This is a genomic window from Brevibacillus sp. SYP-B805 (assembly GCF_011059135.1).
Lineage (GTDB): Bacteria > Bacillota > Bacilli > Brevibacillales > Brevibacillaceae > Brevibacillus_F.
This window is the reverse complement of record NZ_JAALGD010000007.1, coordinates 87725-193680: the sequence shown is the minus strand read 5'-3', so window position 1 is coordinate 193680 and position 105956 is coordinate 87725. Positions and strand designations below refer to the sequence as shown.

At 53.6% G+C, this 105956-nt stretch carries 104 protein-coding genes, 1 rRNA gene and 2 riboswitches; of the genes, 8 read left to right on the top strand and 97 right to left on the bottom strand.

Features of this window, described 5'->3' with window-relative positions:
* The 16 genes from G3578_RS11130 to hprK all read right to left on the bottom strand — a co-directional run.
* Nucleotides 1-93, bottom strand: a 16S ribosomal RNA gene (locus tag G3578_RS11130); the annotation flags it as partial.
* A gap of 388 nt (nucleotides 94-481) precedes the next feature.
* Entirely contained in the window at nucleotides 482-2449 is a 1968-nt protein-coding gene (locus G3578_RS11125; protein ID WP_206529623.1) for a TRAP transporter permease, read from the bottom strand.
* Nucleotides 2439-2951, bottom strand: coding sequence for a DUF1850 domain-containing protein (locus G3578_RS11120; RefSeq protein ID WP_165212615.1), 513 nt, complete (start codon nucleotides 2949-2951; stop codon nucleotides 2439-2441). The genes G3578_RS11125 and G3578_RS11120 overlap by 11 nt, the downstream gene beginning before the upstream one ends.
* A gap of 29 nt (nucleotides 2952-2980) precedes the next feature.
* Nucleotides 2981-3979 (bottom strand): TAXI family TRAP transporter solute-binding subunit, encoded by a 999-nt coding sequence (locus G3578_RS11115; protein ID WP_206529634.1) that lies wholly within the window; start codon nucleotides 3977-3979, stop codon nucleotides 2981-2983.
* A 182-nt stretch (nucleotides 3980-4161) separates the two neighbouring features.
* Nucleotides 4162-5529: a sigma-54-dependent transcriptional regulator gene (locus tag G3578_RS11110; RefSeq protein ID WP_165212613.1), complete on the bottom strand. Its 1368-nt coding sequence runs from the start codon at nucleotides 5527-5529 to the stop codon at nucleotides 4162-4164.
* A complete protein-coding gene (locus G3578_RS11105) occupies nucleotides 5501-7471 on the bottom strand; it encodes a transporter substrate-binding domain-containing protein (protein ID WP_165212611.1) in 1971 nt (656 codons plus the stop codon). Before G3578_RS11105 ends, G3578_RS11110 begins: the two co-directional genes overlap by 29 nt.
* A 213-nt stretch (nucleotides 7472-7684) precedes the next feature.
* Nucleotides 7685-8335, bottom strand: coding sequence for a bifunctional phosphoribosyl-AMP cyclohydrolase/phosphoribosyl-ATP diphosphatase HisIE (gene hisIE / locus G3578_RS11100; protein WP_165212609.1), 651 nt, complete (start codon nucleotides 8333-8335; stop codon nucleotides 7685-7687).
* On the bottom strand, nucleotides 8332-9090 hold the full coding sequence (gene hisF, locus G3578_RS11095) for an imidazole glycerol phosphate synthase subunit HisF (RefSeq protein WP_165212607.1): 759 nt from the start codon (nucleotides 9088-9090) through the stop codon (nucleotides 8332-8334). The genes hisIE and hisF overlap by 4 nt, the downstream gene beginning before the upstream one ends.
* Nucleotides 9080-9829 (bottom strand): 1-(5-phosphoribosyl)-5-[(5-phosphoribosylamino)methylideneamino]imidazole-4-carboxamide isomerase, encoded by a 750-nt coding sequence (gene hisA / locus G3578_RS11090; protein ID WP_165212605.1) that lies wholly within the window; start codon nucleotides 9827-9829, stop codon nucleotides 9080-9082. Before hisA ends, hisF begins: the two co-directional genes overlap by 11 nt.
* Nucleotides 9826-10446 (bottom strand): imidazole glycerol phosphate synthase subunit HisH, encoded by a 621-nt coding sequence (hisH, locus tag G3578_RS11085; RefSeq protein WP_165212603.1) that lies wholly within the window; start codon nucleotides 10444-10446, stop codon nucleotides 9826-9828. The genes hisA and hisH overlap by 4 nt, the downstream gene beginning before the upstream one ends.
* 1 nt (nucleotide 10447) lies before the next feature.
* Entirely contained in the window at nucleotides 10448-11050 is a 603-nt protein-coding gene (gene hisB, locus G3578_RS11080; protein ID WP_165212601.1) for an imidazoleglycerol-phosphate dehydratase HisB, read from the bottom strand.
* 1 nt (nucleotide 11051) lies between these two features.
* Nucleotides 11052-12338: a histidinol dehydrogenase gene (gene hisD / locus G3578_RS11075; protein ID WP_206529622.1), complete on the bottom strand. Its 1287-nt coding sequence runs from the start codon at nucleotides 12336-12338 to the stop codon at nucleotides 11052-11054.
* A complete protein-coding gene (hisG, locus tag G3578_RS11070) occupies nucleotides 12335-12991 on the bottom strand; it encodes an ATP phosphoribosyltransferase (RefSeq protein ID WP_165212599.1) in 657 nt (218 codons plus the stop codon). The genes hisD and hisG overlap by 4 nt, the downstream gene beginning before the upstream one ends.
* Complete coding sequence (locus tag G3578_RS11065; RefSeq protein WP_165212597.1) at nucleotides 12988-14169, bottom strand: ATP phosphoribosyltransferase regulatory subunit; 1182 nt, start codon at nucleotides 14167-14169, stop codon at nucleotides 12988-12990. The genes hisG and G3578_RS11065 overlap by 4 nt, the downstream gene beginning before the upstream one ends.
* 190 nt (nucleotides 14170-14359) lie before the next feature.
* A riboswitch (cyclic di-GMP riboswitch) is annotated at nucleotides 14360-14453 on the top strand.
* A gap of 155 nt (nucleotides 14454-14608) precedes the next feature.
* On the bottom strand, nucleotides 14609-15097 hold the full coding sequence (locus tag G3578_RS11060; protein WP_165212595.1) for an acyltransferase: 489 nt from the start codon (nucleotides 15095-15097) through the stop codon (nucleotides 14609-14611).
* A gap of 18 nt (nucleotides 15098-15115) precedes the next feature.
* Nucleotides 15116-16048 carry an HPr(Ser) kinase/phosphatase gene (gene hprK, locus G3578_RS11055; protein ID WP_165212593.1) on the bottom strand — a complete coding sequence of 311 codons (933 nt, stop codon included), beginning with the start codon at nucleotides 16046-16048 and terminating at the stop codon, nucleotides 15116-15118.
* Between the two features lie 280 nt (nucleotides 16049-16328).
* On the opposite strand from hprK, the gene G3578_RS11050 reads away from it, so the two are divergent.
* From G3578_RS11050 to G3578_RS21165, 3 genes are read left to right on the top strand one after another with little or no spacing between them, the layout of a single operon-like run.
* The gene (locus G3578_RS11050) at nucleotides 16329-17669 is read left to right on the top strand and encodes an ATP-binding protein (protein WP_165212591.1); all 1341 of its coding nucleotides are present in this window, start codon (nucleotides 16329-16331) and stop codon (nucleotides 17667-17669) included.
* 18 nt (nucleotides 17670-17687) lie between these two features.
* Nucleotides 17688-18305 (top strand): accessory gene regulator B family protein, encoded by a 618-nt coding sequence (locus G3578_RS11045; protein WP_165212589.1) that lies wholly within the window; start codon nucleotides 17688-17690, stop codon nucleotides 18303-18305.
* Nucleotides 18302-18427, top strand: a complete 126-nt coding sequence (locus tag G3578_RS21165) for a hypothetical protein (protein ID WP_277603138.1) — start codon at nucleotides 18302-18304, stop codon at nucleotides 18425-18427. The genes G3578_RS11045 and G3578_RS21165 overlap by 4 nt, the downstream gene beginning before the upstream one ends.
* A 62-nt stretch (nucleotides 18428-18489) precedes the next feature.
* On the opposite strand, the gene G3578_RS11040 is transcribed toward G3578_RS21165, so the two are convergent.
* Genes G3578_RS11040 through uvrB form a run of 4 tightly spaced genes read right to left on the bottom strand, consistent with a single transcriptional unit; the run spans nucleotide 18490 to nucleotide 24371 of the window.
* Nucleotides 18490-18852 (bottom strand): phage holin family protein, encoded by a 363-nt coding sequence (locus tag G3578_RS11040; protein ID WP_165212587.1) that lies wholly within the window; start codon nucleotides 18850-18852, stop codon nucleotides 18490-18492.
* A 9-nt stretch (nucleotides 18853-18861) separates the two neighbouring features.
* On the bottom strand, nucleotides 18862-19491 hold the full coding sequence (locus G3578_RS11035) for an HD domain-containing protein (RefSeq protein WP_165212585.1): 630 nt from the start codon (nucleotides 19489-19491) through the stop codon (nucleotides 18862-18864).
* Nucleotides 19492-19510: 19 nt separating this feature from the next.
* Entirely contained in the window at nucleotides 19511-22378 is a 2868-nt protein-coding gene (gene uvrA / locus G3578_RS11030) for an excinuclease ABC subunit UvrA (protein WP_165212583.1), read from the bottom strand.
* Between the two features lie 16 nt (nucleotides 22379-22394).
* A complete protein-coding gene (gene uvrB, locus G3578_RS11025; RefSeq protein WP_165212640.1) occupies nucleotides 22395-24371 on the bottom strand; it encodes an excinuclease ABC subunit UvrB in 1977 nt (658 codons plus the stop codon).
* Between the two features lie 167 nt (nucleotides 24372-24538).
* Between uvrB and G3578_RS11020 the strand changes: the two genes are divergently transcribed.
* Nucleotides 24539-25444, top strand: a complete 906-nt coding sequence (locus G3578_RS11020) for a flagellar hook assembly protein FlgD (protein ID WP_165212581.1) — start codon at nucleotides 24539-24541, stop codon at nucleotides 25442-25444.
* Between the two features lie 92 nt (nucleotides 25445-25536).
* On the opposite strand, the gene G3578_RS11015 is transcribed toward G3578_RS11020, so the two are convergent.
* The 5 genes from G3578_RS11015 to ftsE form a co-directional block, all read right to left on the bottom strand.
* Complete coding sequence (locus G3578_RS11015; RefSeq protein WP_165212638.1) at nucleotides 25537-26805, bottom strand: PDZ domain-containing protein; 1269 nt, start codon at nucleotides 26803-26805, stop codon at nucleotides 25537-25539.
* Between the two features lie 398 nt (nucleotides 26806-27203).
* Nucleotides 27204-28661 (bottom strand): S41 family peptidase, encoded by a 1458-nt coding sequence (locus G3578_RS11010; RefSeq protein WP_165212636.1) that lies wholly within the window; start codon nucleotides 28659-28661, stop codon nucleotides 27204-27206.
* 87 nt (nucleotides 28662-28748) lie between these two features.
* The gene (locus G3578_RS11005; RefSeq protein ID WP_165212579.1) at nucleotides 28749-29945 is read right to left on the bottom strand and encodes a murein hydrolase activator EnvC family protein; all 1197 of its coding nucleotides are present in this window, start codon (nucleotides 29943-29945) and stop codon (nucleotides 28749-28751) included.
* 20 nt (nucleotides 29946-29965) lie between these two features.
* The gene (gene ftsX, locus G3578_RS11000; RefSeq protein ID WP_165212577.1) at nucleotides 29966-30859 is read right to left on the bottom strand and encodes a permease-like cell division protein FtsX; all 894 of its coding nucleotides are present in this window, start codon (nucleotides 30857-30859) and stop codon (nucleotides 29966-29968) included.
* Nucleotides 30849-31535, bottom strand: coding sequence for a cell division ATP-binding protein FtsE (gene ftsE, locus G3578_RS10995; protein ID WP_165212575.1), 687 nt, complete (start codon nucleotides 31533-31535; stop codon nucleotides 30849-30851). Before ftsE ends, ftsX begins: the two co-directional genes overlap by 11 nt.
* Before the next feature lie 298 nt (nucleotides 31536-31833).
* Between ftsE and G3578_RS10990 the strand changes: the two genes are divergently transcribed.
* Nucleotides 31834-32991 (top strand): iron-containing alcohol dehydrogenase, encoded by a 1158-nt coding sequence (locus G3578_RS10990; RefSeq protein WP_165212573.1) that lies wholly within the window; start codon nucleotides 31834-31836, stop codon nucleotides 32989-32991.
* A gap of 118 nt (nucleotides 32992-33109) precedes the next feature.
* Here the strand turns inward: G3578_RS10990 and argH are convergent, their stop codons facing one another.
* Nucleotides 33110-34555 carry an argininosuccinate lyase gene (gene argH, locus G3578_RS10985; RefSeq protein ID WP_165212571.1) on the bottom strand — a complete coding sequence of 482 codons (1446 nt, stop codon included), beginning with the start codon at nucleotides 34553-34555 and terminating at the stop codon, nucleotides 33110-33112.
* A complete protein-coding gene (locus G3578_RS10980; RefSeq protein WP_165212569.1) occupies nucleotides 34552-35808 on the bottom strand; it encodes an argininosuccinate synthase in 1257 nt (418 codons plus the stop codon). The genes argH and G3578_RS10980 overlap by 4 nt, the downstream gene beginning before the upstream one ends.
* 181 nt (nucleotides 35809-35989) lie before the next feature.
* Between G3578_RS10980 and G3578_RS10975 the strand changes: the two genes are divergently transcribed.
* A complete protein-coding gene (locus tag G3578_RS10975) occupies nucleotides 35990-36541 on the top strand; it encodes a histidine phosphatase family protein (protein WP_165212567.1) in 552 nt (183 codons plus the stop codon).
* A gap of 76 nt (nucleotides 36542-36617) precedes the next feature.
* Here the strand turns inward: G3578_RS10975 and G3578_RS20915 are convergent, their stop codons facing one another.
* The 14 genes from G3578_RS20915 to hpf all read right to left on the bottom strand — a co-directional run bounded on the left by G3578_RS20915 (nucleotide 36618) and on the right by hpf (nucleotide 52885).
* Complete coding sequence (locus G3578_RS20915; protein ID WP_346773997.1) at nucleotides 36618-37268, bottom strand: HD-GYP domain-containing protein; 651 nt, start codon at nucleotides 37266-37268, stop codon at nucleotides 36618-36620.
* 241 nt (nucleotides 37269-37509) lie between these two features.
* Nucleotides 37510-37959: a hypothetical protein gene (locus G3578_RS20910; RefSeq protein WP_241254571.1), complete on the bottom strand. Its 450-nt coding sequence runs from the start codon at nucleotides 37957-37959 to the stop codon at nucleotides 37510-37512.
* Nucleotides 37943-38494: a DUF5317 domain-containing protein gene (locus G3578_RS10965; protein ID WP_165212565.1), complete on the bottom strand. Its 552-nt coding sequence runs from the start codon at nucleotides 38492-38494 to the stop codon at nucleotides 37943-37945. Before G3578_RS10965 ends, G3578_RS20910 begins: the two co-directional genes overlap by 17 nt.
* Nucleotides 38495-38909: 415 nt before the next feature.
* The gene (gene argF, locus G3578_RS10960) at nucleotides 38910-39884 is read right to left on the bottom strand and encodes an ornithine carbamoyltransferase (RefSeq protein ID WP_165212563.1); all 975 of its coding nucleotides are present in this window, start codon (nucleotides 39882-39884) and stop codon (nucleotides 38910-38912) included.
* Entirely contained in the window at nucleotides 39835-43068 is a 3234-nt protein-coding gene (locus G3578_RS10955) for a carbamoyl phosphate synthase large subunit (RefSeq protein WP_165212561.1), read from the bottom strand. The genes argF and G3578_RS10955 overlap by 50 nt, the downstream gene beginning before the upstream one ends.
* A complete protein-coding gene (locus G3578_RS10950) occupies nucleotides 43061-44182 on the bottom strand; it encodes a carbamoyl phosphate synthase small subunit (protein ID WP_481752738.1) in 1122 nt (373 codons plus the stop codon). The genes G3578_RS10955 and G3578_RS10950 overlap by 8 nt, the downstream gene beginning before the upstream one ends.
* 133 nt (nucleotides 44183-44315) lie before the next feature.
* Complete coding sequence (locus tag G3578_RS10945; RefSeq protein WP_165212559.1) at nucleotides 44316-45497, bottom strand: aspartate aminotransferase family protein; 1182 nt, start codon at nucleotides 45495-45497, stop codon at nucleotides 44316-44318.
* Entirely contained in the window at nucleotides 45494-46291 is a 798-nt protein-coding gene (gene argB / locus G3578_RS10940) for an acetylglutamate kinase (RefSeq protein ID WP_165212557.1), read from the bottom strand. The genes G3578_RS10945 and argB overlap by 4 nt, the downstream gene beginning before the upstream one ends.
* Nucleotides 46292-46309: 18 nt before the next feature.
* Complete coding sequence (argC, locus tag G3578_RS10935; protein WP_165212555.1) at nucleotides 46310-47350, bottom strand: N-acetyl-gamma-glutamyl-phosphate reductase; 1041 nt, start codon at nucleotides 47348-47350, stop codon at nucleotides 46310-46312.
* A 104-nt stretch (nucleotides 47351-47454) separates the two neighbouring features.
* Nucleotides 47455-47817, bottom strand: a complete 363-nt coding sequence (gene cccB, locus G3578_RS10930; RefSeq protein WP_165212553.1) for a cytochrome c551 — start codon at nucleotides 47815-47817, stop codon at nucleotides 47455-47457.
* A gap of 93 nt (nucleotides 47818-47910) precedes the next feature.
* Nucleotides 47911-48180 (bottom strand): YciI family protein, encoded by a 270-nt coding sequence (locus G3578_RS10925; protein ID WP_165212551.1) that lies wholly within the window; start codon nucleotides 48178-48180, stop codon nucleotides 47911-47913.
* A gap of 241 nt (nucleotides 48181-48421) precedes the next feature.
* Nucleotides 48422-49538 (bottom strand): peptide chain release factor 2 gene (gene prfB / locus G3578_RS10920; RefSeq protein ID WP_165212549.1). Its coding sequence is split into 2 segments (ribosomal slippage): nucleotides 48422-49456 and nucleotides 49458-49538, totalling 1116 coding nucleotides; the frame shifts between segments, so codons are not numbered across the junction.
* 134 nt (nucleotides 49539-49672) lie between these two features.
* Nucleotides 49673-52195 carry an accessory Sec system translocase SecA2 gene (gene secA2 / locus G3578_RS10915; RefSeq protein WP_165212547.1) on the bottom strand — a complete coding sequence of 841 codons (2523 nt, stop codon included), beginning with the start codon at nucleotides 52193-52195 and terminating at the stop codon, nucleotides 49673-49675.
* Nucleotides 52196-52336: 141 nt separating this feature from the next.
* Nucleotides 52337-52885 carry a ribosome hibernation-promoting factor, HPF/YfiA family gene (gene hpf, locus G3578_RS10910; protein ID WP_165212545.1) on the bottom strand — a complete coding sequence of 183 codons (549 nt, stop codon included), beginning with the start codon at nucleotides 52883-52885 and terminating at the stop codon, nucleotides 52337-52339.
* Nucleotides 52886-53101: 216 nt separating this feature from the next.
* On the opposite strand from hpf, the gene G3578_RS10905 reads away from it, so the two are divergent.
* Nucleotides 53102-54181, top strand: a complete 1080-nt coding sequence (locus G3578_RS10905; protein WP_165212543.1) for an HD-GYP domain-containing protein — start codon at nucleotides 53102-53104, stop codon at nucleotides 54179-54181.
* A 93-nt stretch (nucleotides 54182-54274) separates the two neighbouring features.
* Here G3578_RS10905 and G3578_RS10900 read toward each other — a convergent pair whose 3' ends face one another.
* From G3578_RS10900 to G3578_RS10880, 5 genes are all read right to left on the bottom strand, one after another.
* The gene (locus G3578_RS10900; protein ID WP_165212541.1) at nucleotides 54275-54472 is read right to left on the bottom strand and encodes a cold shock domain-containing protein; all 198 of its coding nucleotides are present in this window, start codon (nucleotides 54470-54472) and stop codon (nucleotides 54275-54277) included.
* 91 nt (nucleotides 54473-54563) lie between these two features.
* Nucleotides 54564-55238 carry an amino acid ABC transporter permease gene (locus G3578_RS10895; RefSeq protein ID WP_165212539.1) on the bottom strand — a complete coding sequence of 225 codons (675 nt, stop codon included), beginning with the start codon at nucleotides 55236-55238 and terminating at the stop codon, nucleotides 54564-54566.
* A gap of 129 nt (nucleotides 55239-55367) precedes the next feature.
* Nucleotides 55368-56186 carry a basic amino acid ABC transporter substrate-binding protein gene (locus tag G3578_RS10890; protein WP_165212537.1) on the bottom strand — a complete coding sequence of 273 codons (819 nt, stop codon included), beginning with the start codon at nucleotides 56184-56186 and terminating at the stop codon, nucleotides 55368-55370.
* Nucleotides 56187-56430: 244 nt separating this feature from the next.
* Complete coding sequence (locus G3578_RS10885; protein ID WP_165212535.1) at nucleotides 56431-57198, bottom strand: OmpA family protein; 768 nt, start codon at nucleotides 57196-57198, stop codon at nucleotides 56431-56433.
* Nucleotides 57188-58003, bottom strand: coding sequence for a motility protein A (locus G3578_RS10880; protein WP_165212533.1), 816 nt, complete (start codon nucleotides 58001-58003; stop codon nucleotides 57188-57190). Before G3578_RS10880 ends, G3578_RS10885 begins: the two co-directional genes overlap by 11 nt.
* A gap of 165 nt (nucleotides 58004-58168) precedes the next feature.
* Between G3578_RS10880 and G3578_RS10875 the strand changes: the two genes are divergently transcribed.
* Nucleotides 58169-58360: a polyribonucleotide nucleotidyltransferase gene (locus G3578_RS10875; RefSeq protein WP_206529620.1), complete on the top strand. Its 192-nt coding sequence runs from the start codon at nucleotides 58169-58171 to the stop codon at nucleotides 58358-58360.
* A 202-nt stretch (nucleotides 58361-58562) separates the two neighbouring features.
* Here the strand turns inward: G3578_RS10875 and G3578_RS10870 are convergent, their stop codons facing one another.
* From G3578_RS10870 to G3578_RS10615, 51 genes are all read right to left on the bottom strand, one after another.
* Nucleotides 58563-59795 (bottom strand): acyl-CoA reductase, encoded by a 1233-nt coding sequence (locus tag G3578_RS10870; RefSeq protein WP_165212529.1) that lies wholly within the window; start codon nucleotides 59793-59795, stop codon nucleotides 58563-58565.
* 10 nt (nucleotides 59796-59805) lie between these two features.
* A complete protein-coding gene (locus tag G3578_RS10865; RefSeq protein WP_165212527.1) occupies nucleotides 59806-60873 on the bottom strand; it encodes a LuxE/PaaK family acyltransferase in 1068 nt (355 codons plus the stop codon).
* Between the two features lie 5 nt (nucleotides 60874-60878).
* Nucleotides 60879-62279: an AMP-binding protein gene (locus tag G3578_RS10860; RefSeq protein ID WP_165212525.1), complete on the bottom strand. Its 1401-nt coding sequence runs from the start codon at nucleotides 62277-62279 to the stop codon at nucleotides 60879-60881.
* Entirely contained in the window at nucleotides 62276-63019 is a 744-nt protein-coding gene (locus tag G3578_RS10855; RefSeq protein WP_165212523.1) for an SDR family NAD(P)-dependent oxidoreductase, read from the bottom strand. Before G3578_RS10855 ends, G3578_RS10860 begins: the two co-directional genes overlap by 4 nt.
* Nucleotides 63019-63252 carry an acyl carrier protein gene (locus G3578_RS10850; RefSeq protein ID WP_165212521.1) on the bottom strand — a complete coding sequence of 78 codons (234 nt, stop codon included), beginning with the start codon at nucleotides 63250-63252 and terminating at the stop codon, nucleotides 63019-63021. The genes G3578_RS10855 and G3578_RS10850 overlap by 1 nt, the downstream gene beginning before the upstream one ends.
* Nucleotides 63253-63287: 35 nt before the next feature.
* The gene (locus G3578_RS10845; protein ID WP_206529619.1) at nucleotides 63288-64583 is read right to left on the bottom strand and encodes a DUF4910 domain-containing protein; all 1296 of its coding nucleotides are present in this window, start codon (nucleotides 64581-64583) and stop codon (nucleotides 63288-63290) included.
* 27 nt (nucleotides 64584-64610) lie between these two features.
* Nucleotides 64611-65414, bottom strand: a complete 804-nt coding sequence (locus tag G3578_RS10840) for an AAC(3) family N-acetyltransferase (RefSeq protein WP_165212519.1) — start codon at nucleotides 65412-65414, stop codon at nucleotides 64611-64613.
* Between the two features lie 51 nt (nucleotides 65415-65465).
* Nucleotides 65466-66002: a UDP-4-amino-4,6-dideoxy-N-acetyl-beta-L-altrosamine N-acetyltransferase gene (gene pseH / locus G3578_RS10835; protein WP_165212517.1), complete on the bottom strand. Its 537-nt coding sequence runs from the start codon at nucleotides 66000-66002 to the stop codon at nucleotides 65466-65468.
* A gap of 21 nt (nucleotides 66003-66023) precedes the next feature.
* Complete coding sequence (pseC, locus tag G3578_RS10830) at nucleotides 66024-67232, bottom strand: UDP-4-amino-4,6-dideoxy-N-acetyl-beta-L-altrosamine transaminase (protein WP_165212515.1); 1209 nt, start codon at nucleotides 67230-67232, stop codon at nucleotides 66024-66026.
* Nucleotides 67233-67242: 10 nt separating this feature from the next.
* Nucleotides 67243-68184, bottom strand: a complete 942-nt coding sequence (locus tag G3578_RS10825; RefSeq protein WP_165212513.1) for an SDR family NAD(P)-dependent oxidoreductase — start codon at nucleotides 68182-68184, stop codon at nucleotides 67243-67245.
* 16 nt (nucleotides 68185-68200) lie between these two features.
* Nucleotides 68201-69259: a pseudaminic acid synthase gene (gene pseI, locus G3578_RS10820; protein ID WP_165212511.1), complete on the bottom strand. Its 1059-nt coding sequence runs from the start codon at nucleotides 69257-69259 to the stop codon at nucleotides 68201-68203.
* A 16-nt stretch (nucleotides 69260-69275) separates the two neighbouring features.
* Entirely contained in the window at nucleotides 69276-70367 is a 1092-nt protein-coding gene (gene pseG, locus G3578_RS10815) for a UDP-2,4-diacetamido-2,4,6-trideoxy-beta-L-altropyranose hydrolase (RefSeq protein WP_346774000.1), read from the bottom strand.
* A gap of 78 nt (nucleotides 70368-70445) precedes the next feature.
* Nucleotides 70446-70796, bottom strand: coding sequence for a flagellar protein FlaG (flaG, locus tag G3578_RS10810; RefSeq protein WP_165212507.1), 351 nt, complete (start codon nucleotides 70794-70796; stop codon nucleotides 70446-70448).
* 33 nt (nucleotides 70797-70829) lie between these two features.
* On the bottom strand, nucleotides 70830-71186 hold the full coding sequence (locus G3578_RS10805) for a hypothetical protein (RefSeq protein ID WP_165212505.1): 357 nt from the start codon (nucleotides 71184-71186) through the stop codon (nucleotides 70830-70832).
* A gap of 22 nt (nucleotides 71187-71208) precedes the next feature.
* Nucleotides 71209-71592 (bottom strand): flagellar export chaperone FliS, encoded by a 384-nt coding sequence (gene fliS, locus G3578_RS10800; protein ID WP_165212503.1) that lies wholly within the window; start codon nucleotides 71590-71592, stop codon nucleotides 71209-71211.
* Nucleotides 71593-71604: 12 nt separating this feature from the next.
* Complete coding sequence (fliD, locus tag G3578_RS10795) at nucleotides 71605-73143, bottom strand: flagellar filament capping protein FliD (RefSeq protein WP_165212501.1); 1539 nt, start codon at nucleotides 73141-73143, stop codon at nucleotides 71605-71607.
* Between the two features lie 53 nt (nucleotides 73144-73196).
* Complete coding sequence (locus G3578_RS10790; RefSeq protein WP_165212499.1) at nucleotides 73197-73922, bottom strand: cytidylyltransferase domain-containing protein; 726 nt, start codon at nucleotides 73920-73922, stop codon at nucleotides 73197-73199.
* Between the two features lie 16 nt (nucleotides 73923-73938).
* Complete coding sequence (locus tag G3578_RS10785) at nucleotides 73939-74952, bottom strand: SDR family NAD(P)-dependent oxidoreductase (protein ID WP_165212497.1); 1014 nt, start codon at nucleotides 74950-74952, stop codon at nucleotides 73939-73941.
* A 12-nt stretch (nucleotides 74953-74964) separates the two neighbouring features.
* Nucleotides 74965-76344, bottom strand: a complete 1380-nt coding sequence (locus G3578_RS10780; protein ID WP_165212495.1) for a motility associated factor glycosyltransferase family protein — start codon at nucleotides 76342-76344, stop codon at nucleotides 74965-74967.
* Nucleotides 76341-76697: a hypothetical protein gene (locus G3578_RS10775; protein ID WP_165212493.1), complete on the bottom strand. Its 357-nt coding sequence runs from the start codon at nucleotides 76695-76697 to the stop codon at nucleotides 76341-76343. The genes G3578_RS10780 and G3578_RS10775 overlap by 4 nt, the downstream gene beginning before the upstream one ends.
* Nucleotides 76694-78691 (bottom strand): motility associated factor glycosyltransferase family protein, encoded by a 1998-nt coding sequence (locus tag G3578_RS10770; RefSeq protein ID WP_165212491.1) that lies wholly within the window; start codon nucleotides 78689-78691, stop codon nucleotides 76694-76696. Before G3578_RS10770 ends, G3578_RS10775 begins: the two co-directional genes overlap by 4 nt.
* A gap of 15 nt (nucleotides 78692-78706) precedes the next feature.
* Nucleotides 78707-78994 carry a hypothetical protein gene (locus G3578_RS10765; protein WP_206529618.1) on the bottom strand — a complete coding sequence of 96 codons (288 nt, stop codon included), beginning with the start codon at nucleotides 78992-78994 and terminating at the stop codon, nucleotides 78707-78709.
* 89 nt (nucleotides 78995-79083) lie between these two features.
* Nucleotides 79084-79905: a flagellin Hag gene (gene hag, locus G3578_RS10760; RefSeq protein WP_165212487.1), complete on the bottom strand. Its 822-nt coding sequence runs from the start codon at nucleotides 79903-79905 to the stop codon at nucleotides 79084-79086.
* A gap of 167 nt (nucleotides 79906-80072) precedes the next feature.
* Nucleotides 80073-80321 (bottom strand): carbon storage regulator CsrA, encoded by a 249-nt coding sequence (gene csrA / locus G3578_RS10755; RefSeq protein WP_165212476.1) that lies wholly within the window; start codon nucleotides 80319-80321, stop codon nucleotides 80073-80075.
* 8 nt (nucleotides 80322-80329) lie between these two features.
* Nucleotides 80330-80755 carry a flagellar assembly protein FliW gene (fliW, locus tag G3578_RS10750; protein WP_165212474.1) on the bottom strand — a complete coding sequence of 142 codons (426 nt, stop codon included), beginning with the start codon at nucleotides 80753-80755 and terminating at the stop codon, nucleotides 80330-80332.
* A 13-nt stretch (nucleotides 80756-80768) separates the two neighbouring features.
* Nucleotides 80769-81347, bottom strand: a complete 579-nt coding sequence (locus G3578_RS10745; protein WP_165212472.1) for a DUF6470 family protein — start codon at nucleotides 81345-81347, stop codon at nucleotides 80769-80771.
* A 27-nt stretch (nucleotides 81348-81374) separates the two neighbouring features.
* Nucleotides 81375-82274 carry a flagellar hook-associated protein FlgL gene (gene flgL / locus G3578_RS10740; protein ID WP_165212470.1) on the bottom strand — a complete coding sequence of 300 codons (900 nt, stop codon included), beginning with the start codon at nucleotides 82272-82274 and terminating at the stop codon, nucleotides 81375-81377.
* 37 nt (nucleotides 82275-82311) lie between these two features.
* Entirely contained in the window at nucleotides 82312-83850 is a 1539-nt protein-coding gene (gene flgK / locus G3578_RS10735; RefSeq protein ID WP_165212468.1) for a flagellar hook-associated protein FlgK, read from the bottom strand.
* 12 nt (nucleotides 83851-83862) lie between these two features.
* Entirely contained in the window at nucleotides 83863-84366 is a 504-nt protein-coding gene (locus G3578_RS10730; protein WP_241254569.1) for a flagellar protein FlgN, read from the bottom strand.
* A 20-nt stretch (nucleotides 84367-84386) separates the two neighbouring features.
* Nucleotides 84387-84662, bottom strand: a complete 276-nt coding sequence (gene flgM, locus G3578_RS10725) for a flagellar biosynthesis anti-sigma factor FlgM (protein WP_165212466.1) — start codon at nucleotides 84660-84662, stop codon at nucleotides 84387-84389.
* A gap of 84 nt (nucleotides 84663-84746) precedes the next feature.
* Nucleotides 84747-85175 (bottom strand): TIGR03826 family flagellar region protein, encoded by a 429-nt coding sequence (locus G3578_RS10720; protein WP_165212464.1) that lies wholly within the window; start codon nucleotides 85173-85175, stop codon nucleotides 84747-84749.
* 64 nt (nucleotides 85176-85239) lie between these two features.
* On the bottom strand, nucleotides 85240-86013 hold the full coding sequence (locus tag G3578_RS10715; protein WP_165212462.1) for a ComF family protein: 774 nt from the start codon (nucleotides 86011-86013) through the stop codon (nucleotides 85240-85242).
* Nucleotides 86003-87847 carry an ATP-dependent helicase ComFA gene (locus G3578_RS10710; protein ID WP_165212460.1) on the bottom strand — a complete coding sequence of 615 codons (1845 nt, stop codon included), beginning with the start codon at nucleotides 87845-87847 and terminating at the stop codon, nucleotides 86003-86005. The genes G3578_RS10715 and G3578_RS10710 overlap by 11 nt, the downstream gene beginning before the upstream one ends.
* 117 nt (nucleotides 87848-87964) lie before the next feature.
* The gene (locus G3578_RS10705) at nucleotides 87965-88333 is read right to left on the bottom strand and encodes a glycosyltransferase family protein (RefSeq protein WP_165212458.1); all 369 of its coding nucleotides are present in this window, start codon (nucleotides 88331-88333) and stop codon (nucleotides 87965-87967) included.
* A 54-nt stretch (nucleotides 88334-88387) separates the two neighbouring features.
* Nucleotides 88388-89095, bottom strand: coding sequence for a response regulator (locus G3578_RS10700; protein ID WP_165212456.1), 708 nt, complete (start codon nucleotides 89093-89095; stop codon nucleotides 88388-88390).
* A gap of 34 nt (nucleotides 89096-89129) precedes the next feature.
* Entirely contained in the window at nucleotides 89130-90278 is a 1149-nt protein-coding gene (locus G3578_RS10695) for a sensor histidine kinase (RefSeq protein WP_165212454.1), read from the bottom strand.
* 11 nt (nucleotides 90279-90289) lie between these two features.
* A complete protein-coding gene (locus G3578_RS10690; protein WP_241254568.1) occupies nucleotides 90290-91129 on the bottom strand; it encodes a polysaccharide deacetylase family protein in 840 nt (279 codons plus the stop codon).
* A 343-nt stretch (nucleotides 91130-91472) separates the two neighbouring features.
* Entirely contained in the window at nucleotides 91473-91949 is a 477-nt protein-coding gene (locus G3578_RS10685; protein WP_165212450.1) for a helix-turn-helix domain-containing protein, read from the bottom strand.
* A gap of 266 nt (nucleotides 91950-92215) precedes the next feature.
* Entirely contained in the window at nucleotides 92216-93427 is a 1212-nt protein-coding gene (gene metK, locus G3578_RS10680; RefSeq protein WP_165212448.1) for a methionine adenosyltransferase, read from the bottom strand.
* Between the two features lie 124 nt (nucleotides 93428-93551).
* Nucleotides 93552-93649: riboswitch (SAM riboswitch) on the bottom strand.
* A 55-nt stretch (nucleotides 93650-93704) separates the two neighbouring features.
* Nucleotides 93705-94157, bottom strand: a complete 453-nt coding sequence (locus G3578_RS10675) for a hypothetical protein (protein ID WP_165212446.1) — start codon at nucleotides 94155-94157, stop codon at nucleotides 93705-93707.
* 24 nt (nucleotides 94158-94181) lie between these two features.
* Nucleotides 94182-96743 (bottom strand): S8 family peptidase, encoded by a 2562-nt coding sequence (locus G3578_RS10670; RefSeq protein WP_165212444.1) that lies wholly within the window; start codon nucleotides 96741-96743, stop codon nucleotides 94182-94184.
* 69 nt (nucleotides 96744-96812) lie between these two features.
* Nucleotides 96813-97208: a hypothetical protein gene (locus G3578_RS10665; RefSeq protein ID WP_165212442.1), complete on the bottom strand. Its 396-nt coding sequence runs from the start codon at nucleotides 97206-97208 to the stop codon at nucleotides 96813-96815.
* 386 nt (nucleotides 97209-97594) lie between these two features.
* Entirely contained in the window at nucleotides 97595-98572 is a 978-nt protein-coding gene (locus G3578_RS10660; protein WP_165212440.1) for an SLAP domain-containing protein, read from the bottom strand.
* Between the two features lie 54 nt (nucleotides 98573-98626).
* A complete protein-coding gene (locus tag G3578_RS10655) occupies nucleotides 98627-99556 on the bottom strand; it encodes an SLAP domain-containing protein (RefSeq protein WP_165212438.1) in 930 nt (309 codons plus the stop codon).
* Between the two features lie 84 nt (nucleotides 99557-99640).
* The gene (locus G3578_RS10650; RefSeq protein WP_165212436.1) at nucleotides 99641-100585 is read right to left on the bottom strand and encodes an accessory Sec system S-layer assembly protein; all 945 of its coding nucleotides are present in this window, start codon (nucleotides 100583-100585) and stop codon (nucleotides 99641-99643) included.
* 280 nt (nucleotides 100586-100865) lie between these two features.
* Complete coding sequence (locus G3578_RS10645; protein WP_165212434.1) at nucleotides 100866-101684, bottom strand: dienelactone hydrolase family protein; 819 nt, start codon at nucleotides 101682-101684, stop codon at nucleotides 100866-100868.
* Nucleotides 101653-101853 (bottom strand): hypothetical protein, encoded by a 201-nt coding sequence (locus G3578_RS10640; RefSeq protein ID WP_165212432.1) that lies wholly within the window; start codon nucleotides 101851-101853, stop codon nucleotides 101653-101655. The genes G3578_RS10645 and G3578_RS10640 overlap by 32 nt, the downstream gene beginning before the upstream one ends.
* A 163-nt stretch (nucleotides 101854-102016) precedes the next feature.
* Nucleotides 102017-102691 (bottom strand): SOS response-associated peptidase, encoded by a 675-nt coding sequence (locus G3578_RS10630; RefSeq protein WP_165212428.1) that lies wholly within the window; start codon nucleotides 102689-102691, stop codon nucleotides 102017-102019.
* A 414-nt stretch (nucleotides 102692-103105) separates the two neighbouring features.
* Nucleotides 103106-104320, bottom strand: coding sequence for a glycosyltransferase (locus tag G3578_RS10625; protein WP_165212426.1), 1215 nt, complete (start codon nucleotides 104318-104320; stop codon nucleotides 103106-103108).
* 3 nt (nucleotides 104321-104323) lie between these two features.
* Nucleotides 104324-105160, bottom strand: a complete 837-nt coding sequence (locus G3578_RS10620) for a hypothetical protein (RefSeq protein WP_165212424.1) — start codon at nucleotides 105158-105160, stop codon at nucleotides 104324-104326.
* A 317-nt stretch (nucleotides 105161-105477) separates the two neighbouring features.
* Nucleotides 105478-105956, bottom strand: a 479-nt coding sequence (locus G3578_RS10615) for a DUF4073 domain-containing protein (RefSeq protein ID WP_165212422.1), incomplete at its 5' end; no start/stop codon positions are given.

Genomic DNA, 105956 nt, shown 5'->3' with positions numbered 1-105956 from the left:
TCCGCCGCTGGGGCCCGAAGGCCCCCGCTCGACTTGCATGTATTAGGCACGCCGCCAGCGTTCGTCCTGAGCCAGGATCAAACTCTCCAATAAATCGAAAGATATTGATCAAAGCTTCATTCTCAAAGAATGACTTGGCTCGCTTCACGCGTTCGCTGTTCAGTTTTCAAAGAGCATCGAGTCGAACATTTGCTACTATATCACGTTCATACTTTAAGAGTCAAGCATGAATTTCTCGCAATGTGACTCATTTGTTTCCCGTATCGCTCAGCGGCGACAGTGAATACTCTATCACATTACCCCGAGTAAAATCAATAGTAAAAAAAGGTAATCTACCGGAAGAAAAACAGTTCTTTTTATCATGGAGGTTCCGCAAGGAATGGAGCTTCGCACCGTTGCCGCAGGCCGGAGGACGGGAAATGTGGATCAACCGAAGTTGTAGAAAAAAGAACCGGAGCATCTCTCCGATTCTTTTTTCACCCTATGCTTGTATGATCACCGTATGCCTTTTCTTTCTGTATTGATAAACGGAAACGGCCAGCAGAAGCGCAATGCCTGCGGCGGTATACATCCAATCCGCAAAAACGAATGCAAGCGCGGAAGCAATGAGCAGCAGCCGTCCAAGCCAATTCAGCCGTGCAAACAGAAACCCTTCCGTCGCGGCTGCCAGTGCAATCACCGCCAACAGCGTGGTAATGGTGGCCGTCACAATATCGGCAACACTCGCGTTCAGTATCAGCATGCCCGGTTTATACACGAAAATAAAGGGGACGATAAACCCGGCCAAAGCCAGTTTGCAGGAGATCCATCCCGTCCGCTGCGGTTCGGAACCGGCGATTCCCGCCCCGGCAAACGCAGCAAGCGCGACAGGAGGGGTCAGGTTGGCAATAACGCCGAAATAAAAGACAAACAAATGGGAGATCAGCGGATCGATCCCATAATTGGAAAGGGCAGGAGCCGCCATGGTCGCCGTGATGATATAGCAGGGAATGGAGGGAAGCCCTAACCCGAGTACGATAGAAGCGATCATGGTGAAAACGAGGGTCATGAACAAGCTTCCCTGTCCCATCATCAGGATGATGTTTGCCAGCTTCAACCCCAACCCGGTCAAACTGAACACACCGACCGTAATGCCGACAGCCGCACAGGCCGCTGCGACGCCGAGCGTTTCCCGCACACCGTTTTCCAGCGCCTGCAGGATATCCCGCAGACCCATCCTGCTGGACTTGCGGAAGGCCGCGATCACAACGGTCGCCACAATCGTAAAGAAAGCCACAAACGTCGGCGAATACCCAAGCATCAACAGTACGACAAGCATGACCAACGGGAGCAGCAGATGCCCGCGCTCTTTCATCACATCCCGGAGTTTGGGCAGTTCCTCCTTGCGCAAGCCGCGAAGATCGTCTCTGTCCGCCCGCAGGTGAACCTGTACAAGAAGCCCGAAGTAGTACATCAGCGCGGGAATCAACGCGGCGATGGCAATCGTAATATAAGAGACGCCCAATGTTTCCGCCATAATAAACGCAGCGGCCCCCATCACCGGCGGCAGGATCTGTCCCCCCACCGCCGCCGTCGCTTCCACCGCTCCGGCGAATTCGGGCTTATACCCCACCCTCTTCATCATCGGAATGGTAAACGAACCGGTCGTCACCACGCTGGCGACGGCAGAACCGTTAATCGAGCCATGGATGGCGCTCGCGATCACTCCCACTTTGGCAGGTCCGCCCTTGCTCCCCCCGGCCAGCGCGAGCGACAGATCATTAAAGAGCGTGCCCATGCCGGACTTGGACAGAAATGCCCCAAAGATGATAAACAGGATGATGTACGAAGCGGAAACGGCGATGGCGTCGCCGTAGATCCCCTCCGTCGTCACATACATGTAATTGAAAATATCGCTCAGCGTATACCCCCGATGGCCAAACTCCCCCGGCAGATACGGTCCCAAATAGGCATAAGCGACAAAAATCACCGCCATGCCCGCCAACTCCCAGCCGGCAACCCGCCGGGAAGCCTCCAGGACAAGCAAGCAGGTGATGGTCGCAAAAACAACATCAGCCGTGGAAGGGATCCCTCCCCGATTGACGATCTCCAGATAGTAGATAAATATATATCCCGCCGTTCCCAGGGAGAGCAGGGCCAAAAACGCGTCGAACAGGGAGAGCCTCTTTTTGGATGCCCCCTTCCACCCGGGGTAGAGCAAGTAAATCAGGCACAAAATAACGGCAACGTGCAGGGAACGGTGTTTCAGCGTCACAAGCGGACCGGCGAAAGCCGTATAAAGATGATACAGGGCGAATGCGATGGCGATGAAGGAAACAAGAAGCCTCAGCCATTTGTTCTCAAAGACGCGGTATCCGGCCTCCCTGTCATACGCTTCCAGCACCGCCTGGGCTTTCGCCTCGTTCTCCCGCACCTCTTCCGCATGGGGCCGCTTCACATCATGATTCAACTGCCTTCACATCCTTTCCATCCGGTCTGAACAGCACCCGATACCACCACGGCCGCCATGCCACGCTCATTTCAAGAGACGTATCAAGCGGCACAAGATCGGGCAATCTCCATGTTTGCGCGCCGACCGTAAGCTTGTAATCATCGCGTGAAATCAAATAGACAACCTCATCCCGCCGATCATCCAGCCCGGTGACCACGACCCAGCCCCCCTGCACGCGCACCTTCGCATGCTCAAACACGGTCGGCACCCCCGCCCCAAACGAACGGAACGCCGTTTCGATCAGTCTGATCCCGTCCGGCCAGGCCACTTCATAGGTTTCCCGCCAGGGCGTCAACTCGACGGAGTGGGTCCACTCCACGGAAAACCTGTCGCCCGGCCAGACCGGAACAGCCGCTACCGTTCGGTGGGTGTGGAAATCACGAAGAAGAAAAAAGGGATGGGGCCCCGTCAAGATGAGCCCCACAAACAGGAGGAAAAGGGGTAAGCGGTACTTGATCATCTTGTTTTCCTCCCCTGCAGAAAGGTTGGTCAGTTCGCGCCAACCTCTTTCAAGTACTTTTCCGCACCCGGATGGAGCGGAACCACGAGGTTTTTGCCCGCTTCTTTGATATCAATCTCCTTGGCTGCACTGTGCGCCTGTCCCAGGGCGTCCATATTTTCAAAAAAGATTTTGGTCAGCTTGTATACCTGATCCTCGGACAGATCGGCACGCACCAGCATGATGTTGCGGATGGCGGCCGTCGGAATGGGCTGATCGTTTTTGTACACGCCTGCCGGAATCTCCGCCTTCACAAAGAAAGGATACTGCTGCGCCAGTTTGTCCACGTCCGCCGGTTGAATCGGGACGATTTCCACATCCTTGGTGGTCATCAGATCGATCACGGTGGAGTTGGGCAGACCGGACGTAACGAACGCGGCATCGATGGCATTGTTCTTCAACTGTTCAATCGCTTCCGCATAGGACAGATAGTCCGGCTTGATATCGTCATACGTAATCCCGTGGCCGGCCAGCACCATGCGGGCGTTCACTTCCACGCCGCTGTTCGGCGCGCCGACGCCCACGCGCTTGCCTTTCAGATCGGCAACCGACTTGATGTTGCGATCCTTCAGCGTGACGATTTGGACATAGTTCAAATAAAGCCCCGCCATGGCCCGCAGATCCTTAATGGGGCCGCTCTCTTTAAAGTTTTCGGTTCCGTTGTAGGCGAAAGAAACCGCGTCAGACATCGCGAACGCCAGGTCCACTTTTTTTGCCTTCAGCAGATTTACATTTTCCACGGTAGCGCCGGTCGATTGCACCGAGGCATTGTAGCCAAGCTTCTCTTTGTAGAGCTTCGCCATGGCGCCGCCGATGGTGTAATAGGGCCCCGAGCTTCCTCCTGTGGCAATCGTCAGGAATTTCTGCTCCGAGCCGCCTGCCGCAGGAGATGCTTCCGAACCGCCGGTATTGGCGGCAGGCGCCTGTCCACAGGCGGTTACGGTCAGCACCAGCAGCGCGGACGCGAACATGGAGACCATTTTTTTCAACACGTGTAGATTCCCCCTCTCTGATAGATGAAAGCGCTTTCGATCAGAGGGAGTAGCAAGGACCGTGCCAACCGGGCATCTCCTTCCATTCGCAGGTTCCACGGGGCCGCGATGCGGGAGAGATGGACTCAACCCGGCAAAAAATGCCGCTTCCCCCAGGCAATTTTTGCCGCAGCGGTACATTATTCCTCCCCCAGATACTGTTTCAGTTTTTGCCGCAGCCCTCGTTCGCTGATCCCCAACCGTTCCGCCGTCTTTCGGCGATGGCCGCCATAATGGCTGAGCGTCGTCAGGATCACCTCGCGCTCCACTTCCTCCAGCGTCATCCCGATCGGAATGAAAAGACCCGGTTCGCCGGACTCTCCCGTCTTCGCTTCCTGCCTCTGCTGCCAGACAACGGGAGGCAGATCCGCAGGCGTGATCTGTTCCTCGCGGGATAGCGCTACGGCATACTCGATCAGATTGGCCAATTCACGGACGTTGCCGGGATAACCGTAATCGTAAAGCAGTTTGAGCGCCTCCGGTGTACAGGTTTTCCGCGGCTTCCCCATATTGGAAGCGCTGACAGTCAGAAAATGCTCGATCAGCAGCGGGATGTCTTCCCGCCTTTCCCGCAGGGCCGGCGTTCGGATCGGGATGACGTTGATGCGATAATACAAATCCTCGCGAAAAGTGCCTTTGGCTACTTCCTCCTGCAAATTGCGGTTGGTGGCGGCGATGATGCGGATATCCACTTCCTTCGCGTCCGTCCCGCCCAGCGGAGTGACGACGCGTTCCTGCAGGACGCGCAGAATTTTTGCCTGCAGGGCAAGCGGCATCTCGCCGATCTCGTCCAGAAATACGGTTCCCCCGTGCGACCGTTCCAGTAATCCCGGCTTCCGCTGAAACGCGCCGGTAAACGCCCCTTTTTCATAGCCAAACAATTCGCTTTCCAGCAGATTCTCCGGAATGGCCGCGCAGTTGATCACATGGAAGGGGCCGCTGCTGCGAGCGCCCAGGTGATGGATCGCCCGCGCCACCAGCTCTTTCCCCGTGCCGCTCTCCCCGGTGATCAGCACATTGGACGGAATATCCTTCACCCGCTCGATCAGTTCGAACAGCTTGACCATCGGCTGACTTTTCCCCACCAGCCCCGCGCAGCTCTGCGTCTGCTTGACCGCTTCACTCAACTCTTTCACCTGCTGGTGAAGCTGGCGGTATTCCATCGCCTTGCCGAGCAGCAGCTTTACCTCATCCAGATGAAGCGGCTTTGTCAAATAGTGAAACGCCCCTGCCTGCATCGCGGCAACAGAGGATTCAATCGTGCCGTAGGCGGTCATCATGATAACCGTGACATCGGGCTTGGCTGCCTTGAGCTTGTGGATCAAGTCGAGGCCGTTCTCCGCTCCCAGGTTGAGATCCAGCAAGACGCAGTCGATCCCTTCCTGTTCCAGGAGCATCATGCCCGTCTCACCATCCTGGGCGGTCCACACCCGATACTCGTCTTCCAACGCAAAGGTGAGCGACGAACAGATGGCCGGTTCATCGTCGATAATTAGCAGCTTCCGCATACGCTTCCTCCTCCCTCTCGGTGTCCGGCTGCCGGTCCGGCCTAAAACAAAGGATAAACGTGCTTCCCCTTCCCTTTTGGCTGGTCACCTCGATCCGGCCGCCGTGTTCGCGCATGATTCGATCGCTGAGGTACAAGCCCAGGCCGATGCCTTGGCTCTTCGTCGTATAGAAAGGCTGGAACAGATGAGGAAGGTCGCTTTCCGCGATCCCTTCGCCCGTGTCGGTGATCGAGAGACGCAGTTCGTTCCCTGCCTCCCGCAGCGCCAGGCGCAGCCGTTTTTCTTCCTTGCACGCCATTGCCTCCATCGCATTGAGCACGAAGTTGATCAGGATCTGCTTAAGCCGCGCCCGATCCCCCCACACCCATGCTTCAGCAGGAATCTGCAGCTCCACATCAATCCCCTCCGCCGCAAAGCGTTTGGCGAACAACCCGCTGACGGAACCGACCAGCTCTTTGATGTAGACCTTCTCCATCTGGATGGGCTTGCTGCGCGAATAGTCCAGCAAATCCTCTAGGATTCTGTTCATCCGTTCCACCTCTTCCGGCACATAGCGGAGCAGTTCGTCCCGAAACCGCCGATCGTCCAATTTGCGCGGCAGCAGCTCAACAAATGCCTTGATGGCCGTGAGCGGATTGCGCAGCTCATGGGCAATCCCGGCTACGAGCTGGCCGAGCGCCCGCATTTTTTCCTGCGCGATGAGGCGCGCCTGAAGATGCTTCTGCTCCGTCCGGTCCTGCAGGCTGACGATCCACCCTGCCGCTTCCCCGATCCGGTTGGCAAACGGCGCCACATAGTAGTGAAGAATCCGCAGCGTGCCATCGCTGTAATGGATTTCCCCCTCGTACTGCCGCCGTTCTCCCGCTTTCCACACCGGTGGAATCAGCAGCTGCGGCAAGCGTTTTTCCAGCGTGTCCCCCATCGCGCCTTCATCGAGATGCAAGAGCTGTCGGGCCGTCTGATTGATCAGCGTGATTCTGCCGTCCGGATCAAGGGAAATGATAGCGCTTTCAGTATTGTCCAGCACCGTGCGCTGAAAGGCGAGGAAGTCGGCCAGGGCCATCGTTTGCTTCCGCACCTCCGCTTTCAACCGCTTGTTCCAGAAAAAGCTGAGCAAAAGCCCCATGGCGATCACGGCGATCAACCCGACCAGGCCGATCACCATTTTGCGCCAGAAATCCGTCAGATGGGCGGCATAAGGTTCAAAGTAATGGCTGTAGATGCGGCTGTAGGTGCCGTCCCGGTATACCGCCGCCAATCCGTCGTTCAGTTCATGCAGCAGGGCATAATTGCCTTCCCGTACCGCCAAGGCATAGTCTGTCGGATTGATCATGCCGGAACGCGCCTCGTACTCGTCCCATTTGTGCAGCTTGCGCAGGGTATATTCCGCTGTCCAGCGATTGCCGATATAAGCGTCGGACCGGCCGAGCACCAGATATTGAATGGCGTCCGGTTCCGAAAAAGCAACCAGCATTTTCACTCTTCTGACACTTTCCAGCAGGTCGATGGACGTGCTCTCCCGCTGGACGGAAACCACCTTGTCCTTCAGATGGTTCAGCGTGTAGATGCTTTGGTTGGATTTGGGCACCAGCAGGACCTCTGACATGGTAAAATACGATTCGCTGAAATCGAACAGCTTGTCCCGGGTGCTCGTATATTTCATGCCGGCGATCACATCCACCCTGCCGTTTTTCAACAGGGCCAGCGCATCCTCCCATTCAGCCGGAACCCATTCCACCCGATAACCCTGCAGCTGGGCGATCGCCCGAATCAGGTCGATCGACAGACCGGCGGCATCCCCGTTTTCATCGACGGACGAAAAAGGCGGAAGGTTCCGGTCAAAGGCAACGCGGATTACTTCCTGATCATTCACCGCGGACGCAGGCACCGCCGCCAGCCAGCAGGACAGTAGGCATGCCAGACAAGCAAGAAACCGCCCCAATCCCTCTCCCTCCCCTCTGCATTGAGCACACCGTTTGCCCTTCTATTATACACAACATTTTCCAGCAACATGAAAACCCCGCCGACTTAAGCTAACGCTGGTGTCGGCGGGGGCCCCTCAACCTTTCTACCTTCGCTTTAGCTCTTTAAAGTACTTAAACTTTCCAATATATCATGAAAGGCCGCCTTCCAGTCAAGGAAAGCGGCCTGATGGCTAACGGCGTGTTTTCAATTCGTGCAGCACCTCGTCCAGCGGGAGCTTTTGTTCCCGCAGCAGGACCAGCAGGTGATACAGCAGGTCGGCCGCTTCATAGCGCAGTTCGTCGTGGCTGCGGTTTTTGGCGGCGATGATCACTTCCGCTGCCTCTTCCCCCACCTTCTTGAGAATCTTGTCCACGCCTTTTTCGAACAGATAGGTGGTGTAGGAGCCTTCCGGGCGTTCGACCTCGCGTGCGGCCACCAGCGCTTCCAGCTCATTTAGAATCGCGAAACGATCCGAGGTTTCCGCGCGCTTTGGTTCGTCGGCCGCCGCTGCAAGGGCAACCGATTCGGCAAAGCAGGTGTAGGTGCCGTTATGGCAGGCGGGCCCGTTCGGCACCACCTGGACGATCAAGGCGTCGCCATCGCAGTCAACCCGCAGCGAGACGACCCGCTGGGTATGGCCGGAGGTGGCTCCTTTGTGCCACAGTTCCTGGCGGGAACGGCTCCAGAACCAGGTCTCGCCCGTCTCCAGCGTTTTCGTTAACGATTCCTTGTTCATATAGGCAAGCGTCAGGATTTCCTTGCTGACCGCATCCTGCACGATGGCGGGTATCAAGCCTTCCTCATCAAAACGCAGGCGCTCCCAGGGAAATGTCTCGATCATGGGCGAACCACGACTCCCTTCTGCTGCAAGTAACGTTTCACCATGGCAATCGATGTCTCTTCATAGTGGAAAATGGAGGCGGCCAAAGCGGCGTCCGCTTTCCCTTCCGTAAAGACTTCCACGAAATGGGCGGCGGCCCCCGCTCCCCCCGACGCGATCACGGGAATCCCGACCGCTTCGGAAACAGCCCGCGTCAACGCGAGATCATACCCCGTTTTCCCGCCGTCGGCATCCATGCTGGTCAGGAGGATCTCCCCGGCGCCCAGCGCTTCCACTTCCTGCGCCCATTCGACCGCGTCCCGGCCGGTTCCGTTGCGTCCGCCATGGGTAAAGACTTCCCATTTGTTCTCCCCTGTCCGGCGGGCGTCGATCGCGACGACGATGCATTGGGAACCGAAGACGGTCGCCCCCTCGCGAATCAGTTCGGGCCGCAGGACAGCCGCGGTGTTTAGCGAGATTTTGTCGGCCCCCGCCCGCAGGATGCGTTTCATATCCTCCACCTGATTGATGCCGCCCCCCACCGTGAACGGGATCGTGATATGGGCGGCGGTGCGTTCGATGACGTCGATCATGGTTTTGCGTCCTTCATGGGAGGCGGAGATATCGAGGAAAACCAGCTCGTCCGCCCCTTCCCGGCTGTATTTGGCCGCCAGTTCGACGGGATCGCCGGCGTCCCGCAGCCCCAGGAACTGCACGCCTTTGACGACCCGCCCCTCTTTCACGTCCAGACAGGGAATGATCCGCTTAGCCAGCATGGGTACCACGTCCCCCTACCTGGCTGAGCGCGTCGCTCAGCTTGATAGCACCGGTATAGAGCGCCTTGCCGACGATGGCCCCGCCTACCCCTTCCGCCGCATACGCCGCCAGCGCCTGCAGGTCTTCCACCGCGCTTACCCCGCCGGAGGCAATCACCTGTTTCTTCGTGGCGCGCGCGAGCTCCACAATCTCCGTGACGTTCGGACCGGTCAAGGTACCGTCGCGAGCGATGTCCGTATAAATGAACGTTTCGGCTCCATAGCCGACCAGCTCGGCCGCCAGATCAACGGCCTTCACATCCGTGGTGGTCAGCCATCCGCGGGTCGCCACACAGCCGCCCCGGCAGTCCAATCCGACGGCGATGCGCGGCCCGTAGGCACGCAGCACCTTTTCGGTGAACGGCCGGTCTTCCATGGCGGCCGTCCCCAGAATCACCCGCGCGACGCCCGCTTCCAGATACGCTGCGATATCGCCTTCCGTACGGATGCCCCCTCCAACCTGTACGGGCACCTTTACTTCCCGCGCGATCGAGGCGATCAGCTCGAAGTTGACCGGTCTGCCTTCCTTCGCTCCATCCAGGTCGACAAGATGCAGCCATGCCGCTCCTTGGGACTCCCATTCCCGCGCAACAGCCAGCGGCGAATCGCCATAAACCGTCTCTTGGGCGTAGTCGCCCTGAAACAGCCGGACACATTTGCCGCCGCGAATATCAATGGCCGGATAGATGGTGAAGCTCATCGCAAAACCCCCTCGCACAGCCCGGCGAAATTGGCCAACAGGCGCATGCCTGTCTCGCCGCTTTTCTCCGGGTGAAACTGCATCCCGTATACATTGCCCCGCGCCACGATCGCCGTGACATCCTGGTGATAGTCGGTGATGGCCAGCAAGTCCGCATCATCCTGCACCCGCACATGATACGAGTGGACAAAATAGACATAATCGCCGTCCCGCACCTCCGCGAGCAGCGGGTGGTTCGCTTTCTTCAGCCGCAGCTGGTTCCAGCCCATGTGAGGTACCTTAAAGTCCCCGCGAAAGCGAACCGCTTCCCCGGCAAGCAGATGAAGCCCTTCATGCTGCCCATGCTCTTCGCTCGCGGTAAAGAGCAGCTGCATGCCGAGACAGATGCCCAGAATCGGGCGGCCGCTTTCCGCATAACGGCGTATCGGCGTCTCCAGCCCCAGCGTGCGGATATTGCGCATGGCATCGCCAAACGCGCCGACCCCCGGCAGAATCAGCCCGTCATAGCGATCCAGCTTCTCCGCTTCCGACGCCAATTCGTAAGCGCAGCTGAGACGCTCCAACGCCTTGCCCAAGCTGTACAGATTTCCCATGCCATAATCGATCACGCCGATCATGTTACAAAACCCCTTTTGTCGACGGCACGCCCTTGACGCGCGGATCAATCGTCGTTGCTTCATCCAGCGCCCGTCCCAGCGCTTTGAAAATCGCTTCAATCATGTGGTGGGTATTGAGACCATAATGAAGGATGACGTGCAGGTTCATCCGCGCTTCCAGCGCCAGCTTCCAGAGAAACTCGTGAACCAGCTCGGTCGGGAATTGGCCCACCTGCGCGGAAGGGTAAGCCGCCCGGTACTCCAGATGAGGCCGGTTGCTCAGGTCAATCACCACGTGGGCAAGCGCCTCATCCATCGGCACGAAGGCGCTGCCGTAGCGCTTGATGCCATTCTTGTCTCCCAAGGCTTCCCGCAAGGCCTGCCCCAGACAGATGGCGATATCCTCCACCGTATGATGGTAATCGATCTCGATATCGCCCTTGGCCTTCACGGTCAGATCAAAGTGGCCGTGGCGGGCGAACAGATCCAGCATGTGGCTGAGAAAAGGAACGCCGGTGTCCAGTTCACTGCGCCCTTCCCCGTCAATGGCAAAGGCAAGCGAGATCTCCGTCTCATTGGTTTTTCGGTCTATGCGTGCGCTGCGCTGCTGCTGGCTGCTCTCCATCTTACTCCCCCCGTTTGGCAAAATCGTCGAGACGCACCTGAATGGCGCGCGCGTGGGCGGTCAAGCCTTCCTGTTCCGCCAGCGCGATGATTTTGGCGCCATTCGCCTGCAAATCCTGCTTGCTGTAGGAGACGACGCTCGATTTCTTCACAAAATCATCCACCGACAGCGGCGATGAGAACCGGGCCGTGCCGTTGGTGGGGATCACGTGGTTGGTCCCCGCGAAATAGTCGCCCACCGGCTCCGAGCTGTACGGGCCCAAAAAGATGGCCCCGGCGTTTGCCACTTTTCCCAGATGTTCAATCGGCTCCCGGATCAGCAGCTCCAGATGCTCCGGAGCCAGCCTGTTGACGACTTCAAACCCTTCCTCCAGATCCTTGACCAGGCAGATTGCCCCATGGTTGCGGATGGACGCTTCGGCAATCTCCCGGCGCGGCAGCTCGGCCAACTGCTTCTCCAGCTCGGCAGCCACCGCTTCCCCAAGCGACCGGGATGGCGTTACCAGGACGGCGGAGGAAAGGGGATCGTGCTCCGCCTGCGACAGCAGATCGGCCGCCACGTAACGCGGGTCGGCCGTCTCATCGGCCAGGACCACGACCTCGCTCGGGCCTGCCACCATGTCGATATCAACCAGCCCGAATACTTCTCGCTTGGCCAGGGCGACATAGATGTTGCCCGGACCGACGATTTTATCCACGGGCGCAATCTGTTCCGTCCCGTAGGTCAGCGCCGCAATCGCCTGGGCGCCGCCCACCTTGTAAATCTCATGCACACCCGCGATGCGCGCCGCCACCAGGATCGCCGGATTGATCCTGCCATCCTTGCCGGGCGGCGTCGTGATCACGATCTCCTTGACCCCGGCGATTTGCGCCGGGATGGCATTCATCAGGACGGATGAGGGATACGCCGCCGTTCCCCCCGGGACGTACAACCCGACGCGCTTCAAGGGGCGGATGATCTGGCCGAGCAGCGTGCCGCTCTCTTTGGTCGTGAACCAGGACTGCCGCAGCTGGCGGCGGTGATAATCACGGATATTCTCCGCCGCTTCGCGCAGCGCCGCCGCCACTTCGGACGGCACCAGCCGCTCCGCCTCCGCATACTCTTCCTCGCAGACCCGGAAATCTTGCAGCGTAACGCGGTCAAACGCTTCTGTATACGCCCGCACCGCAGCGTCGCCTTCCGCTTTCACCCGCGCCAGGATCGTCCGTACGGCATCCTGCTGGGCCTGCGTGCCGCTCTCCAGGCTCCGTCTCGTCTCAAAACGGGCCGCCTCCACCAAACGAATCATCCGTTGCTCTCCCTCCTCGGAATCGCCCGCCAGAACAGCTGGGCGATCGTATCCACCTCTTCGCTTTTCATGCGGTAGCTGGCGCGGTTGGCAATCAGCCGGGTCGTGATGTCGCAGATATGCTCCAGCTCCACCAGGCCGTTCTCTCTCAGCGTCTGGCCCGTCGAAACGATATCGACGATCCGATCAGCCAGCCCGATCAACGGCGCCAATTCCACCGAACCGTTCAGCTTGATCACTTCCACCTGCTGGCCCTGCTCGCGAAAGAACCGGGAAGCAATCCGCGGATATTTGGTCGCCACACGGGGCGCTTCCGTCGGCTTCCAACCGGGCAGTCCGGCCACCATCATGCGGCAGAAGCCGATCCGCAGGTCCAGCAGTTCATACACATCGCGCTCTTCTTCGAGCAGCACATCCTTGCCCACCACGCCCACGTCCGCCACGCCATATTCCACGTAGGTCGGAACATCCATCGGCTTGGCAAGGAGAAACTGCAGGTTGGTTCCTTCCACCGGGATAATCAGCTTGCGGGACTCTTTCAGCTCACCGGTCGCCTGCAGGCCCGCCTGCTGCAGGAACCCGACCGCTTCCTCGAAGATGCGCCCTTTCGGCATGGCAATCGTCAGCTTTTGCCCCTGTGCGCCCCTGCTCATCGGCCATCCTCCTTCCCGGTAAGAAACATCACCCTGCCCGCCGTCTCATGTCGGTTGGCGAAAAAGTCGGCTTCATTCTCCACCATCCGCGTCACCACGATGCTGCCTGCCTCCCGCAATCGCTGCGCTTCCTTGAGGGCTTCCGCGCGCCGGTCAGGCGTATATCCGATCAGAATCCGCTCTTGTTGATCCGGCACCGCCACGGCGGTCACCTGCATCAGCCGGTCCATCTTCAACGCGAATCCGGTCGCCGGGGCGGGCCGTCCAAACTGACCAAGCAAATGATCGTAACGCCCGCCGCCCAGCAAGGGGGAACCGAGATCGGCGGCATATCCTTCAAACACAATGCCGGTGTAGTAATTCAGGTTGCTGATCAGATTGAAGTCGAGCAGCAGATCATCGGTCACCCCGTATGCGTCCAGCGCTTCCCACAGGGAGGCGATGGTCTGCACCGCCCTGCGCGCCTTCCCGTTTACCGTCAGCGCATGCGCTTCCGCGATCTTGTTCCCGCCTCCGCGCAGATGGAGCAAGGCCCGCAGTCTGTGCCGGTGCTCTTCGGGGATGGGGAGCCCATCAACCAGATGCCGGTACCCGACGTAATCCCGATCGTGCAAATACTGCCGCAGCTGCGCCTGCACCGCTTCATCCGGAACCGTCTCTTCCAGCAAGCCGTCCACAAAGTCAACATGCCCGACCGCAATCTTAAAGGCCGGCACCTCCGCCGCTCTCAGGCAAAAGACCGCCAGCGCAATGGCTTCCGCATCGGCGTCCACCGTGCCGTCCCCGATCAATTCCACGCCGGTCTGGAAAAACTCGGCGTTGCGCCCGGCTTCCTTCTCCTGCGCCCGGAAAACATTGGTCTGGTAAAAGAGCCGGATCGGCAGCGGAACATTTTTATAAAGAGAAGAGACCACACGCGCAATCGGGGTTGTCATATCCGGACGCAGTACCACGGTGTGTCCCTGTTTATCCAACAGCTTGAACATCCGGTCTGCCAGCGTCACGCTGGCTACTCCCACGGTATCGTAATACTCCAGGGAAGGGGTGATGATCTCCTCATACCCCCATTGGGTGATGCATGCCCGCAAAAGCTTTTCCAAATGCCGTTGCTTCGCCAGCGACTCCGGCAGTATATCCCGCATCCCTAGCGGTTTTTCAAACACCAACGGCTTGCTCATGGCAGTTCCTCCCGAACACACTTTACTCTGCTAATAAACTAAAGTGTAAGAAGATAACTGAAGATTAACACGGAAATGAAGGGAGGTCAACGGGAATATGAATTGTCGCACAATTAGAAGGATTACAATTTCCTCTACACCCTTTTCCGAATATTTGTTATGATGAAATTGGAAAAGATAACCGCATAACGAGCGACAAAGGCAAACCTGGCGAAAGTCAGCGGCGCAAAACTAAAGGGGCTACCGTACCTTCATCAAGGTACCACTGCCAGCCAGTTACCGTATCTCATACGGAAGTGATTCCCTTTGCCGCAAGGGGATTGCTTTTTTATTTGTAAGAATACCCCGCCGACTTAAGCGAACGCTCCACCCACTCGGCGATAGCCAATGAATACAAAAAAGACAGGGGGGGAGCAACAAGCCCCCCACCCTGTCGAACTTACCGCTCCGCTTCCCGGATGATCTGCATCGGATTGCCTCCGACAAAAGCACCCGGCGGCACATCCTTGTGAACCAGTGTCCCGGCAGCCACCACTGCACCCTCTCCAATGACAACCCCCGGCAAAATGGTGGAATTGGCGCCGATCAACACCCTGTCGCCGATCACAACCTCACCGAGCCGATACTCATCAACCAGATATTCATGGGCAAGAATCGTCGTATTGTAGCCGATCACGCAATTGGAACCGATCGAGATCTTTTCGGGAAACATGATATCCATCATCACCATCAGCGCAATCGCACTGTGATCCCCGACCTTCATGCCCAGAAACGTCCGGTACAGCCAGTTCTTCCAGGAAAGGAACGGGCAGTAGCGGGCGATCTGAATCACGATAAAATTTTTCACGACCTTCCAAAAGCTTACGGTCCGATACATCTGCCAAAGCGGATTGGCACCGTTGACCGGATATCTTGTGGTCCGCCTCATGCGCTGTTCCCTCTTCTCCTACAGATCCGCATCGCTGTCTTCAATCGCTTCCGTGAGCTTTTTGGTAAAGTGGACGGCTGCGTTGTACCCCATCCGCTTCAGACGGAAGTTCATCGCCGCCACCTCGATAATCACCGCCAGGTTGCGGCCCGGCCGCACCGGAATGGTAATCAGCGGGATCTCCGTATCCATGATTTTGATCTTTTCTTCATCCAGGCCGAGCCGTTCATACTGCTTGTGCTGCTCCCACAATTCCAGTTGGACCACCATGGCGATGTTTTTCACATTGCGGACGGCACCGGCACCGAACATGGTCATGATGTTGATGATGCCGACGCCGCGGATTTCCAGCAGATGCTGGATCAATTCGGGTGCGCTGCCGACCAGCTGTCCGGCCTGCGTCTGCCGTATCTCTACAGCATCGTCGGCCACCAGCCGATGGCCGCGCTTGACCAGTTCCAGGGCCGCCTCGCTCTTCCCGATCCCGCTCGATCCGGTGATCAAGACCCCGACCCCGTAGATATCGGTTAGCACCCCATGGATGGTGGTGGTCGGTGCCAGCCGATTCTCCAGGAAGTTAGTCAGCTTGCTCACCAGCGACGTGGTCGCCAGGGGGGATTGCAGAATCGGCAGCTGACGCTGGTTGGATATCTCCAGAACCTCCGGACTGACCGACAAATTCCTCGCCACAACAAAGCATGGGGTCCGCTCGTCCATCAACACGTTCATGCGTTCGATCCGCTCTTCGCGGGAGAGCGTTGCCAGGAATTCGATTTCGGTTAATCCGAAGAGTTGAATGCGCTCGGCGGGATAATGCGAATAATAACCGGCCAGCTGCAGTCCGGGACGGCTTAAGTCCGTAACCGTAATCTCCCGTCCCAGCCCTTCTTCGCCGCTTAGCACTTTCATTTTAAAATGCTCCATCACGTGGCTTACTTTCGTCTTGCGCATGCTCTCTCTCCCTTTCGCATGGGATCTCTGTCCTGCATCCGTATTTCCATTGTAGCGAACCGCGGTACCGCAGGACAACCTGTCCTGCTTCCCGGCAGGAATTATACCTAAGATTTACTTGCTTCAAGCATTTACAGTAAGATAGGGATGGAGAAATGGTTGCATTTCCCTCTTTCTCCTGCCCTTTCGCCCATGACTCCAATAACAGCCTCGGCTTTGAATGGTGCAAATCTTTCACACCAAAGACCCATAGATTCCGAATTTGAAAGGGGGAACACGGGTGGAATTCATCGTCCGGTTCTTGTTCATCGATATTCCCGAAGCCTTTTTAATGACGATGATCGGTTTTGCTTTTTTCAATCTATCAATCCGCCCGCAGTGGAAAAAAGTGCTGACATTCAGCTGTATCATGGCAGCTGCCGGTGAAGTGATCGCATTTTTTGGCATTCCCTATCAACTGCGCATTCTTTCTTTGTTTGTCATCATGACGCTTTTCCTGATTCTCTTCTTTAAAGAAAACATGGTGTTATCGGTCTTCATCAGCACGAGTGCCTTTGCTGTAATCAGCCTTGCAGAACTCCTCGTAACGATGATGTTTAACGCATTTCAAATGACGTTAAACGATGTCTTTCACTCACCGTTTTACCAATATTTGGGCAGCTTCAGCTATCTGGGCACGTTGTTTCTGACCGCTTTTCTTTTGCGGAAAACCAGATTTGATATTCGGCACCTTGTGCCCCAAAAAAGAAACAACAACTATCTGTTTTGGCTCATCCTTGTGGGAAGCATTGAATTTCTGCTGATTCTGTTTCTGAATACTTCCTTCTTCATGGTGCTGTACAACTCTGATTTTTTGCTGATTCTTTCCACGAAACAGCAAGCATTCCTGCAATTGGCCATCTTCGTGTTGTTTGTGATTATGATCTTGTTGTTCCGCTCTTACCTGTCGCAGACGATCACCCGTGTCGAGGAAGAAGCCGGAACGCCCTATTTGCAAAACATCCATGACCTGTTGACAGCCATACGTTCCATCAAACATGATGCGATCAACCATTACACGGCTATTCACGGATTTTTGCAGCAGGGCATGTATGAGCTTGGCAAAGATTATGTCAAGCAGCAGCTGCAGGAAGCCGCTACAGTGGAGCGCCTGGTGGAGACCAGCGGACAAGTCGTGGAAGGGATCAAAAGCCCTGCCGTAACCGCGCTGTTTCATTCCAAAATGGCCATCTGTCTGGCCGACCGCATCGCTTTTTCCATCCAGGTCACAAACCCTACCCAGTTTTCTTTTATCAGGACGAACGACTTGATCAAGGTGCTGGGGAATCTGCTCGACAATGCGATCCGTGCGGCGCAGCAGGAAGTGGAAGAGAACCGCTTCATTCGGCTCGTTTGGAGCCAGAACGACACCGAACAGTTTCTCTATATTGAAAACAGCGGCCCCACGATCCCGCAGGAGAAACTGGCGCGCATCTTCGAGCTGGGATTCACGACAAAGCGGAACGGGGAAGGAGGTGTCGGTCTGGCGGTCGTAAAGCATGTAATTGACAGATACGGAGGCGACATCAGCGTTCGCTCCGATAACGGAATCACCAGTTTTCGCATAGCCTTTCCACGATAAAGAGAAGGGGTGCTGCCTATGAGTTGGACTGAAAAAGTATCGATCCGGCTGGCCAAACGAATCATTCCGGAAGACAGCCCGTATTCCGTCGACCAAATCTCGCACGGCATTGAGATCACCATTATAAATCTGCTCAATGCCGCTGCGCTCGTTCTCCTCTCCTCCCTGGCAGGCGTTTTGTTCTATACCATCGCTCTCACAGCTCTGTACTTTTTGCACCGGAGCTTTACCGGCGGCATTCACTTCAAAAACGTATGGACCTGCCTGATTTTGGGGGTCTCGACCATGACATTGGCTGCCAGTGCGATCAGCCATCTCTCCGTCCCCAGGATGCTTTCGTACGGGATTGTTCTTTCCTTTTTCGCTGTCTCCTTTTTTATTAATTATCGCTACGCCCCGGCGGAACATACCTATGTGAGCACAAAAGAATCTATCAAAAAAGCATGTCGAATCATTATCCTGAATCTGCTAATATTTGGTTGCGTGATCGCTGAATTTTTGATATATTTCGGTTACAGTCATCTTGCATTCCTATACGCATTCGCTGCTCTGCTCCAATCTCTCCATCTGCTCCCGACAACGTTTCGTCTGGTGGCTCAAATCGAAAAAAATATGGAAAGGGTTGGTTCGCGATGATGAAGAAAGTGCTTCGTATGTCGTGCGGCGTGTTTGCAGCGTTGTCTGCCCTGAATCTGATGGGCATCCTGAAAATGGGAGTCTGGCACGAACCCAAACCACCGCATCTGCGCGGTGAATAAAACTGGTCATCATGTAAAAGCAACGCCACCGGCTGGACAAGCCGGTGGCCTTTTCATGCGCATCAATCGTCACTCTTCCGAAAGACAAGATCGATGATCCAGCCGAGAAAGCTCATGGTCGCTGCCGCCAAGATGGTGGTTACCAGCGACATCGGCCATTCTCCGATCTCAAAGCCGTCAATCAGGTAGGCCGTCAGCGCGAATGTGACCGCATTGACGACGAACCAAAACAGGCCGAGCGTCATCATGCGCAGCGGAATGGTCAAAAACATCAGCACCGGCCGGATCACCGTATTGACCAGCCCCAAAATAAACGCCGCGAGCACCGCAACCGCATAGCTTTCTACCTTTACTTCCGGAAACCAGTAGCTCACGAGAAGCAGCGCCCCTCCGTTTAACAGCAGTCGAATCAGCCATCTGATCATGCTCTCATCCTACCCTTCCCCCCGACATTCACTCTCCCACCGCTGAAAAAAGGCGACCATGAAGGCATGGCGCTGTTCGGCGATTGCCCGCGCAGTCGGGGTCATGAGCCGCTCCTTCAGGTGAATCAGCTTTTGGGCAAACTCCCGGGCCGGGGTATGTTGAGCGGGATCATCCGCCTGCAGGGGCTGTCCGAGCACTCCCGAGTAAGCGAATGCCCGGGCAACGCCGATCGCCCCGATCGAATCCAGCTTATCCGCGTCGAACAGGATGCGTTCCTCCAGGGTCACCGGGGGATTGTTCCTGCGAAAGCGATGGGTGAGAATGGCCTTCTGAACCGTGGCGATCAGGCTATCGTCATAGCCTTCCGCCCGTAACAGCGGAACGCATTCGCGCGCGCTGATCTCCGCATGGCACTCCTGTGTCCGCCTCTCTTCGGCCCGACCGATATCGTGCAGGAGCGCGGCGAGGCGGAGCACCTCCATCTCCGCCCCTTCTTCACGGCCGATCCGTTCGCACAGCGCCATGACGCGCAGATTGTGATACCAGTCGTGAGCCGGGTCCTGTCCGTCGAAATAGGCTTTGGCCTTTTCCACCAGCCGGTCCGGCAGTGCTGCCAGCATCATTGCGGCGTAGTCCATTCTCTCTCCCCCGTTTTCCCTATTTGGAGACCAGCTCTTTCAAACGCTGCTGTGTCCGCGCCTTGTCTCTCTCCAGAATCGGCGCCAGGAATTGCCCCGTATACGATTCTTTCACCTTGGCCACCTCTTCGGGGGTGCCGGTGGCGATGATCTGCCCGCCGCCCGTACCGCCCTCCGGCCCAAGGTCAATGATATAGTCGGCGGTTTTGATCACATCCAGATTATGTTCGATCACCAGGACGGTGTCGCCGTTCTCCACCAGCCGCTGCAGAACCTTGAGCAGGCGGTCGATATCATCCGTGTGCAGGCCGGTCGTCGGCTCATCCAGAATGTAGAGCGTCCGTCCGGAACTGCGGCGGTATAATTCGGAGGCCAGCTTGACCCGCTGCGCTTCCCCGCCGGAGAGCGTCGTGGCCGGCTGCCCCAGCTTCATGTAGCCCAAGCCGACATCGATCAGGGTCTGGATTTTCCGTTCGATGCGCGGGAGGTTGCGGAAGTATTCCAACGCATCTTCGATGGTCATTTCCAGCACGTCGGCAATATTCTTGCCCTTGTATTTGACTTCCAGGGTCTCCCGGTTATACCGCTTGCCGTGGCACACTTCGCACGGCACATAAACGTCAGGGAGGAAGTGCATCTCGATCTTGATGATCCCGTCCCCGCTGCACGCTTCACAACGCCCTCCCTTGACGTTGAAGCTGAAACGTCCTTTCTTGTAGCCCCGGACCTTCGCTTCATTGGTAGAAGCGAACAGATCGCGGATATCGTCGAATACCCCCGTGTAGGTGGCCGGATTGGAGCGCGGTGTACGGCCAATCGGGGACTGGTCGATATCGATCACCTTGTCCAGATGCTCTAGGCCGCTGATGCTGCGGTACGCCCCCGGTTTCACTTTCGCCCCGTTCAGCTCGCGGGCGAGCGCTTTGTGCAGGATTTCATTGATCAGCGTGCTTTTGCCGGAGCCGGACACACCGGTCACCGCCACGAACAGCCCGAGCGGAATCTTGACGGTCACGTTTTTCAGGTTGTTCTCCCGGGCGCCTTCCACGACAATCCACTTGCCGTTTGGCTTGCGCCGCTCCAGCGGGACCGGAATGAATTTGCGGCCGCTCAGATAGGCGCCGGTCAGCGACGCTTCGTTCTTCATCACTTCTTCCGGCGTGCCGGCAGCCACCACCTGCCCGCCATGAATACCGGCTCCCGGGCCGATATCAATGATGTAGTCGCACGCCAGCATCGTGTCTTCGTCGTGTTCCACGACAATCAGGGTGTTGCCCAGACGGGTCATGTGCTCCAGCGTCTTGATCAGCCGGGCGTTGTCCCGCTGGTGCAGCCCGATGCTCGGCTCATCCAGGATATACAGAACCCCCATCAGGCTGGAGCCGATCTGGGTAGCCAGGCGAATCCGCTGCGCTTCCCCGCCGGACAGCGTCCCCGCCGCGCGGCTCAGCGTCAGGTAATCGAGCCCCACATCAATGAGAAAATGCAGGCGCGATTTGATTTCCTTCAAAATCAGGTGGGCGATTTTCGCTTCCTTTTCATTCAGCTCCAGGCTGTCCACGAAACGGAACGCCTCTGTAATCGACAGATCGGTCAGCTCGGAGATGGCTTTGCCTCCCACCTTGACGGCCAGGCTCTCGGGACGCAGCCGCTGGCCCTTGCAGACATGGCAGGGTTTCTGGCTCATATAGCTTTCGATCTGTTCGCGGATATAGTCGGAGCTGGTCTCCACATAGCGTCTTTGCAGGTTGGGAATGACACCTTCAAACGGGACAACCGCTTCCCTCACCTGCCCGAACTCGTTTTCATAGCGGAAGTGAATCTTCTCCCCGTTGCTGCCGTACAGCAGGATGCGCACATGCTCCTCGGGCAGCTCCGCAAACGGGATATCCATCCTGATCGCGAAGTGGCGGCAGGCGGATTCCAGCAGCTGCGGGTAGTAGGTGGACGACTTCGGCTCCCAGGCCTCAATGGCTCCCTCCTGGAGGGTTTTGCGCCAATCCGGCACGACCAGATCGGGGTCTACCTCCATCTTGACGCCCAGGCCGTCGCACTCCGGACACGCTCCATACGGGCTGTTGAAGGAAAAGATTCGCGGCTCCAGCTCCCCGATGGAAAAGCCGCAAATCGGGCAGGCGTGCTTTTCGCTGAACAGCAGCTCTTCCTGGTCGATCACATCGACAATCACCTTGCCGTCCGCAAGCCGCAGCGCCGTTTCCAGCGAATCGGCCAACCGGGAGCGCACGTCCGGTTTGACCACGATCCGGTCGATCACCACTTCGATGCTGTGCTTTTTGTTTTTTTCCAGCTTGATGTCTTCCGACAGGTCGCGCACCTCGCCGTTCACGCGCACGCGGACAAACCCCTGCTTGCGGATATCTTCCAACAGCTTGACGTGCTCACCCTTGCGCCCCTGCACGAGCGGCGCCAGGATCTGCAGCCGGGTCCGTTCCGGATACTCCATCACCCGGTCCACCATCTGCTCGATGGTTTGCGACTGGATTTCAATCCCGTGCTCGGGGCAGATTGCCCTGCCGATCCGGGCGTACAAGAGGCGCAGATAGTCGTAGATTTCGGTCACGGTGCCCACCGTGGAACGGGGATTGCGGCTGGTGGTCTTCTGGTCGATCGAGATGGCCGGGGAGAGCCCTTCGATGGAGTCCACATCCGGCTTGTCCATTTGGCCTAGGAACTGCCGCGCGTAGGCGGACAGGGATTCCACGTAGCGGCGCTGCCCTTCGGCATAGATGGTATCAAAAGCGAGAGACGATTTGCCCGAACCCGACAGGCCGGTCAGCACCACAAACTTGTCGCGCGGGATCGTCACATCAATGTTTTTCAGATTGTGGGCGCGTGCGCCCTTGACGATGATATGTTCCAATGGCATGGATGGTTATCTCTCCTTATAGATCCGCCTTCAGCTCCAGGATCAGGTCACGCAGCTCTGCGGCTCGTTCGAACAGCAGGTTGCGGGCCGCTTCCTTCATTTCCTCTTCCATCCGCTCGATAACCTGCAGGCGGTCTTTTTTCGACAGTTTCTTGAAATCGGCGTGCGGCAGGTAATCCGCCTTCTCTTCGGCCACGCGGGTCGCTTCGATCACGTCCCGCACGGCTTTTTTCACCGTCTGCGGCGTGATGCCGTGCTTTTCGTTGTAGGCGATCTGGATGTTGCGGCGCCGTTCCGTCTCCTGAATGGCGGCCCGCATCGAATCCGTGATTTTGTCGGCATACATGATGACGCGTCCCTCCGCGTTGCGCGCCGCCCGCCCGATCGTTTGGATCAGCGAGCGCTCGTTGCGCAGGAACCCCTCTTTGTCGGCGTCGAGGATGGCAACCAGCGATACCTCCGGCAGGTCCAGCCCTTCCCGCAGCAGGTTGATCCCGACCAGTACATCGAATTCGCCCAGACGGAGCGACCGCAGGATCTGCATCCGCTCGATCGTCTTGATGTCGGAGTGGAGATAGCGCACCTTGATGCCGATCTCTTTCAGGTAATCGGTCAAATCCTCCGCCATCTTCTTGGTCAGCGTCGTGACCAGCACCCGTTCGTCTTTCGCGATGGTGGCGCGGATCTCGCCGATCAGATCGTCAATCTGCCCCTTGATCGGGCGCACCGAGATCGTCGGATCCACCAGACCGGTCGGGCGGATCACCTGCTGGACCAGCACCGGACAATGCTCCAGCTCGTACGGCCCCGGGGTGGCGGAGATATAGATGGCCTGCGGAATCTTGGCTTCGAATTCCTCGAACTTGAGCGGCCGGTTGTCCCGAGCGGACGGCAGGCGGAAACCGTGCTCCACCAGCACGTCTTTGCGGGCCTTGTCCCCGTTGTACATGCCGCGCACCTGCGGCAGCGTCATATGAGACTCGTCGACGATCAGGAGAAAATCGTCCGGGAAGTAGTCCAGCAGCGTGTAAGGCGGATGCCCCGGCGGCAGTCCCGTCAGATGGCGGGAGTAGTTCTCGATCCCGGAGCAGAAGCCCATTTCCGCCATCATCTCGATGTCATAGCGGGTGCGCTGCTCCAGCCGCTGAGCCTCCAGCAGCTTGCCCGCGGCCCGCAGCTCGGCGAGGCGTTCTTCCAGCTCCGCCTCGATGCTGGCGATGGCCCGCTTCATTTTTTCTCCCCGGGTCACATAGTGGGAAGCCGGGAAAATAGCCACGTGCTCCCGGGTGCCCAGGATTTCCCCGGTCAGCACGTCGATTTCGGTAATCCGCTCAATCTCATCCCCAAAAAACTCGACCCGAATCGCCTGCTCGCTGTGGGAGGCGGGGAAAATCTCCAGCACGTCCCCGCGCACGCGGAAGGTTCCGCGCGTGAAGTTGATGTCATTGCGGGTGTATTGAATGTCGACGAGGCGGTGAAGCACTTCGTCGCGGCTCTTTTCCATCCCGACCCGCAGGGAAAGGAGCAGTTCCCGGTACTCTTCCGGCGAACCCAATCCATAAATGCAGGATACGGAGGCCACGATGATCACGTCCCGCCGTTCAAACAGGGCGCTGGTGGCGGAGTGGCGCAGCTTGTCGATCTCATCGTTGATGCTCGAGTCTTTTTCGATATAGGTGTCAGACTGGGGGATATATGCTTCCGGTTGGTAGTAATCGTAGTAGCTGACGAAGTATTCGACGGCGTTGTGCGGGAAAAACTCTTTAAACTCGGCGGCCAGTTGGGCAGCCAGCGTCTTGTTGTGGGCCATGACCAGCGTCGGCTTGTTCACCTGCGCGATCACATGCGCCGCGGTAAACGTTTTGCCGGTTCCGGTCGCTCCCAGCAAGGTTTGGTGGCGTTTGCCCTGCAGGACTCCTTCGACCAGTTCTGCAATCGCGGTCGGCTGGTCGCCCGACGGCGCAAACTCGGACACCAATTGAAAACGATCCATCAACCCGTTCATCTCCTTTGCCATATCACTACCCATTATAGCACAAAAAATCCAAAAATAAGCCCCGGATTCGAACAAATGTTTGTCTGTAGCCTTCCCACTTTTTGGCCGATAATCAAATAGCGAATCTCTGCGGACAGATCTCCCGTGCGACAGGAGGAACCCACATGGCTGATACCGTAAGCAATACCACTTCCTTGATCAACCCGGCGTACAGCTATAAAAATAAAAAAGAGTTTTCCAGCGAACTGGATTCGAACGCCTTCATGAAACTGATGCTGGAACAGCTGAAATACCAGGATCCGCTCTCGCCGATGGACAACAATCAGTTTCTCCAGCAAACCTCCATGCTGACCATGGTGGAGCGGCTGACCAAAATCCAGACGCTGATGGAGGAATCGAACAACAGCCTGCTCACCATCCGGAAGTATGAAGAGCTGATCGGCAGAACGGCCAGCTATGAAAAGGTGACGAAGGACGACATCACCGGCGAGGAGACCCGGGAGCAAAAAACGGGCACGATCAACGCGGTGAAAATGGATAACGGCAAAATTTACTTCCAGATCGGCGAAGACCTGGTGCCGCGCGAGCAGGTAAACGGGATGGATTCCTCCGGCGTGTTTAATGACACCTTGATGGACAGCACCCTGAAATATGCGGACATGGTCGGCATGCATGTCACCTACCGGGTGGCCCGCGAGGTGGATGCCGACAATAATCCGGATACCACCAACGACGTGACAACCGTATATGAGACCAAAGACGGGGTGATCGCCGGATTTGCCATGAAAGACGGCCAAGTCAGCATCCAGCTTAACGACGGCACCACCATCGCCTCCGAGGATATCACCGGCGTAACCGTCAAACCCGACAGCGTGCCGATGGACAGCTCCCTGAAATATGCCCAGATGATCGGCTACAAGGTTACCTACACGGACACGGATGGCAGCGAGAAAACCGGCACCATCTCCGCCGTCAGCATGAAAAACGGGCTGGTCGAGTTTGTGCTGAGCGACAACACGCGGCTGAAGCTGAACCAGATTACCGGGTTTGAAGCCGAAGGAATCGCGTAAAGAACCATTGAAAAACATTACAGGACAGGCTGCATGATGGATCATCATGGCCTGTCCTGTTTTTGCATTTTCATCCTGCTCATCTGTCCGTCCTATGCCCCGATGCGCAGGCGTTTCAACCGCTGCTTCAGCAGCTGCACCACGCCCAACCGGCGGAGATCCACGTAATATTGCGTGCTGGCATCCGGGACGACAATGATGCCGAGCTGATGGTGGTTCCCCGCATAAACGGCGCATTGGACGAACTTGATTTCCTTGTCATGCGTGAGGACTTCCATTTTGCAAAAAGCCGGGTTCGCCTGCAGGGCCGGATACAGGTCCTCTTTCTGCCGAACGGGAATGCCGTTCACCTTTACAATCACTTCCCCCGGTTTGATCCCCATCTCCTCCGCCGGCGTCCCGGGGATGACCGCCAGCACCTTGACGCCGTCAGCCGACTGGATAAAGGCAGGGGGCGCGTTTTTCTCCCGCCGCTGGCTGAGCCAGAACAACCCTTCATGACCGACGATCGCGACAAGGGCCGCAACGACGGTGAGAGGCGGCACCCAGACCGACGCATACGATACTGCAAGCAGCACCAACGCGTACCAGGCAAGCTGACGGGCAATCACCCGGGCCTTGTGAACCGGAACCATCGTGGTGGTGATATCGGAAAAGCCGGTTACCGCCGGAAGAAGCAGCAGCGCAAAGGAATCCGTCTCCGGCGCAAAGAGCGGCCATCCGGGAAAAAGAGCCCCGCTCCATCCGCTTCCCGGCGCGACCGGAACCAGCAGCACCAGCGGCGTCAACCAGAAGGAATGCAGTTGGAAGCCGCCGATAATCCGGCCCCGTTTTCCCTCCAAAAAAAGGGGGGACGCGTCCCGCCCGGCATTCCAGCGCACAAGAAGCGCTTCAGCCAGGTGGAGGATCGCAACCATGCCCAAGAGCGGTACCGGCGCCACATCCCGCAGCCACCCCACCACGACGCCGATCCCCTGTTGGGAAGATGGCGCGGGCAGCAGAAGCGCCATTCCGTGCAGCAGCGTCAGGATCCCCGCCGCGTAAGCCATGCAGAGAAAGCGCAGGCGAAACAGGGCCAAGGCGGCTGCCAGCATCCACAGCATCCACAGATCCCGCTCCTGCACCGCGATGCCCAACGCACCGGCCGCGACCGAGGCGGCCGCTCCTCCGGCAAGCCCCATGCCCACCGCCCGGATGGTCTGCAGCAGCGGCGCGTGGATGCGAACGGCGAAGAGCTGCCGTTCCATGACCATCTGCCGGCGATAGTGCAGGTAAATGAACAGGACAAATACGTACATCAGCGGGTTTAACAAAAACCAACCCATGCTGTTGAGAACGTTCAGCAGCAAATTCCAACCCATTGTCAAGCCGATCCCCCCAGCTTACGACGCTTACGCGCAATAAAGAACGAAAACCACGGTGGAACTACCGTGGTTTCAGTGTGCAGACAAAGTCCTTTTCTCGCATGGGTAATGGTTCCTGCTCGCTCTCTTCACGACCCGCAAAGAAGCCTGCAATGTCCGCTCCGAAACGCGACGCGGGCAGGGGGCTCAACATCTGGGTGTTTCAGGGATGTGAGACTCACGCCCCCTGTGCTCCCGCGTCTTTGTTTCTTCGCTGAGCCGGTCGTCAAAGGAGCTTGCCTGGCCCCCATTACTCCATGCCCCAGACAGAAGTTTGTCATCGTCCGAACCACGGTGGAACTACCGTGGTTTTCTTTCGACAGCAACGGACCGATTCCCTGCCTTCCAGCGCCGGTTTATTTCGCTTTCGCCTGCTCCTCCAGCACCTGCAGCGCCTTCTGGAGCTGTTTGTCGTTCTTCTGGTTGCGGATTTCCGCCAGGATGGCCTCCTGGATGGCTGCGGCGGTCTTCTGGTCCACCTTGCCGGTTACCGGCAGCTTTTTACCGGCTTGGAAACGTTTGACCGCGTCTTCCGTCCTGGCGTCGAAATAGCCGTCGCTGCGTCCCGGCCCGAGGCCAAGGCCTTCCAGAATCACCTGCAGGTTCTTCACTTCCGCTCCGGCCATATCGCGCTGCAGCACCTTGTCTTGCGGCAGCGGCGCCGCCTTGAAGAACGCCGGCTGGTCAACCTTGTAATCCGGCTCGATCCCTTTTTTGTGAATCCATTCGCCCTTTGGCGTCAGCCACTTGGCGATGGTCAGCTTGATCTGGCTCTTATCCTTCATCTCGACGGTATTTTGCACCGTACCTTTGCCGAACGTTTTTTCGCCGACCAGCTTATAGCCGCCGCTGTCGCGCATGGCGCCCGCCAGAATCTCGGAGGCGCTGGCGCTGCCGTTGTCCACCAGCATCACGATCGGATACGGCTTCGCCTTGTCCAGGGTAGAACGGATCTCTTCCTCTCCCTTGGCATTGTCGCCGTACACAATCTTCACGATCGTGCCCTGATGCGGAATCAGCAGCTGGCCGATTTCCTTCACGGCCAGCAAATAACCGCCCGGATTGCCGCGAACGTCGATCACCAGCCCCTTGATGCCCTGCTTTTCCAGCTTGTCGAGCTGCTCGGCGAAATGCTTGGCCGTTTCCGCAGAGAACTGGGTGATTTCAATCTTGCCGAATTTCATACCATCCTGCGTAATGACCTCGCTGTACACCGTCTCGATCGGGATTTCATCGCGGATGCAGACGATCGTCAGCGGTTCCTCCACACCGGAGCGGAGCACTTTCAGCACCGCCTTGGAACCTTTGGGACCTCTGATTTTTTGGACCGCCTGATACAGATCCAGGCCTTCCAGCGACTCGCCGTTGACGCTCAAAATCTGGTCGTTGGGCTTCAGACCGGCTTTCTCCGCGGGAGAACCCTTGAACGGCGACACGATGGTAACGCGGCCGTTTTGCATGGTCACTTCCGCACCGATCCCCTGGAAGGTCGAATCCAGCGATTCATTAAATTGTTCGGCCGCCTCCGGACTCATGTAATCGGTGTAAGGATCGTCCAGGGTCTTGATCATGCCGTCGATCGCGCCCTCGACCAGCTTGTCGTTCGGCACATTCTGAATGTATTCCCGTTTGATAATCTCAAACGCTTCATACAGCTTGGAGAATTCCTGCGGGTAATCCTGGCTGCTGCTTGCCCCCACGGTCAGCAGGCTGGCTGCCGGAGTGGAGCCTTTCAGAAAAGCCATCGTGAACAGGCTGCTTGCCATCATGGAAACGAGAACGAGCGCAAGCACCGTACGTCCATTCCATCTCATCACTCTTACACCATCCTTTGTGCTTCCGCTGGAAAAGTTATGCAGCTAGTGTATGCAATCGGGAAGCACAATATTTGTCTGGTTCCGCTAGCGCAGGTACCCCATCGGGTCAACAGCAACGTTGTTTCTGTAGACGGTAAAGTGGAGATGGTTTCCGGTCGAACGGCCGGTGGAGCCGACTTCCGCAATGACGTCGCCTTGTTTCACGGCTTGTCCCACATGCACTTTGATACCGCCCTCGCGGATATGTCCGTACAACGTCGTGATCTCCTCGTTATGCTTGATCATGACGGTATTCCCAAATCCACGGGAATACCCCGCAAAAATGACGATCCCGTCTGCCGCAGCATGAATCGGGGTTCCGCGCGGCGCAGCCATATCTACTCCATTATGCCCAGCTGACTTTCCGGTAAACGGGTCTGTGCGCATGCCAAAGCCGGAGGTGAAACGGAAGCTGCCCTCAGGGATCGGCAGCGCCAGCCTTCCGCCCTTGTAGCTGCTGACAGACTGCAGCCGGTTTCGTTCGGCAACCTTGGCGGCTTCCTGCTGTGCAATCTCCAGCAATTTCTGTTCTTCTTCCTGTTCAATCTCGTGCAGCTGTTCCTCCTGCTTCTCCAGCTCCGCCTTGATCACGGTGCTGTGTTTGAACTGCTTGTCCAACTCCGCCTTCAGCGCTTCCGCCTGGGCATACATGTTCTCGTAGTTGGCCAGGAGCTGCTCGATTTCCTTTTTCTTCTTGGCGATGGTCTCCTTGTCCCGCAGATTATCTTCCAGTATGCGGGTATCCTGCTCCAGAATCAACTGCAATCCCTGCATTCTGGTCAAAAAATCGCCGAAGTCGGCGGCGCCGAGAAGCACTTCGAGATACGACACATTGCCTCGCTCATACATCGATTTGACGCGCGATTTCAACAGGCCCTCCCGCTTCGCGACACGCTCTTCCGCCTGATCCAGCTGCTCCTGCGCTTCCGCCGCTCTCTGTGTCGTTTCATCGATCTTCTTTTCCAGCTGGTCGAGTTTCTTTTGGGTTTCATTGCGGCGAAGATCGATGGCCATCAACTCGTTCTCCAGATCTTCCCGCTTATTTTTAATAACCTTAATTTGTTGTTCGATTTCATTTACCTGCGATTGTTGGGCGCGCTTCTTCTGCCGGATTGCTTCCAATTCTTTGTTGATCTTCGCCAGGGACGCCGCTTTGTTTGCGGCCACGCCCACACTTGCCGGCAGAGCGCTGCCCGCAAGCAGGCCAGCCAGCATGACGGTCAGCAAGATCTTCTTCCTCATACTTCCCCTCCCCACTTTTTTTACACACGCAAGAAACGGCGGACAGACACCAGGCTGCCCCAAATGCCGATAAACGCGCCGATGACGATTAGCGCGAGTGCCACTTGATACACGAGCGGAAACAGTGGCAACAATTTGAATATGGTCAAGGTGATGTTGCTTTTCATCGCATCAAGCAGATAGTAGTAGCTGACGCTCAGAAGAATAATCGGCACCAGTGCCCCGGTAACGCCCATCAGCAGGCCTTCCACGAAGAACGGCCAGCGGATGAACCAGTTGGTGGCCCCGACCAGCTTCATGATCTCGATCTCCCGTCTGCGGGCGACGATCGTCAGCTTGATCGTATTGGCAATCAAAAACATGGCGGTAAACGCCAAGCCAACGATAAAGACGATGCCGACGTTCCGAACCGTGGAGGTGATTGCAAACAGCTTCTCCACGGTTCCGGCGCCATAGTTGACGCCGCTGACATACTGCAGGCGCTGGATCTGCTTGGCCACCGCCGCTGTATCCTGCGGCAGCTTTGTTCTCACGACAAAAGAGTCGGGCAGCGGATTTTCCTTCTCCAGGCCTTCGAAGAGATACGCCTTTTCCCCCAGGCTCTCCTTGAACTGTTTTAGCCCTTCTTCTTTGGACACAAATTTGATCGACTCCACCTGCGGGATAGCCCTGATCTGTGACTCTACCTGGTCGATAGCCGGCTTATCCGCCAGCACATCCAGAAACACCCGGATCTCTACTTGCTTTTCAATGGTCTGCGCCACATAGTTTACATTCATGGCCAAAAGCAGAAAGACGCCCAGGATCAGCAGCGTAATCATTACGGCACTGATTGATGCGAACGTCATCCAGCCGTTTCGGCCGAGGTTTTTTACCCCTTCCCGCACATGGCGCCCGATCGTTCTAATCTTCATAGCCGTATTCCCCTCTCTGCTCGTCGCGGACGATCTGGCCCGCCTCGATGGCGATCACGCGCTTGCGCATCGTATTCACAATTTCGCGGTTGTGGGTAGCCATGACCACCGTCGTGCCGCGCTGGTTGATCTCCTCAAACAGCTTCATGATCTCCCATGATGTCTCCGGGTCCAGGTTCCCCGTCGGCTCGTCGGCGATGACGATCCCCGGATTGTTCACCAGAGCCCGTGCCAGCGCAACCCGCTGCTGTTCCCCGCCGGACAGCTCGCTGGGGAGCATCTTGGCCTTGTGCTTCAGTTTCACCAGTCCAAGCACATCCATGACGCGCGGCTTGATCAGCTTGGGCGGCGCCTCGATCACTTCCATCGCAAAAGCGACATTCTCGTAGACCGTCAGCGTGGGCAGCAGCTTGAAGTCCTGAAAGACCACGCCGATGCTGCGCCGGACGATGGGAATCTGCCGCTCCTTGATGCGGCTCACGTTAAACCCACCCAGAAAGATTTGGCCTTTCGTGGGCTTTTCTTCCCGATACATCAGCTTGATGAACGTGGATTTACCGGCGCCGCTCGGACCGACCACGTAGACAAACTCGCCTTTTTCAATGCGGATATTGATTCCCTTTAAGGCATTGGTCCCATTGGGATAGGTTTTCCATACGTCAAACATTTCGATCAAGACTATCACATCCTAGCAGTTTCTATGGGAGGTTATGCGAAGATCCCATGAATTCGACACCGGAACCCCGCCGATGTGACAAGAGCTGGCAGAAAAAACGACTGTCGCTCCTATTATACCATCGCGATCCGGCAATGATATCCCCTAAATCTCTCATTTCTTGTCGATTCGGTCGGGATTCTTCCCGTCTGTTTTCCTGATGAAATCGTCATGTTGCGGATGTGCCGCACCGATTGCAGCCATGATTGCGAATGCGGTATTGTAAACTTGTAAGAATATGACAGAAAGGGGAAATCGCATGAACAATTTTGTTTATCATAATCCGACGGAACTTCTTTTCGGGAAAGGACAGCTTTCCCGCCTGGGCGATAAAGTGGAGAAGTTGGGGAAGCGGATTCTGCTTGTTTACGGGGGAGGCAGCATCAAACGGAACGGACTGTACGACAAGGTGATGGCCATCCTGAACGAGCAGGGATGCCATGTCGCGGAGCTGCCCGGCGTCGAGCCCAATCCGCGCCTGACGACCGTCTATAAAGGCATCGAGCTGTGCCGCCGGGAAAAGATCGACTGGGTGTTGGCCGTAGGCGGAGGCAGTGTGATTGATGCGGCCAAAGCCGTCGCGGTCGGCGCCGTGTATGAAGGGGACGTGTGGGACTTCTACACGCGGAAAGCGGTTGCGAAAGATGCCCTTCCCTTGGGCACGGTGCTGACGCTGGCCGCAACCGGTTCGGAGATGAACCGGGGAAGCGTGGTAACCAATTGGGAGACGAAGGAAAAGTACGGAGCAGGCACGACGTTTCCGACCTTCTCCATTCTCGACCCCGAGCATACCTTCTCGGTGCCGAAAGATCAAACCGTCTATGGCATCTGCGACATGATGTCCCATGTATTTGAACAATATTTCTCCCATACCGAGAACATTCCGCTGCAGACCCGCTTTGCGGAGTCCATTCTGCTGACCGTCATCGAGAATGCCGAGAAAGCTCTCGCCAATCCAGAGGATTACGATGCCCGAGCCAATCTGATGTATTGCGGAACCATGGCGTTAAACGGCACCCTGCCGATGGGCGTGGAGACCGACTGGGCCACGCATGCGATCGAGCATGCCGTCAGCGCCGTCTATGATATTCCGCACGGCGGCGGCCTAGCGATCATCTTCCCCCAATGGATGCGCTATGTGTACCGCGAGAACGTGCCGCGCTTCAAACGTTTCGCCATCCAGGTGTGGGGAGTGGAGCCTGCCGGCAAAACGGATGATGCGGTCGCGCTGGAAGGGATCGAGAAAACGGCGGAATTTTTCAAACGGATCGGGGCTCCTGCCCGTCTGGCCGATTACGGGATCGGCGACGAACATATCGAGTTGATGGCGCAGAAAGCCACATCGTTCGGCCCCATCGGCAAATTCAGGAAACTGCAGGCCGAAGACGTGGCCGAGATTCTGCGCATGTGCCTCTGATTTCATACTGCTCCGTGTTCGTTCGCCCATTTTTTTGTCACAAACATGGCGGCTCTCCAAACGCCAAAACCTCCAGCGCATCCACTCGGATGTACTGGAGGTTTTTTCCTGGACGGTTTCAGGCGGGCGATCCGACGTCCACCAGCGACTCAATCATCACCTTCTGGCTGGTCCGGTCGATCCACACCTGTGTATGCTTGATCCACTCCTGAGCCTGTGCAATCTGTTTCTCTACCTGCTGCCGCGCCGTGCCGCCCTGTACATTGCGCGCATTCACCACCGTCTCCACGGCGAGCGCCTCGTAGACATCCGGCTCGATCTGCGCGGAAAAGCTGTGGAACTCTTCCATGGTCAAGTTCAGCAAATATTTCTGCTGCTCGATGCAGTACAACACGGCTCTGCCTACCACTTCATGCGCCTGCCGGAACGGCATCCCCTTGCGCACCAGATAATCCGCCAGATCGGTCGCATTGGAAAAGTCCTGCGTCACCGCTTGGCGCATGCGTTCCCGCTTCACCTGCATGGTTTGAATCATCGGTGTCAGGAGCGCAAGTGCGCCATGCAGGGTGGCAACCGTATCGAACATGCCCTCTTTGTCTTCCTGCATGTCTTTGTTGTAGGCCAGCGGCAGCCCTTTCAGGACGGTCAGCAGACCCACGAGGTTACCGTACACGCGGCCCGTTTTCCCCCGCACCAGTTCGGCCACATCGGGATTTTTCTTCTGCGGCATGATGCTGGAGCCCGTGCAGAACGCATCATCCAGTTCGACGAAGGAGAACTCCTGGCTGCTCCAGATGACCAGCTCCTCGCACAGACGGGAAAGATGGGCCATCATCAGCGATGCATTCGCCAGAAACTCCACAATGAAGTCCCGGTCGCTGACCGCATCCATGCTGTTGAGATAGATTCCGTCGAACTGGAGCAGTTCTGCCACAAATTCCCGGTCGATCGGGAAGGTGGTACCCGCAAGCGCTCCGGCCCCAAGGGGGAGGAGATTGACCCGCTTCCAGCCTTCCTGCATCCGCTCGATATCCCGCTGCAGCATGGAGACATACGCCATCAGATGGTAGCCGAAGAGCACCGGCTGTGCCCGCTGCAAATGGGTATAGCCCGGCATGACGGTATCCAGATGCTGGGACGCCTGCTCCAACAGCGCCTTTTGCAGGTACATCGCCAACTGGATGATCTCCAGCAGCTTCTCCCGCAGGTAGAGGTGCATATCCAGCGCCACCTGGTCGTTGCGGCTGCGCCCGGTATGCAGCTTCCCTCCGACCGGGCCGATTTCCTCTATCAGCATCTTTTCGATATTCATATGAACATCTTCGTGGGCGATCAGGAATTGCGCCTGCCCCCGCTCGATCTTTTCCTTTACTTTTTTCAGCCCGGCAATGATCGCCTTCACTTCATCCATCGGCAGGATGCCGCACTTGCCGAGCATGGCCACGTGGGCCAGGCTGCCGACGATATCCTGCCGCCACATCTGCTGGTCAAACGAGATGGACGCTGTGTATTCATCCACGAGCTGATTGGTCGGTTTCGTAAAGCGTCCGCCCCACAGTTTCATTGCACAACCGCTTCCTTTTCGTTCACGATCTTGATTTCCGTCTTTTTCTGCTTCAGCACGCCATCATTCACTTGGGCGTAGACTTGAGTCGGCAGGCCCCACAGCTTGATGAAGCCGAGCGCCGCTTTATGGTCGAATGTATCGCCCGCCGCATAGGTGGCCAGCTCATGGCTGTACAGGGAAGAGGCCGATTTTCTTCCTACCACGATGGCATTTCCTTTGTGCAGCTTCACGCGGACAACGCCCGTCACAAACTGCTGGGTTTCTTCAATGAAGGCCTGCAGCGCGTTGCACAGCGGCGAATACCAGAGCCCCTCGTAAATCACCTGCGCCAGCTTTTGCTCGATGATCGGCTTGAACTGCGCCACTTCGCGCGGCTGTGTCAGGAACTCCAACTCGCGGTGGGCCAGGATGAGCGTGGTGGCCGCCGGCGTCTCGTACACTTCGCGGGACTTGATGCCGACCAGACGGTTTTCCACGTGGTCGATGCGGCCAACGCCATGGTTGCCGGCGATTTTGTTCAACTTCAGAATCAATTCCGACAGCGGAAGCTCCTCCCCGTTGAGGGCGGTTGGCGTTCCTTTGACAAACGTGATCTCGATCTCTTCCGGCTGCTCCGGCGCATCGGCAATCGACTTGGTCAGATCGTAAGCCCCTTCCGGCGGAGCCGCCCACGGATCTTCCAGCACCCCGCACTCGCAGCTTCTTCCCCAGAGATTTTGGTCGATGCTGTAGGGGTTATCCAGATCGATCGGGATGGGAATCCCGTGTTTCTTCGCGTACTCAATCTCTTCGTCACGCGTCCAGCCCCATTCGCGCACCGGTGCGACGATCTTCAAATGGGGATTGAGCGCGGTAAACGACACATCGAAGCGCACCTGGTCATTCCCTTTACCGGTGCAGCCGTGCGCGACAGCCACCGCCCCTTCCTTCTCGGCAATCTCCACCAGCACACGGGAGATCAGATAGCGCGAGAGAGAGGAGACAAGCGGATATTTGCCTTCATACAGGGCATTGGCCTTCAGGGCGGGAAGCACGAATTCCTGGGCAAACGCTTCTTTGGCATCCACGATGATCGATTTGATGGCGCCGACTTTCAGCGCTTTCTGCTGGACGAAGTCGAGGTCTTTTCCTTCCCCGACGTCCAGCGCTACCGCGATGACATCGTAATTGTATGTTTCTTGCAGCCATTTGATCGCAACGGAGGTATCCAAACCTCCGGAGTATGCCAGCACAATCTTTTCTTTCGCCATCGGTTCCTCTCTCCTCATCAGGTACTGTTTGTGATTAATTATACATGTAGATTTATAAAAATACAATTACTTTCTCTATCCGTTTCGCGCCGTGAAAATCTGACAAACCCGGCATGGTCACCTCTCAACCCGGGATATATACTGGTAGTATGACAAAATGTGGAATCGGAGGAGATTGGCTGTGAAACAGCTTTACGTGATCCGGCATTGCAAGGCGGCTGGTCAGGAGCCCGACGCGCCGCTGACCCCCGAAGGCATGGCCCAGGCGCAGGAATTGGCCGATTTCTTTCAAGGAATGGCGATTGATCAGATCATCACCAGCCCGTTTCTACGGGCCAGGCAGTCCATTCAGCCCTTGACGGATCAAAAGCGGCTCCCGTTGATAATGGATGACCGGCTGGCGGAGCGGGTGTTGGCGGAAGGGGATTTGCCGGACTGGCTGGAACGGCTCCGGGAATCGTTTGACGATCTGGACCTGTGCTGGGCGGGCGGGGAATCAAGCCGAACCGCCATGAACAGGGCTGCCGCCGTAGCAGAAGAAGTCATGCGCGGGGCGGCTCCCGTTACCCTGTTGGTGACCCATGGCTGCCTGATGACGCTGTTGTTGAAGCATTTCGATGATTCCTTTGGATTTGCCGAATGGCAACGGTTAACCAATCCGGATGTCTATGTGGTTACAGTTGACGGGGAAAATTGCTCGGTCAAGCGGGTATGGAGAGAAGGCACCCGCTAGCCTTACCCGAGAACATCCATCCCCCTTTTCATCAAACAAAACGGAGGCTGTCCAATCCCGATCCGCTTTCGAATCGTCAATGAACAGCCTCCTGCAACTGTTTCAGTTGTCGCTTAAACCCGCCTTGTCCAAGGATCCTGTTTAACTCGTCTTCCGGAATCTGTCTGACCAGCCGGACGAATTCTTTTGCCAAATGGCTGTCAAACTGGGTCCCAGCCCCTTGCTCGATCTGAAGCAGGGCCAATTCCACCGGCATCCCCTGCCGATACGGGCGATTGGATACCATCGCGTCAAAAGCATCCGCGATGGCCAGTATTCGGGCAACAAGCGGGATCTCTTCCCCGCGCAGCCCATCGGGATATCCTTTCCCGTCGATTCGTTCATGATGGGAACGGACGGCTGGCAGCAGCTCTTCGAAGACGCCCGCCTGCTTTACGATATCATAGCCAATCACGGTATGTTGCTTAATTCGTTCGAATTCGTCGTCGGATAAATTTCCTTCTTTATTCAGGATTCCATCCTCGATTCCGATCTTGCCGATATCATGCAAGATTCCGCCGAAGTAAACCTTGTCCGCCTGGTCTTTGGGAAGGCCAATCGCGTTGGCAATCTCCCTTCCCCAATGCGCCACCCGCTGTGAATGGCCGCTCGTATAAGGGTCCCGGGCGTCGATGGATGCAGCAAGCGCGGTCAGGAAAGAATGGTTGAGGGATTTGATTTCTTCCACTTTTTGTTCGAGCTTGTTCAGGTTATCGAAGTATTGGTGGAAAACGAGTCGAATAATTATAAAGAAAACGCCCAATGGAATTAATGATTGAAGACCAAAAGCGGACACAAATCGGGACCCAACACCTCCAAGGAGCATAAAGAGGATGTAAGTCATAGTTCCACTTTTAATCATACTTCTTAATACGGTCAACCAATCAATTTTTAAAAAATAGGAGATACCGATTGCACAAAATAATGTATTAGAAAACCAGAAAATAAGGATTAAAAAAAGATCTTCGAGTAATATTTGGTAACGATATCGTGTCCAATAAGTTTTTTGCCAGTCCAGTAATCCAAGCAGTTAATATTAATTGTCCAGCATTCGCTAATATTCTTGGAAGCGGTGATTTAAAGAGAAAGGAAATGATTAATGTCTCCAGAAATGCTGACCAAATGCCCGCCCATGTTCCATACATTAGAATTCCGGAAAAAATAACAGCACCACTAAGTGTTAGTGTTGCTTTTAACGTACTAACTGGTGCAAAAGCACACACTAATGTTAGGACTGAGTAGAATAGCAGAATATCCCAGTGTTCCCGTATTTCCCATGAAGGTAAAACAGTTAGCAGAATATATCCTGCCATTATAGGATAGAGAAAGGTTACAAGTATTCTCTTCCCAAGTCCGTTATAGTCAATTTTTCGCAGCATAATTTTTACCTTCTCTTAACCGAATCAGTGAGATTGGTTTATTCATTATTCTTTGAACAAGCAAGAATGCTCCCAACATGATAAAAATATCACCAATACTAATTACACGCGCTAACGGGAATGGCATGTATATAATGTCTGCGAGAAATGAAAGTGGAGTATCATCTGTTAGAATTTTATGTTTGAAATCCTCACCATTTATAATCGGATCAGGAGAATATGGTAACTTTCTTGCCTGTTCTAAGTCGATGGGCATTCTACCTAAATTTGCCCATATTACGGCCGCATTTAGTAACCATCCTATTAGAAATATACGAATATCCTCATGCTCGCGATTGTAGAAAAAGAATAAAAGAGTAAATAGATAAGCAATTGATACGAAAAAGCCTCCCCATTTAGGGAGAAGAGCAGAACCAATTTGTAGGACTATACTTGCTACCAAGAAAATTACTTTTTCAAATTTTGGTAACTCTTGTATGCGTCCACCGCGTAAAAAAGCGACAATAAAAGCAAGGATTATAATATCTATAAACAACTTTCATTCCTCCTATATATTGAGAAAAAACACCACTTATAAAAAAGCGGTGTTTTTTCCTTGAACATCCCAATTATGTGATGTTCCAAGCTGCCGAAGTCGCAGCCACGATACCTGCAACCAAGAGAATTGCTGCAAACAGCTTTTTCATCTCTTGTCCCTCCTTTTAACAGGTATGGAGGAAGGCGGTTTCGCTACTCGCTCCGTACAGGCTAAGCGACCAACTTACCACCTGTACATCATCGCGCTTCCGGGTGGTTTCGCTACTCGCTCCGTATAGACCAAGCGACCAGATACAGTCTATACATCAAAGCTTCTTCCCACTATTATATTACTACTTTTTTACAATTTTCAGCAACTGGTGATTGCTAGTCTGAACGTTTCAATTTCAAAATAGTCCTTTTGTCCCGGGAATCTATTCTATCAAGGAAGCCATGATTGCTTTCTGCGCGTGCAGCCGGTTTTCCGCCTGCTCAAAAACAACCGAGTGCGGGCCGTCAATCACATCGGCTGTCACTTCTTCTCCGCGGTGCGCGGGCAGGCAGTGCATAAAAATATACTCCGGGCTGGCCAGGTTTGTCAATGCACGATTAACCTGATAGGCGGCAAAGTCTTTGAGCCGCGCTTCGTTTTCCGCTTCAAACCCCATACTCGTCCACACGTCGGTATAAACCACGTCAGCCCCGTACACAGCCAGTTCCGCATCCGTGGTGGCAAGCAGCTTGCCGCCGCTGCCATCCGCATACTGCCGGGCCTGAAGCAGGATTGTCTGATCCATCTCATAGCCGGCCGGCGTCGCGATCCGCACATCCAGGCCGAGCAGGGTCGCGGCCAGCACCAACGAGTTGGCGACGTTGTTGCCGTCCCCCACGTAGGCAAGTTTCACTCCCTGCAGGCTCCCTTTCTGTTCCTGAATCGTCAGCAAATCCGCCAACGCCTGACAGGGGTGGAACAGATCGGTCAAGCCGTTGATGATCGGGATCGTGGCGTGCTCCGCCAGTTCCTCCACTCCTGCGTGGGCAAAGGTGCGAATCATGATGGCATCTACGTAACGGGACAAAACTTTCGCCGTATCGCTGATCGGCTCGCCGCGGCCCAGCTGCAGTTCCTTCCCGTTGAGATACATGGCCATTCCCCCGAGCTGGTACATGCCTACCTCGAAAGAGACCCGCGTGCGGGTCGACGCTTTATCGAAAATCATCCCCAGCGTTTTGCCCTTCAGCGGTTGGTACGGCTGGCCGTTTTTCTGCATCCGCTTCAGCTCGCCGGCGAACTTCAGCAGGTATTCCAGCTCCTGGCGGTTGAACTCATCGCCCCGCAGGAAGTCCTTCCCCTTGAATTCAGACGGCTGAACGGCTTGATAATGTACCAATGTCTTGGCAGTCTCCATGCCCGTCACGCTCCTTTGCCAGTAATGATTGCACGTACAGCGCAAATGTCTCCAATGCGGTAAACAGCGGGATTCCCTTTTGCAGGGCCAGACTGCGCAGCGCGAACCCTCTGCGCCCTTGTTTGTTGCCGACCGTCGCGGTCACCAGTGCCAGCGAGATGGTCGTCGTCTGCAAGAGAAGCTGCAGTTCCTTCTCATCGGCCGCTTCCGCCACGACCTCTGCCCCATGGGCGCGCAGCCACCGGGCAGTGCCAGGGGTGGCGACAAACCGGACTCCCTTTTCCTGCAGGACCTTCAGTTCCGGGAAAAATTCCGACTTATGCGGTTCGGCAAGCGAAAGAAAAAGACAGTCCCCCGGCTCCATTGAAGGAACCGCCTGATCCTTGAAGCGAAACGCTTTCGCTGCCGCCTCGTGGATCGTACGGCCAAGTCCCAGCACCTCGCCGGTCGACTTCATCTCCGGCCCCAGGACGGGATCGACACCCGACAATTTCACCGTGGAGAAAACCGGAGCCTTCACCACTGCAAACGGAATGTCATCGAGAAGCCCCGTACCGTATCCCATCGCCGCCAGCTTCTCTCCCAACTGGGCACGGATCGCCAGTTGGACCATCGGGATCCCGGTCACCTTGCTGGTGATGGGCACCGTCCGCGAAGCGCGCGGATTTACCTCCAGCACGTAGATTACACCGCCGCTTACCACGAATTGAATGTTGATCAATCCTACCGCCTGCAGCTTGCGGGCGATGCGTTCCGTGTAGGAGACGAGCGTCGCTTTCTGTCCGGCGCTCAGGGTAGGTGCCGGGAAAAGCGCCATGCTGTCGCCGGAATGAATGCCCGCCTTCTCCACATGCTCGTAAATACCGGGAATCAACACATTTTCCCCGTCGCAGACCGCATCCACTTCCACTTCCATGCCGGGGACATATTTATCCACCAGCAGCGGGAAAAACGACTGCCCCTGCTTGTCGGTAAGCCATCCGTCGATGACGCCTTCCATCTCGGCGGCGGACCGGACAACCACCATGCCCTGCCCGCCGATCACGTACGAAGGCCGGAGCAGCACCGGATAGCCGATCTCGTCAGCTATACGCAGCGCCTCTTCCTTGGAGGTCACGCCCGCGCCGGGGATGTGCGGAATCTCCAGTTCGCGCAGCATCCCGTAAAACAGCTCACGGTCTTCTGCCAGATGGATGGAGGCAAGCGGTGTGCCAAGGATGGTCAACCCCGCTTCGGCCAGAGGTTCTGCCAGATTGATCGCCGTCTGGCCGCCAAACTGCACGATCACCCCTTCCACCTGCTCCCGCTCCGCGACATGCAGCACATCCTCCACGGTCAGCGGTTCGAAGTAGAGGTGATCGGCGGTTTCATAGTCGGTGCTCACGGTCTCCGGATTGTTGTTGACGACAATCGCGGCGATGCCTTCCGCCTGCAGCGCTTTGGCGGCATGGACCGAGCAATAGTCAAACTCGATGCCCTGCCCGATCCGGATCGGTCCCGAACCCAGCACCAGCACCTTGCGCTTCGCGATCTCCGCCACCTCGTCGCTGCCCTGCCAGGCCGAGTAATAGTACGGGGTCTGCGCTTCAAATTCGGCTGCGCAGGTGTCCACAATCTTGTATACCGGCTTCAAGCCAAGCGCTGCCCGTCTCGCGCGCACCGTCTCCACGCTGACGCCTGTCAGCTCGGCAATGGTTTTGTCGGCAAAGCCGCGATGCTTGGCTTCGCGCAGCAGCTCTTCCGGCATCTCTTCCCATCCGCACGCGGCAAGCTCCCGCTCCAGAGAGACAATGCGGGCCAGACTGCGCAGGTAAAAGGGATCGATACCGGTGGCACGGGCCAGCTCTTCTTCCGTGAAGCCTGTCCGGATGGCCTCCGCCAGCGCGAACAACCGCACATCGGTTGCCTCGCGGAGCGCTTGCAGCAGCTGTTCCCTGGTCTTGCCCGCCAAATCCGGGCGGAACAGATGGGTCCAGCCCAGTTCCAGCGACCGCACGGCTTTCAACAGCGCCGCTTCCAGATTGCGTCCGATCGCCATGACTTCCCCGGTCGCCTTCATTTGGGTTCCCAGCAGCCGGTCAGCCAGCGGGAACTTGTCAAACGGCCAGCGGGGAATTTTGACGACCACATAATCCAGCGCAGGTTCAAAGCTGGCGTAAGTGTACCCGGTAATCGGGTTGATCACCTCATCCAGCCGGTAGCCGAGGGCCAGCTTCGCCGCGATTCTGGCAATCGGATAGCCGGTTGCCTTGGAGGCGAGGGCACTGGAGCGGCTGACCCGCGGATTCACTTCAATCAGGTAGTAGCGATCCGAGGCCGGATCCAGCGCAAACTGGATATTGCAGCCGCCCACGACGCCAAGCGCGCGAATCACTTTGACCGAGACGCTGCGCAGCATCTGATACTGCCGGTCCGTCAGCGTCTGGGAAGGGGCGACAACGATGCTGTCGCCGGTATGAATCCCCACCGGGTCGATGTTTTCCATGTTGCACACAATGATGCAGGTGTTGTTCGCATCCCGCATCACCTCGTATTCGATCTCTTTCCATCCTTTCACGCTGCGCTCGATCAGCACCTGTCCGATCGGGCTGGCCGCAATCCCGCCGGCAGCCACCCTGCGCAGGGAAGCCTCATCGTCGGCAATGCCGCCTCCCGCTCCGCCCAGCGTGTAGGCGGGACGGACAATCACCGGATAGCCGATGCTGGCCGCAAAGGAGACGGCCGCTTCCACCGACTCCACCGTCGCGCTCTCCGGCACCGGCTCGCCGATCTGCTGCATCAGCTGCTTGAACAGTTCGCGGTCTTCCCCTTTCTTGATCGCTTCGAGCGGCGTTCCCAACAGCTGGACGTTGTATTCGGCCAGAATGCCCGCTTCCGCCAGGGAAACAGCCAGGTTGAGACCCGTTTGGCCGCCGAGCGTCGGGAGGAGGCCGTCCGGTCTTTCCTTGGCGATAATCCGGCGCAGCGAATCTACCGTGAGCGGCTCCAAGTACACTTTGTCCGCCATCTGCTGGTCCGTCATGATCGTGGCCGGGTTATTGTTAACCAGTACGATCTCGACGCCCTCTTCGCGCAGGGAAAGGCAGGCCTGGGCCCCCGCGTAGTCAAATTCCGCCGCCTGGCCGATCACAATCGGGCCGGAGCCGATCACAAGCACTTTTTTGATCTGTTCGTTTCTAGGCATAATGTTTCGCTCCTACGATGCGCATGGACTGGATGAATTGGTTGAAAATATGGGACGTATCATCCGGACCCGGATGGGCTTCCGGATGGAATTGCACGCTCATGACCGGCAGGTACTGATGGCGCAGACCCTCGACCGTACCGTCATTGACGTTGCGATAGGTCACCACCAGCTGCCGTTTGTCAAGGGTATCTTCTTTCACCACGTATCCGTGGTTCTGGGAGGTCATGTACACGCTGCCGGTGGTCAGTTCCTTCACCGGATGGTTGCTGCCGCGATGGCCGTAGAACAGCTTCTCCGTCTGGGCCTTGAACATCAGCGCCAGCACTTGATGGCCGAGGCAGATGCCAAGCGTCGGATAGGCTTCCACCGCCTTCCGCCATTCTGCGCAATAGGGCAGAAGATCAGCCGGATCACCAGGGCCGTTGGAAAAGACGAGTCCATCCGGCTTCAACGCCTGGATTTGGGCAAAGGTGGTATCGAACGGGACCACCGTGACCCGGCATCCCACTGCCAGCAGCGACTCCAGGATGGAACGCTTCATGCCCAGGTCAACCAGCACCACGTGTTCGTTTCTGCCCGCATAATGGATCGGCTTCGGGGTGGATACCCGGGCCACCAGGGATTTTCTCACTTTGGCATGCCCCGCTTCATGAACGGCCACTTCCTCCGCCGTCAGCGGCCTGTCGGCGATCACGCCGTAGACCGTGCCCTGGGTCCGCACCAGCTTGGTGATGTCCCGCGTATCCACGCCGGCCAGAATCGGGAACCCGAAATGTTCGGCAGCCTGGGCGAGCGTACGCTTGCTGCGGAAATGGCTGGGCGCTTCGCACAATTCACTGACGATCATGCCGGACAAGGCGGGAGCGCTTGCTTCATCATCCGATTCATTGATCCCGTAGTTCCCGATCAGCGGATACGTGAAGGTCACGATCTGTCCGGCAAACGACGGGTCCGTCATAACCTCCTGATACCCCGTCATGCCTGTATGAAAAACCACTTCTCCGTATGCATCAAGCGGCGCTCCGTACAAGGTACCGGCAAACACCCGGCCGTCTGCCAGCGTAAGGTACCCGGCGCCGTATCCTTTCTTCCCCTGCATCAAACCATCCATCTCCTCTCTCCACCACTCGCCAACACGTTCTCTGTCGCGAAAATATATGCACGATAATGAATTAATATACATTATTACTTATAAAAATGCAACGAGTATTGGAAATTGGCTGTACTCGCTGCATGAAATCGGGCTATTGGCTGCGGATGATGCTCAGCAGAAGATCAGCTACTTGATCGATCTCCGCTTCCGTCGTGACAAATGACGGCAGCAGGCGGACCACCTGCGGTCCGGCCTGCAGCAAGAGCACGCCCTGCTCTCTTGCGGCAGCAAGAATATCAGCGGCCGGGAGGGTGACTTCCATGCCGAGCAGCAAGCCTCTGCCGCGAACGGCCTTCACCTTGTCCGGCACGGCCTGCTGGATTTGCTGCAGGCGTTGGAAAAGGGATTGGTGCAGTGCCTTTACCTTGACCAGCAGCTGTTCCTGCTCGATGGTCTCCAGCGTGGCAATGCCGGCCGCCATCGCCAGCGGGTTGCCGCCAAACGTCGTACCGTGGCTCCCTGGCGCAAAGCCTTCCGCCACGTGACTGTCCGCCAGAATCCCCCCCACCGGGAATCCGCTGCCCAGCGCCTTGGCGACGGAGATGATATCCGGCTTGATGCCGTACTGTTGGAAGGCGAACCAGTCGCCGGTCCTGCCGATGCCGGTCTGAACTTCGTCGATGATCAGGAGAATGCCGTGCTCGTCGCAGAGCTGCCGCACTTCCTTCACCCACGCAGGGTCAGCGGGATGAACGCCCCCTTCCCCCTGAACCAGCTCCAGCATCACCGCGCACGTCCGGTCTGAGATCGCGTTTCTCAGCGCCTGACTATCGTTGAAAGGGATCGACTTGAAGCCATCGGGCAGCGGCGCAAATCCATCCTTCACCTTCTCCTGGCCTGTCGCGGTCAGGGTAGCCAGCGTCCGCCCGTGAAAGGATTGCTGGAAGGTGATCACCTCGTACCGCTCTTCCCCCTTCACCCGCTGGGCGTAGCGGCGGGCCAGCTTGATCGCGGCTTCGTTCGCTTCCGCCCCGCTGTTGCAGAAAAAGGCGCGGTCGAGACCCGAGACCTGGCACAGCTTCGCCGCCAACTGCTCCTGCAGCGGATGCTCAAACAAATTGCTGCTGTGCCAGAGCGTATCGATCTGCTCATGCAGCTTCTTGGCAACCGATGGCGGCACGTGGCCAAGCGATGTGACCCCGAGGCCGGAGGTAAAATCAAGGTAGGAACGTCCCGCCTCATCCCAGACGGTATTTCCTTGTCCTTTCACCAGCCGGACCGGCCACCGGGAATAGTTGTTCATCAAATGAATCGATGCTGTTGCCATACTCATGCTACAACCACTCCTTTCACGGATGTCCCCGTTTGTTTTCCTGCGCAGGCGTCGCGCAGGGTTTCCGCTGTGCCCTGGCAGATCACCACTTCTTTTACCCCCTGCTTGAGCGCATCCAGCGCCGCTTTCACCTTGGGGATCATGCCGCCGTAGATGTCCCCCGCCGCGATCATGGCCTTGATCTGATCGGGGCTGGTCTCTCTCAACAAGGTTTTCCCGCCGTCTTCATCCGTTCCCAGAATACCCGGCACGTCCGTTATCATCAGCAGCTTCTCCGCCTGCAGGGCCGCCGCGATCGCGCCTGCGGCGATATCCGCATTGACGTTGTAGCAGATGCCGCCGTCCCTTGATACCGCGAGCGGCGCGATGACGGGGACATACCCTCCCTGCAGGATGGCGCGGATGACGGCCGTATCCACCTGCTCGATCTCCCCCACCAGGCCCAGCGGTTTTTCCGTCCGGCGAGCGGTCAAAAGGGCACCGTCCACGCCGCTGACCCCCCATGCCCTGCCTCCCGCCTGATGAATGCGGCGCACAAGCTGTTTATTGATCGAGCCGCCGAGCACCATCTCCACCACCTGCATGGTCTGTTCGCAGGTCACCCGCAAGCCATCCACGAATCGGGCGGGAATCTGAAGCAAGGACAAGAGGGCATTGATGGCCGGTCCGCCGCCGTGTACGATTGCCAGTGGCTGGCCGCTTTGCTGCAGGTCCGCGATTGCCGCAAAAAACGAGTCGGGAAGCTGCTCCATGGTGCTTCCTCCACACTTGAGCACGAGAAACGGTCGGTTCATGGGTGTCAACCTCCTCTGTTACGGAAAGACGGGTGTGCCGGTCAGGCCGCTTGTTTCATCCAGTCCCAGCATCAGGTTCATGTTTTGGATCGCCTGCCCCGCCGCTCCCTTGACCATGTTGTCAATCACCGAGAGGATAATGACGCGTCCGGTGCGCTGGTCAAGATGGAGGGCGATGTCGCAAAAGTTGGTTCCGTACACCTCTTTGGTCCGCGGGTGGCTGCCAAACGGCCGTATCCGCACAAACGGCTTGTCGGCGTAGGTTTCCTGGTACAGCTGCTGCAAATCCTCGACCGACACCGTGCGGTTCAACCGGGCATACGCGGTGGCCAGAATCCCGCGCGTCATCGGGATCAGATGGGGGGTAAACTGGATGATCGTCTCCGTTCCCGTCTGACGGCACAGCTCCTGCTCGATTTCGGGGGTGTGCTGATGCTGCGCCACCTTGTAGGCAGAGACGCTCTCATTAACCTCGCCGAAATGAACGCCCAGCGACACTCCCCGGCCCGCTCCGGAAACGCCGGATTTCGCGTCCACAATCCAACTGTCCGGCTCGGCCCAACCGCTTTTGGCCAGCGGCAGCATCCCGAGCAGCGTCGCCGTCGGATAGCACCCCGGATTGGCGATAAAGGAGGCGGCAGCCACCTGCTCCCGGTTCCATTCGGGAAGGCCGTACACGGCTTTAGCCAAAAGCTCCCCGGATGCCGGCTCCTTTTTGTACCACGTCCGATAGCTCTCCGGCGACTTCAGACGAAAGTCACCCGACAGGTCGATCACACGCACATCGTTTTCCAGCAGCGAAGGGGTAAGCGTGCTGCTGACGCCGGAGGGTGTCGCCAGAAATACCACATCGTTCTCCCTGGCGATGCGGACAGGATCAATCGGCTCCAACACCGGCAGTTCCTCATCGCCAAGATGCGGAAACATGTGAGCCAGCGATTCCCCTGCGGCAGAACTTGTATACAAATGCGCAACCGTGGCATCCGGATGATGCGCAAGGAGGCGAATCAGCTCCACGCCGCTGTATCCGGTAGCACCTACAATGCCGACACGTATCATACGATTCTTCATCCTTTGAATTTTTATACACCAATAATAATAAAAATACATCTGTTTGACAACAAAAAACGCCCGATCTTACATCGGACGTCTCAACATGCTTCTTATTTCTTATCCGCCAGCCATGCCGCGATGTTGTCTGCATCCGCGCCCTTCACCAAACCGGCCGGCATGCTGCCTTTCCCTTTCTCCAAAATCTCCCTGATCTGATCCTTGCTGTACTTGGAACCTACATGGGTCAGATTGGGGCCGACCATTCCCTCCAGATTTTGCCCATGACACCCCGCACAGGTGCTTTTGAACACATTTTCCGCTGCTGCGGCATCATAGGTGGTACTGCTGGCGGGCGGGGTTGTTTGGGACGGCGGCGTTGTTTGAGCGGGAGGCTGGGTCTGCTGCCCTGTACCGCACGCGCTTGCCAAAATGAGAAAAGCCCCTGCCGCAAGTGCCCTGGTGACACCATTCATGCTGCTTCCTCCTTGAATTTGTCTTCTTGGCTAAGTATGCCTCGTCTCGCGGAAGAACATGCAGCGGAATCGATGTCATTTCACACGGCACCCTCAGCTCAACGGCAGCTCAAGCGGACTCCACTCGCGCAGTTCCAAGGTGCGGGCGCCTTCCTTGACGACCGGATCGGCTTCGGCCAATTGTTTGGCTTCTTCCCAGGTCTCCGCTTTATAGATAACCATCCCGCCGCGTTTGTCCGTAAACGGACCGGCCATCACCACTTTGCCCTGTCCATAAAGCTCGTTGATGTAGGCAAGATGGGCAGGACGAACCTTGGCATTCAAATCCTGATCGATGATCGTGAGCATGGCAACGTACAGCATCTCCGTTCCTCCCTTTCCGTTGGGTGTGTTCGCTGTCATTTTACACCACCATCCCAACGCTTTGAAAGGATCATCGCGTTCTGATCGTGATTCTAAAAAACCCACCCGGCTTGAGCTATCGCTGCGCCGGGCGGGGCCCCCAACCTTTCTCTGCCACTTTATCACTTTAAAGAACTTAAGCTTTCTTCTCTGACAACAAAGGAACGGCGGTCAGCATCCCGCTTCCCGCCGTTTTCCACGTCTATTGTCGATTCAAGTGGGAACGGAGATACGCATCGATAAACACGTCGATCTCGCCGTCCATCACCGCCTGCACATTGCCGACTTCCACATTCGTACGGTGATCCTTCACCAGGCTGTATGGGTGAAATACATACGAACGAATCTGGCTGCCCCAGGCGATCTCTTTTTGCTCACCCTGGATGGCGGCCAGCGTTTTTTCCTGCTCCTCCCGCTTCCGTTCAAACAGGCGGGACGCCAGCATCTTCATCGCCCGTTCGCGGTTTTTGATCTGCGAACGCTCCGTCTGGCAGGTCACGACGATGCCCGTGGGCAGGTGGGTGATCCGCACGGCGGAATCCGTGGTGTTGATATGCTGTCCGCCCGCGCCGCTGGAGCGGTAGGTATCGATTTTCAAATCCTCCGGACGGATCTCCACATCCGTATCCTCTTCGATCTCCGGCAGCACATTGCAAGAGACGAACGAGGTATGGCGGCGGCCGGAGGCATCGAATGGCGAAATCCGCACCAGCCGATGCACCCCTTTTTCCGACTTCAGGTAGCCGTAGGCATTGTGTCCTTTAATCAGCAGCGTGACGCTTTTGATCCCGGCTTCATCCCCCGGCAGATAATCCAGCGTCTCCACCTTGAATCCGCGCGATTCCGCCCAGCGCGTATACATGCGCAGGAGCATGGATGCCCAATCCTGCGATTCGGTTCCGCCCGCACCGGGGTGAAGCTCCAGAATCGCATTGTTTTTGTCGTACTGATCGCTCAACAGCAATTGCAGTTCAAAGCTTTCGAGCTCTTTTTTCAGCTTTTGGGTGCTGTCGTACAAATCGGGGATCAGCGAGCTGTCTCCCTCTTCGATCGCCAGCTCCAGCATCACCTGCAGATCCTCGTATGAACGGTCCAGCTCTCCCATTGTATCGGCAAGGGATTTGAGCGCATTCAACTCGCCAATGGTCTTCTGGGCGGCATCATTGTCATCCCAGAAATCAGGGGCGAGCATCCGCTCCTCCAATTCCCCGATGCGTTCCTGTTTGGCAGGCAGGTCAAAGAGACCCCCTAATTTCCGCTAAGCGTTTTCCCAAACCGGCCATCTCTTGCTTGACATCTGCGACATCGATCAAAGCCATCGTATCTCAACCACCTTTTTTACAGACTCTTACCCTTCTTTATTGTAGCGCAAAAGCCGGGGAGTGCAACCGCGCGTAAGAAAATAACCCGCCCGACCGCAAGCTCCGTTCGCGTCGGGCGGGTTTCCCGCTCATCAGCGTATGCGTTTGATATTACGTCTCCGCTCTTGTTCCTCTGCGCGGCGCTGCGCCCTGTTCTTTTGCTCGGCATTGCCCGAAGCGGCGCTGTTTGGCCGCTCCGAAGGGCCGGAGGTTTGCAGGGCCGACGGATTGGCCCCCTGCCCCTTTACCACTTCCTGCCGCTCCAGATTCTGGCTGACTTCGGCTTTCATGATGTACATCGCCACTTCTTCCTCGATGCTGGCGATCATGGCCTGGAACATCTCAAAGCCTTCAAACTGGTATTCGCGCAGCGGATCGTTCTGGCCGTACGCCCGCAGATGAATCCCTTGCCGCAGCTGTTCCATCGCGTCGATATGATCCATCCACTTGCTGTCGACAGCGCGCAGGACGACCACTTTCTCGAACTCGCGCATCATCTCGCCGATCTCTTCTTCGCGTTTGGTGTACTGACGCTCCACTTCCGCTTTGAGGAACTCGATGATCTCCTCCGCTTCCTTGCCTTTCAGCTGGGAAACGGTCAGATTCTCCTCGTGCAGGAACATGTGGTTGGCCGTGTCCACCAGACCCTGCAGATCCCACTCTTCCGGCACTTCCTCTTTCGGACAATAAGCCGTGACATTGCGTTCGATCAGGCTGTAAATCATGCCCAGCACGATGTCGCGCAGGTTCTCTTTTTCCAGGATTTCGCGGCGCTGCTTGTAGATCACTTCGCGCTGCTGGTTCATAACGTCATCGTATTGCAGGACCACTTTCCGCGTGTCAAAGTTGGCGCCTTCCACACGTTTCTGGGCCTGCTCCACGGCACGGGTCACCAGCCGGCTTTCAATCGGCACATCTTCTTCCATGCCGAGGCGATCCATCATGTTCATGATGTTTTCCGCCCCGAAACGGCGCATCAGTTCATCCTGCAAGGAGAGGAAGAACTGGGAGGAACCCGGATCGCCCTGACGGCCGGCACGTCCGCGCAGCTGGTTGTCGATCCGGCGGGACTCATGCCGCTCGGTACCGAGAATATGCAGGCCGCCCAGTTCGGCCACCCCTTCTCCCAGCTTGATGTCCGTCCCCCGCCCGGCCATGTTGGTCGCAATGGTAACCGCTCCGTACTGGCCGGCACGGGCCACGATCTCCGCTTCCCGCGCATGATGCTTCGCGTTCAGTACGTTGTGCGGCACGCCTTTCTGCTTCAGCATGGCGGACAGACGCTCGGAGTTCTCGATGGAGATGGTACCTACCAGCACAGGCTGTCCTTTCTTGTGCCGCTCGACGATATCATTCACGACCGCCCGGTACTTGGCCGCTTCCGTCTTGAAGATCAGATCGGGGAGGTCTTTGCGGATCACCGGCTTGTTGGTCGGAATCACTACAACATCCATGCCATAGATCTTTTTGAACTCTTCTTCTTCCGTCTTGGCCGTACCGGTCATGCCGGCCAGCTTCTGATACATCCGGAAATAGTTCTGCAGCGTGATGGTGGCAAGCGTCATGCTCTCGCTCTGCACCTTCAGGCCTTCCTTCGCCTCAATCGCCTGATGAAGGCCGTCGCTGTAGCGGCGGCCCACCATGAGACGGCCGGTGAATTCGTCAACGATCACCACTTCGCCATCCTGCACCACGTAATCCACATCGCGCTTGAACAGCACCTGTGCCTTCAACGCCGCATTGATATGGTGGTTCAGCGTCATATGGGCCGTGTCGTACAGATTCTCGATGTTAAACGCCTTCTCTACCTTGCTGACGCCTTCATCCGTGAGGGACACGATCTTCAGCTTCTCATCAACGGTATAGTCGACATCCTGTTCCAGCCGTTTGACAAAATGGGCACAAATATAATACAGCTCGGTGGAACGGTTGGCCGCCCCGGAGATAATCAGCGGGGTGCGCGCCTCGTCGATCAGGATGCTGTCCACCTCGTCGATAATCGCGTAAAACAGCGGCCGCTGCACCATCTGTTCCTTGTACAGCACCATGTTGTCCCGCAGATAATCGAACCCGAATTCGTTGTTGGTTCCATAGGTGATGTCGCAGAGATAGGCCGCCCGTTTTTCTTCCGGGGACATGCCATGCTTGTTCAGGCCAACGGTTAGCCCCAGGAAGTTGTACAGCTCTCCCATGGTCTTGGCATCCCGCTCCGCCAGGTATTCGTTCACCGTGACAACGTGAACCCCTTTCCCCAGCAGGGCATTCAGGTAGGTGGCCAGCGTCGCGACCAGCGTTTTCCCTTCCCCGGTTTTCATCTCGGCGATCCGGCCTTCCTGCAGCACCATCCCGCCGATCAACTGCACGTCGTAATGCCGCATGCCCAGCACGCGCTTGGATGCTTCGCGCACCACGGCAAACGCTTCGTTTAAAATATCATCCAGCTCCGCCCCTTGCGCCAGGCGAGCCTTGAACATCTCCGTCTTCGCTTTCAGCTGTTCATCGGTCAGCGCCGCCATTTCCGGTTCCAGCGCATTGATTTTCTCGACGCGCTTGAACATCTTGCGGACTTCTCGCTCACTGCTGTCTCCGAATATCTTTTTTACAAGCCCTAACATTGGGACACTCCTTCCTTCCTCAGGGGAGACCGTCTGAGCAACATTTCTCACTCTCTAAAGAACTATTCTAACAAAACATAACAACCGAACACAAGCAAAGGGAGTTGTGATTACCAACAACTCCCTTGAGATGCTCCCTGTTTATTTCGGTTCAATCAGTCCGTAGCGCCCGTCGTTGCGGCGGTACACCACATTCACATCATTGGTTTCGGCATTTTGAAAGACGAAGAAGTTGTGCCCCAGCATATCCATTTGCAGCACCGCCTCTTCCGCGTCCATCGGTTTCAGATCAAACCGCTTGGTGCGGACGATGTTGATTTCCACATCTTCTTCCACATGATCCGCCACCATGACCGGCTCTGCCTCGCGAACCAGCGACCGGTTGTTATCCAGGCGGAATTTGCGGATCAGTTTGGTCTTGTGCTTGCGTATTTGACGTTCCAGCTTCTCAACGACGAGGTCAATGGCGGCATACATGTCATCGTGAGTTTCCTCGGCGCGAATAATCACGCCCACCAGCGGGATGGTGACCTCAATCGTTGCTTCACCTCGGAGGAATCGCAGGGTTACATGGACATCGGTGGAGAGTGGAGAATCGAAGTAACGTTCAAGACGGCCGATCTTCTTCTCCACATAGTCTCGGAGTGCTTCAGTAACCGGGATGTTTTCACCACGAATGTTGAAGTTCATGGGCATTACCTCCTTCCGTCTATAGAATACCTATTCCCGTTTTCTTTAAAAAAATCCTTCAAAAAACACCGGAAATTTTAATGTTTTCTTTACATTTGCGACATATTTTTCAAACATTCGACATAAAATGAAACCTATTTTATCCAAGAATAAAAATTTGTGGTATAATGTTGCTGCTTGAACGTTTGGCCACATGTGTGTTTTGGAGGTACCTGCATGCCAGAAATCACAACGTCCTATTCATTGATCGGCAAAACGCTGGAGCATGATGTGTTTAACGAGCACGGCTTGCTGCTGCTTTCAAAAGGAACCGTGCTAACCCGCAATGATATCAGCCTGCTCATTTCTCATAAGATTTATATGGTTCCCGTGTTGGTGTCTCCGGATTTCCCGTTTTCCAGTCCGGAACCCTCCCATAGCGTGATTTCGCAAATCGAAGACCTCCTGAAATCGAGAGGGGCCGCGGAGAAGTATTTGACGGCTCTGGAGCAAACCAAAGAGCTGTTCGGCAAGGTTACGGAAGTGTATATCCCGCCGCTCCGGCAGTTTACCCACGCTTTTTTCCCGCTGCTTGACCAGGTCATCAAGGAAACGGGATTGTTCACTCCCCTCTATCTCATAGAGGGATCAGACAATTATACCTACCGCCATTCCATCAATGTGGGGATCCTGTCGGCGCTGATCGCCAAATTGTTGAACCGGACGACCGAAGAGGTGATCCTGCTGGGGCAGGCCGGTCTCCTCCATGATGTGGGAAAAATGTTCATCCCCCAGGAGATCCTCATGAAGCCGGGACGGCTGACGGACGACGAATTCGAGATCATGAAGCAGCATACCATTCTGGGTGCCCAGATCCTGAGCCGCATGGAAGGCACCAATGAGGTGATTATCCAGTGCGCCCTGCTACATCACGAACGCAGGGACGGTTCCGGGTATCCACAGGGGCGCAAGGGGCTGGACATCCCCATTGAAAGCCAGATCGTCGGCGTAGCCGATGTCTTCGATGCCATCTGTTCCGACCGGGTCTACAAGTCGCGCAACTCGCCGTTCGAAGCCGCCAAGGTCCTGTGGACGCTCACCTGCGACGGTCTGCTGAATCCGGAAATCGTCAACCGCTTCATCAACTACATCGCCACGCTCTATGTCGGCAGCAACGCCCTGTTAAACACCGGCGAAGAGGTGGAAGTGATCCTGATTCACATGGATGAACCGATGCGCCCCCTGGTGCGGCGAGGAGACGAGTACCTCGACCTCAGGAAACACCGCTCGCTCTCCATTGAGAAAATGATCGGCTGACAACCAGCGCCTAAACGAAAACCCCCTGTAAGAAGGCAACCTTCTCTCCAGGGGGATTTTTGATGTAGGTCGAAAAGTGGAAAGCGCTTTCAGTTACAGTTTCACCACGTTTGCCGCTTGCGGACCGCGATCGCCGTCAACAATGTCAAACTCAACCGCTTGACCTTCGTCCAGGGTTTTGAACCCTTCCGCTTTGATGGCGGAATAATGAACGAATACGTCGCCGCCGTCTTCGCGCTCGATAAAACCGTACCCCTTCTCAGCGTTGAACCATTTTACTTTACCCAGCATGCAATACATTCCTTTCCGTTTACAAACTTGTATGAGATTGACGTCTCATGAGTCGAATATATCCTACAGCATTTGGAAAGTCAAATGATCCTCACTTCGGGGTATAACGTTTCTCGAGACCTCGCACCACCACCCGGGACAGGAACAGGGTGAGCACGAGATAGATGGCTGCTGCCGTCAGGTACGGCGGATACCGCTCAAAGGTATTCTTGGCTACGCTCATGGCCGCGTAGAAGATCTCCGGCGTGGCAATCACGGCCAGCAGGGACGAATCCTTCAGCAAAGCGATAAATTCGTTCCCCAGCGCGGGCAGCATGCGCAAAAACGCCTGAGGGATGATAATGAGGCGCATGGCCATTCCTCTTGTCATTCCCAGCGAACGAGCCGCCTCCATTTGCCCAACGTCAATCGACTGGATCCCCGCACGGAAAATCTCGGCAATGTAGGCAGCAGCGTTCAACGAAAGCGCCACAAATCCGGAAAACATGCCGCTTGGAATCTCCGCTTCAGGAAAAAACGTTTTCCAGATGGACGGAATGATCGCAAAGTGAACCAGGAAGATCTGCACGAACATCGGGGTTCCCCGGAACAACTCGACATAAATCGATGCCGGAACTTTCAGCAAGGGATTTTTCGACATTTTTCCCAACCCGATAAACAAACCAAACACGGTTCCCAAGATCGTAGCTACACTTGTCAGGATAATGGTATTGATGACGCCCCGGATGAATAAATCCTGGTAAGTCGCAATGACACCCCAGTTCAACAATGTCCCCTCCTCTCGATGATCGGTCCAATAAACCCGACAGGCTCTTGCCCGGGCGTTAGCCAAGCGAGCCGCGTAATGGAAAGCGGGTACGCCCAAAGACGTACCCGCCCCGCGTTGCCGAGATGATTATTCACCGAAGTATTTGGTGTGGATCTCTTTCAGTTTCCCGTTATCCTTGATTGTTTTCAATCCCTGGTTGATCTTGTCCAGCAGTTCGGTGTTCCCTTTTTTCACCATGATGCCGTAGTTTTCAACCTCAAACGAATCATCTTTCACCAGTTTGTATTTTTTGTCGGTGATTTTCTTCGCATAGTCTTGCAGGACGGCGTTGTCGGCTACCACCGCATCAACGCGGCCGTTGAAGAAATCATCCACGGCAGATGGCGTATCATCATAGCCCTTGATTCCTTCATACGTATCGCCGAATGCTTTTTTCACCACTTGTTCGCCGGTCGTTGCCGACTGAACGCCGATTTTCTTCCCTTTCAGATCAGCCAGCTTCGTTACCGTCGAGTCTTCCGGCAGCAGAATCAACTGATGCGCTTCAAAATACGGCTCGGAGAAATCGTATTTCTGCTTGCGCTCATCCGTTATCGTGATCGCGGAAATGCCAATGTCCACATTGCCTTTATCGATGCCGTCAAACAGCGGGTCCCAACCGGTGTTTTTCACTTCGATCTTGATGCCGGCCGCATCCGCCACCGCCTGGATCACTTCGATGTCAAAACCGGTGATTTTGTCCGCTTCCATTTTTTCAAACGGAGGATACGCCGCATCCGTCCCTACCACATACACTTTCTCGGTGCTGCCACCTGCGGCCTGGCCGCCGCCGGACGCTTGATTGCCTCCAGCCGCCTGATTGCCGCCGCTGCCACAGCCAGCCAGGAGCAGGCTGAAGCTTACCGCCAGTGTTAAGGATGCTGCCCATTTCTTCCCGATCTTCATTGAAAAGCCCCCTTCTGTTTCTAAGTCTTTTTCCCCAGTACTGTCCACATGGAAGATCAAACCGCTATGCATTCTCCACAAAGTTGTCCACATTATCCACAACAAGTTGTGCACAAGCTGGGGATTTCTTTTTGCTCCGTCATCGATGCGCTTTCTCAGGATGGACGAAACACAAAAATCACCATGAACTACGTTCTCTGTTCTTTCGCTGAATCCTTCTCTGCAAATTTTTTTTATCAAAAAATTAGTTTTTCTCTTTTTCCGCCAGGATCACGATCTCCACCCGACGGTTGCGCGCCCGGTTCTCCTCATTCGAGTTGTCCACGACGGGATTGGCTTCGCCCCAACCGGCCACCACAAAGCGGGAAGGAGCCAGTCCGTGCTGATCCACCATTTCCCGCATGACGGAGATGGCCCGCGCGGACGAAAGCTCCCAATTGGAGCGGTAGATCCCTTTCCTGATCGGCACGTTGTCTGTGTAGCCCTCGATGCGGACGCGCTGCGGAAAGCGTTTCAGCACCTCCGCGATGGTGCCGACCAGCTTTTTCCCGTCTTCCTGCAGATCAGCCGATCCGCTGGCAAACAGGATGGTTTCCGGCAAACGGATCCTCAGCCCTTCTGCTGTTTCGACAAATTGGACGTTTACCTCCTGAAGCGCCGCGGCCAGTTCGTTGTTAACGGTCTGCCTGTCCTGCTCGGCATCGTCCGTTTCGCTCTGCACCTGCTGCGTCTGTTGGCGGAGCTCGTCACGTTTGGCCTCCAGGGCCGCGATGTCACGCTGCAGCTCCAGCTTTTGCAGCGACAGGATATCCTTGCTCGCGATCGCTTCCTTCAGCTCCGCCTGCTGCTTCGTTTCCGCCTTTTTCACCTCGTCGAGGCGCGCCTCCAGATGGGCGGAGTGGGCGGCGGCGATGATCAGGATGATCACGAACAACAGGGTAAACAAGTCGCTGTAGCTGATCAGCCAGCTTTTCTCCAGCTCCTTTTCATCGTACAGGCGCTCATCCTGCATGGTGGGCCTGCCTTTCGATCGTTCCCCTCATGCTGCCGGGCTGCTTGATCAGCACCATCTTACGGTCCTCCGGCAGGAACGAATTCAGTTTCTCAAACAGCACCCGCGGCGTCTCCATCCGCTGCAGACCGATGCAGCCTTCGATGTAGAGCCGCTTCTCAAACATCTCCCGGTCGTGGATGTCCATGAGACGATAGTAGCAGGGCAGCGCGAACAGGTTGGCCAGCATGGCCCCGTACAGCGTGGCCACGACGGAGGCGCTCAGGCTGTGACCCGTCTGCGTGAAATCGGAGAGGGTTTTCAGCACGCCCGTCATCCCCAAGAGTGTCCCGACAAGTCCCATCCCTGGCGCAAGCAGGCTGATCAGCCGAAACATCCCGCCGATCTGCTGGTAACGGTACTGCTCCCCTTTGAGTTCGTTTTCCAGGATCAGCCGCAGCTCCTCCTCAGCCAGCCCTTCGATGGCCAGCAGGCCGCCGCGGCGCACGAACGAATCCGGCTCCTTCATCAGCTCCTTTTCCAGCGCCAGATGTCCCTGCTCCTTCTGCACCAGCGCATAGTAATAGAAACGCTTGATCGTCTCCTCCACTTCCCCGGCTCGTCCATACACCAGCAGACGCACCAGCGGCCGAAGCTCAATGTGCTTGCGCTTGATGGCGTAAGAAATGATGATCGAGAGCGATACCAGCTCGATGGCGGTCACGTTCAGAAGTTCTTTCATGCTGCCATTCAGGTAGACCGCGTGAACGAGAATTACCAGAACCACCGCGATCAGGAGCAGTGATCGTCTCTTCGTCGAAAACATAGGGTCACCCGCCAGAATTGGTCAATATTTGTCGAGAATAACGTTTTTATTATAGCAGATGGTAGAGTTGTTGAAAGGAGGGAAATTGAAGGAGGGGTAAACAATTCTAGCCAATTGGCCGATAGATCAAATGAGGCCAAAATCAAACCGGAAGAGGTGAGTATGATGGACATTGGCAGTTTCATGAGTACCCAGCTGAGCATTTTGCAGCATACCGTTAATATGGCTCTTCTCAATATGGCGAATTCTTCGCAAGCGGCAGCAGCAACCGCTATGATTCAGAATCTTACCCAGACGCAAGCGATCACCCAAGCGCCGCATCCTTTTTTAGGTATTCATCTAGACATAAAGATATAAATTGAGTCTGCTTTATCTAAGTTGAGTTTGTCCCTGCTCAGTTTTAACATAACAGTGTATCCAAGAGACTTACAGCAACCTTGGCTCCCATTTCGACGCTCACATTACCATTGACGATCCTTGTAAAATTCAACAGATTCTAAAAAACCGAAAAAAGTAGCCCAATAATGAAATTGTCCTACTTTTTTCGGTTTAATCTTTATTATACGTTCACGGATACTTCTCTAGAAAAGTATTGAAACAAATTATACCCGTCCCACACCACGGAAAAATTTAGTGACTGTCCGATTGGAACAATCCGATCGATAGCCCTATTAGGTAAGGTCTTGACAAAATGAACCAGCTCGTCCTTTTGAAAGCCAAATACAGACAACGTTTGGTCTTTGATTGTAAGATGGTTGGCCAGATGAGATAATGTCGGAACTTCGATTTCTATGAAAACTCCGCTTCCACAATGGATCTCCCGCATCTGCATATTCAATTCATTCGATTGAATTCGTACTGGAGAAACCGTCTTCATGAGTACCTTTCTTGTCTCTGGCATGGAAGCATAGCGATAAGCTACAGCCATCCGCCTAATGCCAATTGCCGGTAACTCCTTCTGATAATAATGGTTTACATGCTCAGAGAAGGCATTCCAAAATTTCGTTTTTGCAGCGGTAATCTCATTGTCTTCACCAATCCAAAACACCGTCTTTGGTGAGGAACATGCTAATTGATCAAACCAGAATACATCATTAAAGAAATTCCGAAGTAACTCCGAAAAAACCTGCTCAGATGCTGTCAAAACTGCATCCGCTTTTAGCGCTGCCACTGAAAACCGATCAGCAAAAACCATTTCAATAGCAGATGGAGGTAATGGGATGGAGCGAATCTTTCGAACCGTTTCATCTCCCCCCCAGATAACACGCAATTGACACTTGGCAGACAGCTCTCTTGTAATTTCATCATCATGGTCATAACTTAGTAGCACCGTTCGAGAACGTATCTGGCTGTATTCCTCTTTGGAAAGTATTTCTCCTATGATTTGAAGGATTACTTCAATCTGTTGGCTTCTTTTTCGAGACAGCCGAATGATGTTGATATTCCCCACCAGCATGGACAGTACCCATGAATAAATAAAAATTGTATCGACGTTCGAGGGAGCAAAATGTAACACCACCCCCCGCGGGAGGTTTACTGTATCGGGGCTAGCCATCCGAAAATAATGATCTCTAATTTGGCGAATGTGAGCCGGCCTTAGCCAATGGGCCATTGCCATCAACTCGGGAAAGTTCCGCATTGTTTTGTTAAGCAATATTCGCCTTGATAACTCATGTAAAAAATCCAGCATACTTTCATGAAACGGCTCTAACAGAGTCTGGGAAGATACCTGCTCAATTTGGTTTTTCCAATCGGATCGATTTTCTTGTTCCATAGAAATCAGAATATCCATTTCTTACCTCCTATTGGTAAGAGTATACATCGCTGCATCCTCTCAACTCTGCAGCCGGTAGCCTTCCCTTAATCAAAAAGATTTTCCCTTTTCTCCCACACTTGCAATTATCTTCCCCATATACGGTTCCCAGATCCTCCGTGAGCAAAATGTTCCCCGGATAACTTTTGGGAAGCACACTCAACACCTGAATTAATCCCTCTTCACCAAACGGGAGAACTTGTAAGGTTTTGGGATCACGTATAATGACATCGGAGAAACTGGGGGCGTGAAAAAAACCTTCTTCGCATTCCATAAAAATAGAGCCAATCTGTTCCACCATACCATAATAATTGTGCACAGATTGGATGCCTAACTGCTCGCGCAGACTTCGGTTAAATGTAACGTTATCAACTTGCTGATCCAAAAGTTTTTTCCAACCGCCACCGTGGATCAACACGCTGTTAGTCAAGTCAAGCTTTTTGTCCATCTTCTTGCAAACCTGGTAAACGTATCTCCAAATCATAAACGTGAAACCAAATAAAAGAATTTTTTCCCCTTTATGTTTCTCCAGAAAGGCTTCCAACTGTGACCACTGAATGTTATATTGTTCATCAAGCAAATAGAGGTGATCTCTGCCGAAATTGGAGAAACCGAGGATACCTGCACCTCTTGCATTAAAAGAGGATCGATTCGTTAAGACTGACTTGGTATCCAAAATAATCATTGGGTGACGATGTGATCCAATGTAAGAGCCAACAATGGAAATCAGCGCCTTCGTTTGAAGAGAAGACGTGACACGATCCAAGAAAATCCTGGACACCTGTTGAGAAGTCGTTCCACTTGATGTAAGTATTTTAATGACGTTCTCACGTGGGACGCTAACCAGATCGATCATCTTAAATAACTGAACAGGAAGCATGGGCAAGTCCTCTAAGGAATGATAGTGCCCCCCCTTCTTTCCAAGCGTGTCAAGCATCTTCTTGTATTCCTGGCAATGGTTGTAATGCCAAAGAATCGCCTTATTCAGTTCATCCAGCAAATACTCCTGTTTCTTAGCCTTTTCCAAGTGAAACACGTTTTCAAAAAATCTATCCATACAATTCACATCACCATCTCTGTGATTTTTGTGTAATCTATCTTTCCGTTTGCCGTTCGGAAGATTTCTGGAACCACTTTCACTTGAACAGCCGACGAATGCAATTTATAAAGATGGATGACTTCAGTTTTCGCTTTGTCTGCATACTCCTCGTTTTCCAGTATAATCGCCAACATCCGATCATCTCCAACACAAGCGACTGTAACCGGAATTACTTTTTCCAACGCCCGTTCAACTTCATCAAGATTGACGCGCAATCCAAATAGCTTAATAAATCGCTTCAAACGCCCGGTAATATAGAAAAACCCATCTTCATCCATCTTGCCCAAATCCCCCGTACGCAAGATGCCGTGATATTCATCGCCTTTTCCCAAATCTTCACGTGAATTTGCATAACCGAGCATTACATTTGGACCCTCATAGATGAGTTCTTGAGTTCCCTCATCGATCGATAATTTTCCTTGGGGAATCGCTACCCCGATCGAATCCTCTTTTCCCGATAGTCGATCAGGTGGGACATAACTTATACGTGCCGTAGCTTCTGTTTGCCCATACATGACAAAAAAACGCCACTGTTTTTGCATGGCCATTTGATGGAAATGTTTCACCAATCGGGGCTCCAGTCTGCCACCAGCTTGCGTAAGGGTACGTAAGGACGGCAAGTTCATTGTATGAAGCTTTAAACGCTCCAACATTTGATAAATAAACGGAACACCAGCAAGAGAAGTTGCTTTCCTCTCTCGAAAAAAATCCCAAAATCTCTTGCTTGTCACACTTTGATTCGTCAATAATACAGTGGCCCCTACTTGGAAATGGCTGTGAATAACAGATAAACCGTAGGAGTAATGCATTGGAAGCGTCGTAATTGGCCTGTCTTCCTGCTGCAGTTCCAGATACTGAGCAATAGACTCCGCATTCGCTTGAATATTCTTGTAGGAGAGTTTTACCAATTTGGGACTTCCTGTTGTTCCGGAAGTGGAAAGCAACACAGCCACATCCGGATGGATACGGTGGTGTTCTTGGAACATACCCGTTTTTTTCACCCATATGAAGTACCGATCACTTTGATGGATTACTTGATAGGACTCGGGTAACACGACTACATCAGGTGCATAGATCCACTCAGGCTGATATAAATGAACCAACCGAATAAGAAGATTGTGGTGGATTGCATTATTCAATAAACAGACCGCATCCTTTTTCTGTAGCGCTGCCAAATACGCAATCAAAGGCTCCACTTCATTATTGCAAAGTATGAAACCGAGCATTTTGGAAGAAGCGGTAGGCAATTTGCCGATAATAGCTTGAACCAGACTGGCTAATTCTCCATAAGTAATTTCCTTCCCGCTTTCTTCATCCATGATCGCTGTGAGATGCTGCGGATGTTTCAACATCCAGAAACTCATACGATCATGCCCCCATCTACTCCGATTACTTGTCCCGTTACATAAGAGGACCAATCACAACTCAGGAAAAGTATCACCTTAGCCACTTCCTCTGGAGTACCGGCTCTACCCATTTTTATAGTGTTCAACTTTTCCTCGAATTTTTGCTGAGAAAGCTGTTTTGTCATATCTGTTTCGATAAAGCCTGGAGCAACCGCATTGACTCGAATCTGAAAAGGTGCTAACTCTTTTGATGCGGAAAGCGTTGCCCCAATAATAGCTGCCTTGCTGGCCGCATATACAACCTGCCCCACATTCCCAAATCTTCCCATGATGGAACTGACATTGATGATTGATCCGCTTTTCCTCCTCATCATGAATCGTGACGCATATTGCATGTGGTATATAACGGCGTTCAAATTCACAGCCATCGTTCTATTTAGCTGCTCCTCAGAAACCATTGGCAGAAGCGCATCCATCATAACGCCTGCATTGTTTACGAGAATATCCAATTGTTTGTAATGGGCCTGAAAAAGAGAAAATGCCTGCTTTACGCTGACCGGGTCGGAAACATCATAACCCATGATCATTGGAGCCTTGCCTGTTTTAAGTTCAATCTCTTCTGCTGTATCCTGTAGGCTTTTTTCAGAAGTAGCACTTAGGACAACAGTCGCCCCTTGGGAAGCCAATTCTACTGCAGTTGCCCTGCCAATCCCTCTTGACGCTCCTGTGACCCAAGCAATCTTATCCTGCAGTAACATTACACTTGTACCCCGTATTTCGCGAGAATTTCCTTCGCTTTTTTAAAACTGCTCATATCAATGACATCTTCCGTTTCAATCATGATACCGAACGCTTCATCAAGAGCAGCTATCAAGCCCAAATGACCAATGGAATCCCATTGTGGAATGCTGTTAAATTCTAGTTCATCCTTTACCATTTCCTCTGGAATATCGAGCGCTCTCGCAAAAACTTCTCTCAATTTCTCTTCCATACGTTAAATCCTCCAATATTCAAATATTTTCCCTACTATTTTTTGGTTTCCAGCAGTCCACAATCCAGCAACCTTTTAACAATAGGCAGTAAGGATAATACCGGTACACCAATGATATTGCTTATATCAATCAAATCATTGGTGCCATCTGCATAGGCAATCAAGTTCATCATATCGCGTACCTGTTTGCCAGACTCTTTGGTGCTCAAAGTAGGGTAGAGTCCATATTTGCCCAGTTGTGGTTCCCCTAGACAAGTCACTTGGTAAACCTCATTGGCTTCAAGCACGGTGATACATTCTCTTAATAGTTCCAGACTACCATACAATCCATCTTTGGTCACTAAGTCCAAATTATCGAGTGACGTATGATATTCGGGGTATTCTCCATATTTGGTCCGCATGATACTCGCAACCGGTAGATCCACCCCCGGACTGCAGTATTGCCTTTCATCGCCGCCTCGCTGAAGATATGTGTATCTAACAAAATCAGGGTGTCTGTGTGACAAAACATTCATGGCAACTTTATCCGCAAGCGTGTTGCCATATCGCGAGGGGAGGAATGAGTATGCCCGATCATCCCCAACACATGATATATTGAAACCTGCAATGATGTTGCGTTTCATCTCATCAATGTTGCGGCTTAGATAGGTGATGGAGCCGATCGTTTCCGGGATAAAAACTATACGGTATGAATATTTTCGCGGAGCCCCCAGAATCCATTTTACCAGATAAGTTGTTACAACCGGACCGGACAACTCATTATTCGCCATGGACGGATGGCAAACGTATGTGGAAAGAAAAATCTCTTTGGAAGTTTCCCCTGGGATCAATATCTCGCCGTAGGTTAAACTCCCCTCTTTTATTTCACTGTCTATTACCACGTGATACATACCTTCTTTGAGCTGCTCCCGCTGTCGATGAGTTAGGCAAAAGCCCCAACGTTCTTTGTAATAGGAGGTGACATAGGGGATCGCATCCGGCTGATCTTTCAAGGAATAAAGATGATTTTGGAGTTCTGAAAGAGTCATGTGTCGATTAACAGGAACCGAGTAACCGACCACATGAAGGTTATTTTCTTTGAAGTCAACTATTTTATTGCCTTCCTCATCTAAGATATATGCATCTTTGATGTTCCATTCTTTAGGGACCTCCCAGTCAAAAACTTTGGTTCCCGTTGGAACCTCGTGAATATCCAAAGGAATAACTTCCTGGATGATTCTGAGCGTCTCCCTAACACCGTCTCCCGTGATGCTGCGGCATATTGGGAATAACCGTTTGATTAAATCATACATCTCGTCAGCTTCCGAGCTTTGATACGTCATTTCACTCATGCCAATTTCCCATCCTACTAGATGTGGTCACCCTGCGATGGTGAATAAATTTCTAGCTTCATTATTCACGATGTCATCTCGAATCAGGTCATATGCTTTATGCAAGTCTACAACACGGAAATCAACATGATTGATCGTTTTCATAACAGCTGCACCATTTTTGTCAAGAATATCTCCCATCCCGCCAATTGACGTTATTACGCCTCTATCAATATCCCGAACAAGCATCGAGTAAGTTCTTTCTGTGGAAATTCCGTTCTCATCAATATATTCTCCTGTAAAATCCTTCAAATAGCGGTAGTGTACCTTCTCTCTCTCTTCCACATAGTGTACATACGTAAATGATTTTTGATAATCAAGCCCAATGATGAGCATTTTTCCATGATTGGCATGTAAAAAGGCAAACGGGGAGTCAGGTCCGAACGCACTTTTATTATCAAGGCTGATCAGATAATCTTGTGCTTTTCCCCATACTGCAAATGAGTAAATCGGATGTCTGGTCCGTCGAAAATCGCCACGTTTTAATGCCACATTGGATAGGGAACCTACCTTTGACAACGTATGTCGATAATCAAAGGGCTCTCCTGAACAAAAGCCCCAATTGTAGGTAGGAAAAAGAATTGTCCCCTTTTCTCCGATTTTTCTTATCAACGAGTCGATAAAAATGTTGGGATCGAACAATTCTCCTCGCCTGTAAGCTTCCACTGCCAGTCTTGTAATATCAGATCCTACTAAGACTGTGTCACCCTCATAGACTTCAATCTGTTCCACAATTTCCGAATAACTAGTATATATTTCGCTCATAGGAACCTCAGTAAATTTTCCAATCATAATAAATAGTTCAACCACGAGGATTTATTGTGATTAACCACTATATTCCCATCAATCGAATGTCGTTTGATATTTCCTGTATTTGTTACTCTCTTTTACCCAGTCCTCTTGCAGTAACTCCAGCAGGTAAACATCATGGTATTTACCATATTTATAGATATGATTTCTATAAGTTCCCACTTCTCTATAACCATGAATCTTATGTAGTTTTACAACATTCTCATTCCCCTCCATTACTTCGGCTGTAATCTTTTTCAGTCCCAAATCTCTGAAGGCATAATTATACAAAAAGGGAGGAATGATACCACCATATACCCGGTATTTTTCTTCACCAATATAAAAACCCGTACTAGATCGTTTGTGCCGATAATCAATTTGGTTCAAGGAGATAACTCCCACATTCTTTCCTTGAATGGAAATGATCCAGTATTTCTCAGTTGGAGAGTTAGAAATACGCTCAAACCATTTTCTTTGTTGATCCAAATCGTATTCAACATCGGTATACATAAAGCGAGTGACATCCTCTTGTGTCCGCCACTTTAACACTTGCTCCAAATGCTCTTCTTTCATTCGGGTAAATGTTATCATCTTGCATGTTCCTCTTCATGGTTAGTTAACAGAATATGCACCAAGAACTTTCTCTACTCCCATTATAACGTCGTTCACATCCTGATTGCTCATGGCTGGGAATAAAGGCAATGTAATGATCCGCTCGTACAATTTTTCCGCAATGGGAGCGATCCCTTTTTGGTAGCCCAGTTTTTGATAATAAGGGTGTAAATGAACAGGCAGATAATGTACATTTACTCCTATGTTTTCCGCAAGCAATGCCTTGTATATTACTTCTCGTGTACAAGACAGCTTATCCAATTCTAATTGGATAATATACAAGTGCCAGCTTGACTCACGGTCGTCCATTTGATAAGGAATTCGAATGCACGGATTTTTGGAGAAATGCTTATTGTATATGTTGGCAATCTCACGGCGCCGATCCACAAATAGCTTCAGCTTTGACAATTGGGAAATGCCTAGTGCCGCTTGCAAATCCGTCATGCGGTAATTGTACCCCAGTTCCAGCATTTCATAATACCATGGCCCCTGAGAGGTATTTTTCAGAAGGGTATGCTCTCTCGTAATGCCATGGCTGCGGAACAGCAACAATTTTTGATAAAAATGTTCCGAATTCGTTGTAATAATGCCACCCTCACCCGTTGTGATATGTTTAACAGGGTGAAAGCTGAACATTGTCATATCTGCAATACTGCCAACTCTTCTTCCGCGATAGGTGGCGCCCAAAGAATGTGCCGCGTCTTCAATGACCACGGCATTATGATCTTTGGCCATCGCTATGATCTCATCCATATCTGCAGGTTGACCTGTAAAATCAACAGGGATAATGGCTTTGGTCTTTTCTGAAAGAAGGGACTGAACCTCTTTAGGGTCGATATTGTAGGTATCGGGATGAATGTCGGCAAATTTGACGGTACCTCCGCAATAACGCACACAGTTTGCACTTGCAGCAAAGGTCATCGGCGTGGTTATCACTTCATCTCCTGGGCCAATCCCTGCCGCATGGCAAGCCCCATGTAGCGCTGCAGTGCCGTTTGAAAAAGCAACAGCATACTTTGCTCCAACCACTTCCGCCACTTTTTGTTCAAATTCTTTTATTTTGGGTCCTTGCGTCAAGAAGGGTGATTGAAGTGTCTCCACTACTGAATGAATGTCTTCTTCCGTTATACACTGTCTACCGTATGAAAGAAGTGTTTCTCTAACGGGCTTACCACCGTGTATAGCTAGTAAATTAGAATCTTTTTCCATGACTCTCACCCTAAATCAAATTTGACGTGGAAATCCACTCTTCGGTACGACGTATCCCTTCTTCAATCGATACCTCAGGTTTCCAACCCAATAATTCGGTTGCCTTTTTGTAATTACAAAGTAGTTTCTGAATTTCCGATTGCGGGTGAATATGTGCCACATGCTGAATACGGCTGCTATCTCCGACAATCAATTTCGCCAAGTCATTAATGCTGATGTCACGCCCCAGCCCTGCATTCACGATTTGACCGTCAACGGCTGACGAATACCCTGCCTTCACAACAAATCGTGCACAATCTTCCACATACAACAAATCTCTTGTTTGGGTACCATCCCCATAAATATGCAGTTTTTCGCCATTTAGTTTCCGCTTCAGAAAAATAGCAACGACTCCGCCTTCACCACCGGTTTTCTGGAACGGACCATACGTATTAAACGGTCGAATCACGACTGTTGGTAAGCCATATGCATAGAAATAGGAGAGAACCATATTTTCCCCAGCGAGTTTGGATCCGGCATATGGAGATGCAGGTTTGACTGGATGTTCTTCTGTTATGCCCTTCTCGTCCATGCAGCGATCATATACCATGCATGTGCTCATGAATACCATTTTTACCTTGTGTTTTCTACATTGCTCCAACACATTAAAGGTGCCGACCGTATCATTGAAAAAAGTAGTTCGTGGATCATCAATACTGTCTTGTACATTGATGCTGGCTCCCAGATGATAACAAATGGCAAACCGATTGGCAAAAAGCAATTCAAGTGTCGATTCGTCCTTTATGTCCCCCCGTACAAAAGAAAAATTTGGGTTCTCCTTAAATTCCGCTATATTTTCATATCTTCCATTAGAAAGATCATCCAGTACCCAAACCTGGTGACCGTCTTCGAGAAGACGTTTGACAACCCATCGGCCGATAAATCCTGCTCCGCCTGTTACAAGTACGTTCATTGTGTCCACCTCTCCATTAATTAAACAAATCCCAGCTTACCGGGGTACCTTTTGGAATATCTCGTTTTACCGTTCTCCCTAATAAAAGATCTCTATATTTAGGAGCCAAGCCTGCCCCAGGTCGTATCGCACGTACGTTTTGCTCCGTAAGTATTTCTCCTGCCTTTACATCTTCTACAATGTACAAGGATCTGCGATAAGCCAATGATGCTTTCTCCTTTTCTGTGGGGCCATAGCAAATTTTTCCCAAGCTTTTCCAAGCCCGCTCCGTCTCAATGACAAGGCTGTGAAACTCTTCGGGTTCAAGCGAAAAAGCAGAGTCAACCCCACCATCTGCACGCCGCAAAGTGAAGTGTTTTTCCACGACAGTGGCCCCTAGAGCAACACTGGCCACAGCTACGCCTACCCCCATCGTATGATCGGATAGGCCTACTTCTACATTAAACAGTTCTCGCATGTGTGGAATGGTTAAAATATTGGAATCGTCCGGAGTTGCAGGATAAGTGCTCGTACATTTCAACAATATCAAGTCCTTACATCCGGCATCTCGGGCAGCACGCACAGCTTCGTCCAATTCAGCGATGGAAGCCATTCCAGTTGAAATAATGATAGGCTTACCGGTCCTTGCCACTCTTTGAATTAACGGCAAATCAATATTTTCAAAAGACGCGATTTTATAAAGTGGAACGTCCAGACTCTCTAAAAAGTCCACAGCTGTCTCATCAAAAGGGGTGCTAAAGCCAATTATTCCAAGCTCACGGCATCTGTCAAAAATAGGTTTGTGCCATTCCCAAGGCGTATAGGCTTCTTTGTAAAGATTATACAGAGATTTTCCTTTCCATAAATTATCTGGATGATTGATAAAAAATTCACGTTCATCTAAATTAAGCGTCATTGTATCTGCCGTATATGTTTGAATTTTCAAGGCATGCGCACCAGCTTTTGCAGCGGCTTCCACAATCTCTAAAGCGCGTTCCAACGATTGATTATGATTACCAGACATTTCAGCGATGATAAAAGGACGAGCATTTCGCCCGATGTGTCTTCCTTCTACCAGTATGCTGTCTCTCTCCATGCCCATATTCCTCCTATTACGCTGATTTTAGCCCATAGTTTACGATTGCTTCAATTACTCGTTCGACTCCACAACCGTCTACTGTGGCAAGGCACTTGGTGACCATATTCATCATGATCTCTGGGTTCGACAAAAAAATCTTAACTGCTTCTGCAATCTGATGAGGAGATACATCCGAAGCCTCCCCTAGATACAAAGCGATTCCACGATTATGAACCTCTGTTGACGTTGGTATTTGGTTATCTGCTACAGCGATAATGATTGAAGGAACGCCCAAGCAGCATCTTTCCCATGTATGCGTACCACCGGCACCAATAACAAATCCAGTGTTCAGCAATAGCTCCGCCATCTTAGACGTTTGCACATGAAGTCTAAAACACTCATGCTGTGCACATAACAGTTGAAGGGTCTGTATGTTTGGATTCCCTTTTCCAACCACCACATCGACCAAAAGAGGCGGATCTTTGATTGTCATCAATGCTTCCAGCGCCTTCATCGTTTGATTGGAGGGATCACTACCTCCAAAAAAAAGCAATATCCTCTTCGGGTCAAATTTCTTTTGGGGAATTTTTTCACGTAATAATCGAAATTCTGATCGTAATAAGGCGTAATCCGGTCCAAGAAGCAATTTTGCATCCTTGTTAATTTTTCCTACATAACGCTCCTTCATGTCAGCAATGAGGTTTTGATCAAGCAGAATGTTGCAATGATGCTTACGATTTGCCAAATCATCGATCACCAATATCCTATTTACAACTGTCGAAACCTTCGTTTCCCATTTTTCATCTATAGCATAATGATCGACAATGAGCCAATCTACGGAGTGAGGTAATTGAGTAATCACATCTATGGTTTGTTGGGCATCCAATTGCCAATCCGTCCCAAGCCAAGTTGCAGGATTCATCGTTTGCTCGATTTTTGCATCTCCTTCAGGACTCGGCAGCATATAAACAGAAAGACCTTCGTTTCTTATCAACTCCACCAAATTGCCTGGAAAATCACGACATACAAATGAAACCTGCCACCCAATAGACTTCATGCCTTTCGCCAGTGTCAAACATCTCATAACATGCCCGCTGCCCATGAGCACCGACGCATCTGTTCGAATGATGACATGAGGAATACCTATCCCGCCTTTTCATCGTCAATATTGAAGAGAAGAAAACCCCCTGCCCGGGGGAAAGAACTATACCTTCTTATCAACAATTAAACCTAATTTTTCATAAAAATTTGCTATAATATCCATTATTTTCTTGGAAGGGATCTCTTTGATCACCTCATTGGTGTTATCGTCAATCACTTGCACATAATATTTGTTTAGCTCATCGTGCAGCACAAACTTAAGATGAGAACTTTTGGACTCCAACCATTTGTTCAAATGCTGAAGCTCTTTGGCAATTTCCTCTTTACTGTAAGTCTTCTCCGGTTGAACGGCTTCGCTCCCCTCTTCCTGCTGGCGATTACCCGTTCGTTGCTCTGATACGAGAGCAGTCTCTGCATTGTCGACTTTTACCGAGGTTGCTCCCTTGATTTCCATTGCGATCCTCCTTTCCTTTTGGTTTTCCCTGATTTATTTTTTTTGGTCGATAAAGGCACCATACGGCATGATTCGCGTGTAAGCATTGTAATTCGTGCTGACTGATCGGCTATGCCTTGTATCGCGGATTTTTTGGGACAGATGATCCATCGCTTTTGCAAGAAGCTGCCCTGCCATCTCTTCCTTTTGTTTGCATTTCTCAAACAATCCGACATATTTGTCGGGGTCCGTTTCCTGCGCCAAATGATCGCCTAACTCATGCAGCAGTCGTTCGCGTTTTTCAAGGATGACACCGATCCCATCCTCTTCCGTTTCTTCCGATACTGGACGCTGGCACGCTTCGATCAGAGCATCCGTACACTCCATCAGTTGTTGAAAAAGGGCTTCCACTCCGATCTTCATGCCAACCTCCCTAGTTTTGCTGACTGCGTGCAAGGATCATAGCTTGTTTCCATGTATCACGGAACTCCACAAAAAATCCTTCGACTTCATCCAGAATGGCAATGTCTTTCTTTACGTTTGCCTCAATCATGCGGCGTTTCATGTAATCATATAGGAGGAGCATTTGTTCAGCAATTGGATATTTTCGGTCAAGCGTAATAATCAACTCGCTTAAAATATCCTGGACGCGCGTGTTTAGATCGTGAGCCTTGTTATATTGTTTCTCCTCGATAGCTTGTTTGGCTCTTTTGATAAACTTGATAGCGCCATCGTACAGCATCAGTGTAAGATCTTCCGGAGTTGCTGTGCCCACTTGATTTTTCTTATAGGTGTTTTGCGCTGATGACTGAATCATAATGTACCTCCGTTACCCTTTTTGAAAAAATGAGCTGAGATACGCTCCTTGGGAGTTAAGCTGATTAAGCGCTTGTTCCAGTTTGGCATATTGGCTGTACAATTGCTGCTCATAAGCGGGTAAATCGTATTCCTCTCGCGCGATTTGGCTCGTATAATCGTCGATTTGACGCTGGAGATAGCTTTTCGTCGGTACGATCTGCGTTTTCTCTGTTAAACCTTTGATAATGTCGGAATTAACCGTTTCAAACAATCTTGTCCCAATCCCGGCATCCTGCCCTGTGATCAACCGGCCGGACGCATCACGTGCGCCATCTTTGGTGAACAATGTAGCAACTTGTTCAGGGGACGTTTCCAAAGCGTTTCGCAGCTTTGTTTCGTCGATGTATATTTTCCCGTTTTCCTGATACGCATACGAATTGGTTCCGTCAGAAGGTGCCGTTGTAATGCCGATATCCGCCAAGGAATCGAATTGACCAGCACCGATCCCAGACACAATATCGGCGAGATTGCGTCGCATCTTGTCCAATCCGCTCTGAATCACAGTGTCACCGCGCAGCAGGCCAGACTTTGCTTTTTGTTCCCATAGTTCGATATCGCTGTCTTTCATATCCTGTTTCTGTGTATCGGTGAGCGGAGGATAATCCCGGTAACGAGGCTCGTTCAATTTACTGTTCATGGATGCGATCAGTTCATTGTATTTGTCAAATACACCCTTGATCGTATTAACCACACTGTCCACATCCGAGGTGATGGAGGCATTGATGGTATAATCGGAATCCCCTGCCAAATCAGGATCCTTTAACAGGGTGAAGGTTATGTTGTTCATGGTAAAGGTATTGGAGCGTACGCTCGTATCTCCCATGCCATTGAAATTGACGATGGCATCCTGTCCGGTAACGGTACCGGTTGTTGTCGCTCCCGGGGCAGCCAATTTCAGTTTGTCCAGAAAGTTAACGTCATTCGAATCAAGTTGAATTTTGGCAGCCAAACCCGTCTGCGTACTGACGAGCATCAGTTTGTCCGAGAGTTGATCGTACGATGCTTTCACCCCGGTATTGGCGGATTCCGCATTAATCTTGGAAACAATCTGATTAATGTTGTCCCCGTTTGTAATGGAAATCGCCTTGGAACCGAGTTCCCCCGTGACCGTAAGCGTAACATCAGCCGTTGCAATCGCTTGGGTGGTATCGGATGCCACCCCCAGAGCCGCGCTGCTCGCCATCATGGCGTTTTTGGCGATCTGCTTCACCTGCAGGGTAAAGTTGCCGTTGACTGCACTCGGATTTGGCTTCACTGTTACTTTCTGGGCATCATCCGTGGAAAGGCTTGCCGTCTTCGCCAGGAATGTCGATTCCAGCGTCAGTTTGCGGGCTTCCGTCAGAAAGGATGAAACCTGCGTGTTCATATCACGGTACGCATCACGCTGCCAGGTCAGCCACGTTAATTTTTGTTTTTTCGTATCAATGGGAATACGCTTGATTTGCATCTGCTGCTTGACGAGGGAATCAATGTCCAACCCCGAACCCAAACCGGTGATCCTTACTGGCATTATCGTCACCTCTCTCGATTCTTCCTATTACGTTATCGGTATTTTTCTGCTAATCATTTACTTTTTTGCTCCACGTGCCCGTTAATTAAATGCAGATCAGGTCTTGCCTGCATGAGTGCTATCCCTTCTGTCCAGCTAAACCATTGATCCTGATACAGCGCCTGATAGATCTGCTGGATTAATTCCCAATCTTCCACCGTATCCAGTGTCCACCGATAATAGGAATAGTCGACTTCCCCCCTCACCGACCTGCAGGTAAACCGATTCGGATTTTCATACAGGAAGGGGGTGACGTGCTCGCGTTGGTGTGGCTCATTCGCTTCCCGATACGCTGTTTCCAGCGCCTGCAAGGTGAATACCTCCGTATCCAGCCCCCTCGGATAACTGCGTACCAGCGTATTACTTGCGTAGTCTGTCCCTGCATGCTCATGCAGCGTCTGCAATACCATTCCTGACACTTCCGGATCCAGCAACGGGCAGTCGGAGGTAATGCGCATGATGACATCCGCTTTTGCCTGCACGGCCGCTTCATAGTAACGGGAGAGCACGTCAGCTTCGCTTCCCCGATAATAGGGAACTTGAAGACGGCGGGACTCCTCCACGATCACATCGTCAGCCGGCTGAACAGTCGTTGCTACCACCACTTCGTCAATTCCCGGGATCGCCGACGTACGTTGGACCACATGTTCCAGTACCGTCTTGCCTGCAAGCATCTTCATCACTTTACCCGGAAGGCGTGTCGAGCCCATACGAGCCTGAATGATCACCACATTGCGCATCGGTTTCTTCCCCTTTTTAAATTAAACGTTCCTCCATAATCCATCTTCTCAAAGTTTCCCGATCGATAGGTTTTTCCGAATGAGAATTTACTTCCCTGTTCACCATTTTGACCGCATCGGGATAAAGTGCCGGTTCTTCCTTATCAGTAAAGACGCTGGGGATGATAAACATTTCCGGAAGCTCCCAAGCGATCAGTTTTTCTTCCTCTGTCATTAGTTCTTCGTATCGTTTTTCACCGGGACGCAGGCCGATTTCCTTGATTTGAATCTCATCCCGTATACCGTACTTCTGGCATACTTCCTCAATGACCACATCCACGAGATCACTCAGCAAGATTGTCGGCATCTTCAGGACGAACACTTCCCCTCCCTGTGAAAGCTCATTTGCCTTGAGCATTAATGTCACAGCCTGAGTCATCGTCATCATGTAGCGAGTCATGTTTAGATCAGTAACCGTAACCATGCGTTTCTCCTGGATCTGTTTGCAGAAAAGCGGGATAACCGAGCCCCGCGAACCCATGACGTTGCCGAATCGCACGGATGAGAACACAGTCTGTTTCGGACCCTTTTGGTATTGGGCGGCAGAGATGAGACGCTCTGCCATCAGCTTCGAGGCCCCATATGTATTTGTCGGCGCAATCGCCTTATCCGTCGAGGTGAACAACACCTTTTTTACCCCGTTTTGAATCGCGGCCTGGATCATGTTTTGGGTACCTATGATATTGGTCTGGACGGCTTCAAACGGATTATATTCACAAAACGGCACATGCTTCATGGCTGCCAGATGAAAGACATAGTCGATATCTTCCATCGCACGGTTCAAGCGTTGGCCATCTCTTACATCGCCCACCAAAAAGCGCAATTGCTGATCATATTCTGCAAATGTCTGCTGCATCTCATATTGTTTATACTCATCCCGGCTGAGGATACGAATGACACGGGGATTATCCCGCAACAGGTACCGCGTCAAATGTTGGCCCAACGTGCCTGTCCCACCGATGATCAGGATCTTTTTGCCTTCGTAGTTCATCTGAAACAACTCCTAGCTGGTGGTGGATCGTACAATTTGGCGAAACTGTTCACGCGCCTCCGATACATCAATTGTCCGGACCATGTCAATAAACTCTTTCAGGCGGACATGGGAAAAGCCTTCAATATAGGCGCCACCCTCTGTGGCATTATAGAAAACATCCTCGCTGCTTCGTGCTTCTTTCTCAAACCATTTTTTATACAAGAGCAAATTGCGGGATGTGACAACGGTTCCTTTTTGATCGAAAGACAACACGGTTTCTCCCTTTGCTTCCTGACTCCAATCCACCCGCTGGTTGGACCCCTCCACATGGGTTGCATTGTGGGTGTAGGCCAAATCTTGTCCAACCAGACAGATCGGTTGGAGGCCAAACAGTCGTGCGAGTGAGAACAACGTCGTCGACACAGACCCTCCTGTTTTGACAAGAGGTTCCCCCCTCCTCGCAGCTTCTTCTTCAGCAGGGGTATACCCCTCCTGGAAAAGGATGTATTTGGGGCCGCTATACGCCTTAACGACATCGGAGAATAACGTGCTTAAGAAAAATAACGGAATATCCTTTGCGTGCCAGCCCTCCAATTGACGAAGCATATTGGGCTGAGGATCAATCATCACGACAAAATCGGGTGTTATCCCCCTGCTGTGCAAAGGTGCCGCAGCCGAACCTACCGCACCCAGCAAACAATGCTCTTTCGCAACATGCAAATGTTCAAATGAAAATTGCAAGGACGGACCTGCGCTGATAAGAAGAACGGGCACAGAAGGGAGTGTAAGAAAAGGTACAATTCCCGGCCATGCAAACTTCATGTTTTCTGCAAAATTGGCATCCAACAGATGGCGAAAAGCCACTGCACTGTTTTTCTTGATTTGATAATCCTGCAGCACCTGTTTCAGCGGGTCCAAGGAAGGAGGCATCGCCCGCAGGGAAGGCTCATGAACGATGAAATGGACAGCACTGCTTCCCCAGTCCTCCATCCGGCTTGTGTAGATCTGCACATCATCGGCAATCACAAAAGTAACACGTGGGTCTTCGAAAATATGCTGATAGACACCCGCTTCCTCCAAGGCCAGGAAGCCGTTAACATTTGCTTCCCAAACCTCGATCGGAAGGTTCGCTGCAGCAGGATGCTTCAACAAGGCTTTGATGTGATGGCCGCATCCCGCCCCATACATCACCACTTTTTCAGGAAGTTCTTCTTCAATATAACGAAGCTGTCCCTCAATGAAACGTTCGGCCTCTGTAACCGGGTCATAACGGCTGTGAAGATAAAACGGATGGGTATGGGCTTCACGCCCCACTGCGGTCCATGCACCATTTTTCGCCGTTTCCAGTTTCAGGGATGGGGCAGGGAATGTGGAGCCCCGCCGCTGGATGAGATGCCCTTTCAAGTTCAATGGTTGACCCTCCGCAGCTCCTCCTCAAATGATTCCAGCAGGGGCTTCATCTCATATTGGAGAAGATCGCACAGCAAAACATAATCCGTTTGTTCCAGCGCTTCTTTCACTTGTTCAAGAAGCGGTGCCAACGCTTCAATATTCAGGTTCTTCAATAGTGCCTGATCCAAACGCTGAATGCCGCTGACGGCCAATGTCAACCAGCCCAGCCCTTCCAAATAGGCCAGCATCGTGTCCAACCAACCGCCTTGTTGGGACTGGATGTCGAGGGCAATCTTTTCTGAAGCTCCAACCAATTTGGGCACATAGTCCCTCATGCTCTCCAACGTTTCTTGAATCAATTCGTTATTCATGCATGTGCCTCCTCATATTCATCCCACTCCGGCAGTTCCCAGCTGGGCTGCGGATCGAGACAGAACTCATCCGGATCAAGTCCGAGTTCGGTTACAGCTTCGCGTACCCCGTTTTTATATACGTTCATCACATCGACTTTTCCTTGTATCATGCGCTGCAGCAAATAACACTGGTGGGTCAGGATTTGCTTTAAACGGTCTATCGACGATACCCTCGATATCGGATTCATCTTTACATGATAGTTCGACAACAGCGGCCGGTAAAAGAAGGTTAGCAGCGGATTTTTCAGCACTTGAATCAATAAACTTTCGACATTGCGGAATATGCGGCTTGCCTTCATCTCTACAAACTCAAACTGTTCGGCAGCTAATTCTTCTTGCAGTTTGCGCCCCGACTCAAGAATTTCTTCTGCGAATAGGGCAACCCGCTCCATTTCACCCAATTCCTGATTGAGCGTATCGATCATCCCTTTTACACTTCTCGTAATTTCCTCATCAGAAGGGATGGGGGGCAGCTCGGCAAACAATTCCGGTATAGAAGGAATTGGTTCCTTACAATAGGTTTCCAGCACCTCCAGAAACGGCATTTTGACCGTCCCTTTGATATCGGCTCCTCCTTCGGTCGAATTAATCACAAGTCGGTTCGGTAGTACGGAAATGAGGTGCTCCATCCAATAAAGGAATTGACGCCACAGTTCCTTAGACTTTACCTTTCCACCGTAGTATCCATCCAGATAAACCGTTTTGTTAAAGAAGGAATTGTCCTCTTGTAAGCTGGCACGAATTTGGTTTCTTTGTTGTTCCGATATATGTAAATCAGATTGATCAAGATAAAAACTATCTTTACTGTGTGTTCTCCCTTCTTCCGAATAAGCCAGATCCTGTCCAATAAAGACAATGGGAGATCCCCCCAAATAATTTGCGAGAGCATAGTTAAGATGGGCAACTGAATTCCCGTTGTACAAGCCCCCCATGTCACCAAGCGATTTGTTCAGCAGTCTGCTATGGGCTATATTTTCTTTGAAGATAGGAACCACATATTGGTTCCAGGCTCTAGGAATTCGAGGATCCATCAACGTCAACCCCATCAACGCTGTATCTTCTGGAATTTCAATGCCAGCCAAACTGATATCATAGGAATTTGTTCCTCGTTCCAGAATACCCACAATATCCGGGGTTATGCCATTTTTCAATAATACACGTAACGCAGATTCAGCACAGATGATAAGTGCTTTTCCTTTTGCCTGCTTTAATAGGGGAAGTTGCTTATCCAAGGAAGGTCCCGAAGAAACACAAATAATTGGTTTTCCTTTGTATACATCTTTTAAATCCTTTAATCGACGGGACTTTAGCGCAATCGGAACATTTTTCAATTCATTGGTCATTCCCATCAAGGTATCCTCTAAAGAATTTCCCATCGATGTCATATGTGTACGGAGGTGGTTTATAAGCGTTTGCGTGATATCATCATAAAACTCCTTATCACATCGATAAGATGCAAAAGTACGCAAAATGTCAGTTTGCAGAAAGTAATAACCGATTAAGGATGTTAAATAGGTGTTGATTACAACCGAAATATTTTCCATAAGGCCGGAAAGGATAATGATACGTTGTATTTTCCCCTCCAGATAAGGAGCCAAATTCACTTCTTCCAAAAATCTCTTTATCAATCTTACGTCTTTTTCTATAATTAATAACCAAGCAGCCTCGGTTTTGTTTTCCAAAATTTGTTTAACAATCGCGGATGAGCCTATGCCCATCAATACATAAGCCGTGTTATCAAAATTAACGCCGTCAAGAAATTGCTTCGCTTCAAAAACCGGGTCATAAATGCTCCCCGAATAAAATTCGTCTCCCTCGTCGCTTTTCAGTTTGAATACAATGTCTTCTCCAATACGAACGGTCTCGATATCATCGGTACGGATCTCTTCCATCTGTTCAATAAGCCACTGATTGTATTCCGTAAAATATTGCTTGTTGCTTTGAAAAAACATCTTCGAGATCTCCTTTTATACTCCAAATTGGAAACTACGATTGATTCTGTCAAGCAATTCATACTTCAGCAGATCAGCGGCGATGAGAAAATCCTTTTTTTCCACTGCGTGCATAATCATTTGCAGTAACTGGTTGATCTCCTGCAAAATCTCTTCTTTCAGCATGTTCCGATCTAAAAAAGCTCCTAATTGGGCTACAAACGAATCCAGGGATTTCAGCCCCTTTTGAATCTCATAGCGATAAAAGGCGTAGCAAACGGCATCCACGTCTTTTTGTAACAAATCATGGATTACTTCCGACATTTCGCCCACCACATCTCCTCACCATTTATTGTTTATGCTTTAAAAAAGCCAACCAAAAAAGGTTGGCTTTTTGTGTATACTGCATACGATTAACGGAGCAATTGCAATACGCCTTGCGGTTGTTGGTTGGCTTGAGCCAGCATTGCTTGAGCGGCTTGGGCAAGGATGTTGTCCTTCGTGAACTTCATCATTTCTTTCGCCATATCTACGTCACGGATACGGGATTCAGCAGCAGTCAGGTTCTCGGAAGAGGTGTTCAGGTTGTTGATGGTGTGCTCCAGACGGTTTTGGTATGCACCGAACTTCGCACGCTCATTGGAAACGGTGTTTATGGCGCTATTAATATCTGCAATGATGGAAGCAAATCCCGTTACGGTACTGAAAACAGAACCCAGTGAACCAGATTGCAATCCCAAACCCGTCAAATGCATTGCATTGAGAGAAAGACCGATGGTTTGACCAGAGTTAGCACCCACTTGGAAAGTAACGGAGATGCCACTATTCAGCAGTTTTTTGGTGTTGAACTCGGTTTGAGAAGCGATACGATTGATTTCTTTTTGCAGTTGAACGACTTCCGCACCCAGTTTCGCACGGTCAGTAGTCGTGTAGGTACCGTTGGCCGCTTGAACAGCCAGTTCGCGCATACGCTGCAGAATGGCGTGGGTTTCTTGCAGCGCACCCTCAGCCGTTTGGATCAGGGAGATACCGTCCTGCGCGTTGCGGGATGCTTGGTCCAACCCCCGGATTTGAGCACGCATTTTTTCGGAGATCGCCAGACCAGCCGCGTCATCGCCAGCACGGTTGATGCGCAGACCGGAGGAGAGTTTCTCCATGGACTTGGATACGTTGCTGTTGTTGATGGTCAGCTTGTTGTAGGTGTTCAATGCGGTTACGTTGTGGTTGATAATCATTTCCTATTCCTCCTTGAGTGTTCCTGTCACGTCCGTGTGACAGTTTAATTTGTTATTCGGGAGTCGCCCAATCGCGCGCTTGGGTTGCCCCTTACATTACATATATCGGTCTGTTTTTTCGACTTGTTTAGCGTTTTTTTCCTTTTTCGAAAAAGAAAATCTGATGATTATCTCTCATCAGATTGTTGCTTCTCTACCGGTATCCACTGTTTGACCGCTGCCCAGTCCATCTTCCGCTGGGTAGCCCTTTGGTTTTCTTCCTTGATCTGTTCATACACCTCTTTGCGGTGCACCTGGACGGAGCGGGGAGCATCGATGCCAAGGCGGACCAATTCTCCTTCGATGGCGACGATCTTGATTTCGATCTGGTCACCGATCATGATCGACTCGTTCTTTTTTCGGGATAATACGAGCATGGCTTCACCTACTCTTGAGCCACTTTGGACTGAACCGTGAAAAGCGGCTGGCGGATTGGATACTTCTCTTCATTGAGGATGATCTGCTTGGCCATCCGGTTTTCCAGGTTGATGACCACCGGCGCTTTTAAGTTGACCGTCACCAAACCGTCCGGGTGCAGGGTAACGATATTGACGATGATGATGCTGGATTCTTCCCCGATGCGCATTCTGTCCTTATCGTACTCGCTCAAGGTGAATTCGTAAGAGGGAAAAAAATGGAAAGGGTCTATCGCGCCCAGTTCAATGGACGGATTGTCCAAAGAAGTCAACACAAAATAAGGGCTTCCCGGTTCCGGCTGCTGCAATTGAAAGAAATGATATTCATGGAAACCCGGCAAGCCCTCTTCAAAGAATACTTTCAACGGCTTCAAACGATCGACCGGTTCGGTCATGGCTACTCCTCCTCTACAGCCTTTCATCGACATGCAGGCCAACCACATCAATCTGCAAGCTGTTCCACTGCTGGATATATCCCCTCATTTTGCCAGGTGTATATTGGTGGATCGCCTTGTGGGTCTCCGGATTCATGTGAACACCGCCCAGATGTACGTTGATGATGGGTTTCTTTGCCTCGTAATGAAGCTCAACGCCATCCCCGACGATCGACCCTTCTGCCAAAATCTCTTTTCCTTCGTAAATCACGCTGTTTTCAAAGGCTATATCCGCAATGGGGTTCCCCCCGTTCTCGATGGCCGCCAAGCGATCGCCTTCCTCACTGATTTGCGCGATCGCCTCCAGCCACATCCGTTTCCCGTATTCAGCGTTATCCTGCGTCCGGCGGAGAGGCCCGCGCAAATCGATGTTTGCTTGGGCCTCACTTGTATCAATGGTCAACACGCCTTGTGGCTGGTGAATCTCCAGAACAGCCGGCTTTTGGATCATGTTCAGTTCCGCTCTCGGCTGCCGGATCTCCTGAACGGGCTTTTGGATATCCAACCCCAGGCGAGCATAGGTCTGGTGTATGCGTATTTGAGGAAGACGCATGGCAGGTCACTCCTCTCTGCTGCTTACTCAACGGAGGAAATCCAACAAACTGGGCTGAATAATCCGCGCCCCTGCCCCAAGTGCCGCCCGCTGGACGTTTTCCTGGGTTTTCAGATTGGTGATAACCTCTGCCACATCGGCATCCTCATTGGCAGACATCAGTTTCGTCACATTTAACTCCTGGTCCTGCAATCTGCCCTGGACCAGCTCGATGCGATTCATTCTCGCGCCCAAGGTAGCGCGCTGAGCCAGCAAATTGTCAAGCTGCTGATCCAAGCTGCCCAGATAAGATGTAGCGTCGTTTCCCGCTTCCAGATCCGTTGCAATTTTGTCAAGCAGTTGAAAAATATTGTCGCCGGTCCCGCTTTGTCCTCTGTAATTGAAGACCTCTTGCGGGTTGATGTTAATCGGAACCAGTACCCGTTCGCTTAATTCCAGGGTAATCTCCTGGCTGTTGGTATTGTCAAACACACCCGTCGCCTGATTGTAGGGAGGTTTATTAGTCTCCGCCCCCGCGAAGATATAGCGGGACCCGATCGTCTGGTTGGCGATATTCCCGAGATGATCCTTGATTTGCCTGATTTCCTTTGCCATTGCGGTTAATGAATCCTTGCTCAAGGAACCATCCCCGGATTGAACCACCAGTTCCCGGACACGCTGCAGAATCGAATTCGCTTCCTCCAGGGAGTTATCGGTAATTTCCAGCCATGATTGGGCTTCGCTGGCGTTTTGTTGATACTGCTCATTCTCAACAAGGGAAGAACGGTAGAACAAGCTGCGGGTTGCAGCGACCGGGTCATCGGATGGTTTGGAGAATCTGCGGCCGCTTGCCAGTTGTTCCTGCAATTTATCCATGTTCCCCATGGAACGGGAAAGATTGCGCAGCATGTTGTTGTTCAGCATTGTTTGGGTGACACGAATCGACACGCTTCTTCACTCCTTTAGGGGTTCATAAAGAGTCTCTTTACAAGCCTACTCTCCCCATGCCGTTAATGATCTTATCCAGGATCTCGTCCATGCTGGTCATCACCCTGGCAGATGCGTTGTAGGCGTGCTGATATTTCACCAATTCCGCCATCTCTTCATCCAGAGAAACGCCCGAAACGGATTGACGCTGAGTATCCACTTGGCCTACCATCAGCTCGGAATTGCTTTCCATCCGCTTTGCCTCCTGGCTGTCCACACCGAGCTGCGCGATGGTATAGCGGTAAAAGTCGTCCAGTGTTGTGGTTTCCGGCTGGCCTGATGTCCCATTCGTAATGGTCAGCGTTTTATATTTGATGGCTGCGATGTCCAGCGCAATTTGGTTATCCCCTACTGCGGCATTTCCAGATGAATCCGGCTTTGCAGCGGCAATCGCATTCAAACTTGCCATGATTGCGGGATTTACCATCATTTTTCCGGCGCTGGTAGGGTACGTCTTTGTGTTGGGATCAGCCGCAGCTGCATCAGCGTCCACAAAGAAAGGCAGATCCTGCGGAGGATTCCCCGGGTTTGCGATGTCAAACAAGTTTAATCCGCTGCGGTGCAGATCGTTGATTTCTTTCGCAAGATTGACAGCCAATGTATCGAGGCGTTTCATCATATCGGGGATCGCCCCCGTTACCACCGTCGCTCCTGTCGTTGGGTCAATCTGGGCGATGCCGCGCATTTCCAGGGTCCCCAGCAAACTGCCGGATTGCGGAATAAAGGGTGCTCCTCCCAGCGTGATGTCGTTCAAGCCTGTTGTCGCGTTCTTGACAACGGCCATTTCAACAGAATTGCGACCGGTAACGAGCGCATTGCCATCCACCGTCACGTTGATCATCCCGTTTTCGGCGGTTGTCGTTCTTACGCTGACCAGCTTGGAAAGCTTGTCCAGCAGCAAGTCTCTCTGGTCGTACAAATCGTTCGGCTGATAGCCATGCGGTACAAGCTCGGCAATCTGATTGTTCAGTTCGGCGATTTGTCTGGCAATCGAATTGATGTCGAACACCTTGGTTGCCACGACGTTGTCCAGATCGGCCTGCTGCTGCGCAAGCGAGGTGGTAAGTGCCGAGAATGTTTCCACCAGGGCGATGGAACGCTGCCGCACCACCGCGCGGGTCGACATGCTTTCCGGATTTTTTGACAAATCCTGCCATGATTCCCAAAGCTGGTCCATCACTTTTTGCAGCCCTGTGTCCGACGGTTCATTCAGGATCACTTCAATCTTTTCCAACCCATCCTGGCGTGCTTCCCAGTAGCCAAGGTTCTTGTTCTCATTCCGATACTGCACATCCAAAAAATCTTCCCGGATGCGCTGCAGATCGGTCACCTGCACCCCGGTCCCGAGAATGCCCGGCTCAATGGCCGCGTTCATGCCGGGATACGGGAGGCCGGTCGTCGTCTTCATGTTGGCGCGCTGGCGTGTATATCCTTCGGTGTTGGCGTTGGCAATGTTGTGGCTCACGGTATTCAGGGCGGACTGCTGGGCAAAAAGCCCGCGTTTCGCGACTTCCAATCCATGGAATGTGGAGCGCATATCAGCACCTCTTTACGCTTTTTGGTTGATAAACGAGCGGGCAGCGAAGGGATTGCCCGTCAGCCCCTTGGGATGCTTGTAGACATAATCCTCTTCCGGCCGGTCTGTCAGCAGATCGAGACTCATCTGCACGAAGGAAAGGGACTGCTCCAGCAGCTGCTGATTCAAATCATTGGCATCGCGGAGCCGGGTTACGATCTCCAGCAAATCATTGCGATAGCGCGCCAGGCGGACTTTCTCTTCCGCGCTTGTCAGCGATTGGATCAGCTCGCTGATCGTTCCTTCCCGGAGCGTGACGCCCCTCTCCGCCATCAGTTCCCGAACCAGTTCCATACGGGTGTTTTCCGCAGTTTGGACCGCTTTGATCAGCTTCTGTTCCTGATGGGTAATTTGCGTCAGGGCGTCTGCATCACCACGGATCAACACCGGCTTCTTCTCCGCAGCCAGCGTGTACAGCGCCTGATGCAGATGGATGAGGTTATCCAGCGTTTCATACAGATCTGTCAATCGTGACATGATAAATCACCTGGCTTTCCTCAGGGCTTTTTCCAGAAGGAAAGGAACTTCTCGGCGATTTTGTCGCTCGGAACGTGGTAGGTTCCGTTTTCGATCTGCTGCCGCAGCTCGTTTACTTTCTCTTTCCGCACGCGGGGATCGGCGTCTTCCACCTGCTTCAAGAGTTCAAGAGCCTCGCTCGAGATCTGCACTTCGTCTTTTCCCAATTTGATTTTGGCTTCCTTCGACGCTTGCAACTTGTTCGTCTTGTTGTACGCGTTGATCATCCCCGCGCGATTCGGTTCATTGATACGCATGTTCTACACCCTCTCGAAAAACCCAATAATAAAGGCCGATGACAATATCCTCAGTATTATCATCGGCATTTTTTTCAAAAACGATTAGTTTTCTTTTTCCGTTCTCGCACGATACGTTTTTTCTGCACGGCGCCGCTGTTCTTCTGCAGACAGCCGCTCTTTCAGCTCGTTATCCAGGCTGATTTCCCGGTTTAATTCCTTGGCGCACAAATCACACAGATGGCCCGTGGTAATCAGGAGGCCGCAGCCTTCACAAGGGTATCCCATGTTGGGATGGTTGGCGATGGAAATGCGACCTTCCTTGATGAACTTCGTAATCTGCTTGATGGAAACACCTGTCGCTTCGCTTACCTGCTGGATATTGGCTCCGCGGTTTTCACGCTTGCGCAGGTATTGCGAACATTTTTCATACTCTCTTTCTATCTCTTGATAGCATTTGGGGCATACATCTCGCACTCCCCGCACGAACAGGGTGCCGCAGCGCGGGCAGTTATCCAAAGTCCCAAGGCTCATGATAACAGCTCCTTTGGTACCAGATGTGCTTTCTTTTATCATACACGATTTTGTGTCTCTGGCACTATCGAAATATAGACAAGCTGCTGATGGCGGTTTGTGCAAATTCCGGCATGCCGTGGATGGCGGCCGCGCATGCACGCACGGTAGAACCGGTTGTGTAAATATCGTCGATGAGCAGGATATGTTCCGGCCTTTTTCCATATGGAACGGGCATCCGTTCCCGGGGAGAAAAAGCGGCCTGCATGCTTTTCCACCGGGCCAACCGCCCACCCTGCTTACTTAACTTATCGGTATTTTTTATCCGCGTCAGCAGAGGGAAAAAGGGGATGCCTGTTATTTCCGAAAAACGGACGGCGATCCGCTCCGCTTGGTCGAAGCCGCGGTCACGCATCCGCGCTTCATGCAGGGGCACATGGGTAACCAGCTGAAAGCGTATCCCCCGATAATGGCGATAGTAGCCAACCGCAAGCAGGTCGGCAAACAGGTCCCCCAACCGTTCATCGCCCCGGTATTTAAACTGGCGGATCATGCTTCTCCCCCAATCATTGTAGGACAGCAGGCTGCGGTTCTGTTTCAGGTGTTCATCCGCATAACGCCGGCAATCTGCACATGTTTCTCCGGAGGGCATGCCGCGTCCGCACCCCGGACATACAAGGGGACCCAGCAGCGGAAGCCGGACCAGACAGTCAGCGCACAGCCGCATGCGGGCAAGCAAACGGAAAAGAGCCGGATAGGTGTTTTCATCCGCAAGCGCCCGGGCAAGCTGCTGCTGGATCGGCAGGAGGCTCTTGGACTGCCAGCTCCTGCCGCAGGAAAGGCAGCACTTATCCCGCATCGCTTGTTCTCCGGAGTGATTGGGCGAGCCGGTTCATGCGCTTGATTTCCCGAATCGCGGCAATCGCCGCCCGGGTCTTTTTCTCCAGCAAAAACAGCACCAGCCCGTCGGGAGAAGCTGCCGAGCGTCCCACCCTGCCGGCGATCTGCACCAACGAGGCTTGATCGAACACCGGATTGTCAGCGCCCAGCACGATCACGTCACTGTCCGGGATGGTGACCCCTCTCTCCAGGATGGTTGTCGTCACCAGCAGATCAAGCCGATGCTCCCGAAACCGGAGAACCTTCGCTTCGCGGTCGGGATCTGCCGCATGCACCCCTTCGATCCGGTCCGCACAGGCGGGAAGCTGCCTTCGCAGGTAAGCGTGGACAACCGGCACATCCGCAATGCGCGGCACAAACAGAAACAGCCGCTTCCCCCGCCGCAAGGATTCGCGGATCGGATTAAGCAGAGGGAGAACGGGGCGACCATGTCTGATTTTGTCAAACAGACGCGGTACCTTAATCCGCACCGGAACCGGGAGAGGATGTCCATGGAAGCGCTGCGGCAGCAGCACGTGCGTAGAAGAAGAGAGGATTGGACCCCCGCAAGTTCTCCCCGCAAGCCGTTTGCGCAGTACAGGCGGCGGCGTAGCGGTCAGATACAACTGCTTGCCGCCTGGCGCTGCCGCTCGTTGCACCGCCCGGTACAGCATGCGATTCCCGTGGAACGGAAACGCATCCGCTTCATCGACGACGACCAGCGGGAACTTCTGGTAATAGCGCATCACCTGGTGTGTGGTGGCCACGATTACGTCCCCATCCTCCCACTTCTCCGTACTGGCACCATGAACGGAAAGAACGCGGACGGTCGGGAAAGCCTGCTGCAAACGGGGAACCAGCTCCAGCACCACGTCTTTTCGCGGTGTTGCGATCAACACTTGCTTGCCGGCCTCCAGCGTATGGGCGATCGCCGGAAACAACAGCTCCGTCTTGCCCGCCCCGCAAACAGCCCACAAGAGAAAGGAACCTCCCGGACGTTCAGACGCCGCGAAGGCGCGGGCACGCTCCGCGGCCTGCCCCTGCAGCGGTGTCAACGCTCCCTTCCACGCCAATACCCCGCTGCGGCGTACCTTGTCTCCGGAGCGTACCTCCCCGGAGACGCAAATGTAAGGTGTGCAGCATTTGCTGCGCCCCATGTTGATGCAGGTGGGGCAGTAAGCACAGCCCTGGCGGCATCGATGGCAGAAGGAGAAGAGGATGGCCGCCTGCTCTCCGCAGCGCTCGCAGGCGGCTTGCAAGCGGTGCCGCAGCCAACTTTTGCGCAAGCGGAGTGAAACGGCGGGCTGCCAGGCGGCCCGTTTCTGCAGCACCAGCCACTGCAGGGGCTCTTCCAGGCCGACCGTCACCTCCCCGCGCTGTTCCCCCAATCGTGCAACCTCATCCCACAGAAGAGCTCTGCCAGCGATCATCGCCGAAAGCTTCTCCGCTTGGGAACGAATCATATCAATCTCTTTGGAAGCAGGCGTCCCGTAACCCCCGTCTGCCGAGAAGGTAAACCAGGTTTTTGGCTCCTTCGTCTCCCGACCGTACAAGAGATTGGTTTCGCGTACGCAAGATTCCGCCAGCTTCCGGAAGCGGCGAAGCGCCGCTTCATCGATGGGTCCCTCCGCAGCATGCTCGTTCATTTTTTCCCGCAGCATAAAGGCAATGGCCAAGGAGGGACTCCTGCCAATGATGTGCAGACGCTGCCCATCCTGCTGCTCCCAAAACAGCTTGTCCACCGCAAAGCAAGGTGTGATGTATGCCTGGGTGGTCTTGTTCTCTTCTTTGAGGTACAGGATATATTCCCGCATGCATCTTTCCCCCGTTTTCGCTTTCTTACTGCTTAGTGTGCGAAAAGACAGAGGCCAATGCAAAAAAATAGCGCAAAGCGCCGCTATGAAAGGGCTGTGGAAAGAAAAAAAGAGCGCTCATCTGACGCTCTCCCATGTTTCCGGCCTGCGCAGGTCTAGGGTAACGATCTGTTGGTACGCCTGATCCTCCTCAGGCCGATCGAGGTAATTCCGTTCAAAAATCGCCTTTATTCTTGGCGTATCGTCCGTGGACCCAAAATCGACGAACGAAATCTGAACCGGTTCTCCGCGAAAGAACGAAGCGTTCCAGATCCTGCGGACTTCCCGCTCCAGGACTTGCTCGGAATTGTAAAGCAGCAGTTGATAATGGATCAGCGGCTCACCGGAGCGCGCGACGGCATTCGTGCCATACCTGCTCAACAAAGTCGCCAACAGAGTGGCGCAACCGTACGCCGCCAGCGTCCATATCAGCAAATCCTCTATCACGGCTATCCCCTCCCCTCACAGAATATGCGGGGAAGGGCGGTCAGGGTTCCGGTATTACAGCTTCACCCAGCCGTTTTTGATGGAGATGACAACAGCCTGCGTACGATCCTGCACATTCAGCTTTTGCAGAATGCTGCTCACATGGTTTTTGACCGTTTTTTCACTGATGAACAAAAATTCGCCGATCGCCCGGTTGCTCTTGCCTTCCGCCATCAGCTGCAGAACTTCCCGCTCCCGCCGGGTCAGGGATTCGATCAGGTGCGGATCGACGGCAGTGGATTCATCATACGATTCCGAACGGTCATGGGATTCTTCCTGTTCCGACAGGCGGCGAAACTCTTCGATCAGCTTGCCGGTTACCTTGGGATGAATGTAAGCGCCACCGCGGGCAACCACGCGCACGGCTTCCACGAGATCGGTAGTGCCCATCTCCTTCAGCAGGTATCCGGATGCCCCCGTCCGCAGCGTGCGATACACATAGCCTTCATCATCGTGAATCGACAGGATGATCACGCGCGTTTTGGGGCTGACGGCAATCACATGCTCGGCGGCCGATACCCCATTCATATTCGGCATGTTGATATCCATCAACATGACGTCGGGCTGATAAGCTTCGGCCAGGCGTGCCGCATCCTCCCCGTCCGATCCTTCTCCTACCACCCGGAAGTCCGGTTCCATCTCCAGAATACGCTTCACGCCATCGCGAAACAATTGATGGTCATCAATCAAGATAATGCTTATCTCATTCTTGTGCTTCTCCATTGAATACCTCCATCTGCGTCATATCTTCTTCCCGCTATGTTCCCGATTTCAGCGGAATCTGAAACATCACTTTGGTTCCCTGCATGGGAGCAGAGTTGATTTCCATCGTCCCATCGAGAAGCTGTGTCCTCTCTTTCATCCCCATGATGCCAAACGAATTGCCGCCTACTTTCTTTTCTTCCATCCGGAAGCCGACGCCGTCATCTTTGACGATCAAAACCAGCACTTTCTGCTGAAACTCTAATTTGACCTGGACAAACCTGGCTTTGGCATGTTTCGCCACATTGTTCAGGCATTCCTGCACCAATCGGAACAACGCCGCCTTGGTTGAGCTGTCCAATTGCTGCTCCTTTCCAAATACCACCAGATCAACCGTGAGCTTGGTACGCTCTTCAAACGTCTGGATATATTTCTGGAGCGTCGGCACCAGCCCGAGGTCATCGAGTGCCATCGGACGCAGATCAAAGATGATGCGCCGTACATCCGCCAAGCTGTAGCGCACCATCTCTTTCAATTCGTGCAGCTCCATTTGGGCTTCCAGGATCCGTTCATTTTTCAACATTTTTTCTACAATCTCGGTGCGCAGCACGACGTTCGCCATGGATTGGGCAGGGCCGTCGTGAATCTCACGGGCGACCCGCTTCCGTTCCTCTTCCTGGGCCTGGATGATCCGAATTCCCATCAACTGGTGCTGTTTGGCCGTCTCCAGCGCTTCCCCCACCTTGCTCAAGTCCCCCTTCAGGTACCCGAGCACCACTCCGATCTGCGTCATTAAACTCTCGGCTTTGTTGATGGTCTCTTCGATCTGCCGAAGCCGCATTTCCAGCTCGTCGCGCCTGCGCCGCAGGTTGCGCTCCCGCTCGCGGTTGATGGACAATTCCACCTGGAGGACATTGGCTTCCTCATAAGCCTGCCGGATATCGTCCTCGGTGTGCGCGTGAAAATTACGGCTGACATGAACAAGGCGATTGCGCGCTTTACGGTATTGCAGTTCAAGCATGTCTACTTTCTCGATCACTTCTGCGATCTGACGGCGCAGCTCCACGATCTCCGCTTTCATGGAATTGCTCTCACGCCGGGCTGTTTCCGATATATCGAAGATTTGCTGTTTGCTCATCTCAACCGTATGAATGGTCTTTTTCAGTACAGCATCCAACAGGCTCACATCGATTTGCTTGTACATGACAGCTCTCCTCAATTTGTTTTCAACCCGGTGAACAATTCCTGCAGCTTGGACGTGTCCACTTCCGGCAGCCCCACGTCAAAACGCGGAATCCGGTATGGATCTACGCCCGCCTTCACAACCGCCGCCCTTGTGCTGAATGCATACCGGTAGCCTGCCTGTTTGGCCGTTTCCACCACGATATCGTTGGCATAACCAAACGGAAACGAAATTGCGTCGACCGGTTTATGAACCAGGTCTGACAGCGCCGAGCGCGACATCCGGAAATCCACATACAGTCGATCCCGATATTCCTGCTCCTCCTCCAATCGCTGCAAATCTTCGAGGTAGACCGGCGCCGTCTCCGGCCGAACCTCCCCCCACTCGTTGACGACTTTCTGCTCATGGAGGCTGTAGGTATGGGAGGCCACATCGACCAAACCGGATGCTGTCATTTCTTCAATCTCCGAGTAGGTGAGCGGCGGCGTCATATTCTCCCGCTTCCTGTCCACCGTATCTCGGAGGCGTCCCGCAATGACAAAGGAGACCGAGGGAAACCCATACTGTTTCAAGATCGGAAACGCTTCCTGATAATAACTCTCATAACCGTCGTCAAAGGTGATCAACACGGCGTTCTCCTTGGTCAGCACGCCGGTGTCGACAAACCGCAAAAACTCTTCCAGCGAGATGGGATGAAAATCATGCTGGTAGAGAAAAGCCATATGCTCCGCAAACTGTTTCGGACTCACCACAAACCGTTGGCCGGGTTTATCCGTTATGTGATGGTAGGTCAGAACGACCACCTGGTCACGGTACCAGAATTGTTTGGTGACGGGCAGATTCTCTTTTTCGGCGCTGCTCGTCAGGGTCATGCGGGGGCTCCTTGTTTCCATAGACGTGGTACCTTGGGTAAATTGTTGCAGACTCTGCCGATTATTTTCCTGATTTTCCACGGATATCAGGAATCCCCCTCCGATGACAAGCACCAAGGTTAGGAAAAAAGTAGTGAGAAAGGATATCCTTCTATGCACGCAGCGTCCTCCGTCAGCGGCGACCGGCGCCTGTTGTTGCCCCGGGAGATGGGGGGATTTCTTTCAAACAACTGTTTCGACACAAGTGAGGAGATTCCTTTATACATGTCATGCCAGCGCAGGTGGATTTCGCCAAACAAAATACCCACCCGGATTCCCAGGATCGCAGGTGGGTCTGAACCGATTATGTATTCCTTTTCGAAGCGCGCGCCGTCGCGATGATTCGCCATTCTTCTTCCGACAGGTGAAACAGCGCCAGTATTTTCTTTCGCAAGGAGGCCGTTAACCGTCGATTTCCCTTTTCAATCTCCCGATAGGTGACGCGGCAAATGTTCAACTCCGCTGCGACATCCTGCTGCGTCAAATTCTTTTCCACCCTCAGCTTCCGAAGCAGGTTTCCGATTGTATTCTCCATGCTGCCGGCGGAACGCTTCATTCTGGCGGCCATTAAACTTCTTCTTGCGATCTCTTCATCCAGCCTGTCCGATATCTTTTTGTCGCACGAACTGCAACGATACCTGCGTCTGGTCACGACAACGGTGTTCCACTCTCCGTTCTCAATGATGCGTATCAGCTGCGCCCTCTTCTCAGCCTTGTGCAGGCGGGTACAGCCGCATTCAGGACAACGTTCGGGCTTGTAAACCTTGATGTCAACAGCCATTCTCCATCCACTCCCATACATCACGCCATCAATTTTCTCTTGTTGGATCGTTCGTTTCTAATGTAAATCGATATAACGCTGTAGCCTGCCGGGTTCCTCCCAAGCCGGAATGGAAAAGTTTCGTTATTTCTTGCAAATGTCACCAATTTACCAATCAATTATAGATGATGATGAAAATAATTGGCAATTCTGTTAGTGCAGGAAAGAGGCAAAGAGAACGAAAAAGACGTGACAGCATGCACTGTCACGTCTATGTGGCAATCGGTTTATTTTGTCAGTTCCGCTGCGTCCCGTTTCAAAACCTCCGCTTTATCCGTACGCTCCCACGGCACATTCAGGTCATTGCGGCCAAAGTGGCCATATGCCGCGGTTTGTTTGTAAATCGGACGGCGCAGGTCAAGCTGTTTGATGATGCCGGCCGGACGAAGGTCGAAATGCTTGCGGATCAGGGTGACCAGATGCTCTTCGGAAATGGTGCCCGTGCCGAATGTATCCACGCTGATGGAAACCGGCTGGGCCACACCGATCGCGTACGCAACCTGGACTTCACACTTGTCTGCCAGTCCGGCAGCCACGATATTTTTCGCGACGTAGCGGGCTGCGTATGCACCGGAACGGTCCACTTTCGTCGGATCCTTGCCGGAGAAGGCGCCGCCGCCGTGGCGGGCGTACCCGCCGTAGGTGTCCACGATGATTTTCCGACCGGTCAAACCGGCGTCACCCTGCGGTCCGCCAATCACGAAACGGCCGGTCGGGTTGATGAAGTACTTGGTTTGGTCGTCCAGGAAATGAGCCGGAACCACCGGCTTGATCACGTGTTCGGTCAAATCGGCCTTGATTTGGTCAAGCGTCACTTCCGGCGCATGCTGGGTGGAGATGACGATGGTATCGATCCGAACCGGCTTGTCACCCTCGTACTCCACGGTTACCTGTGTCTTGCCGTCAGGACGCAGGTAGTCGAGCGTGCCGTTTTTGCGCACTTCAGCCAAGCGGCGCGCGAGTTTGTGCGCCATGCTGATCGGGAGCGGCATCAGCTCCGGCGTCTCGTTGCAGGCGAAGCCAAACATCAAGCCTTGGTCACCGGCACCGATCGCTTCAATCTCCTCATCGGTCATTTTGCCTTCTTTGGCTTCCAACGCCTTGTCTACCCCGAGGGCGATGTCAGCAGACTGTTCCCCAATCGCGGTGATCACCCCGCAGGTATCGGCATCGAAGCCGAATTTCGCCCGGTCGTACCCGATTTCCCGAATGGTGTCGCGAACCAGCCGCTGGATGTCCACATATGTGCTGGTGGTAATCTCGCCTGCTACCAGTACAAGACCGGTGGTCACGGATGTTTCGCAGGCAACCCGTGCATTCGGATCCTTGGCCAGGATCGCGTCCAGAACAGCATCGGAAATCTGGTCGCAGATCTTGTCGGGATGTCCTTCGGTAACGGATTCTGAAGTGAAGAGTCGGCGGCCTTTTTGCAGTGCCATGAGTCTACCTCCTTTTATCTTCAATACGAATAGTGTGGTAGCCGAAGCAGGTTTCTATTTGACGTTCAAAAAAAAACCTTTTCCATTGGTGAGGAAAAGGTGCTTTTTCTATGCGTTCCCTAACCTCTTATCGGCCAGAACAAACTGTTCTGCTGGTTAGCACCGAACGGGTCGGTTGCCGGGCTTCATCGGGCCAGTCCCTCCGCCTGCTCTGGATAAGAGTATCCATTACGGATTATAGAATAATCTTTTTTGCTGCGGGTGTCAACGCTTATTATTATTTCAATTCATATTTTCCGCGAACCATTATATAGGCGGTTCCTTTGTAATTGGGCGCCAATCGCAGTCCCCGCGAGTCGGAACGGGCGATCAGGAGCAGATGGTTGGGCGCAACCGGCGCTCCCCCGCGCAGATCGACGCCGGCCGTAATATCGGTCAACCCGTCTCCATGCACCCCGGCAACGGCGATGACGCTTCCCGTCCGGACGATAAACTCTGTCCCTTCCATGCCATACAGCGTGTGGCCGGGGGTGAGTTCCACCACCTTCAGGCTGCTTCCCCCCGCTGTCGCCAGCGCCTGCTGGATTTGTTGGTCCACATAGCTTTTGGTAACCACCGGATCGTCTGCTGAGCCGGGAACCCCCGATCCTCCCGCTGCCCAGGCCTGCGTAGCCATGACAGCCATGCCGAGCAGCAGCGCGGCGATTCCTCCTTTGAGCATCTTGTTCATCGCGCGTCATTCCTCCTTCTTGTCCTACAGCTTGTATATCCTGGTGAGAAGAACCACCATTTCTGCGCGGCGGGCATATGCCAACGGCTTAAACACGCCTCCGTCGTAGCCCTGGATCCATCCGCGGGATGTCAGGGCTTCAATCGCCGGGGAAGCCCAATAGTTGTTGGAAACATCCCGGTAGGACGAATAGCTGTGCTTGTATAACAGGGCATTTTGGGCACGGGCCACCATGACCGCCATTTCCGCGCGGGTCAACGGCTGGTTGGGCTTGATCGTATTGTTCGGATATCCGCGAATGATGCCGAGGCGATACGCCTTCATCAAATCGTCGTAGGCCCAGTGTTTTTTCGAGATGTCACGGAACGGATTGCTGCCGGTATAGGGACTGACATAGGCGCCGCTCGCCCTCATCGCTTTCAGCAGCATCACCGCAAACTCGGCACGGGTGACCGCCTGATTCGGACGGAAGGTGGCGTCATTAAACCCTTTCACCACACCTTTGCGGGTCAGTCTGGCGATCTCGCTGCGGGCCCAATGTGTGGCAATATCCCGATATCCTTCGATGAGCCTTTCTTTGGTCAGCGTCAATCGGTAGGTGTCATACCTGATCGGGACGGTGCTGTTCAGCCGTACATAATATCGCCCCGGTCGAAGGCGCAGGCCGGTAATCGTCTTGCCTCTGTCGGACAATTCTGCAACCATGTTCTCCGATGCGAGCGCATAATTGAAGGTATTCGAGCCGTACAGCGCCAATCGCACGCCCGAGCTGACCGGGATGTAAGGCGCCCGGATGCTGACGTAGGAATCCGCGTCGACATCGAAACGAAACCAGTCATAGTCATAGACGGTCGGCAGTGTGCCTGTCATCAGCACGCCGTTGGCCAGAGGGGAAGCCTGGCGGTAGGAATCGTTCGGCTCATTGGTATCCTTGCGTTCCGGCGTATACTTCAGATTAAGAAAGTACTCCCCGTTTACCTGGGAATTGTAATACTCGGACAGGCGGATATAGTACTTGCCGGGGGATACCTCTTTGGTCACCCGCTCGGTCTGGTCGTCCCGCGTGCTGTTGTCATAAGGAAGATCCCAGCCTTGCCCCTGCTTCCCGATATAGAGCACCGTGTCCAGCCGGTTGGTATCGGTGGTAACCGTAATATTCAGAAGACCATACTCCCGTACGTAATAGGAGAACCAATCCTTGTCGTTCGGTTCATGGAAATTGCCGACAAGGGCAATCTGGTTTCCCACCAGCGGGCGGGCGGTCGCCATGTCGTTGTTCCGCTCGTACCGGTCGGGGTTAATGTTGAAATGGCTGGTGAGCACATAGTTGAAGGAACCGATGCCGCCGCTGCGCTCCAGCTTCAGATACATCCGCCCCTCTTTCGCCGGAATGGTTAGCGTATCCCCATTTCCGATGTAGTAGGTATGGGGCTGCTCGTTTGCCACGTAAAAGGTGGCCGCAATAGCCACGATGGAGCGGGTGGTGACGTTCGCATTGAACGTTACTTTGCCGTCATAGGGAATATCCATGTAGTACCAGTCGATCCGGTCATTCTGATTCAAATCGGCGCGCAGCTGTCCCTCGATCGGGAACGCTTTTGCAGAGGACTGGCTGCTGTTAGGCTCGAGAAAATCAGTTTTGGGCGTCGTATGGAGCGCTTTGTTGATATCCAAAAGGCCGTATCCTGTCCGCCGATCCCAGCCGGGCACATTCAGGTCGCGGGCTGTCTGGTAAAGAAGCTGCCGCACCTCAAGCGGCGTCATTTTCGGATATTTCGCCAATATCAGGGCACAGGCCGCCGCCACCTGCGGCGCTGCCGCCGATGTACCGGTTATCGCCCCGTAGGAACCGCCCATTTTGGTGGTATAAATGCTTTTGCCGGGCGCCATGATTTTGATCTCCGGTCCATAATTGGAGCGATACCATGGCTCATTGTTGGAGTCAACGGCCCCGACGGCAATCACCGTGGGATAAGCCGCTGGATAGTCAACCCGGCTGCCTTCGTTGCCGGTAGCAGCCACCAGGATCACGCCTTTGGCTTCCGCACGTTTGACCGCCTCTTCCAAGGCACGGGAAGTGGTAATACTGGAAACCGACATGACCACAATCTTGGCGCCCCGATTGATCGCCGTATTGATGCCGGAGGCGATGACATCGACATTGTTTTGCTCTCCTCTGCTGTCAAGCACTTTGATCGGCAGGATCCTGGCATTCCACAGCACGCCCGAAACCCCGATTCCATTGTTCCCTCTTGCCGCCAGAATCCCGGCCGTACTCGTGCCATGACCATTATCGTCTTCGGCGGGCCTGCCCGGATTTACCAGGTTGATGCCGGGGAGCAAATTTCCCTTCAGATCGGGGTGATCGGTATCCACACCGGAGTCGAGCTGGGCAATGGTAATGGCCGTATTGCCCGTCACGGTCGCCCATGCTTTGTCCGCCTTGATCTGTTTGAGATGCGTCTGGTTATTGATATAGCGATCGTTGGTGATGGCGGCTGCCTGCGTCTCTTGGACAGCGCCCGGGACCAGCGGGCACAAGATCGCAACGACAAGCAGTCCACGTATCAATCTGCGAGCGTTCATATCGTTTCCTTCCCCCCTTCTCTTCGGCCTGATCATCAAGCCAGAAAGGGAAACCGGGTAGTGGTTGATCTATCGGATATAGGCAATATCCGGAGCGTCGGAATCCGGACTCTCTCCGTTTCGGTCTATGTACATCTTGCTGCCGTCCGCAATGCGGGTATAGACCGGTTCCAGCTTGGAGGGGTCATAGGGATAAAGCGGGCGGTCCCGCATGATTTCATCAAGACTGGCCATTTCATTTCCCACCACATAGTAAATATGGGTAAAATCGGTCATGTCCAAAAAGATGATCAGTGCGTCCTTGTGTTGTAAGATATCATCGATCGCAAAGTAAACGGGAGCGCTCCCGCCGAAGTACAATCCCTCTTCAGGCTTGGGAGATGCAGCGGCAGCTCCCGCGATGCCACATGGAAATACCAGTGCCAGCGCGATGAAAAAAAGGAGCCATTTCTGTCCAAAACGCATGCTACCATCCTCCTCCCACCACCGTACCATCCTTTCTTAGTCTAGCATATTTGAGTCAGCGGGCAAGTGATAATCCCCCTCTCCATGTTGACAGCTTCACAGTTTCCCTCCTTGCCGGCGGCTGTCCAAAACGATGACAACCCTCAAATATATTGGACGACGAAAGGGGAGAAAACGTTACATTGTACCCAGCCGACTTAAGCTATGCTCAACCCCAAAAAGTGACGTAGCCCTTCGAAGCTTAATCCGAGTACTTTTTGGGACCCCTGAACATGCTGTGTCGGCGGGGGCCCCCAACCTTTCCACCCTCGCTTTATCGCTTTAAAGAATGGCAAGAAAAAATCCTCGCGACATGAACGATCACGAGGATTTTTTGTACATAAAGATTACTGCACCAGCCCTTTGGCTCCTTGGGGCTCCTTGCGCGGCTTCGGGTCCGGGATATAGGCCGTGCATTCAGCCGGATTGATATCCTGCGCTTTCAGTGAATCCTTCGGCACATGGAAGGTCCACATGCGGCTGCTGCCTGCATCGACATGCAGATTTTGCAGCTCATAATGTACCCGCGCCACCTCGCGCCCCTTTTGATCCTGGATCAGGATGGGCACCTCGGTAAACTCCAGGCGCTTTTCCAAGCCGTTGCGGAAGAGCACAATTACTTTCAGGCCACCTTCTTCCGCCTCCGCAATATCAATCACCTGCAGATCCACTTCGCCGGGCACCGCTTTGATCTTGTCTTCAGCCACCTGCATGTACTTGGCCACTTCCTCCGCACTCAGCCCATTGGTCTCCGCATAGGCGCTCGGCGGCAAAGCCCTTTTTTTCGGACGTCCCTCATACACCAGCGTGAGCGGCACCTCCTGCTCGGGAACGCGGCTGAATTCTTCCCAGCGGAACAAGAACTCACATGGGCGGCTGGCGAATTTGCCCACCGCGCCGAGCGACATCAGATCAAACGATTTCCGGGCAACCACTTCGCCGTCCGGTGTGACAAGGGCAAGCGGAAGCTTCTGGATCAGGATGTCACGCTTTGTGGCGTTGCGCAGGAACGCCAGCACCAGATACCCTTCCCGCACCACATTCGCAAAGAACGGGAAAATTCCCACTTCATCACGGACAACCGGCGGCAGTTCATCATGGATAAATTGGATAAGCTCCTCTTCCACTTCTTCCAGCCTGTTCTCCCAAGGCCCAACCAGTATCAATGACATTTCGCGGGAATCCACCCGATTGGCCGACAGTTCCGGCTGATCAAGGCCGGAAACCCCCAGATACCATTCCCGCTGCAAATGCTCGCGAATATCCTCACGCACCTGCTCCAGGCTTTCTTTCGTACCAAACCAGTTTTCCAACAACCAACTCATGCAAACAACCTCCTCTGTTGCCGATCCTGTGACGTCAGGGGCAATCCGCTCTCTCTATTCTTCCACTTCCAGCATCCACTTGCGCAGATCGGCATCCGGCTTCTTCACCATGCTGGCGGGGAACACAACCAGCCACGGGCGGCTGGTGCCCGGCAGAACACGCACCTTGCCGGTGTCAACTGTCCCGGCAACGACTTCGTCGCCGGCAGCATCGAAGATCTTTACTTTCAGCTTCTGCGGCTGATAGTAGTCGTCATGCGCGTTGCGGAACAGCATGCCCACGACCAGGTTGCCGTCCTTCGTCCTGCCGATGTCAAAGCCGGTGATTGTCACTTCATTCGGGCGCATCGGCGGCAGCGTATTGACGATTTGCTCCAGACGTTCCTTCTGGCGTTCGGTCATGCGGGCTTCCATCTCCGGATCCAGGTCAAGATGCTTCGGCCATACCCGCGGCCCCGTGCTCATGGCCACTTTCCAGCTCTTGAACATGAAATGGTCATGCAGATAGCTTTCGGGCGGGAATACCACTTCCCACGGGCGGCTGGTATATGGCGGAATGGCATCCAGGTCGGAAAGATCGAAGCGATGGCGCGCAAATGTCTTGTCATCGAACAAAAGGGCCAGCGTGAGGTGCTTGATCCGAACCGGCCGTGGGGAACCATTGCGGAAAAACATCGCGACCGTCATCCCCTTTTCGCCGGGAATCAGGCTAAATCCGGCCACGCCCACGGTGCCGTCGATCATTTCCGGCAGTTCGGCCTGCAGGAAGCGCAGGGTGTATTTCTTCTCCGCATCAAGGTGATGCTCCCAGACCGGATGAAGCGACAATTCGGTTTTTACCTTTTTTCTTTCCGTCGGAGCCGTTTCCGCTTGCGGGTCGGCTCCTTCCGCGATTTGTGCGGCTTCTACCGTCGATTCTTCCTGCAAGTCTTTCTGAATTTCTTCACGATCCTTGCCCAACCAGTTCTTTAAAAAGGAAAACATAAGATCCCCCTCACCATTCCGGCTCGAAAAAATGCCTACTAATCATAATACCGTTACGGAAACGGCGCGGTCAAATCGCCGGCATCATGCTTGCGGGACACGAACGCTCCAGCGCGAGAAATCGGCATCCTGCTTGACGATGCTTTCCGGCGGATAAATGAAGAGCCACGGCTTGCTGGTTCCCGGATTCACGGTCAAGCCACCCAACTCAAACAATCCCTGAGCCGCTGTCTCTCCGGTCGCATCCACCAGGGCAAGCGGCAGTTTCTCAAACGACAGCGCCTTATCGGAGCCGTTGCGGATCAAAAGCAGCGCCCGCAGGCTGCCCGCATCGTCCTTATGAAGCTGAACGCTCTGCACGTTGACCTCACCATGCTGGATCGGCGGCAGGCGCTTGGCCAGCTCGATAAGTTGGTGTTTCTGCTCATCGGTCAAGGTTTTGATCCACGATTCCTCCAGCTCCAACTGCTGCGGGAGAATCATCTTCTTCTCCGCGATCTCGAAAGCCAGCTTCCAGTTGGTCAAGAGGAGGTTCACCTGCAGGAAGTGTTCACGGGTAAAGACGAATTCCCACGGCCGGGCATGAAACGGCGGAATCTCTCCTGCCTCCGACAGATCAAAGACTTGTCTCGCAAACAGTTCGCCCTGCTTCACCAAGACAACCAGCGGCATCTTCTGCAGCCGGATCGGCCGGGGAAGGCCATTGCGGATGAACGCCGTGACCAAAATCCCCTCTTCATGGGGAACAAGACCGATTCCTGCCAAAGAGACGCTTCCTTCTGCCATCGGCGGAAGTTCGTTCGCCATGAAGGAGAGCGTGTATTTTTCCTGCTGCGAAAGCCGCTGTTCCCATGATTCATGCAGGGAAAGCGGGGTCACTCTTTGGGCAGGATCGTTTGCCGGTGCGTCTTTCCCGCCGTCCCCAAGGGGCGCCTCGGCTGCGGGAAGAACCGATTCCTCCTTGATCTGCTCTTTTATTTCTTCCGGGTTCGGCTGTTTCCCCAACAAGCTCTTTAAAAAGGATAACATCGTGTCTCGCTCCCTGTTTCTCTCTGAGATATATGCTGCCTGACCTTCACTATAGCATAAGAGAGAATGTTTTCAAAAACTTTTCGCTGGCAAATGAAGAACGGCTGCGCCCGGTGCAGGCACAGCCTCTGCCTGCGGACAGGTGCCCGGTATGGCGTAAGCGGATTCAAACGGTCAGCAGATTGCGCGGAAAAAACAAAGAGAGGCGCTCTCTCCTCCGTGCCTCTCTTTGCCGCATACATATGCATCTGTATTGGTGAAAATGCGGTTTTCTGCTTTTTTATCGCAATACCTCATGAAAAAAGGAGAGCGTTTTCTGCCAAGCATCCCGGGATGCCTCCACATGGTAAGCGGGGCGTGTATCATTGAAAAAGGCATGGTGGGCTCCCTCGTAGATGTGGGACGTAAAGGTTTTTCCCGCCGCCTCCATCGCTGCTGCGAAGCCCGCTACCTGGGACGTGATCCGCTCATCCAATCCTCCGAAAAATCCGGCCACCGGGCACTGGATGGCAGCCACCTGCTCTTTGGCCGGCAGATTGCCGTAATAGACGACGGCGCCCGCCAAGCGCGGTTCAGCGGATGCCAGCATGACGGACAACGCCCCGCCCATGCAGTAGCCAACCGAGGCGATCTTCTGGCCGCGGCTCTCTTCATCTTCCGAGAGAAACCGCATGACTGCTTTCAGGATCTCCAGTTTTTCCGGCAAACGGGTCAGACCGCCAAACAGTTCGGCAAACGTCTCGCGAATCTGGTCCCGCACCTGTGCCGGCTGCTTTTCCAAAGCGGCTTCACGAGCAGCCGCGTCATGCCAGGAAGAAGGCGGAAGCGTATTAAGGAAGGCCTTGATCTGTTCGATCCGCTCCTCCTTCAAGCTGTCCGGACGTTCCCCGTTGACCGCGTACAAGTCAGGCGCCACCGCCAGATAGCCTGCCTTCGCAAAACGTTCGGCAACATCCAGAATGTGCGCGTCTGTCCCCCAGATTTCCTGGATTACCATCACCACGGGCAGCGGCGTTTTGGCCCGTTCCAGCCGTGCCGCGTACAAGCGGTAAGTCGTTCCTCCGCTTTCAAATTGTTTCCATTCCGTCCGAAGCGTCATCTTTTCCCCTCCTTTTTCCGGTCAGCGTGATCACCGTAATCCCGGGACCACTGATCTGGCAAAGATCGGTGCTGCCGCCGGGCGCACACTGCGTCCCCAACTCTCCGCTGGTAATTGCATATCCCTGTATCTGAATCGCATCCAGTTCCTTCAACAACTCGTTGATCAATCATTTTCGTCCCTAGTATACGTACGCAGGTCAGAGAAAAGCAAGCGTTCCTTCCGTTTCTCTTCCGGTCGATAGGCAAGCAGCGTTTTTCCCAGGGCGGTCGTATGAGCGGGCAGCCTGTCAATAGCATTGTGGGAAATCTTGCAAAAGGCATGCCGTATCTCTACTGTCCGGCAACCTCCCGAATACACGCGGGAACATCGTTTTTCGGGCTTCCCACGATCGATGACACCGGGTATGCCTTCATCTTTGCAGCGTTATACGGAACCAGCAGCGAATGCAGCATGTCGGCATCAAACTTCTCCCGGTCGAGCCAGATGTCCATGTCCTCCGGTCGCAGAATCACCGGCATGCGGTCATGGATGTCCGCCACCAATTCGTTTGGTTGCGTGGTGATGATGGTGCAGGTGGAAAGCTTCTCGCCGTCCGGCCGCATCCAGGTGTCATACAGGCCGGCAAAGGCAAACAGGCTGCCGTCCTTCATCGTGATACGCATCGGCTGTTTCCCCTTCTCCGTCCGCTTCCACTCGTAAAAGCCGTCTGCAGGGATGATGCAGCGCTTGCGCCGGAAGAGCTGCCGGAATGCCGGTTTCGCCGCCAGTGTTTCGGCGCGGGCGTTGATCATCGAATACCCGATCTTCTCCTCTTTCGCCCATGACGGTACCAGCCCCCACCGGAGCTGACCAACCCGCCGCCTGCCGCCGTCTGCAATGATGGCCGGAATCATCTGCCCCGGCGCAATGTTGTAGCGCGGATGCCAGTCGAATGGGAGGTTGTCAATCTCAAACTCACTCATAAACATGAGTGGATTAGCAAATAGTGAAAATCGTCCGCACATGTCGATCCCTCCTGCTCTCATCATGCCCCGGAACATGCCATTTTCTCCCCGCGAAATCGGGGGAAACGAGTTCAAGCATAAAAAAAGCTCCGACCAGCAAAATGTGATCGGAGAGGTAGTACGTGAATGAGTTCATTATATGTTCGATCGCCGGAGCTTGCCTTAGTTTGTTGTTGGGAAGCGAGGAAAGCTTATCCTCGATTGGGGATGACATGAAAAAAGGAGGCAGTCTTCTGCACAGATTGACTGCCTCAATGCAATACCCCAAGAACAATACGTAGAGGAATACCCTCCTTATTCTGTTCATCGGAAAAGGCGGAGCATGCATTCATGCATAAATTATGGTAATTGGTCAGCGAACCAAGGGTGAATGAACACAGTATGTGCAAAAAGGATCGCCTGGACGATCCACCGCTAGAACCGGACGGTCTTGTCCCACACCGGTTCATCTTTCCGCTGCCGACGCTTGTACTCCAGGTAAGCGGCGCGCACCAGCAGGAACATCCACAGCTGCGAATAGGTGAAGTACATGACAAACGAAACGACAAGATTGACGGGACTTGCCATGCCGTCCGCCACTTCCGCACTCAGCAGCTGGATCACATAGATCAGCCACGACTCGAACCACAGCAGGAGCAGAGGGGCCGCGTACGATGTGTCGGTAATCCCCAGCACGCCCAACAGGAACCAGACGTCGGAAATCAACAGAACCGCCGCAAACACGATGTAGATGGACAGTATATGAACCGCATGCAAAAAAACATGCCGTTCGCGCCACGACGGCGTTTCGAACATTTTGCCGATCAGCTGCAGATTTCCCTGCATCCATCTCGTCCGCTGCCTAAGCCAAACCGCAAATGTTTGGGGCTCCTGCTCCCACGAGCGCGACTGCGGAACAATCGGCAGCCTCCCACCTACGGCCGCCAGCGAGATGGTAAGGTCGGCATCCTCGGCCAGAGCGGAAGAATCCCAGCCGCCTGCGGAGACCAGCGCCTCGCGCTCCACCACGAGATTGGTCCCGGTCAGCGTGCCCAGCCCGAACAAATGCCAGCGCCCGCACTGCATCAACAGTTGGAAGACGGTAAACTCCAGGGCGATCATGCGCGTCAGCCAATTGTTCTCGGCGTTGAGGGTTTTCACGTAGCCGACGGCACCAACCGCCCCCGGCGTCTGAACGGCTGCCTCGACCAGCAGGCGCAAAGCATCCGGCTCCGGCTGGTTGTCGGCGTCATAAACGGCGACGTATTTCTCTCGCACCAGCGTCAGTCCGTAGTTCAGCACCCGGCCTTTCCCCTTCGGCGTTCCCGGGGGAACTTTGACATGCCGGAAGTGGGAAAACATCGAAGCGTAATAGTCGGCGATGTCGCCGGTTGCATCAGAGGAATTGTCGTTCAGCACATACACGGTCAGCGGACCGTCATACCGCAGCCTCGCCATGGCATCCAGCGTCTGGGCCAATACTTTTTCCTCATTGTAGGCCGGGATCAGGATGGCGACACCTGGGTATTCTCCAAGCGGAGGAGAAGGAGCCGTTCTGGATCGGAAGACGAGTCCGGCGACACACAGCACCGAATAATACAGCAGCAAGAGCCAAAACAATGCCGCAATCACGAGCAGGACAACCGACACGGGTCAGCCTCCTTCCCGCCGCACGGAGACGGCCCCATCTGCCCCGAATGCTTCCAGCAGCGCTTCCACCTGAGACCAGCCCTGGTATACGGGCAGTTCCTCGATACGCACCCACGACATGACCACGTCCGCCCGGAGTCTGCGCTGCTGAAGCAGCAGCCAGTGAAAGCGCTGAAGCGCCCGCTGCGCCCCTCCCCGGTCACAGCGCTGCAAGACGATCGCGATGGTGGAGGGCGAAATGCGCCCCACGATGTCAAACTGGTCGCGCACCGCCGCCAGCGCCGTCTCTCCGACCACCTGCAGCACAGCTTCCGGTGTGTAGCGGCGTCCGCCAAACCCGACCACGCGGGAAGGAACGGAAACAAACAGGACCATGCCCGGTTCGTTTCGCCTGCGCAGCGCGACCACGATCGCTTTCAGGCGTTCCTTGAATTCGTTCGCACTCAGCACGGACACCGCCTCGTCCGTTTTGCGAAGGGCGGCAGCCTGCCGCACAGCTTCCTCATAGGAATGAGCCCACCGGCGCAGCTCCGTTGCCTGCGCCCATGACGCAGCCGCGATCCCCAGCACCACGAGCTGAAGAACGATGGACTGCAACTGCGTCACGACATCCCAGCCGACTTTCCATCCTTCTATGACGGCACCAAAGGCGTGGATCAGGATGAGGACGACCAGCAAGGCGAAGGAGCGCAGCGGGGACAAGCGCAGGAAAAGAACGTACAACAACGCAACAACAGCCAAAACCAGCCATACAACGCCCATGGGCACAAGCATGGCAAGCCCGGCAACCAGCATCAGTTGAATCAGGGTTAATCCGGCAACAATGACACTTCGCTTCATGATGCATTCTTCCCGATGTTATGACCTTGAAGCAATCTGCTACGTCATTATGGCACGGCGCGGGAGAAGCGTCAATTCATAGGGAAACATCAAATCTTTCCAAATTGGAAGCTATTTATGCCGATCCAACCAGATTTCAGGGGCTTCTTCCGTGGAGGAAAACCATGACAACACATGGAGTGGGCAGCAGGCATTGTCCGTTAGGCTGCCCCCTCTACATGAAAAAAGGGCCTACCGCATTTCTGCGATAGACCCTTTCGGCATTTTTCGGGAGGTAGCAGGCACCACTATTATCCTATCCACTAATTCTGCATCCTCTACCCTGTAAAGTCTACAGCCGTCACTTCTCCGGCTGGTGTGTCTTGTGTAGCTGCTACCCGAACTTGTACTGTTACGTTGCCTTCGAAGGTCGGTACGTTTTGCTCGTCGTATGCTACCCAGGTTTGCCCACCATCAGTGGAGTATTCCATGGTTGCATCTGCTCCAACCAGTACGTTGTTCTCGTCATCTGCCGTTACGTTCGGTGCGGCTGGGGCATTTGCTGTAAAGTCTACAGTCGTCACTTCTCCGGCTGGTGTGTCTTGTGTAGCTGCTACCCGAACTTGTACTGTTACGTTGCCTTCGAAGGTCGGTACGTTTTGCTCGTCGTATGCTACCCAGGTTTGTCCACCATCAGTGGAGTATTCCATGGTTGCATCTGCTCCAACCAGTACGTTGTTCTCGTCATCTGCCGTTACGTTCGGTGCGGCTGGGGCATTTGCTGTAAAGTCTACAGTCGTCACTTCTCCGGCTGGTG

Excerpts from the sequence above, each read along its gene's own strand:
- G3578_RS11120 (WP_165212615.1), bottom strand. The coding sequence starts at position 2,951 with ATGATCAAGTACCGCTTACCCCTTTTCCTCCTGTTTGTGGGGCTCATC.
- G3578_RS11110 (WP_165212613.1), bottom strand. The coding sequence starts at position 5,529 with ATGCGGAAGCTGCTAATTATCGACGATGAACCGGCCATCTGTTCGTCG.
- hisIE (WP_165212609.1), bottom strand. The coding sequence starts at position 8,335 with ATGATCGAGACATTTCCCTGGGAGCGCCTGCGTTTTGATGAGGAAGGC.
- hisF (WP_165212607.1), bottom strand. The coding sequence starts at position 9,090 with ATGCTGGCTAAGCGGATCATTCCCTGTCTGGACGTGAAAGAGGGGCGG.
- hisA (WP_165212605.1), bottom strand. The coding sequence starts at position 9,829 with ATGAGCTTCACCATCTATCCGGCCATTGATATTCGCGGCGGCAAATGT.
- hisH (WP_165212603.1), bottom strand. The coding sequence starts at position 10,446 with ATGATCGGCGTGATCGATTATGGCATGGGAAATCTGTACAGCTTGGGC.
- hisB (WP_165212601.1), bottom strand. The coding sequence starts at position 11,050 with ATGGAGAGCAGCCAGCAGCAGCGCAGCGCACGCATAGACCGAAAAACC.
- hisD (WP_206529622.1), bottom strand. The coding sequence starts at position 12,338 with ATGATTCGTTTGGTGGAGGCGGCCCGTTTTGAGACGAGACGGAGCCTG.
- hisG (WP_165212599.1), bottom strand. The coding sequence starts at position 12,991 with ATGAGCAGGGGCGCACAGGGGCAAAAGCTGACGATTGCCATGCCGAAA.
- G3578_RS11065 (WP_165212597.1), bottom strand. The coding sequence starts at position 14,169 with ATGAGCAAGCCGTTGGTGTTTGAAAAACCGCTAGGGATGCGGGATATA.
- G3578_RS11060 (WP_165212595.1), bottom strand. The coding sequence starts at position 15,097 with ATGAGGCGGACCACAAGATATCCGGTCAACGGTGCCAATCCGCTTTGG.
- hprK (WP_165212593.1), bottom strand. The coding sequence starts at position 16,048 with ATGCGCAAGACGAAAGTAAGCCACGTGATGGAGCATTTTAAAATGAAA.
- G3578_RS11045 (WP_165212589.1), top strand. The coding sequence starts at position 17,688 with ATGAGTTGGACTGAAAAAGTATCGATCCGGCTGGCCAAACGAATCATT.
- G3578_RS21165 (WP_277603138.1), top strand. The coding sequence starts at position 18,302 with ATGATGAAGAAAGTGCTTCGTATGTCGTGCGGCGTGTTTGCAGCGTTG.
- G3578_RS11040 (WP_165212587.1), bottom strand. The coding sequence starts at position 18,852 with ATGATCAGATGGCTGATTCGACTGCTGTTAAACGGAGGGGCGCTGCTT.
- G3578_RS11035 (WP_165212585.1), bottom strand. The coding sequence starts at position 19,491 with ATGGACTACGCCGCAATGATGCTGGCAGCACTGCCGGACCGGCTGGTG.
- uvrA (WP_165212583.1), bottom strand. The coding sequence starts at position 22,378 with ATGCCATTGGAACATATCATCGTCAAGGGCGCACGCGCCCACAATCTG.
- uvrB (WP_165212640.1), bottom strand. The coding sequence starts at position 24,371 with ATGGATCGTTTTCAATTGGTGTCCGAGTTTGCGCCGTCGGGCGACCAG.
- G3578_RS11020 (WP_165212581.1), top strand. The coding sequence starts at position 24,539 with ATGGCTGATACCGTAAGCAATACCACTTCCTTGATCAACCCGGCGTAC.
- G3578_RS11015 (WP_165212638.1), bottom strand. The coding sequence starts at position 26,805 with ATGGGTTGGAATTTGCTGCTGAACGTTCTCAACAGCATGGGTTGGTTT.
- G3578_RS11010 (WP_165212636.1), bottom strand. The coding sequence starts at position 28,661 with ATGAGATGGAATGGACGTACGGTGCTTGCGCTCGTTCTCGTTTCCATG.
- G3578_RS11005 (WP_165212579.1), bottom strand. The coding sequence starts at position 29,945 with ATGAGGAAGAAGATCTTGCTGACCGTCATGCTGGCTGGCCTGCTTGCG.
- ftsX (WP_165212577.1), bottom strand. The coding sequence starts at position 30,859 with ATGAAGATTAGAACGATCGGGCGCCATGTGCGGGAAGGGGTAAAAAAC.
- G3578_RS10990 (WP_165212573.1), top strand. The coding sequence starts at position 31,834 with ATGAACAATTTTGTTTATCATAATCCGACGGAACTTCTTTTCGGGAAA.
- argH (WP_165212571.1), bottom strand. The coding sequence starts at position 34,555 with ATGAAACTGTGGGGCGGACGCTTTACGAAACCGACCAATCAGCTCGTG.
- G3578_RS10980 (WP_165212569.1), bottom strand. The coding sequence starts at position 35,808 with ATGGCGAAAGAAAAGATTGTGCTGGCATACTCCGGAGGTTTGGATACC.
- G3578_RS20910 (WP_241254571.1), bottom strand. The coding sequence starts at position 37,959 with ATGCTGCGAAAAATTGACTATAACGGACTTGGGAAGAGAATACTTGTA.
- argF (WP_165212563.1), bottom strand. The coding sequence starts at position 39,884 with ATGGAGACTGCCAAGACATTGGTACATTATCAAGCCGTTCAGCCGTCT.
- G3578_RS10955 (WP_165212561.1), bottom strand. The coding sequence starts at position 43,068 with ATGCCTAGAAACGAACAGATCAAAAAAGTGCTTGTGATCGGCTCCGGC.
- G3578_RS10950 (WP_481752738.1), bottom strand. The coding sequence starts at position 44,182 with ATGGATGGTTTGATGCAGGGGAAGAAAGGATACGGCGCCGGGTACCTT.
- G3578_RS10945 (WP_165212559.1), bottom strand. The coding sequence starts at position 45,497 with ATGAGTATGGCAACAGCATCGATTCATTTGATGAACAACTATTCCCGG.
- argB (WP_165212557.1), bottom strand. The coding sequence starts at position 46,291 with ATGAACCGACCGTTTCTCGTGCTCAAGTGTGGAGGAAGCACCATGGAG.
- argC (WP_165212555.1), bottom strand. The coding sequence starts at position 47,350 with ATGATACGTGTCGGCATTGTAGGTGCTACCGGATACAGCGGCGTGGAG.
- cccB (WP_165212553.1), bottom strand. The coding sequence starts at position 47,817 with ATGAATGGTGTCACCAGGGCACTTGCGGCAGGGGCTTTTCTCATTTTG.
- G3578_RS10925 (WP_165212551.1), bottom strand. The coding sequence starts at position 48,180 with ATGCTGTACGTTGCCATGCTCACGATCATCGATCAGGATTTGAATGCC.
- secA2 (WP_165212547.1), bottom strand. The coding sequence starts at position 52,195 with ATGTTAGGGCTTGTAAAAAAGATATTCGGAGACAGCAGTGAGCGAGAA.
- hpf (WP_165212545.1), bottom strand. The coding sequence starts at position 52,885 with ATGAACTTCAACATTCGTGGTGAAAACATCCCGGTTACTGAAGCACTC.
- G3578_RS10905 (WP_165212543.1), top strand. The coding sequence starts at position 53,102 with ATGCCAGAAATCACAACGTCCTATTCATTGATCGGCAAAACGCTGGAG.
- G3578_RS10900 (WP_165212541.1), bottom strand. The coding sequence starts at position 54,472 with ATGCTGGGTAAAGTAAAATGGTTCAACGCTGAGAAGGGGTACGGTTTT.
- G3578_RS10890 (WP_165212537.1), bottom strand. The coding sequence starts at position 56,186 with ATGAAGATCGGGAAGAAATGGGCAGCATCCTTAACACTGGCGGTAAGC.
- G3578_RS10885 (WP_165212535.1), bottom strand. The coding sequence starts at position 57,198 with ATGCAGGATGAGCGCCTGTACGATGAAAAGGAGCTGGAGAAAAGCTGG.
- G3578_RS10880 (WP_165212533.1), bottom strand. The coding sequence starts at position 58,003 with ATGTTTTCGACGAAGAGACGATCACTGCTCCTGATCGCGGTGGTTCTG.
- G3578_RS10875 (WP_206529620.1), top strand. The coding sequence starts at position 58,169 with ATGGACATTGGCAGTTTCATGAGTACCCAGCTGAGCATTTTGCAGCAT.
- G3578_RS10870 (WP_165212529.1), bottom strand. The coding sequence starts at position 59,795 with ATGGATATTCTGATTTCTATGGAACAAGAAAATCGATCCGATTGGAAA.
- G3578_RS10865 (WP_165212527.1), bottom strand. The coding sequence starts at position 60,873 with ATGGATAGATTTTTTGAAAACGTGTTTCACTTGGAAAAGGCTAAGAAA.
- G3578_RS10860 (WP_165212525.1), bottom strand. The coding sequence starts at position 62,279 with ATGAGTTTCTGGATGTTGAAACATCCGCAGCATCTCACAGCGATCATG.
- G3578_RS10855 (WP_165212523.1), bottom strand. The coding sequence starts at position 63,019 with ATGTTACTGCAGGATAAGATTGCTTGGGTCACAGGAGCGTCAAGAGGG.
- G3578_RS10850 (WP_165212521.1), bottom strand. The coding sequence starts at position 63,252 with ATGGAAGAGAAATTGAGAGAAGTTTTTGCGAGAGCGCTCGATATTCCA.
- G3578_RS10845 (WP_206529619.1), bottom strand. The coding sequence starts at position 64,583 with ATGAGTGAAATGACGTATCAAAGCTCGGAAGCTGACGAGATGTATGAT.
- G3578_RS10840 (WP_165212519.1), bottom strand. The coding sequence starts at position 65,414 with ATGATTGGAAAATTTACTGAGGTTCCTATGAGCGAAATATATACTAGT.
- pseH (WP_165212517.1), bottom strand. The coding sequence starts at position 66,002 with ATGATAACATTTACCCGAATGAAAGAAGAGCATTTGGAGCAAGTGTTA.
- pseC (WP_165212515.1), bottom strand. The coding sequence starts at position 67,232 with ATGGAAAAAGATTCTAATTTACTAGCTATACACGGTGGTAAGCCCGTT.
- G3578_RS10825 (WP_165212513.1), bottom strand. The coding sequence starts at position 68,184 with ATGAACGTACTTGTAACAGGCGGAGCAGGATTTATCGGCCGATGGGTT.
- pseI (WP_165212511.1), bottom strand. The coding sequence starts at position 69,259 with ATGGAGAGAGACAGCATACTGGTAGAAGGAAGACACATCGGGCGAAAT.
- flaG (WP_165212507.1), bottom strand. The coding sequence starts at position 70,796 with ATGGAAATCAAGGGAGCAACCTCGGTAAAAGTCGACAATGCAGAGACT.
- fliS (WP_165212503.1), bottom strand. The coding sequence starts at position 71,592 with ATGATTCAGTCATCAGCGCAAAACACCTATAAGAAAAATCAAGTGGGC.
- fliD (WP_165212501.1), bottom strand. The coding sequence starts at position 73,143 with ATGCCAGTAAGGATCACCGGTTTGGGTTCGGGGTTGGACATTGATTCC.
- G3578_RS10790 (WP_165212499.1), bottom strand. The coding sequence starts at position 73,922 with ATGCGCAATGTGGTGATCATTCAGGCTCGTATGGGCTCGACACGCCTT.
- G3578_RS10785 (WP_165212497.1), bottom strand. The coding sequence starts at position 74,952 with ATGAACTACGAAGGCAAAAAGATCCTGATCATCGGTGGGACAGGCACG.
- G3578_RS10775 (WP_165212493.1), bottom strand. The coding sequence starts at position 76,697 with ATGAATAACGAATTGATTCAAGAAACGTTGGAGAGCATGAGGGACTAT.
- G3578_RS10770 (WP_165212491.1), bottom strand. The coding sequence starts at position 78,691 with ATGTTTTTTCAAAGCAACAAGCAATATTTTACGGAATACAATCAGTGG.
- G3578_RS10765 (WP_206529618.1), bottom strand. The coding sequence starts at position 78,994 with ATGTCGGAAGTAATCCATGATTTGTTACAAAAAGACGTGGATGCCGTT.
- hag (WP_165212487.1), bottom strand. The coding sequence starts at position 79,905 with ATGATTATCAACCACAACGTAACCGCATTGAACACCTACAACAAGCTG.
- csrA (WP_165212476.1), bottom strand. The coding sequence starts at position 80,321 with ATGCTCGTATTATCCCGAAAAAAGAACGAGTCGATCATGATCGGTGAC.
- fliW (WP_165212474.1), bottom strand. The coding sequence starts at position 80,755 with ATGACCGAACCGGTCGATCGTTTGAAGCCGTTGAAAGTATTCTTTGAA.
- G3578_RS10745 (WP_165212472.1), bottom strand. The coding sequence starts at position 81,347 with ATGCGTCTTCCTCAAATACGCATACACCAGACCTATGCTCGCCTGGGG.
- flgK (WP_165212468.1), bottom strand. The coding sequence starts at position 83,850 with ATGCGCTCCACATTCCATGGATTGGAAGTCGCGAAACGCGGGCTTTTT.
- G3578_RS10730 (WP_241254569.1), bottom strand. The coding sequence starts at position 84,366 with ATGTCACGATTGACAGATCTGTATGAAACGCTGGATAACCTCATCCAT.
- flgM (WP_165212466.1), bottom strand. The coding sequence starts at position 84,662 with ATGCGTATCAATGAACCGAATCGCGCGGGGATGATCAACGCGTACAAC.
- G3578_RS10720 (WP_165212464.1), bottom strand. The coding sequence starts at position 85,175 with ATGAGCCTTGGGACTTTGGATAACTGCCCGCGCTGCGGCACCCTGTTC.
- G3578_RS10715 (WP_165212462.1), bottom strand. The coding sequence starts at position 86,013 with ATGCGGGATAAGTGCTGCCTTTCCTGCGGCAGGAGCTGGCAGTCCAAG.
- G3578_RS10710 (WP_165212460.1), bottom strand. The coding sequence starts at position 87,847 with ATGCGGGAATATATCCTGTACCTCAAAGAAGAGAACAAGACCACCCAG.
- G3578_RS10700 (WP_165212456.1), bottom strand. The coding sequence starts at position 89,095 with ATGGAGAAGCACAAGAATGAGATAAGCATTATCTTGATTGATGACCAT.
- G3578_RS10695 (WP_165212454.1), bottom strand. The coding sequence starts at position 90,278 with ATGTACAAGCAAATCGATGTGAGCCTGTTGGATGCTGTACTGAAAAAG.
- G3578_RS10690 (WP_241254568.1), bottom strand. The coding sequence starts at position 91,129 with ATGACCCTGACGAGCAGCGCCGAAAAAGAGAATCTGCCCGTCACCAAA.
- G3578_RS10685 (WP_165212450.1), bottom strand. The coding sequence starts at position 91,949 with ATGGCTGTTGACATCAAGGTTTACAAGCCCGAACGTTGTCCTGAATGC.
- metK (WP_165212448.1), bottom strand. The coding sequence starts at position 93,427 with ATGGCACTGCAAAAAGGCCGCCGACTCTTCACTTCAGAATCCGTTACC.
- G3578_RS10675 (WP_165212446.1), bottom strand. The coding sequence starts at position 94,157 with ATGAACAAGATGCTCAAAGGAGGAATCGCCGCGCTGCTGCTCGGCATG.
- G3578_RS10670 (WP_165212444.1), bottom strand. The coding sequence starts at position 96,743 with ATGAACGCTCGCAGATTGATACGTGGACTGCTTGTCGTTGCGATCTTG.
- G3578_RS10665 (WP_165212442.1), bottom strand. The coding sequence starts at position 97,208 with ATGCGTTTTGGACAGAAATGGCTCCTTTTTTTCATCGCGCTGGCACTG.
- G3578_RS10660 (WP_165212440.1), bottom strand. The coding sequence starts at position 98,572 with ATGAGTTGGTTGTTGGAAAACTGGTTTGGTACGAAAGAAAGCCTGGAG.
- G3578_RS10655 (WP_165212438.1), bottom strand. The coding sequence starts at position 99,556 with ATGTTTTCCTTTTTAAAGAACTGGTTGGGCAAGGATCGTGAAGAAATT.
- G3578_RS10650 (WP_165212436.1), bottom strand. The coding sequence starts at position 100,585 with ATGTTATCCTTTTTAAAGAGCTTGTTGGGGAAACAGCCGAACCCGGAA.
- G3578_RS10645 (WP_165212434.1), bottom strand. The coding sequence starts at position 101,684 with ATGACGCTTCGGACGGAATGGAAACAATTTGAAAGCGGAGGAACGACT.
- G3578_RS10630 (WP_165212428.1), bottom strand. The coding sequence starts at position 102,691 with ATGTGCGGACGATTTTCACTATTTGCTAATCCACTCATGTTTATGAGT.
- G3578_RS10620 (WP_165212424.1), bottom strand. The coding sequence starts at position 105,160 with ATGAAGCGAAGTGTCATTGTTGCCGGATTAACCCTGATTCAACTGATG.